General features: G+C 55.7%; 101 protein-coding genes, 2 tRNA genes and 1 pseudogene (1 of these 104 only partly in view). 62 read left to right on the top strand and 42 right to left on the bottom strand.

Annotated features, from left to right (window positions below):
- Positions 1–611, top strand: the end of a protein-coding gene (locus tag PK28_RS06385; RefSeq protein WP_044512549.1) for a M61 family metallopeptidase. It extends 1,225 nt beyond the left edge of the window; 611 of the gene's 1,836 nt are visible here — the last part of the coding sequence; the start codon falls outside the window, past its left edge; it ends in the stop codon at positions 609–611.
- Between the two features lie 81 nt (positions 612–692).
- Here PK28_RS06385 and PK28_RS06380 read toward each other — a convergent pair whose 3' ends face one another.
- Entirely contained in the window at positions 693–1,427 is a 735-nt protein-coding gene (locus tag PK28_RS06380) for a Bax inhibitor-1/YccA family protein (protein ID WP_044512546.1), read from the bottom strand.
- 176 nt (positions 1,428–1,603) lie between these two features.
- On the opposite strand from PK28_RS06380, the gene PK28_RS06375 reads away from it, so the two are divergent.
- Both PK28_RS06375 and PK28_RS06370 read left to right on the top strand, forming a co-directional pair.
- Entirely contained in the window at positions 1,604–2,203 is a 600-nt protein-coding gene (locus tag PK28_RS06375; protein WP_048825676.1) for a hypothetical protein, read from the top strand.
- Positions 2,204–2,323: 120 nt separating this feature from the next.
- Positions 2,324–3,343, top strand: a complete 1,020-nt coding sequence (locus PK28_RS06370; protein WP_044516436.1) for an MBL fold metallo-hydrolase — start codon at positions 2,324–2,326, stop codon at positions 3,341–3,343.
- Between the two features lie 65 nt (positions 3,344–3,408).
- Here PK28_RS06370 and PK28_RS20100 read toward each other — a convergent pair whose 3' ends face one another.
- A complete protein-coding gene (locus PK28_RS20100; RefSeq protein ID WP_156126270.1) occupies positions 3,409–4,848 on the bottom strand; it encodes a T9SS type A sorting domain-containing protein in 1,440 nt (479 codons plus the stop codon).
- Between the two features lie 377 nt (positions 4,849–5,225).
- Here PK28_RS20100 and PK28_RS06360 point away from each other — a divergent pair, with 377 nt between their 5' ends.
- From PK28_RS06360 to ppsA, 5 genes are all read left to right on the top strand, one after another.
- Positions 5,226–6,713 (top strand): sodium:solute symporter, encoded by a 1,488-nt coding sequence (locus PK28_RS06360; RefSeq protein WP_044512540.1) that lies wholly within the window; start codon positions 5,226–5,228, stop codon positions 6,711–6,713.
- 110 nt (positions 6,714–6,823) lie between these two features.
- Positions 6,824–7,312: an energy transducer TonB gene (locus tag PK28_RS06355; RefSeq protein ID WP_156126269.1), complete on the top strand. Its 489-nt coding sequence runs from the start codon at positions 6,824–6,826 to the stop codon at positions 7,310–7,312.
- A gap of 201 nt (positions 7,313–7,513) precedes the next feature.
- Positions 7,514–9,349: an ABC transporter ATP-binding protein gene (locus PK28_RS06350; RefSeq protein WP_044512538.1), complete on the top strand. Its 1,836-nt coding sequence runs from the start codon at positions 7,514–7,516 to the stop codon at positions 9,347–9,349.
- An 84-nt stretch (positions 9,350–9,433) separates the two neighbouring features.
- The gene (locus tag PK28_RS06345) at positions 9,434–10,102 is read left to right on the top strand and encodes a hypothetical protein (RefSeq protein ID WP_044512536.1); all 669 of its coding nucleotides are present in this window, start codon (positions 9,434–9,436) and stop codon (positions 10,100–10,102) included.
- Between the two features lie 179 nt (positions 10,103–10,281).
- On the top strand, positions 10,282–12,693 hold the full coding sequence (gene ppsA, locus PK28_RS06340; protein ID WP_044512533.1) for a phosphoenolpyruvate synthase: 2,412 nt from the start codon (positions 10,282–10,284) through the stop codon (positions 12,691–12,693).
- Between the two features lie 55 nt (positions 12,694–12,748).
- On the opposite strand, the gene PK28_RS06335 is transcribed toward ppsA, so the two are convergent.
- Entirely contained in the window at positions 12,749–13,750 is a 1,002-nt protein-coding gene (locus PK28_RS06335) for a 2-hydroxyacid dehydrogenase (protein ID WP_044512531.1), read from the bottom strand.
- 275 nt (positions 13,751–14,025) lie between these two features.
- Between PK28_RS06335 and PK28_RS06330 the strand changes: the two genes are divergently transcribed.
- Positions 14,026–14,919, top strand: a complete 894-nt coding sequence (locus PK28_RS06330; RefSeq protein WP_231576228.1) for a DUF2911 domain-containing protein — start codon at positions 14,026–14,028, stop codon at positions 14,917–14,919.
- A 72-nt stretch (positions 14,920–14,991) separates the two neighbouring features.
- Here the strand turns inward: PK28_RS06330 and PK28_RS06325 are convergent, their stop codons facing one another.
- The 3 genes from PK28_RS06325 to PK28_RS06320 all read right to left on the bottom strand — a co-directional run bounded on the left by PK28_RS06325 (position 14,992) and on the right by PK28_RS06320 (position 19,512).
- Positions 14,992–16,716 carry a sodium:solute symporter family protein gene (locus PK28_RS06325; protein ID WP_044512525.1) on the bottom strand — a complete coding sequence of 575 codons (1,725 nt, stop codon included), beginning with the start codon at positions 16,714–16,716 and terminating at the stop codon, positions 14,992–14,994.
- A complete protein-coding gene (locus tag PK28_RS21125; RefSeq protein WP_262489743.1) occupies positions 16,713–16,844 on the bottom strand; it encodes a hypothetical protein in 132 nt (43 codons plus the stop codon). Before PK28_RS21125 ends, PK28_RS06325 begins: the two co-directional genes overlap by 4 nt.
- Before the next feature lie 142 nt (positions 16,845–16,986).
- The gene (locus tag PK28_RS06320; RefSeq protein ID WP_044512523.1) at positions 16,987–19,512 is read right to left on the bottom strand and encodes a PIG-L family deacetylase; all 2,526 of its coding nucleotides are present in this window, start codon (positions 19,510–19,512) and stop codon (positions 16,987–16,989) included.
- 405 nt (positions 19,513–19,917) lie between these two features.
- On the opposite strand from PK28_RS06320, the gene PK28_RS18910 reads away from it, so the two are divergent.
- The 4 genes from PK28_RS18910 (at position 19,918) to PK28_RS06300 (ending at position 25,014) form a co-directional block, all read left to right on the top strand.
- Positions 19,918–22,245, top strand: a complete 2,328-nt coding sequence (locus PK28_RS18910; RefSeq protein WP_156126268.1) for a T9SS type A sorting domain-containing protein — start codon at positions 19,918–19,920, stop codon at positions 22,243–22,245.
- A 105-nt stretch (positions 22,246–22,350) separates the two neighbouring features.
- The gene (locus tag PK28_RS06310; RefSeq protein WP_044512520.1) at positions 22,351–23,184 is read left to right on the top strand and encodes an MOSC domain-containing protein; all 834 of its coding nucleotides are present in this window, start codon (positions 22,351–22,353) and stop codon (positions 23,182–23,184) included.
- A 313-nt stretch (positions 23,185–23,497) separates the two neighbouring features.
- Entirely contained in the window at positions 23,498–24,295 is a 798-nt protein-coding gene (locus tag PK28_RS06305) for a DUF547 domain-containing protein (RefSeq protein WP_048825670.1), read from the top strand.
- A 44-nt stretch (positions 24,296–24,339) separates the two neighbouring features.
- Positions 24,340–25,014 (top strand): DUF2461 domain-containing protein, encoded by a 675-nt coding sequence (locus PK28_RS06300; protein ID WP_044512518.1) that lies wholly within the window; start codon positions 24,340–24,342, stop codon positions 25,012–25,014.
- 118 nt (positions 25,015–25,132) lie between these two features.
- Here the strand turns inward: PK28_RS06300 and PK28_RS06295 are convergent, their stop codons facing one another.
- A complete protein-coding gene (locus tag PK28_RS06295) occupies positions 25,133–25,756 on the bottom strand; it encodes a deoxynucleoside kinase (protein WP_044512515.1) in 624 nt (207 codons plus the stop codon).
- Between the two features lie 287 nt (positions 25,757–26,043).
- Between PK28_RS06295 and PK28_RS06290 the strand changes: the two genes are divergently transcribed.
- On the top strand, positions 26,044–26,487 hold the full coding sequence (locus PK28_RS06290; protein WP_044512511.1) for a hypothetical protein: 444 nt from the start codon (positions 26,044–26,046) through the stop codon (positions 26,485–26,487).
- 22 nt (positions 26,488–26,509) lie between these two features.
- Here the strand turns inward: PK28_RS06290 and PK28_RS06285 are convergent, their stop codons facing one another.
- Complete coding sequence (locus PK28_RS06285) at positions 26,510–27,166, bottom strand: hypothetical protein (protein WP_156126267.1); 657 nt, start codon at positions 27,164–27,166, stop codon at positions 26,510–26,512.
- A gap of 142 nt (positions 27,167–27,308) precedes the next feature.
- Here PK28_RS06285 and PK28_RS06280 point away from each other — a divergent pair, with 142 nt between their 5' ends.
- Positions 27,309–27,827 carry a GNAT family N-acetyltransferase gene (locus tag PK28_RS06280; RefSeq protein WP_044512506.1) on the top strand — a complete coding sequence of 173 codons (519 nt, stop codon included), beginning with the start codon at positions 27,309–27,311 and terminating at the stop codon, positions 27,825–27,827.
- Between the two features lie 84 nt (positions 27,828–27,911).
- Positions 27,912–28,133, top strand: coding sequence for a CDGSH iron-sulfur domain-containing protein (locus PK28_RS06275; protein WP_044512504.1), 222 nt, complete (start codon positions 27,912–27,914; stop codon positions 28,131–28,133).
- A 75-nt stretch (positions 28,134–28,208) separates the two neighbouring features.
- On the opposite strand, the gene PK28_RS06270 is transcribed toward PK28_RS06275, so the two are convergent.
- Positions 28,209–28,469, bottom strand: a complete 261-nt coding sequence (locus tag PK28_RS06270) for an acyl-CoA-binding protein (protein ID WP_044512502.1) — start codon at positions 28,467–28,469, stop codon at positions 28,209–28,211.
- Between the two features lie 120 nt (positions 28,470–28,589).
- On the opposite strand from PK28_RS06270, the gene PK28_RS06265 reads away from it, so the two are divergent.
- The 4 genes from PK28_RS06265 to PK28_RS06255 all read left to right on the top strand — a co-directional run bounded on the left by PK28_RS06265 (position 28,590) and on the right by PK28_RS06255 (position 31,850).
- Positions 28,590–29,882, top strand: a complete 1,293-nt coding sequence (locus PK28_RS06265) for an amidohydrolase family protein (protein ID WP_044512499.1) — start codon at positions 28,590–28,592, stop codon at positions 29,880–29,882.
- Between the two features lie 74 nt (positions 29,883–29,956).
- Complete coding sequence (locus PK28_RS20370) at positions 29,957–30,451, top strand: hypothetical protein (protein WP_156126266.1); 495 nt, start codon at positions 29,957–29,959, stop codon at positions 30,449–30,451.
- Positions 30,452–30,583: 132 nt separating this feature from the next.
- Positions 30,584–31,102: a CinA family protein gene (locus PK28_RS06260; RefSeq protein ID WP_044512497.1), complete on the top strand. Its 519-nt coding sequence runs from the start codon at positions 30,584–30,586 to the stop codon at positions 31,100–31,102.
- 100 nt (positions 31,103–31,202) lie between these two features.
- Positions 31,203–31,850 carry a hypothetical protein gene (locus PK28_RS06255; protein WP_044512494.1) on the top strand — a complete coding sequence of 216 codons (648 nt, stop codon included), beginning with the start codon at positions 31,203–31,205 and terminating at the stop codon, positions 31,848–31,850.
- A gap of 9 nt (positions 31,851–31,859) precedes the next feature.
- Here the strand turns inward: PK28_RS06255 and PK28_RS06250 are convergent, their stop codons facing one another.
- On the bottom strand, positions 31,860–32,897 hold the full coding sequence (locus PK28_RS06250; RefSeq protein ID WP_044512492.1) for a hypothetical protein: 1,038 nt from the start codon (positions 32,895–32,897) through the stop codon (positions 31,860–31,862).
- Between the two features lie 128 nt (positions 32,898–33,025).
- Between PK28_RS06250 and PK28_RS06245 the strand changes: the two genes are divergently transcribed.
- The 3 genes from PK28_RS06245 (at position 33,026) to PK28_RS06235 (ending at position 35,857) form a co-directional block, all read left to right on the top strand.
- The gene (locus PK28_RS06245) at positions 33,026–34,219 is read left to right on the top strand and encodes a zinc dependent phospholipase C family protein (RefSeq protein WP_156126265.1); all 1,194 of its coding nucleotides are present in this window, start codon (positions 33,026–33,028) and stop codon (positions 34,217–34,219) included.
- Positions 34,220–34,398: 179 nt separating this feature from the next.
- The gene (locus PK28_RS06240; protein ID WP_044512489.1) at positions 34,399–35,037 is read left to right on the top strand and encodes a TMEM175 family protein; all 639 of its coding nucleotides are present in this window, start codon (positions 34,399–34,401) and stop codon (positions 35,035–35,037) included.
- A 178-nt stretch (positions 35,038–35,215) separates the two neighbouring features.
- Positions 35,216–35,857, top strand: coding sequence for a peptidylprolyl isomerase (locus PK28_RS06235; protein WP_197070484.1), 642 nt, complete (start codon positions 35,216–35,218; stop codon positions 35,855–35,857).
- Between the two features lie 322 nt (positions 35,858–36,179).
- On the opposite strand, the gene PK28_RS06230 is transcribed toward PK28_RS06235, so the two are convergent.
- Positions 36,180–38,285, bottom strand: coding sequence for a M13 family metallopeptidase (locus tag PK28_RS06230; RefSeq protein WP_052430532.1), 2,106 nt, complete (start codon positions 38,283–38,285; stop codon positions 36,180–36,182).
- Positions 38,286–38,439: 154 nt separating this feature from the next.
- Here PK28_RS06230 and xseA point away from each other — a divergent pair, with 154 nt between their 5' ends.
- The 6 genes from xseA (at position 38,440) to PK28_RS06205 (ending at position 42,651) form a co-directional block, all read left to right on the top strand.
- Complete coding sequence (gene xseA, locus PK28_RS06225) at positions 38,440–39,807, top strand: exodeoxyribonuclease VII large subunit (protein ID WP_048825667.1); 1,368 nt, start codon at positions 38,440–38,442, stop codon at positions 39,805–39,807.
- 44 nt (positions 39,808–39,851) lie between these two features.
- The gene (gene xseB, locus PK28_RS06220) at positions 39,852–40,130 is read left to right on the top strand and encodes an exodeoxyribonuclease VII small subunit (protein WP_082016986.1); all 279 of its coding nucleotides are present in this window, start codon (positions 39,852–39,854) and stop codon (positions 40,128–40,130) included.
- A gap of 146 nt (positions 40,131–40,276) precedes the next feature.
- Positions 40,277–40,585 (top strand): hypothetical protein, encoded by a 309-nt coding sequence (locus PK28_RS20365; RefSeq protein ID WP_071885049.1) that lies wholly within the window; start codon positions 40,277–40,279, stop codon positions 40,583–40,585.
- A gap of 17 nt (positions 40,586–40,602) precedes the next feature.
- On the top strand, positions 40,603–41,349 hold the full coding sequence (locus PK28_RS06215; RefSeq protein WP_044512487.1) for a hypothetical protein: 747 nt from the start codon (positions 40,603–40,605) through the stop codon (positions 41,347–41,349).
- Positions 41,350–41,406: 57 nt separating this feature from the next.
- Positions 41,407–42,189: a sensor histidine kinase gene (locus PK28_RS06210; RefSeq protein ID WP_044512485.1), complete on the top strand. Its 783-nt coding sequence runs from the start codon at positions 41,407–41,409 to the stop codon at positions 42,187–42,189.
- 48 nt (positions 42,190–42,237) lie between these two features.
- Positions 42,238–42,651: a response regulator gene (locus PK28_RS06205; protein WP_044512481.1), complete on the top strand. Its 414-nt coding sequence runs from the start codon at positions 42,238–42,240 to the stop codon at positions 42,649–42,651.
- A gap of 17 nt (positions 42,652–42,668) precedes the next feature.
- Here PK28_RS06205 and PK28_RS06200 read toward each other — a convergent pair whose 3' ends face one another.
- A complete protein-coding gene (locus PK28_RS06200) occupies positions 42,669–43,013 on the bottom strand; it encodes an MGMT family protein (RefSeq protein WP_044512478.1) in 345 nt (114 codons plus the stop codon).
- A 118-nt stretch (positions 43,014–43,131) separates the two neighbouring features.
- On the opposite strand from PK28_RS06200, the gene PK28_RS06195 reads away from it, so the two are divergent.
- The 6 genes from PK28_RS06195 (at position 43,132) to PK28_RS06175 (ending at position 50,456) form a co-directional block, all read left to right on the top strand.
- The gene (locus PK28_RS06195; RefSeq protein ID WP_044512476.1) at positions 43,132–43,626 is read left to right on the top strand and encodes a YciE/YciF ferroxidase family protein; all 495 of its coding nucleotides are present in this window, start codon (positions 43,132–43,134) and stop codon (positions 43,624–43,626) included.
- A gap of 175 nt (positions 43,627–43,801) precedes the next feature.
- On the top strand, positions 43,802–44,941 hold the full coding sequence (locus tag PK28_RS06190; protein ID WP_044512473.1) for an efflux RND transporter periplasmic adaptor subunit: 1,140 nt from the start codon (positions 43,802–43,804) through the stop codon (positions 44,939–44,941).
- A 99-nt stretch (positions 44,942–45,040) separates the two neighbouring features.
- Complete coding sequence (locus PK28_RS20870; protein WP_316931979.1) at positions 45,041–45,262, top strand: four helix bundle protein; 222 nt, start codon at positions 45,041–45,043, stop codon at positions 45,260–45,262.
- Positions 45,263–45,359: 97 nt separating this feature from the next.
- Entirely contained in the window at positions 45,360–48,437 is a 3,078-nt protein-coding gene (locus PK28_RS06185) for an efflux RND transporter permease subunit (protein WP_044512471.1), read from the top strand.
- 188 nt (positions 48,438–48,625) lie between these two features.
- Positions 48,626–49,957 carry a TolC family protein gene (locus PK28_RS06180; protein WP_052430530.1) on the top strand — a complete coding sequence of 444 codons (1,332 nt, stop codon included), beginning with the start codon at positions 48,626–48,628 and terminating at the stop codon, positions 49,955–49,957.
- A gap of 85 nt (positions 49,958–50,042) precedes the next feature.
- Positions 50,043–50,456, top strand: a complete 414-nt coding sequence (locus PK28_RS06175) for a hypothetical protein (RefSeq protein ID WP_044512469.1) — start codon at positions 50,043–50,045, stop codon at positions 50,454–50,456.
- Between the two features lie 93 nt (positions 50,457–50,549).
- Here the strand turns inward: PK28_RS06175 and PK28_RS06170 are convergent, their stop codons facing one another.
- The 3 genes from PK28_RS06170 to PK28_RS06165 form a co-directional block, all read right to left on the bottom strand.
- A complete protein-coding gene (locus PK28_RS06170; protein WP_048825664.1) occupies positions 50,550–51,482 on the bottom strand; it encodes an alpha/beta fold hydrolase in 933 nt (310 codons plus the stop codon).
- Positions 51,483–51,578: 96 nt separating this feature from the next.
- Positions 51,579–51,980, bottom strand: a complete 402-nt coding sequence (locus PK28_RS18905) for a hypothetical protein (RefSeq protein ID WP_048825662.1) — start codon at positions 51,978–51,980, stop codon at positions 51,579–51,581.
- Positions 51,980–52,831, bottom strand: a complete 852-nt coding sequence (locus PK28_RS06165) for a zinc dependent phospholipase C family protein (protein ID WP_048825660.1) — start codon at positions 52,829–52,831, stop codon at positions 51,980–51,982. The genes PK28_RS18905 and PK28_RS06165 overlap by 1 nt, the downstream gene beginning before the upstream one ends.
- A gap of 225 nt (positions 52,832–53,056) precedes the next feature.
- On the opposite strand from PK28_RS06165, the gene PK28_RS06160 reads away from it, so the two are divergent.
- Both PK28_RS06160 and PK28_RS06155 read left to right on the top strand, forming a co-directional pair.
- Complete coding sequence (locus PK28_RS06160) at positions 53,057–55,174, top strand: hypothetical protein (RefSeq protein ID WP_044512466.1); 2,118 nt, start codon at positions 53,057–53,059, stop codon at positions 55,172–55,174.
- Between the two features lie 210 nt (positions 55,175–55,384).
- Positions 55,385–56,062 (top strand): GNAT family N-acetyltransferase, encoded by a 678-nt coding sequence (locus tag PK28_RS06155; protein ID WP_044512463.1) that lies wholly within the window; start codon positions 55,385–55,387, stop codon positions 56,060–56,062.
- 84 nt (positions 56,063–56,146) lie between these two features.
- Here the strand turns inward: PK28_RS06155 and PK28_RS06150 are convergent.
- The 5 genes from PK28_RS06150 to mltG all read right to left on the bottom strand — a co-directional run bounded on the left by PK28_RS06150 (position 56,147) and on the right by mltG (position 59,152).
- Positions 56,147–56,231: transfer RNA gene (locus PK28_RS06150), tRNA-Ser, on the bottom strand.
- 53 nt (positions 56,232–56,284) lie between these two features.
- A tRNA-Ser gene (locus PK28_RS06145) sits at positions 56,285–56,374 on the bottom strand.
- A gap of 92 nt (positions 56,375–56,466) precedes the next feature.
- Complete coding sequence (locus PK28_RS06140) at positions 56,467–57,438, bottom strand: YihY/virulence factor BrkB family protein (RefSeq protein ID WP_231576227.1); 972 nt, start codon at positions 57,436–57,438, stop codon at positions 56,467–56,469.
- Between the two features lie 48 nt (positions 57,439–57,486).
- Positions 57,487–57,990 carry an acyl-CoA thioesterase gene (locus tag PK28_RS06135; protein ID WP_044512458.1) on the bottom strand — a complete coding sequence of 168 codons (504 nt, stop codon included), beginning with the start codon at positions 57,988–57,990 and terminating at the stop codon, positions 57,487–57,489.
- Between the two features lie 85 nt (positions 57,991–58,075).
- Entirely contained in the window at positions 58,076–59,152 is a 1,077-nt protein-coding gene (gene mltG / locus PK28_RS06130; protein ID WP_082016984.1) for an endolytic transglycosylase MltG, read from the bottom strand.
- Positions 59,153–59,436: 284 nt separating this feature from the next.
- Between mltG and PK28_RS06125 the strand changes: the two genes are divergently transcribed.
- On the top strand, positions 59,437–60,066 hold the full coding sequence (locus PK28_RS06125) for an L-threonylcarbamoyladenylate synthase (protein WP_044512455.1): 630 nt from the start codon (positions 59,437–59,439) through the stop codon (positions 60,064–60,066).
- Positions 60,067–60,178: 112 nt separating this feature from the next.
- Here the strand turns inward: PK28_RS06125 and PK28_RS06120 are convergent, their stop codons facing one another.
- Together PK28_RS06120 and PK28_RS06115 are read right to left on the bottom strand one after the other, a co-directional pair.
- Entirely contained in the window at positions 60,179–61,087 is a 909-nt protein-coding gene (locus PK28_RS06120) for a lysophospholipid acyltransferase family protein (RefSeq protein WP_044512453.1), read from the bottom strand.
- A complete protein-coding gene (locus PK28_RS06115; protein ID WP_044512450.1) occupies positions 61,084–61,956 on the bottom strand; it encodes a hypothetical protein in 873 nt (290 codons plus the stop codon). The genes PK28_RS06120 and PK28_RS06115 overlap by 4 nt, the downstream gene beginning before the upstream one ends.
- Before the next feature lie 107 nt (positions 61,957–62,063).
- On the opposite strand from PK28_RS06115, the gene PK28_RS06110 reads away from it, so the two are divergent.
- Both PK28_RS06110 and PK28_RS06105 read left to right on the top strand, forming a co-directional pair.
- Positions 62,064–62,684: a WbqC family protein gene (locus PK28_RS06110; RefSeq protein WP_044512447.1), complete on the top strand. Its 621-nt coding sequence runs from the start codon at positions 62,064–62,066 to the stop codon at positions 62,682–62,684.
- 131 nt (positions 62,685–62,815) lie between these two features.
- Positions 62,816–65,419: an ATP-dependent Clp protease ATP-binding subunit gene (locus PK28_RS06105; protein ID WP_044516404.1), complete on the top strand. Its 2,604-nt coding sequence runs from the start codon at positions 62,816–62,818 to the stop codon at positions 65,417–65,419.
- 102 nt (positions 65,420–65,521) lie between these two features.
- On the opposite strand, the gene PK28_RS06100 is transcribed toward PK28_RS06105, so the two are convergent.
- Entirely contained in the window at positions 65,522–66,055 is a 534-nt protein-coding gene (locus PK28_RS06100) for a DUF4256 domain-containing protein (protein ID WP_044512445.1), read from the bottom strand.
- A 39-nt stretch (positions 66,056–66,094) separates the two neighbouring features.
- Complete coding sequence (locus tag PK28_RS06095; protein ID WP_044512442.1) at positions 66,095–66,646, bottom strand: hypothetical protein; 552 nt, start codon at positions 66,644–66,646, stop codon at positions 66,095–66,097.
- Positions 66,647–66,941: 295 nt separating this feature from the next.
- Here PK28_RS06095 and PK28_RS06090 point away from each other — a divergent pair, with 295 nt between their 5' ends.
- The 4 genes from PK28_RS06090 to PK28_RS06075 all read left to right on the top strand — a co-directional run bounded on the left by PK28_RS06090 (position 66,942) and on the right by PK28_RS06075 (position 70,864).
- A complete protein-coding gene (locus PK28_RS06090; RefSeq protein ID WP_044512441.1) occupies positions 66,942–68,507 on the top strand; it encodes an acyl-CoA carboxylase subunit beta in 1,566 nt (521 codons plus the stop codon).
- A 16-nt stretch (positions 68,508–68,523) separates the two neighbouring features.
- The gene (locus tag PK28_RS06085) at positions 68,524–68,838 is read left to right on the top strand and encodes a DUF3784 domain-containing protein (protein WP_044512438.1); all 315 of its coding nucleotides are present in this window, start codon (positions 68,524–68,526) and stop codon (positions 68,836–68,838) included.
- 14 nt (positions 68,839–68,852) lie between these two features.
- Positions 68,853–69,923 (top strand): M42 family metallopeptidase, encoded by a 1,071-nt coding sequence (locus tag PK28_RS06080; protein ID WP_044512436.1) that lies wholly within the window; start codon positions 68,853–68,855, stop codon positions 69,921–69,923.
- A gap of 140 nt (positions 69,924–70,063) precedes the next feature.
- A complete protein-coding gene (locus PK28_RS06075; RefSeq protein ID WP_065814130.1) occupies positions 70,064–70,864 on the top strand; it encodes an ABC transporter substrate-binding protein in 801 nt (266 codons plus the stop codon).
- 20 nt (positions 70,865–70,884) lie between these two features.
- Here PK28_RS06075 and PK28_RS06070 read toward each other — a convergent pair whose 3' ends face one another.
- From PK28_RS06070 to PK28_RS06060, 4 genes are read right to left on the bottom strand one after another with little or no spacing between them, the layout of a single operon-like run.
- Positions 70,885–72,129, bottom strand: a complete 1,245-nt coding sequence (locus PK28_RS06070; RefSeq protein WP_231576226.1) for a 3-phosphoshikimate 1-carboxyvinyltransferase — start codon at positions 72,127–72,129, stop codon at positions 70,885–70,887.
- Positions 72,126–73,169, bottom strand: a complete 1,044-nt coding sequence (gene aroB / locus PK28_RS06065) for a 3-dehydroquinate synthase (protein ID WP_044512430.1) — start codon at positions 73,167–73,169, stop codon at positions 72,126–72,128. Before aroB ends, PK28_RS06070 begins: the two co-directional genes overlap by 4 nt.
- Positions 73,170–73,219: 50 nt before the next feature.
- Positions 73,220–73,675 (bottom strand): hypothetical protein, encoded by a 456-nt coding sequence (locus PK28_RS20360; protein WP_156126263.1) that lies wholly within the window; start codon positions 73,673–73,675, stop codon positions 73,220–73,222.
- A 48-nt stretch (positions 73,676–73,723) separates the two neighbouring features.
- The gene (locus PK28_RS06060) at positions 73,724–74,821 is read right to left on the bottom strand and encodes a chorismate mutase (protein WP_044512427.1); all 1,098 of its coding nucleotides are present in this window, start codon (positions 74,819–74,821) and stop codon (positions 73,724–73,726) included.
- A 166-nt stretch (positions 74,822–74,987) separates the two neighbouring features.
- Between PK28_RS06060 and PK28_RS06055 the strand changes: the two genes are divergently transcribed.
- The 6 genes from PK28_RS06055 (at position 74,988) to lysS (ending at position 83,047) form a co-directional block, all read left to right on the top strand.
- Complete coding sequence (locus PK28_RS06055) at positions 74,988–76,181, top strand: proline dehydrogenase family protein (protein ID WP_044516399.1); 1,194 nt, start codon at positions 74,988–74,990, stop codon at positions 76,179–76,181.
- 111 nt (positions 76,182–76,292) lie between these two features.
- Entirely contained in the window at positions 76,293–76,661 is a 369-nt protein-coding gene (locus PK28_RS06050; protein WP_044512425.1) for a hypothetical protein, read from the top strand.
- 477 nt (positions 76,662–77,138) lie between these two features.
- Positions 77,139–77,642 carry a hypothetical protein gene (locus tag PK28_RS06045; protein WP_044516396.1) on the top strand — a complete coding sequence of 168 codons (504 nt, stop codon included), beginning with the start codon at positions 77,139–77,141 and terminating at the stop codon, positions 77,640–77,642.
- Positions 77,643–77,894: 252 nt separating this feature from the next.
- Positions 77,895–80,009: a carboxy terminal-processing peptidase gene (locus tag PK28_RS06040; protein ID WP_044512423.1), complete on the top strand. Its 2,115-nt coding sequence runs from the start codon at positions 77,895–77,897 to the stop codon at positions 80,007–80,009.
- Between the two features lie 229 nt (positions 80,010–80,238).
- Positions 80,239–81,279, top strand: a complete 1,041-nt coding sequence (locus PK28_RS06035) for a hypothetical protein (RefSeq protein ID WP_044512419.1) — start codon at positions 80,239–80,241, stop codon at positions 81,277–81,279.
- Between the two features lie 208 nt (positions 81,280–81,487).
- Positions 81,488–83,047: a lysine--tRNA ligase gene (lysS, locus tag PK28_RS06030; RefSeq protein ID WP_044512417.1), complete on the top strand. Its 1,560-nt coding sequence runs from the start codon at positions 81,488–81,490 to the stop codon at positions 83,045–83,047.
- Positions 83,048–83,600: 553 nt separating this feature from the next.
- Here the strand turns inward: lysS and PK28_RS18900 are convergent.
- Positions 83,601–83,963, bottom strand: coding sequence for a YtxH domain-containing protein (locus PK28_RS18900; RefSeq protein ID WP_156126262.1), 363 nt, complete (start codon positions 83,961–83,963; stop codon positions 83,601–83,603).
- Between the two features lie 161 nt (positions 83,964–84,124).
- On the bottom strand, positions 84,125–84,592 hold the full coding sequence (locus PK28_RS21220) for a YtxH domain-containing protein (RefSeq protein WP_071885048.1): 468 nt from the start codon (positions 84,590–84,592) through the stop codon (positions 84,125–84,127).
- 238 nt (positions 84,593–84,830) lie between these two features.
- Here PK28_RS21220 and PK28_RS06015 point away from each other — a divergent pair, with 238 nt between their 5' ends.
- The 8 genes from PK28_RS06015 to PK28_RS05980 all read left to right on the top strand — a co-directional run bounded on the left by PK28_RS06015 (position 84,831) and on the right by PK28_RS05980 (position 96,695).
- On the top strand, positions 84,831–85,073 hold the full coding sequence (locus tag PK28_RS06015) for a Kazal-type serine protease inhibitor domain-containing protein (protein ID WP_052430529.1): 243 nt from the start codon (positions 84,831–84,833) through the stop codon (positions 85,071–85,073).
- A 13-nt stretch (positions 85,074–85,086) separates the two neighbouring features.
- Entirely contained in the window at positions 85,087–85,458 is a 372-nt protein-coding gene (locus PK28_RS06010; RefSeq protein WP_044512415.1) for a cupin domain-containing protein, read from the top strand.
- A gap of 48 nt (positions 85,459–85,506) precedes the next feature.
- Entirely contained in the window at positions 85,507–86,370 is an 864-nt protein-coding gene (locus tag PK28_RS06005) for a dienelactone hydrolase family protein (RefSeq protein ID WP_044512413.1), read from the top strand.
- A gap of 645 nt (positions 86,371–87,015) precedes the next feature.
- Entirely contained in the window at positions 87,016–90,225 is a 3,210-nt protein-coding gene (locus PK28_RS06000; protein WP_044512410.1) for a SusC/RagA family TonB-linked outer membrane protein, read from the top strand.
- A gap of 175 nt (positions 90,226–90,400) precedes the next feature.
- The gene (locus tag PK28_RS05995) at positions 90,401–91,741 is read left to right on the top strand and encodes a RagB/SusD family nutrient uptake outer membrane protein (RefSeq protein ID WP_231576225.1); all 1,341 of its coding nucleotides are present in this window, start codon (positions 90,401–90,403) and stop codon (positions 91,739–91,741) included.
- Positions 91,742–91,971: 230 nt separating this feature from the next.
- Positions 91,972–93,783, top strand: a complete 1,812-nt coding sequence (locus PK28_RS05990) for an ABC transporter ATP-binding protein (protein ID WP_044512405.1) — start codon at positions 91,972–91,974, stop codon at positions 93,781–93,783.
- Between the two features lie 155 nt (positions 93,784–93,938).
- Positions 93,939–94,637, top strand: a complete 699-nt coding sequence (locus tag PK28_RS05985) for a hypothetical protein (RefSeq protein ID WP_044512403.1) — start codon at positions 93,939–93,941, stop codon at positions 94,635–94,637.
- 273 nt (positions 94,638–94,910) lie between these two features.
- A complete protein-coding gene (locus PK28_RS05980; RefSeq protein ID WP_044512401.1) occupies positions 94,911–96,695 on the top strand; it encodes an ABC transporter ATP-binding protein in 1,785 nt (594 codons plus the stop codon).
- Between the two features lie 84 nt (positions 96,696–96,779).
- On the opposite strand, the gene PK28_RS18895 is transcribed toward PK28_RS05980, so the two are convergent.
- Positions 96,780–98,861, bottom strand: coding sequence for a tetratricopeptide repeat-containing sensor histidine kinase (locus tag PK28_RS18895; RefSeq protein WP_048825646.1), 2,082 nt, complete (start codon positions 98,859–98,861; stop codon positions 96,780–96,782).
- Between the two features lie 354 nt (positions 98,862–99,215).
- Between PK28_RS18895 and PK28_RS05970 the strand changes: the two genes are divergently transcribed.
- Positions 99,216–99,506 (top strand): hypothetical protein, encoded by a 291-nt coding sequence (locus PK28_RS05970; RefSeq protein ID WP_044516386.1) that lies wholly within the window; start codon positions 99,216–99,218, stop codon positions 99,504–99,506.
- A gap of 34 nt (positions 99,507–99,540) precedes the next feature.
- Positions 99,541–100,050 carry a GNAT family N-acetyltransferase gene (locus PK28_RS05965; RefSeq protein WP_044512399.1) on the top strand — a complete coding sequence of 170 codons (510 nt, stop codon included), beginning with the start codon at positions 99,541–99,543 and terminating at the stop codon, positions 100,048–100,050.
- 120 nt (positions 100,051–100,170) lie between these two features.
- Here the strand turns inward: PK28_RS05965 and PK28_RS05960 are convergent, their stop codons facing one another.
- The 8 genes and pseudogenes from PK28_RS05960 to PK28_RS05925 all read right to left on the bottom strand — a co-directional run bounded on the left by PK28_RS05960 (position 100,171) and on the right by PK28_RS05925 (position 108,638).
- On the bottom strand, positions 100,171–100,992 hold the full coding sequence (locus tag PK28_RS05960; protein WP_044512396.1) for an enoyl-ACP reductase FabI: 822 nt from the start codon (positions 100,990–100,992) through the stop codon (positions 100,171–100,173).
- A 132-nt stretch (positions 100,993–101,124) separates the two neighbouring features.
- On the bottom strand, positions 101,125–102,798 hold the full coding sequence (gene recN, locus PK28_RS05955) for a DNA repair protein RecN (RefSeq protein WP_044512393.1): 1,674 nt from the start codon (positions 102,796–102,798) through the stop codon (positions 101,125–101,127).
- Positions 102,799–102,921: 123 nt separating this feature from the next.
- The gene (porD, locus tag PK28_RS05950) at positions 102,922–103,833 is read right to left on the bottom strand and encodes a type IX secretion system protein PorD (RefSeq protein ID WP_044512390.1); all 912 of its coding nucleotides are present in this window, start codon (positions 103,831–103,833) and stop codon (positions 102,922–102,924) included.
- A complete protein-coding gene (locus PK28_RS05945; protein ID WP_044512387.1) occupies positions 103,826–104,476 on the bottom strand; it encodes a phosphopantothenoylcysteine decarboxylase domain-containing protein in 651 nt (216 codons plus the stop codon). Before PK28_RS05945 ends, porD begins: the two co-directional genes overlap by 8 nt.
- A gap of 522 nt (positions 104,477–104,998) precedes the next feature.
- Positions 104,999–105,535 (bottom strand): annotated as a pseudogene (locus PK28_RS05940) (flavoprotein); the annotation flags it as partial.
- A 25-nt stretch (positions 105,536–105,560) separates the two neighbouring features.
- Entirely contained in the window at positions 105,561–105,890 is a 330-nt protein-coding gene (locus tag PK28_RS05935) for a DNA-directed RNA polymerase subunit omega (protein ID WP_044512384.1), read from the bottom strand.
- 70 nt (positions 105,891–105,960) lie between these two features.
- Positions 105,961–106,788, bottom strand: coding sequence for an outer membrane protein assembly factor BamD (locus PK28_RS05930; RefSeq protein WP_044512382.1), 828 nt, complete (start codon positions 106,786–106,788; stop codon positions 105,961–105,963).
- Between the two features lie 56 nt (positions 106,789–106,844).
- Entirely contained in the window at positions 106,845–108,638 is a 1,794-nt protein-coding gene (locus PK28_RS05925; RefSeq protein WP_082016982.1) for an OstA-like protein, read from the bottom strand.
- A gap of 206 nt (positions 108,639–108,844) precedes the next feature.
- On the opposite strand from PK28_RS05925, the gene tilS reads away from it, so the two are divergent.
- Together tilS and mdh are read left to right on the top strand one after the other, a co-directional pair.
- Positions 108,845–110,176, top strand: coding sequence for a tRNA lysidine(34) synthetase TilS (gene tilS / locus PK28_RS05920; RefSeq protein ID WP_044512379.1), 1,332 nt, complete (start codon positions 108,845–108,847; stop codon positions 110,174–110,176).
- Positions 110,177–110,269: 93 nt separating this feature from the next.
- Positions 110,270–111,211 carry a malate dehydrogenase gene (mdh, locus tag PK28_RS05915; RefSeq protein ID WP_044512377.1) on the top strand — a complete coding sequence of 314 codons (942 nt, stop codon included), beginning with the start codon at positions 110,270–110,272 and terminating at the stop codon, positions 111,209–111,211.
- Between the two features lie 410 nt (positions 111,212–111,621).
- On the opposite strand, the gene PK28_RS05910 is transcribed toward mdh, so the two are convergent.
- From PK28_RS05910 to mutL, 3 genes are read right to left on the bottom strand one after another with little or no spacing between them, the layout of a single operon-like run.
- Entirely contained in the window at positions 111,622–112,521 is a 900-nt protein-coding gene (locus tag PK28_RS05910; protein WP_044512374.1) for a rhomboid family intramembrane serine protease, read from the bottom strand.
- A gap of 19 nt (positions 112,522–112,540) precedes the next feature.
- Entirely contained in the window at positions 112,541–113,326 is a 786-nt protein-coding gene (locus tag PK28_RS05905; RefSeq protein ID WP_044512371.1) for a rhomboid family intramembrane serine protease, read from the bottom strand.
- A 30-nt stretch (positions 113,327–113,356) separates the two neighbouring features.
- Positions 113,357–115,333 (bottom strand): DNA mismatch repair endonuclease MutL, encoded by a 1,977-nt coding sequence (gene mutL, locus PK28_RS05900; RefSeq protein WP_044512369.1) that lies wholly within the window; start codon positions 115,331–115,333, stop codon positions 113,357–113,359.
- Between the last annotated feature and the right edge of the window lie 10 nt (positions 115,334–115,343).

Here is a 115,343-nt window from a genome sequence, read left to right as displayed (position 1 = left end):
TGCGTCAGAAGTATAAAACCGACCTGGATGCCTTTATGCGCGCCATGTGGCAGCAGCACGGCAAGCTCCAGCGCGACTACGCCCCGGAAAAACCCTACACCCTGGCCGACTGGCAGCGGGTGCTGGGCGAGGTAACACACGATACGGCCTTTGCCGGACAGTTTTTCCGGCAGCACATTGCCGGCCATACTCTCCCCGATTTCACGAGTCTGCTGGCCCCCGCCGGAATGGTGGTGCGCAAGGCCCACGCCGGCCAAGCCACGCTGGGCAACAGTGGGCTCAGATTTGACAACAAAGTCCTGACCATCAGCTCCGCTACTTTCCGCAACGATGCCCTGTACAACGCCGGCCTCGACCGCGGCGACCAGCTCCTCAAGCTGGACGGTAAAGAATTGAAAGATCAGAAGACCTTTGACAAGCTGCTGAGCAAGCACAAGCCGGGGGACGTAGTGCAGCTGGAAGCCCGCTCGCGCGGGCAGGTACGCACCGTGCCGGTAACGCTGCAGGAGGATATCGAGCTGGAAGTGGTAACACTGGAAAAAGCCGGCCAGCAGCCCACGCCCGAGCAGCTGGCATTCCGGGCCGCCTGGCTGGACAGCAAGGCCAAGTAAGCTCATTTTCGGCTTCTGCTTTAAAAGAAAAAGCGGCCTCCAGGAATTGGAGGCCGCTTTTTTTATGCGTTGAAACTTGGCCTACTTACGCCGGCCGAACAGACGCAGAATGTACAGGAACAGGTTCACGAAGTCCAGATACAGCGTCAGGGCACCCAGTACGGCGGCCTTCTGGTTGATGGTGGTGTCCTCTTCGCCATAGCCCATAAAGGCCATCATTTTCAGCTTCTGGGTGTCGTAGGCCGTGAGCCCAACGAAGAGCAACACCCCTACGAAGGAGCAGATGGTGTAGAGCATGGAGTTTAGCAAGAACATGTTCACAACGGAGGCAATGATGAGCCCAATGACGCCCATGAGCAGCAGGTTGCCCCAACGCGTGAGGTCGGTGCGGGTGAAGTAGCCGTAGAGGCTCATGACGCCAAACGTGCCGGCCGTTACGAAAAACGTGGAGGCAATAGAGTCGGCAGTATAGACCATAAACACCACACCCAGCGTAAGACCATTCAGCAGGGCGTAGCCCACAAACGCCGCCTGCGTCTGGGTAATCGTCCAGTCGAAGGCCTTGCGCGACAGGAACCCCACCACCACCAGCTCCAGCAGCAGCAGGCCAATAAATACCAGGCGGTTGCCAAATACCAGCTGCTGCACCGCCGGCGAGGCTCCCACAAACAAGGCCACGCCGCCCGTGAGGGCCAGCGCCACCGTCATCCAGGTATATACCTGGCGCATATAACCGGAGACAACCTGCGAAGCTTCCTCCGCTGACAGCATCAGCTGGGGCTGCTCATTGATTTCCTCGGGTACAAATTCTTCCATAAAACAGGTAAAGGTTAAAAAGTAAAAAACGTGGATTAGCCGTCCAAAATACCGGATTAGCACGACAGCACCACGCGGCGTTTCCGGTTTTATTCTTCCCCAGCCACTACCGTTACAACCCTGCAGGGTATGTTGTGTATCTTAGCATAGGATTTCCACCTTGCCACTCGTCTTCTATGTTCCGATTTGGTGCTCTTTTCGCTGCTTTAAGCCTGCTGGCCAGCTCCGCCTCGGCGCAGGTAATGACCAGCGGCGCCGCCACGGCTACGCGGCCGGTTCCCGGTTTGCTGGGCGGGCGGGCTTCCTATAGCCTCACGGCCGGTGCTATGTTTGCGGGTCGCTATGGCTCAGCTTCCTACCTCAGCCCTTCGGTGGTATACCGGCTGGCACCCCGTTTTTCCGTGTTTGGGGGCGTTACCTACCTGCGCACTATGCCGGGGGCAGCGTATGCTTCCACCGCCGAAAACGGCGGCTCCCGCCCGGGGCTATTAGGCACCAATCATTATCTGGTGCAGGCTGGCGGAATCTATGCCGTGTCACCGCGCTTGTCGCTGACTGGAACGGCCTGGAAAGACCTGACGCCAACCGTGGGTGGCCGGCCCGTGGTGAACCCCTACGCGGGCTTTAACACCCCGGGCTCGGGCGTAAATCTGCGGGCCGATTTCCAGATTTCGGAGAATGTTTCCATTTCCGGCGGCGTTCGGGTTTCCTCCGGCACCGCGCCGGGCAATGGTATGTACTACGGCCCGGCATCGGGGCAGCCTCTGGGCTATTAATCTGCTCCTTTATTACAGCTGAAGCTCTCTGGAATCGGTTTTCAGGGAGCTTTGCTTTACGCTGATATTTCTAAGCCCGCGCCCGCCGCCGGCTTTTCCAGTTACACCCGCCACTTCTTTATGGCTGAACGAATTTCCTACGCGCGCAACGAGCAGCTGCCCACCATCAGGCCCAACTACCCCGGCAACAAGCTCTTCGGCCAGCAGTTCGCCAACGGCGAAAAGCTCTACAACCCCGATTTCAGCAACGTTATTCGCTGGAAGCTCCTCACCGAAAACCCGCAAAAAGAGGAGAAAAAGCAGGATACCTGGGCCCCGGCCGTAGTACCCTGCGCCGACTGCTTTACTTCCTCTGATGATGCGCTGGTGTGGCTGGGCCACGCCACCTTCCTGCTGCGCGTGGCCGGCACTACCCTGCTCTTCGACCCGGTGCTGTTTGATTCCCCGTTTCTGCGCCGGCGCCACCCCCTGCCCTGCCGCCCGGAGGACATTGTCGGCATTGATTACCTGCTGCTCAGCCACGGCCACCGTGACCATCTCGACGAGCAATCCGTGAAACTCCTGGCGGCTCAGAATCCGCAGATGCAGGTCCTCTCCTCGCTGCGTATGCAGCCGCTGCTACAGAAAATGGTGCCCACTCTCCGCGTGCAGGAAGCCGGCTGGTGGCAGCAGTTTGACCTGGGCCCCGAGGTGCCACTGGAAATTTTCTACCTGCCCGCCGCTCACTGGCACCGCCGCGGCCTCACGGATATGAACAAGGTGCTCTGGGGCAGCTTTATGATTCGCACACCGGATGGGCGGCTGATTTTCTTCACTGGAGACACTGCTTTTGATGGCCATTTTGAGGAAATCGAAAAGCACTTTGGCCCCGTGGATGTCTGCCTCCTGCCCATTGGGGCCTACAAGCCGGCTTTTATGATGCAGCTAAGCCACGTGAACCCGCACGAAGCCGCTAAAGCCGCCAACGTGCTGCGCGCTGGCCACGTGGTGCCCATGCACTACGGCACCTTTGATTTGAGCGATGAGCCTGCCTCTGAGCCCCTGCGCACGCTGCAGGAAGTGGCCGCCGGCGGTATGCTGCGCGCCGAACTGCACGCACCCGCCGTAGGCGAAGTGCTGCGCTGGAATGAGTGGGAGTAAACATAACGAAACAGGCACCTTCGGTAGAAGGTGCCTGTCCCATTTTCAAGTTATATGTTCCCGAATTACTCCCGTACAAAGCGCTGGGTAATGGGACCTTCCGAAGTTAGCAGCCGCAGGCTGTATACGCCGGCCTTCAGGTTACTTACATCCAGTATATGGCCTTGATTTGCTTTCTGGGGCGATAGGCGGAAGCTCTGTATCGATTGGCCCAGACTGTTAAACACCTCAACTGTAAGTAGCTCGTGCATGGGCAGGCCGGCTAGCTTGAAAATTATCTGGTCTGATGCCGGATTAGGAGCCAATTGCAACAGTTTATTAAGCTGCTGTGTGTTCTTGGCAGCCAAAATCACGGCTGCGAAGTCCTTATAATAAGTTTTAGTTTTATTGACGAACTGGTTTGCCGCCACATTAAACAGTTTGTAAATACGGGATTTTATTTCTGCATTATCGGTGTAGCTGAGTTGATAGCTAGTGCCCGCTGTAGTAGCCCATATATTGTTTTTCCAATCTGCAAAAGTGGTTCCTAAATGGTTATTGTAGCTGTCATAGCTAGAAACCATACGACTCATATCTACCCAGACATTGCCATTAAGCGCTTGATCGACAATTTCACTTCCGTAGTCCCCGGAATACGTAGTGAGCGTGCGTAAAGTAATTTCCCAAACTCCATTATTCAAAAAGGAGAATACTTGTTGTGTAATCCGGTTTTTTGAATCTCGCTGGATACCATCACATTTTAGATTATCAACATAGGTACCGTTTTCCCAACGCTGATAAAGATAACTAGAGAAGAACTTCGAAGTAGTGCTGGGAAAGGTGTACAAGTAACGGCCATTTAGTGTCAGAGGGTCATTGTTTGATGCCGCCTCTACTACTTTCTCACTTATTACACCGGCGCTAGTATAGGTGTAGGTATACCTGGCGTGATGCGTTGGCAGCCAATTAGCATTTACCGCTAGAGTTCTGTCATAATATATTTCCTCCGTGACGTTGCCGTAAGAATCGTAGGTAATTTTGTCTTGATAGTCATTGACCCAAGCACCATTCTCCCATACTTGTTGCAGAAAATCGGTTTCAAGGTTATTATCATTATAGCTAGCGGTATAGCGCAGGGAATTTTGCCAATTGCTTCCATTCCAGGTTTCCAGCAGGTAACTCGTCACATACCCAGCTGTATTAAAGGTTAATTGTGTCTGGGAAACTGGTTTACTGGTAGCCGAGTCGAGGGCTAAGGTATTCTCAGGCCGACCGGCGCTATTATAGGTTGTCGTGTATTTCGTACCTGTTTCAGACCACTTCCCGGTAGAAGTATTCCAATTATATACCGTACGGATGCGGGCTACACGCTTGGTAGCCGTGGGACGGGCCTTGGCAGTTTGAGCAATTGCTTTTTCAGCTGACTCAGGATGCAGAAAACTCCGATCCGGGCGCGTAAACGTTGACTGTGCGAATACTGTGGCCGGCAGCAACGCCAGTAAAAGAGTGTAAAAGTGTTTGATCATGTAGTTTTTAATAAATGGCACACCGTAAAATTGCTGCACTAACCAACTATAATTACAATTCAGACAGGTTAGCAATTCGGTTCTAAAATTGGGGGTTTATCGGCAATATTTAACTATTTAAGCTATCTGTTTCTCAAATTTATCCATTATGCCTTGTTACACGCTCTACGGTTTGTTACAAAAGAAATACACTGGCCTGACCTAATGAGTACCCAAGCGTCGGCCGGTTTGTGTGCTTCTTTTCTGACCTTTGCCTGATAAGGCGATGAGCAAGTAGAAAGCGGTTAGTTTTGACTTTCTAGCCCCTATTTTTTTCAGGTAAGGCCAGTCCTTTTCAACTCGCCCACTCCCCAACAACGATTACGCAACCACCAAGAATGTCTCCCACCCTGATTCTGAGCCTGATTGCGGGCTACTTCACTGTTCTCATCATCATTGCGGTGCTCACCTCCCGCAAAGCCACCAGCGAGTCGTTTTTCATTGCCAACCGCAACGCGCCGTGGTACATGGTGGCCTTTGCCATGATTGGCACCTCGCTGTCGGGCGTCACCTTTATTTCGGTGCCGGGCATGGTGCAGTCGCAGTCCTGGAGCTACATGGCAGTGGTGTTTGGGTATCTGGTAGGGTATCTGGTGATTGGGCTGGTGCTAATGCCACTGTATTACCGCCTGCAGCTGGTGTCTATCTACACTTATCTGGAGCAGCGGTTTGGCTTCTGGAGCTACAAAACCGGGGCGCTGTTTTTCCTGATTTCCCGGGCCATTGGCTCGGCGTTCCGCCTGTACCTGGTGGCGGGCGTGCTGCAGCTGGCCGTGTTCGATAAAATGGGCGTGCCGTTCTACGTCACGGTGATTGTGAGCATTCTGCTGATTTACCTCTACACCTTTAAGGGCGGCCTTAAAACCATTCTCTGGACCGATACTTTCCAGACGCTGGCCATGCTCACCTGCGTGGGCGTGAGCATCTACCTGATTTCCTCGGAGTTGAACCTGGGCCTGAAAGAGCTGGTGAAGACGGTGAAGGACAGCTCCATGTCGCAGATCTACTTCAGCCACCTGAAAGACGACAAGTTCTTCTGGAAGCAGTTTGCCTCGGGCGCCTTCATCACCATTGTAATGACGGGCCTGGACCAGGACCTGATGCAGAAAAACCTGAGCTGCCGCTCCCTGGCCGATGCCCAGAAAAACATGTTCTGGTTTACGCTGGTGCTGGTCTTCGTGAATGTGCTGTTCCTCACGCTGGGCGTGCTGCTGTACCAGTTTGCTGCCGTGAAGGGCATTCAGCTGCCTACCAACGCCGAGGGTAAAATCATTGGCGACAACGTATTTCCGCTGCTGGCCACCAACCATTTCTCCCTGTTTGCGGGCATTATCTTCATCCTCGGCATCATTGCCGTTACCTACGCCTCCGCCGACTCGGCCCTTACGGCCCTCACCACCTCCTTCTGCGTCGATTTCCTCAACATTAAGCAGTACCCCGAAAACCGGCAGAAAAACCTGCGCCAGCTCACCCACCTCGGATTTTCCGTGGTGCTGATGGTCATTATCCTCATTTTCCAGGCCCTGAACGACCAGAGCCTGATTACGGCCGTGTTTAAGGCGGCGGGCTACACCTACGGGCCGCTGCTGGGGCTGTTCTCCTTCGGCATCCTTACCCGCCTGCAGCTGCGCGACCGGATGGTGCTGCCCGTGTGCGTGGCTGCGCCCATCATCACCTACATCATCAACGTTAACTCAGAGGCCTGGCTGGGCGGCTATAAATTCGGGTTTGAAATCCTGCTGCTGAACGGCGCCCTTACCTTCCTGGGGTTGCTGGCCATTTCCCGCACGGCGCAGGTGCATGAATTGAACCCGGCTCACGCCTGAGGGGTTAGGCAGCAACGGTAATGGGGTAGTTGTGCGTACCTTTGCGGGTCCGGGCGGTGTCTGCCTGTTTCCACCGGTTTGTCCTGTTCACCTTGTTAGCCTGCTCACTCGTGAAACACCTGCTCCTTTCTTTGCTATTGGTAGGCCTGGCTGCCTCCGCTCAGGCCCAAACCCAGCCGGCTCCCGCCCCTAAGCAGCCCACCGTACTCCGGCCCGGCCACATGCAGGCGCAGCGCACCCCCGCCACTAACCGGCCCGATGTACCACCCCAGTTCCCGGGTGGTGCGGAGGCCTTAGGAGAATTTTTTGCGCTGAATGTACAGTATCCGGAGGCCGCGCGCGTCAAGCAGATTACGGGCAGCGTGCTTACCGCTTTCACGGTAGAGGCTGATGGCCGCCTGAGCAATGCTACGGTGGTCAAAGGCCTTTCGCCGGAGTGCGACGCCGAGGCCCTGCGCGTGCTGGCTTTGTTGCCGCCCTGGAAGCCCGCCACCCGCAAGGGCGTGGCGCTGCCGGTGCAGGTGCAGCTACCAGTGCCGTTTGCCAATAGCCAGATTGTAGAAATCGAAAAATCGAAGACGAAAGTAAAGTTTGAATAATCAGAATGAGTAGCGCTACGAGTTAGATGTTAGTTCCCCTCCTCAGCTGAGGAGGGGCCAGGGGTGGTTGAAATACTAGGGCTAGAAAACCAAAATCTAGTCATCGTTCAACGAGTTTTACCACCCCGCCCTGCGGGCACCCCTCCTTAAAAAAGGAGGGGAACTAGCGCCACCTAATTTGTAGCTCCGAATACCTCGAACATGGCCCGAAGTGGAATGAATACCAGCGGCACAACCCTTGACCCGGATGTACCCAAGAAGAAGTTAACCAAAGAAAATCTGCGGAAGGCCCTGCGGATTTTCCGCTATGTACTGCCGTACCGGACCAAATTCATTGTGGGCATGGTGCTGCTGGCCTTGTCCAGCGCCACCGTGATGTGCTTTCCCTGGGTGATTGGCAAGCTCACGGACACTGCCAACGGCAAGCCTTTTATCCTGCCCAATGGCAGCGCCATTTCTATCAATCAGATTGCGCTGGGCCTGTTTGTCATCATTGTCTTCCAGGGGCTGTTTTCGTTCGGGCGCATCTGGTTTTTCACGCAGGTGAGTGAGTTTACGGTGCGGGATATCCGGCAGGCGCTCTACGCCAAATTTGTGAGCCTGCCCATTCCGTACTTCGAGAAAAACCGGGTGGGCGCCATCACCTCACGCATCACTTCCGATGTCAGCCAGATTCAGGATTCCTTTTCCTTGACGCTGGCCGAGCTGTTCCGGCAGATTATGACCTTGGTGGTAGGCATTGTGTTTATCATGATGGTGTCGGTGAAGCTGTCGATGTTTATGCTGCTCACCTTCCCGCCTATTGTGCTGCTGGCTATGGTGTTTGGGCGTAAAATCCGCGTTTTGGCTAAAGCCACGCAGGACGAGCTGGCCAAGACCAACGTCATCGTGGAGGAAACGCTGCAGGGCATTAATACGGTGAAGGCTTTCACCAACGAGCAGTTTGAAACCCGCCGCTATTCTGCCTCGCTCACCAACACGGTGCGGGCCGCGCTGAAAAGCAACCTCTACCGTGGTGGCTTTGTGTCGTTTGTGATTATCGGCCTGTTTGGCGGCATTATTCTGGTGCTGTGGCGTGCGGCCTCGCTGGTAGCCGCCGGCCAAATGACCATCGGCGACCTGACTTCCTTTGCGCTGTACACCATCTTTATCGGGGCATCCGTAGGTGGCCTCGGCGAGCTGTACGGCAAAGTGCAAAGCACGCTGGGCGCCTCCGAGCGGATTCTGGAAATCCTAGACGAGCCCTCCGAACCCACGCACCGCGCCCGCGTGGCCGGTACCGCTCCGCTCCAAGTGCGCGGCGACATTGACTACCGCCACGTGGCCTTCAGCTACCCTACCCGCCCCGATCTGGCGGTGCTCAAAGACATTACCTTCGATATTCAGGCCGGCGAGAAAATTGCGCTGGTAGGCCCCAGTGGCGCCGGCAAAAGCACCATTGTACAGCTACTGATGCAGTTCTACGAGCTCAGCGGCGGCAAAATCCTCATCGACGGCCACGACATCCGCCAGTTCGACCTCACCGAGCTGCGCAGCCACATCGGCATTGTGCCCCAGGAAACGCTGCTGTTCGGCGGCAGCATCCGGGAGAACATTGCCTATGGCAAAACCGACGCCACGGATGAGGAGATTATCACGGCCGCCCGCAAGGCCAACGCCTGGCAGTTTATCTCCACCTTCCCCGAGGGGCTGGATACGCTGGTAGGCGAGCGGGGCGTGAAGCTCTCCGGCGGCCAGCGCCAGCGCGTGGCCATTGCCCGCGCCATCCTGAAAAACCCCGCCATCCTGATTCTGGACGAAGCCACTTCCGCCCTCGACTCCGAGAGCGAAAAGCTGGTGCAAAGTGCCATGGACGAGCTGATGCAAAACCGCACCAGCATCATCATTGCCCACCGCCTCAGCACCATCCGCAAAGTGGATAAGATTCTGGTGATTGACGGCGGCCGCATTGTGGAGCAAGGCACGCATGAAGAGCTGGCCCATAATGAGAATGGATTGTATGCGAATCTGCTGAAACTGCAGTTTGAGTTGAGTTAAAATTCCGACGTTACTTCCAAAAAGGGCGAAGCATAGCTTCGCCCTTTTTCGTTACATTGATTCGGTCAACTATCTAAACGATTGATGCGCACTACTTCCTATTCCCTCCCTCGTGTGCTAACCCTCGAGTTCGGGTCAGTTATTTTTTTCGGGGTGTGGCTGATGGTGGTGCTATTCTATGTGCTGACTTCTACGGGTCCGTCGCCCATAGCTGCTCCTTATGTAAATACTCCTACTTGCAGTAATAACTGCTCTAAAGGGCTTGAATATGCCATTATAGTTCACCTTGATGCGCAGGATAGGTTTCACCTTTCTGCAAACCAGCCGCACCTGTTAGGAGCCATTATTCAACGGGTAGCTAAACAGCACAACGTCTTGTTCACACCGCAACAAGAAGAGCAGCTTGAACAGCTGCCTTTTCTAAGCCAGGATGTTAGGCAATTGCCAAAGTGGCTCGATATGCCACCTGCACGGCGTCAGCTACAGCTTAATGGAATTCCACTAACGCTTGAAAACGATTCAGGGCTATTGACAGAACTTCTCTTAGCCGGGCTTCAGGAAGTGCAGAATCAAAGCCCCGCAAATATATTATCTCCGCCACCGAATCAGGGGGTAGAGCCGGGAAATGATACAGGTTGTGCTATTGCTATTCGAGCTGATAAAACGGTTTCTTCTCATCGGGTTATGGCTTTGATTCACCAATTTGAAGAGATGGGTATTCGACGAATAAAGCTGGTTACTGAAATGGAATAGCAAACTCTATTCTCCGGCTGATAAGCCTCTTTCATATACCTTCTTAATGAGTGTAAATATGCCTGACCAATGTCACCCCCCAAGATGACATATATCAACGCATAAGCTCTTTATATACCGCATCTTAACAGTTCTTCCTCACCGGCCGTCACGTACCCGGCCGTATTGCGAGAACCAATATGGATGCGACTTACACTATTCCCTTTCGTGAACTATCCAGCAGCGCGGTAGGCGTAGTTGGCGGCAAGAATGCCTCCCTGGGCGAGCTGTTTAATCAGCTGATGCCGAAAGGCATTAACGTTCCCGATGGGTTTGCCACCACGGCCACTGCCTATTGGTTGTTACTGGATGAAAACGGTATTCGGGAAAAGCTAGCCGCGTTGCTCGAAACCGTGGATACTAAGGAATTCAGCAACCTGCATGAGGTAGGAACAGCGGCTCGGGCGCTGGTGCAGAATGCCACCATACCGGAACCAGTTAAGGCTGCCATTACCGCCGCTTACCAACAGCTCAGCACCGATACGCCGACGGGCGCGCAGGTAGCCGTGCGCAGCAGCGCCACCGCCGAAGACCTGCCTTCCGCCAGCTTTGCCGGCCAGCATGATTCGTTTTTGAATATGGAAGGCATCGAGGCGGTGCTGGACGCCTGCCGCCGCTGCTACGTCTCGCTGTTTAACGACCGGGCCATCAAATACCGCATTCAGAATGGCTTTCCGCACATGCAGGTGGCTTTATCGGTGGGGGTGCAACGCATGGTGCGCTCCGATCTGGCCTCGGCGGGCGTGGCGTTTACCATTGAGCCGGAAACCGGTTTCGAGCCCATGATTTACCTGACGGGCAGCTGGGGGCTGGGCGAAAACGTGGTGCAGGGCGCCGTGAATCCCGATGAGTTTTACCTGTTCAAGACCTCCATGCGGGCCGGGCATCAGTCATTAGTCAGCAAGAAGCTGGGCGACAAAGCCCGCACCATGCGCTACGCCGCCGCGCACACCGGCCCCGGCCCTACCATTGAAAACGTGCCCACGCCCCCGGAGCAGCAGGCGCAGTTTGTACTAACCGATGCCGAAGCCGAGCAGCTGGGCCGGTGGTGCCTGCTGATTGAGGAGCACTACGGCCTGCCCATGGACGTGGAATGGGCCAAAGACGGCCAAAGCAGTAAGCTCTACATTGTGCAGGCCCGCCCCGAAACCGTGCACCACGGCCACCAGGAACTGCAGCTGCACGAATACCACCTGCAGGAGCGCGGCCCGGTGCTGGCCACGGGCAAAGCCGTTGGCAGCCAGATTGCCTCCGGCATTGCGCGCATCCTCAACTCCCCCGCCGAAGGCCACCGCCTGCAGCCCGGTGACATTCTGGTGGCCGACATCACCAACCCCGACTGGAACACCGTGATGCGTAAAGCCTCAGTATTGGTCACCAACCAGGGCGGGCGCACCAGCCACGCGGCCATTGTGGCCCGGGAGCTGGGCCTTTCGGCCGTGGTGGGCACCGGCAACGCCACCCAGCAAATTCAGGATGGGCAGCAAATCACGGTTTCCTGCGCCGAGGGCGACGCCGGTTACATCTTTGCCGGTAAGCTACCCTGGCAGGAAACCACCATCGACCTGAGCTCCATCCGGCTGCCGCGCACCAAACCCATGTTTATTCTGGCCGACCCCGACCAGGCCATGCGGCTCTCGCGCTACCCCAACCAAGGCGTGGGGCTGATGCGCATGGAATTCGCCATCAGCAGCAACATCCGCATTCATCCCATGGCCTTGGTCAAGTTTGATGAGCTGAAAGACGAAGCCGCCCGCCAGGAGATTGAACAGCTCACGCGCTACTACCCTTCCAAAGCGGAGTACTTTGTGGAGAAGTTGTCGCAGGCTATTGCGCTGGTGGCCGCCGCGTTTTTTCCCAAGGATGTGATTGTGCGCATGAGCGACTTCAAGACCAACGAATACGCCAACCTGCTGGGCGGGCGCCAGTTTGAGCCGGAAGAGGAAAACCCCATGCTGGGCTTCCGGGGTGCCTCGCGCTACTACCACCCCGCCTACCGCGAGGGCTTCCGGCTGGAATGCCAGGCCCTGAAACGGGTGCGCGACACGCTGGGCCTTACCAACGTGAAGGCCATGATTCCCTTCTGCCGCACCGTGGAGGAAGGCCAGAAAGTGGTGGATATTATGCGGGAGTTTGGCCTGGCGCGCGGAGAAAACGGGCTGGAAATCTACGTAATGGCCGAAATTCCCAGTAACGTGCTGCTGGCTGAGCAGTTTGCCGCCGTGTTTGATGGGTTTTCCATCGGCTCCAACGACCTCACCCAGCTTACCCTGGGCATCGACCGGGACTCAGCTATTGTAAGTGCGCTATTTGATGAAAACAACCCGGCCGTGAAGCTGCTATTGCACCAGGTAATTCAGGCGGCGCACCGCTGCGGCGTGAAAATTGGCCTGTGCGGCCAGGCCCCCAGCGACTACCCGCAGTTTGCCCAGTTTCTGGTGGAGCAGGGCATCGACAGCATTTCCTTCACCCCCGATGCGCTGCTACAAGGCATTCATAACATGGTGCGCGCCGAAGCCGGCCGCCGGGCGGCGCCTGTTACATCCGGCTAAAGGCCTTCCTTATCGAAAGAGAGAATGTTGCACCGCCCTTCCCGCGCGGTGTTCACTAGCCGGGGCGCAGCTCATTCACGCACGTTTGTTTTTGCTCCCAGCAGTTGATGTTTAAGAAGGTGGTAGCGGCTATGTTGGTGAGGGCCTCGTGGGTGAGAAAGGCCTGGTGGCCGGTTACCAGCACATTAGGCAGGCTAACCAGCTCGGCCAGCAGCGGGTCGGTTTGCGGCAGCGGCTGCTGAGAACGGTCATTGAAAAACAGGCCCTTTTCAAACTCATAAACATCCAGACCCAGATAGCCCAGCTGCCCGGTTTTCAGCGCTTCCAGCGCCGCTTTGGTATCCAGCACCCCTCCCCGGCCGGTATTAATCAGCATAACGCCGGGCTTCATTTGCGCCAGGGCAGCGGCATCCAGGAGGTGGTGCGTTTGGGGCGTTAGCGGTGCATGCACCGTTATAATATCCGCCTGGGCATACAGCTCCTCCCGCGTAACATAGGCCAGGCCAAAGCGCTGGCACAGCTCCGGGTTTTCCACCACATCGGCGCCCAGCAGGTGGCAGCCAAACCCGTGCAGAATGCTGGCCATAACGGCCCCAATGCGCCCACAGCCCAGAATGCCCACCGTTTTGCCGTGCAGATCAAAGCCCACCAGGTTATCCAGGCGGAAGTCGCCACGCTGCAGTTGCGCGTGGGCGCGGCACAGCTGGCGGTTCAGGCCCAGCATGAGGGCCAGGGCGTGCTCGGCCACGGCGTAGGGCGAGTATTCGGGCACGTTGGCCACGCGCAGACCCAGGCGGGTGGCAGCGGCCAGGTCTACCTGGTCGTGGCCCACGGCGCGCACGGCTACGTAGCGCACGCCCAGGGCCTGCAGCCGCTCCAGAATGGGGCCCGAGGCATCGTCGCTGGTGAAAAGGGCTACGGCCGTGCTGCCCTGGGCCTGCTCCACGGTAGCAGGGCCCAGCGCATCGGTTACAAAATGCAGCGCATGCTGCCCCTGGGCGGCTTCCAGGAGGTAAGGCTGTTCAAAGGCGTGGGCACTAAATACCGTGATTTGCATACAAGTGAGTTTTGCCCGAAAGTGAAGAAAGAATGCGTGACTGCCCCGGCAAGATGTAGCCGGGGCAGGCCTGATACGAAGGTCAGGCGCCCGGGCAGATCAAACCAATGATATCCATCAGTTAACCCGGTTAATTTGCGTAAGTGACCCGCAATTGCCAAAACAAATCCGCACGTAGCTGTTTACCCTGGCAGGCATTGCTGAACCAGGCCCGGCATTGCGCAAAAGGTGTACTTTTACCTCCCATATCAACCTTTCTTCCTTACTCTATGCTGTTGAAAACACCCTCTGCTTTGCTGACCGGTTTTGCGCTGGCCGGCGCACTGCTTCTCTCGGCTCCTGCTGCCCAGGCACAGCTAAACACCCCGGCTGCCAGCCCCAAAAGCACCGTTACGCAGCGCGTAGGCCTCACGGAAGTAACCATTACTTATTACCGCCCCAGCGTGAAAGGCCGCGTGATTTTCGGCGACTCCACCAGCAAGGCGGTGGTAGGCTACGGCAAGCGCTGGCGCACCGGCGCCAACTCTACTACGGCCATCAAGTTTTCTGATGATGTGACCGTGGAGGGCAAAAAAGTACCCGCCGGCGAGTATGGCATCTACACCATTCCCGGCAAAACGGAGTGGACGGTAGTGCTCAACAAAAGCCTGAAGCAGGGTGCCGACGTGGCCGGCTTTAAGGCCGCCGATGATGTAGCTTCCTTTAAAGTGAAGCCCTACAAGCTGGGCCAGAAGGTAGAAACCTTCACCATCAACTTTGCTGACCTTACTCCCGCTACCGCCAACGTGGATATGCAGTGGGAAATGACCGGCGCCAAGTTTAAGGTGATGGCCGATGTGGACAGCAAGGTAATGGCGCAGATTGACGAGAAGGTCATCAAAAATGCCTCGCCAAGCGCCAACGACCTGGCTGCCGCCGCTGCTTACTACTACGATAACAACAAAGACCCCAAGGAGGCCCTGGCCTGGATTCAGAAAGCCAACGCCACGGAGCCCAAGTTCTGGAACGTGCTGACGGAAGCCAAAATCCGCATGAAAATGAAGGATTACAAAGGCGCCGTAACGGCCGCCGAGCAGTCGAAGAAGCTGGCGCAGGAAGCTAAAAACGCCGACTACGTGAAGATGAACGACGCCCTGATTCTGGAAGCCAAGAAAGCCGGCAAGCTGTAAGCCCCGGCTCATTAACCGGCCACTGAAAACGGAAAAGCCCCTGACCTCCGCAAGGAAGTCAGGGGCTTTTTTTTATGACAAGGCAGCGGGCTGTTTGGGTTGACTTTTCTGCCGGTCCACTAATTTTTGACCCAACTCAGCCAGCAGCATTACCGCAAAGCAGCCCAGAATATTGTACCACAGGTAGGCAATATCCGTGAGCCAGAAAGCCAGGAAGGTGGCTGCCTGCGTGATAACAGCCGCCCAGAATACGGCCCGGCCATGCACCTGCTTTTGGAAGAACGCCACGGCAAAAATACCCAGGATGGTGCCGTAAAACAGGGAGCCCAGAATATTCACGGCCTGAATAAGGTTTTCCATGCGGGCGGCAAACAGCGCAAAGCCAATTCCCAGCACGCCCCACCCCACCGTAGACCAGCGCGACACGGCCACCAGATGCGCATCGGGGCAGTGCAGGCGCCGTGTAAAGGGCCGGTATAGGTCAATAACGGTGGTAGAGCCCAGGGAATTGAGGCCCGAGGCGGCCGAGCTCATGGCCGCGCTTAGCACCACGGCCACCAGCAGGCCCACCAGCCCGCGCGGCAGGTAGCGCAGCACAAAGGAGATAAACACATAGTCGGTGTCTTTGGCATCGGCGGCGGGTGCCACCTGCTTTACCAGGCCCTGCCACGAGGCCCGGATGCCCGCCGCGGCGGCCTGGGTGGTTTGCAGGCGCTGGTTGGCGGCGGCCTGGGCTGGGGCGTTGTTCTGCTGGTGAGCTGCTACCAGCGCGGTGGCCGCTGCGCGCTGCGCGTCCTGCACCGCACTGTATTCCCGCTGCAATTGCTGGGCCCGGGGTGCCACGGCGCTGCGCATTACCCGCTCATAAATGGGGCGGTTGAAGGTGAGGGGAGCTGGCTGAAACAGGTAGAACACAAAAAGCAGCACGCCCACCAGCAGAATCCCAAACTGCATGGGCACCTTCACCAGGCCATTCATGAGCAGGCCCAGGCGGCTTTGCGTTATGCTCTGGCCGGAGAGGTAGCGTTGCACCTGGCTTTGGTCGGTGCCGAAGTAGGACAGCGCCAGAAACAGGCCGCCCGTCATGCCCGTCCAGAAGTTATAGCGGTTTTCCCAATCGAAATGAAAGTCAACCAGGTTCAGCTTGCCCATACGCCCGGCCAGGTGCATAGCATCAGAAAAGCCTACTTCGGCTGGCAGATAGTGCACCAGCAAGTAGCCGGCCACCACCATGCCGCTGAAGATAACGGCCACCTGCCCCTGCTGCGTAACGGTAACGGCGCGGGTGCCCCCGCTCACGGTATAGCCGATAATGGCGGCGCCCAGCAGGCACACCGTTACGGTAGTATTCCAGCCCAGAATAGCTGACAACACCAGCGCCGGGGCATACAGGGAAAGTCCGTTGCTGAGGCCGCGCTGGAGCAGAAAAAGCCCTGCCGCCAGGGTGCGGGTGCGCTTATCAAAGCGGCTTTGCAGGTACTCGTAGGCAGTATATACCTGCAGGCGCTGGTAAATTGGCACCGCTATTATCGAAATCAGGACCATGGCCACGGGCAGGCCAAAGTAGAACTGGATAAAGCGCATGCCATCAGCGTAGGCCTGGCCGGGAGTGCTGAGAAAGGTAATGGCCGAGGCCTGGGTGGCAATAATGCTCAGCCCCACGCCCCACCAGCGGGTTTGGCGGCCGCCCAGCAGGTAGCCATCCAGCGAAGAACCCGCCTGCCGCGTACGCCAGGCCCCGTAGCCAATGATAAAGGTCAGCGCCCCCGCCAGTACGGCCCAGTCCAGCGCGCTCATGTGGCAAAGTAGCCGCTAAGCCACACAAACAGCCCTATTTCCGCCGCCAGCGCTGCCAGCACCAGTCCGTACCAGGCCCGCCAGGAGGGCAACAGCGGCGGTTTATTTGTTTCGGGGGTTGCGGACATGGGCTGTATTAAATCTTTGTCATCCTGAGCTTGCGAAGGACCTTCTCACGCATGCAAAAGTTGTTGTTTCGACAGTTGTTCTAGCGTGAGAAGGTCCTTCGCAAGCTCAGGATGACAATCTGCTGGGCGAGATGATTACTTATTATTTACCAAGCTCAATCATATTGGTGAGCAGGCGGTACGCACCCGGCACGCCGGCCGGCAGTTCCCGGAAGAACGACAGGCCGGTGTAGATATAGTGGCCTTTGCCGTAATCGGCAACCAGAATGGCGCTTTCTTTGGCGGGCTCACCGGGGTCGTGGCTGCTGATGATGGTCTGGTATTTGGGGTCCCACTGCGAGGGGTAGTAGAGGCCCTGCTCCTGCTGCCAGCCTTCAAAATCCTGGCTGGAAATCTTGTTGGGCGTATTCAGCAGGGCGTGTTGCGGCTTGAGGAACGTAACGGCCGCATTTTCTACGGTAACCCGGTCGTTGGAGAGCTTCATGGGATATGGGCCAATTTCGGGCAGTACCGTGCCCCGGCTCACGGTGTACTGCACTACCAGGTTGCCGCCATTTTCCACGTATTGCAGCAGAGTGGGTTGCTGGTATTTCAGGCGGTCCAGGGTGTTGTAGGCACGTATGCCTACTACCACAGCTTGGTAGCGGCGCAGGCGCTCAGTGGTCAGATCTTCGGGCTTGAGCAGCGTTACGTTGTAGCCAATCTGGCGCAGGGCATCCGGCACCTCGTCACCGGCACCCATGAGGTAGCCGATATCCTGCTTCCGCCGCTTCAGATCCAGCTTCACCAGCGGGGCCACGGCCTCTGGGAAGAGCGTTTGGGTGGGAATGTGGTTGTAGGCAATAGTCTGGATGCCGCGGCTGTATGCCTGGCCATTCATGGTGGCCACGGCACGCAGCTGGCCGGTGCTCTGTTGGCTACTCGTGGGCTGCACCTGAAACTCCACCGTGCGTTCTTCATCCTTGTTTTTGATGTCGAACGGAATGCTGGCGGGCTCTACTTTCCAGCCGGTGGGCACTTGGAGGGCCACGGTGCCTTTGGCATCAGCCTGACCAGCTTTCAGGGTTACCGGAACGGTTTTAGGCTTGTTTTCAGCGAAGACGTAGGCGTGCCCCACAATGTTTACGGCTACGGGCGGCACTATGGCCAAGGGACGATACTTCTCTCCTTCTACCGGGTCGGTGCTTTTGTATTGAACGGGAACGGTGTAATCTATGGATTGGCTGCCTATTAAAAACTCAAATGTCACCTCGATGCTTGGACCAGTTTCGGGCTGTCCACGTTCAAGTTGCTTTTCTACTTTATACATCCCGATTGAGCCTCTTGTATTCAACCAATAGGGCTGAGAGGTCATCGTATCCGAAGCCATAAAAGCAACCTCTCTTTTAAGTAACGATTGACGTCCAGCAGGAAGCTTATCCTCCTTACCGACTGCAGTTATAGCAAACTCCTGCCCTGAATACATTATGCTAATCAGGTCAGCTTTAGGAAGCTGTTTGGAGTTCATGAGCCGTGAGGTTACCTCAATTGTAATTGGCACATTCTCCCCTGCTACTATACTTGAACTACTTGCTGTTGCTTCTAAATACAGGCCAAGTGTTGCCCGAATCAGCTCGTTGACTTGGTTTTCCTTTTGCTCAACCCAAAATTTCTCATTTGTAAGAGGCGCTACTTTTAGCTTCCGTAGTGTAGCTCGCACCTTTAGCAGCCCCGCCACACTCGCCGCCGGATTTGCAGCATCATACTTCTGGATTACCTCCTCAAGCAGCTTGCCCACGGCAGCGCCGCCTTTCACGCGGTTCCAGCTCATATCCACGCCCTCAAACAAATCCTTCTCCGCCTTCTCCCCTTTCAGCAGTTGGAAATATTCCAGCGCCTCGCCCCGCGTGGCGGCAGAGCCAAAGCCCTGGCTTTTGTGCTGGGAGCGGCTGCGGGCAGCTATTTCGCCGTAGCTCAGGCCCAGTAGCGGATTGTAGCCACCGGCATCCAGCTTCAGGTAGCCACTCATATCCTCACCAGCCTTCACGAAGAAGGAGCCGGTGTTCCAGAGCAGGCGCTTAGGCTGCCAAGGCTGCACGTACTTCAGCTGTTCGGGGAAGCGTTTGGGGTCGCCGGCAGCATCAAAGGCTTCAATGGCCAGCATGGCCGAGGCAGTGTGGTGGCCGTGGCCGGCCCGGGCATCGGGTGGAAAGCGGGTGATGAGCACATCGGGGCGGCGCTGGCGAATTACCCAGACCATATCGGAAAGCACTTGCTCTTTATCCCAAATGGTAAAGGTTTCCTCGGCGGTTTTGCTGAAGCCGAAGTCGTTGGCGCGGGAGAAGAACTGCCGGCCGCCATCGATGCGGCGGGCCGCCAGCAGCTCCTGGGTGCGGATGACGCCCAGCTGCTCGCGCAGCTCCGGGCCGATGAGGTTCTGGCCGCCGTCGCCGCGGGTGCAGCTGAAGTAGCCGGTTTCCAGCAGGCGGCCATTGGCCATGTAGGCTATCAGGCGGGTATTCTCATCGTCGGGGTGGGCGGCTATGTAAAGCACCGAGCCCAGCACGTTCAGCTTTTTCAGGCCCAGCAGTATTTCCGAGGAGGAATAGGTTTTGGGGGCCTGGGCCAGGGTGGTGAAGGGCAGCAGGAAAGCCAACACCATGGTATTCCACCAAAAAGACAAGCGCATATATCCAAAGTTCAGGTAGGCGGCAAAGGTACTAGTTCACCATATACACGAGAACAAGCCTAGACACTGCTTTGGTTAGATAAATTCTGGTTGCTTGAAATTTAGCATGACGTATCAGCGGACTAGCATATTATCTATGTAATTATTTGACAATCAAGTTTTTATAATTATAATCTAGTTTTATAAACGTTCATAAAAAATAATTTATCCTATTGATTATTAAAATTATTTAATAAAATAAAAATCCTTTTAAGGCATCTAACTCCTTCTATGCCTTCTAATATAGCCCAGCAGGCCGGGTACAAGCTCTAAATGTAAAATATGATACGAACTGAATAGGATCCAAAATTGCATTATTATTATTAATTATATTGCTTTACCAGCACATCATTATCTTATTTGTATATGAGCAAGCTACTCTCCGCTTCCGTCCTCCGGATGGCGCTGTGCCTCGTGTGCCTGTTTATTTCCTTTACTGCGCACGCAGCTACCGCAGATGGGAAAATCACCCCAAACGAATATAAAGCTTCCCAAACCAGTGGTAGCTATACCTGGTACCTAGATTGGGATAATACATATTTGTATGTAGCAGTCCAGCAGAATGGAGGAACCAATCTTGCTGCCTGGACGCTGCCCTCCGTATTATTTCTGGATAACAACCCGGCCCTGCCCGTTAATAGCAACCTTTCCTCCGATGGCACCCTGGTTGGGATACCGTATACTGATCCGGCTAATAGCAACAGCAGCCTAACGTTTAAGCCCCCTTTCCGGGCAGACAGGGCTTTCGTTTTCACAAATGACGGGCTAAGTTTTTATCTGGCCAACACCAGTACGGGCACTTGGTTTTCGCCGGCTAATTATCCTTCCGCCACTAATCCGGAATCGGATCCGGCGCAACTGTACGCCGGGTCACAACAGGGAAATACCCCTTCTATCATCCGGGAATTCAGGGTGTACCGAAGCGCTATAGGCATGGAGGGCAGCGCCTCCGCTTTCAATTGGTTTGCCTATACCCTGAGAAACTCAAACGCTACCTCCGGCAGCCAGATACCAAAAAACAATCCTGACCCACTCCTGACCGCAGGCAGCCAAATACAGCCCGCCTCCTTCTACTACACCGTGCCGGGTATGGCCGATGCTGACCGGAGTTCAATCTTCAGCCGGGTTAGCTACTCTTACCAGGATGCCAGTGTAGTTCCTGTTACCTCTCCTTTTTATGACTTCACTGTAAATGCTCCCGGGCAGACATTAACCCTGGAAGCACCGTTGGTAATTAATGGCAATTTTTCCCTTTACCAAGGAAATATTCGACTCCAAGGCCTTTCCAGCCTCACCATACTAAAGAACTTTCTGGTAGGCGAAAACGCTTCTTTCGCGCCCAGCGCCAACAATGCAGCCGGGCAGTATACCCTTAGCGTAGGTGGCGACTTTAAAATAATGGGAACCTTAAACCCCGGAACAAGCACCACTTCTTTCACCGGGGGCAACCAAAACATTTTACTGTCGGCTCCAACGCAGCTTTACCGGCTTATCATCACTAAGCCCGGGGTAAAGCAATTGTATAATGAACTGGAAATCCTGCAGGAGCTTCAGCTAAAGGATGGCATAATTAATACCGGTGCTCATCGGCTGAAGATGATAGTGGATGGGAAAAATATCATGCTGACGGAGGATAAGGGCTATGTATTGGGCACCGTAGTAGCCATCAGCAAAGCCCCTGTAAATGTGCCCGGCAACTATAACTTCGGCGGCATTGGGCTAAAGCTGAATGCGAATGGGAATAATGGTACCAGCCAGGGCCCCAGCCTGGGTATTACCACCGTTACGCGCTATACCGGCACTACCCTCTACGGCCAGGCACTACCACCCTACGACCCCTACAATCTGGTTTTTGCCAAGAGTATTAAGCGGCAATATGTGGTAGAGCCTGCTTACAAAGGCGAGAATCAGCCGTTAAACGTAAACCTGGTGTTCACCTACCGGCACGATCCTGCCGTACCCACCGTATTGGCAGAACCCACTGAGCTAAACAGCATTGCAGAAGCTAATCTGATACTGTTTCGGTCTAACTCCCTGCAAGGCCCCTGGCAGCTCATGAAACCACCGGTCCGTAACCCCGATGCCAATACGGTTGGGGTAACTGGCATCACTAATTTCTTTGAGCGATTCATCTTCACTTTGGGTGATGGCGCCGCCCCCCTGCCCGTCACGCTCACCGCGTTTACCGGCAAACCGGCCGTGGGCGGCGGAGTGCAGCTCACCTGGAACACGGCCTCCGAGCTAAACAACCATGGCTTCACCGTAGAGCGCCAGCTGGCGGAAAACCGGTGGGAAGCCCTGACTGCCTTGCCCGGCAAGGGTGCCAATGGCGGGCGCTACACCTATCTGGACCGCAAAGCGCAGGGTAGTGCCACCTGGTATTACCGCCTCCGGCAAACCGATGACGATGGCACCGCTACTTATTCCCAGGTGGTGGCCGTTACGACTGGCGCGCAGGCAGCCCGTCAGCTTCAGCTAAGTCCGGTGCCCACTTCCGACGTGCTGACGCTCAGCAACCTGCCCGAGGGGGCAAAAGAGCTGGTTGTTCTCGACCAGCTGGGCCGGGAACATCTTCGGCAGCCGGTAACAGGCACCACCGCTACTATTTCGGTCAGCGCCCTAGTGCCCAGTACTTATTCCGTACGCGTCCAGGGGGCTGGCACCGTGCAGAATGCCCGCTTTATCAAGCGTTAACCCTATTTCCGCCGTGCCCGGTCCTCCTCGCCGCCTTGGCCAGTCGGACCGGGCATTGCTATAATTATCGTTCGGGAGCTTCCGCAGACTTGTACCTTTGCGGATATGGCCGCCTCTCCCCTTACGCTCTCTGCCCTTTATATTTATCCGGTTAAGTCCCTGGGCGGCATTCCGCTGACGGAGGCCCAGGTGGAGCTCCGCGGCCTGCGCCACGACCGGCGCTGGCTGATTGTAGACGCCCGCAACCAGTTTATGACGCAGCGGCAGCAGCCGCATATGGCCCTGCTGCAGGTTTCGCCGGCCTATAACGGCTTCCTGCTCACGCACCGCCAGCGCCCGGATCTGCTTCCATTATATATCCCTTTTGAAGCCACCCCGGAGCGCACGCTTTTCGTCACCATCTGGGACGATATGGTGTTTGCCTGGCGCGGCACCCCCGCCGCCGATGCCTGGCTGACGGAAGCCCTGGGCCAGACCTGCCGGCTGGTTTATATGTCGGATATGGTGATGCGCGCCACGGAGCCGGAGCATAACCCGGCCAATCAGATGGTGAGCTTTGCCGATGCCTACCCCTTTCTGCTGGCCGGCGAAGCCTCCCTGCAGGAGCTGAACACGCGGCTGGCCGAGCCGGTACCCATGGACCGTTTCCGGCCCAACTTCGTGTTTTCCGGCGGCACGCCCTGGCAGGAAGACACCTGGGCTGAGTTTCAGATTGGAGACGTACGTTTTCAGGTGGTAAGGCCCTGCGCCCGTTGCCCGGTTACCACCATCAATCAGCTAACCGCCCAGAAAAGCGCGGAGCCCCTTCGTACGCTGGCTACCTATCGGGCAGCGGGAAACAAAGTGCTGTTCGGGCAAAATGTGACCGGGCCCGGGCAGGGGGTGGTGCGCCTCGGCGACGTAATTACCGTGCATGAACATAGAGAAGCGCACGCCTAGTCCGGCGGTTTTTGGGAGTTTCCTGAAGCTTAAATACGGCAAAGCAGGCGGCCACTGTGGCGGTAGGCACGGCTACGTGCGGCCAAAGAATTGCGTTTGCACCGTATTTTACCACATTTGCCAGCCTCCCCAGCCCATTAAGCCTCTGATTTATCTATGGTTATAGTGCATTTTCTGGGCAAGTAATTACCTTTGACTAGCCCAGAACTGCTTTTAGCAATAAAAGCAGCTTAGGGCACCGCTACTCCTCTCTTACAGGCTGGCCTTCACACCGCTTGCCTGCCCCCGCTCCTCACCTCTATTGCATTTCTTCATGGTTTTCCCTTCCCGGCTCCTGCCCGCGCTCTTGGGCTGGCTGGTGCTGTGCATGCTGTCCACCAACACCTTGGCAGCAGACGGCCCCGCCCAGGTGCATCAGCTTTGGAATGAGCTGCTGTTCAAGCACGTAACCCCCGATGGCCGCGTGGACTACCAGGGCTTCCTGGACGAGGAGGAAAAACTGGCCGAATACCTGCAGGTATTGGCCCAAACCACGCCCAACGAGCAAACCTGGACCCGCGACGACGTAAAAGCCTTCTGGCTGAATGCCTATAATGCCACCACCGTATCCCTGGTGCTGGAATACTACCCGGTCAGCAGTCTTAATACCGTACGGGTTAAGTCAGCGAATGGCTTTTCACTCTGGGAAGCGCCAACCGTAATGGCAGCCGGCCACGAATATTCCCTGAACCAGGTAGAGCGCACGCAGCTGCGCGACAGGTTTCAGGACCCGCGCATTCATTTTGCCTTGGTAAGCGGCGCCGTTTCCTCGCCCGTGCTGCGTAACGAGGCCTATGAAGGACGCCGCCTGCACGCCCAGCTGGAAGAGCAGACCCAGCGTTTCCTCCTTGATCCGCTGCTTAACACCATTACCCCGGAGCACGCGCAGCTCTCCAGCCTGTTCGACTGGTATTCCGCTGAATTTGGCCCCGATACCACCGCCCTGATCGGTTTTATCAACCGCTACCTGCGCACTCCACTGGCGGCCACGGCTCAAGTGGACTTCCTGCCCTTTGACTGGCGCCTGAACGACCGGCAGGCCCTGAGCGGCACCCAGGCGCTTACCCGCTAGCGGGTATTTCCCAACCTCCCGGGCCCCGGCGTAGTTATACCAGGATGGATAGAGCTTTTCTACTGAATTTCCTGCGCCAGCTGGCGGCCAACAACCATAAAGCCTGGATGGATGCCAACCGGGCCGACTATCACCGTGCCCGTGCCATCTATACGGAGCTGGTGGCGGAATTGCTCCGTGGGGCCCAGCGCTTCGAGCCTGATTTGGCGGCGCTTTCGCCTTCGGATGTGATGTTCCGCATCAATAAAAACGACCGGTTTCAGCAAAGCAACGAGCCCTATAAGCGCCACATGGGCGCGGGCGTAAAGCCCGGTGGGCGCCATAGTCCGTGGGCAGGCTATTTTATTGCTCTGGAGCCCGGCGGCGAAAGCTACGTAGGCGCCGGCCGCTGGATGCCCGAACCCGCCCAGCTGGCCCGCATCCGCCAGGAAATTCACTACAACGGGGAGGCCTTCCACGCCATGCGCCAGCAACCGGAGCTGCTGCGTCACTACCCCACCGGCCTCGACCGCAGCCAGGCCCTGAAAACCGCCCCTAAAGGCTATGACCGCACCGACCCGGACATTGAATGGCTGCAGCTGAAAAGCCACTTTGTCTGGCACTCCATTCCCGATGCCGATGTACTGCGCCCCGATTTTCCCGAGCAGGTGCTCACAGCCTGGCGCGCTGCCCAGCCCCTGGTGCACTTCCTGAACGATGCTATGGCCGCAGAGGAATAAAGAAACCGGACAGCCTAAAAAACAAAAGCCCTTGCCGCGTGATAACGGCAAGGGCTTTTTTTATTGAAAGAAGCGGCTAGAAGGTCAGTTAAAGGATTCTACCCGTTCAGTCCGGTTACTAAAACAGCCCAAATAAAGTACTGTTAATCCGGTCTACAATGATGCCCAGGTCTTCCGGGTTATTCACGTAATCGAGCGTGTTGACGTCGATAACCAGCAGGCGGCCATGGTGGTAATTGCTGATCCACCGCTCATAATGCTCGTTGAGGTTTTTCAGGTACTCAATTTTGATGTTGTTCTCGTAGTCGCGGTTGCGCTTCTCAATCTGCGAAATCAGCTTGGGCAGATCTGCTTTGAGGTATAGCAGCAGGTCTGGCGGGTCTACCATGCTCACCATCGATTCAAACAAGCCCAGGTAGTTGTGGTAGTCGCGCTCGGGCATCAGGCCCGACTCATGCAGGTTGGCCGCAAAAATGTGCGCGTCCTCGTAAATGGTGCGGTCCTGAATAACGCCTTTGCTGGCCTTTTGCAGCTCTTTTATGCGCTGGGTTTGCTTAAAGCGGCTGTTGAGGAAATACACCTGCAGGTGAAAAGCCCAGTGGTGCATATCGTCGTAGAAATCTTTCAGGTAGGGATTATGATCCACATCTTCCAGAAAGACTTCCCAGTTGAAATGATGCGCCAGTTTGTTGGCCAGCGTAGTTTTGCCGGCGCCAATGTTGCCGACGATTGCAATATGCATGAGCGAAAGGAAGGACAATAAGTGAGCTACAAAAGTAGTGGAAACCCGTGGCCCCCGCATCATTTATTGCCCAGCTTAGGGCCGCTAATTGCCCGGCAGCTACTACGCTTATTTGCTGGATTAAATACTCAAAAAAGAGTATATTTTCAATTCATTATCCTTGCGTTTCTGCTTCTCACCAACCTGAAAAAGGCCCTGGCGGGGAAGAAACCAGGATTACCGTTCTGTAAGTATTCCGCCTCGGAGCATCGGCCCCTTATCCGCATGCTCAAGTTACGTCTCCGCACATGCCATTTCTTTCCACTACCTACGCCGATTTGGGCACCGTGAACGATGCGCAGGGAAACCTCATTGCCTCGTTTCGGAATTATGCCAACGAGCAGCTTCTTTACATTAGCTGGAGTGGCAATCTAACGGGTAAGGAAGTTATTCAGGTGGCCAAAGCAGCCCTGAAGCTGCAGCAGCAATACCACTTCCCGCTGATTTTGAACGATAAAACCCGCGCCACCGGCGACTGGTCGGAAGCCATGCCCTGGCTGGAGTTTGAATGGCTCCCGGCTTCTCTGGATGCCGGCCTGCGGGCCTTTGCCTACGTCTTTTCGCCGGATATGGAAAGCCATTTAATTTCCACGGAATTCGTAGAAAAGGTGGGCAAGCACCTACCTATCCAACTTTTCTACGATATTCCTTCGGCCAGTCAGTGGCTGTATCAGCAACACAAAGCCGCGTAGCATAGTACGCGGCTGGTGCTAATTAGCGCACATAGACTTCTTTGCCAGCCCGGGCAGCCTCCAGCGTGCGGAATTCGCCCTGCAAAGAGCGCACCCGCAGCCGCTGCTCCAGGGTTAGCTGCTGACGCACTTTCTCATACCGCGTGTTTAAGCGGGTAAGCACATCACTGGCCAGGGCCCAGTCCTGCAGCGTCCACTGGCGGCGCTGCTCGCGCGTGTTGGTTAGCAGGTGCTCATACAGCTCGGGCAGGTCGGCGGCCGGGGCGCGGCTAATGGCTACCTGCTCATTGAGCAGCCGGTTTTGCGCCTGCTGGGCAGTTTCAGGCTGCTTTTCCTGGGCTTCCAGGCGCTGCTGCTCATCAGACCAAGCCTGGTAGCGGGCCTTTTGGGCGCTGTATTCCCGCCGCGACTGCACCGAGAGGCTATCAGTGGCTTTGTCCAGGCGCTTGCTCTGGCGGTCGAAGTCGGCCATCAGGCCGGGCCACTCGCGGCGGGCGCCCGTTTCGGCCTTATCCATCTTATCACTCACCCAGTCTACAAAGGAGCGCAGGTCGCGCTCGGCGGCCGCAGAGGCTGGTTGGGTGGCTCGGGTAGTTCCTTTTTGCTGCGCCGAGGCAGCCAGCGGCGACAGGGAAAGGCCAGCGGCCAACAGGGCGAAAGTCAGAGAAAGTCGTTTCATGTGGTGGCAAGTAGAACAGGTAAGAAGAACGGTGGGCTTCCGGAATACGGTATAAGCGGCCCGGCAATTTCCGGCCCAAAAACGTGGGCGCACCCAGCTCATGTTCGTTTTTTGAATAAAAAATGACGTTTTTGCACCTGTTATGACGTCTGCTGCTCCCGCTTCTGTTACCATCCGGCCTGCTACGCTGGAGGATATTCCTACCATTATTGAGCTGGCGGAGGCTACCTGGGAGCCAACTTACCGGTTCATCATCTCAAAGGAGCAGATTGACTACATGTACCGGGTGATTTACACGCCGGTATCCCTGCAGCGGCAGATGGCGGAGGAAGGACACACGTTTTTGCTGCTGTATGCGGATGGTCACCCGGCCGGCTACGCCTCTTTTTCGCGCCAGCCCACGGGCGCAGCCCTCTACAAGCTGCATAAGATTTACCTGCTTCCCTCCCACCAGGGCCAGGGACTGGGCCAGCATCTTATTCAGGCCGTAGAGCAGGCCACCCACCAGCTGGGCGGCCGCACGCTGGAGCTGAACGTGAACCGCTACAACCCTGCCATTGCTTTCTATGAGCACCAGGGCTTCCAGCGCCACCAGGAGGTAGATATTCCCATTGGCCCCTACTGGATGCACGACTACGTGATGCGCAAAGAGCTGCGCTAATCAACTATTGGGGCAGACTAATGCTGCTCCGCCGGTATTGCCCTTTTTCAGAATCAACTTATCATCCCTTTAATACCCCACTTCATGGCCACTAAAATCACAGTTCTGAGCAACGGCTCCCTCCGCGTAGAGGGAGAATTTGAAATTGTAGATGCCCAGGGCAACACCTACGGCCTGGCGGGCCGCGAGCGGGTGAGCATCTGCCGCTGCGGGCTTTCTAAGAACAAGCCCTTCTGCGACGGCTCCCACAAAGGCCACTTCGAGCACAATGCCGAAGCCTTCGACCTGCCGGCGCCTAAAGTATAGCGCTGCGCAGATCAGCATTAAAAAAGCCCCGGCATAGCTACGCCGGGGCTTTTTTAATGGGTGTTTTAGGCAGACTTATGCGCCCTGAAATAGGGAATCTACCAGGGCTACATACTCCTGGCGGGCATCGTCCTGGCTTTTACCGTTGAGGTTGGCCCAGGCATCGTACTTGGCAATGGCTTTAAAATCGAAGCCGCCGGGCCGGTCGCCCTGTACGTCGCCATCGGTGGCTTGCTTGTAGAGAGCATATAGCTGGAGCAGCACGGTGTTGGAGGGTTTGCTGGGCAATTGCTGAGCACGCTGAGCCGCTGCTTCAAATTCTTCCTGGGTTGCCATAAAATCGGGATGTAAGAGGGAAAATACGCTATACTCGTGGTGAGCAAGTTACTTATCCTGCCGGAATTCATGCTGCATGCAGCATAATTTATCTTCTTTCTTCCCTTTCCTGTTCTCCATATGCGTCGACCTTTACTATTGCTGGCTTTCACCGCTGGATCCTTGCTGAGTGGTTTTTCTGCTCAGGCCCAAAAAACTTACGTGCACTGCGGCCGCCTGCTGGATATGCGCAGCCCGCGCGCCCAAACCAGCATGACGGTGGTAGTGGAAAAAGGCCGCATTGTGGCCGTAAACCCGGGCTACCAAACCGGTGCCGCTTCGGATAAAGTCATCGACCTGAAAAATAAAACCGTGCTGCCGGGCCTCATTGACTGCCACGTGCATCTGGAGGGCGAAACCAGCAAGGACAACTTCCTGAAAGAGTTTACCGAAAACCCCGCCGATGTAGCCTTTGCCTCCCTGGAGCACGCGCGCAAAACGCTGCTGGCCGGTTTCACCACCGTGCGCGACCTGGGGGGCTCCGGCGTGAACACGGCCCTGCGCAATGCTATAGCCCGGGGGCAAGTAGTGGGCCCGCGGGTATTTACCGCCGGCAAAGCCATTTCCGGCACCGGCGGCCACATGGACCCCACCAACGGCTACCGGCAGGATTTGATGGGCGTGCCCGGCCCCGCCGATGGCGTAGCCAACGGCCCCGACGAATGCCGCCAGGCCGTGCGCGAGCAGTACAAGCGCGGCTCCGACCTGATTAAGATTGCCTCCACCGGCGGGGTGCTGAGCGTGGCCAAAGATGGCAGCGGCGCCCAAATGACGGAGGAAGAAATAAAAGCCATTGTGCAAACCGCCCACGATCTGGGCCTGAAAGTGGCCTGCCACGCCCACGGTCCGGAAGGCATTAAGCGGGCCATCCGGGCCGGCGTAACCAGCATTGAGCATGGCTCTCTGATGGATGACGAAGGCATTAAGCTGATGAAGAAGTACGGCACCTGGTACGTGCCCACCATCACGGCCGGCAAATCGGTAGCCGACTCCGCTAAAATCCCCAACTACTACCCGCCCCTGGTTACGCCCAAGGCGCTGGCCATTGGTCCCAAGCTGCAGGACACGTTTGGGCGCGCCTACAAGGCGGGGGTTAAAATTGCGTTTGGCACCGATGCTTCCGTATTCCGGCACGGCGTGAATGCCCTGGAGTTTCAGTACATGGTAGAAGCCGGCATGCCGGCCCGAGAAGCCCTGCAGGCGGCGACGGTGCGGGCGGCGGAGCTGCTGGGGCAGCAGGAGCAGCTGGGCACCGTGGAGCCCGGCAAACTGGCCGACCTGGTGGCCGTGGAGGGCGACCCGGAGCAGGATATTAAAGTAATGCAGCAGGTGCGCTTCGTGATGAAGCAGGGCGTGGTGTATAAGCAGGAGTAAATACCCATTTTATACTGCTAAAAAATAACGCAATATTTTAAACAATAATTTCGCGTTTATAAATAATAAATATTATGAAATACATAAAATTTACACAGATGATCCAAAATGCATTGATCTGTTTTTTATTGACACTAATATCATGCGAAAACAAAGAACAGGATGATCATAACATAAAGAACGTATTTACTGGAAAAGGTTATCTTCTTATAAGTGATAGGTCTGAAGATGGGCAGCATCCCGTTGTCTTCTTCCCAACAGAGCACATTGATACCTCAGACATATACAAGTCGATTTCACAAGCAAAAATAGGCTTGTCATTTTCTATGGGACTTGATCAAATAAACGAGCTAGGCATAAATAAAAAATATTCTCTGGACCCTTCACTGGACCTAATACATAGCAATCCATCTTACATTATGCCCGTAAAAATTTCTTATAAAGTTGATTACTTAGAAAAGAGCCATTTACCAATTGTTTTTAAATACAAAGAGGTTACTATTTCTGCAGTAATAACACATGCACCAATGAACATAAATATAATAGACGTTCAAAAATCATATCAATAAAATGATTTATTTCTACTAAGCAGGCGCGGCACTATTATTTAGAAATTTGATCAGCATTCGAATATCTGCAACTTCCCTGGGACTGTCTGGCGTATGGGAGCATACTTTCTATAGCCCAGTTACGCTCTCTTTATGAAATCTACCTTGGTTGATGATCTGGTTAAAAAATTCCTGCAGCACAAACTCACGCTGGCCCTGGCCGAGAGCTGTACCTGTGGCTGGGCTACGGCGCAGCTGGCTCCGGCGCAGGGCATAAGCGAAGTACTACTGGGCTCGGTAGTTACTTACCACGGCGAGGCCAAGCAGCGCCTGCTGGGCGTGAAAAAGAAAACCCTGGACACCTATACCGCCGAAAGCCAGCAGACCACCAACGAAATGGCGCAGGGCCTGCATCAGCAACTACCTACGGCCGATGTATGCGTAGCTATTACCGGACTGTTTGGGCCAGGCGCTTCCGAAACTCCGGATAAGCCCTCGGGCACCATCTTCGTTACCATTTTGCTGGAGGGCCACGCCCAAGAGTACCGGGAGCAGCTAAAAGGCCCAACGGATAAGTTTCGGGACCAGGCCGCTGAGTTTATTTATACCAGGCTGGATGAGCTGCTAACCCGCCGCCAGGAGGCGCCCAATTCCCTGGTAAAGGGCAGTTAAACCTCCATTGGCTTACTGTTGATTTTCCGCAAATCGTAGTACCACATTTTTTTCTGGCTGCCTGCTTTTCCTCGGGTAATCCATCCATATTTGTGGCTCTATGAAATTATCTATACTCCTGGCCTCCGGCCTCACCCTCACCGCGCTGAGCGCCACTGCCCAGACCCAGCTCAACTCCCAACCCACTGCTCCGGCCCAGCCTACCGCGCCGGCCGTGGTTACTCCGGCGGCGCCGTTGCTTTCCGAGCAGCCCTCCCCCTACACTGGTTCCGTGCTGAGCATGGAAGTAGGCTGGGGCGCACCTTATGGCGGGCTTGGTTTTTCCTACGGTCACCATGTATCGCCCCGTCTGGATGTAAATGCCGGGTTAGGTATTGGCGTGGGCGGCAAAATTGGCGTCGGCGCGCGCTACTACCTGCGCCCGCAAAGTGAGCTTTCCCCCTACCTGGGCGCTAATCTGGTGCGCAGTGGGCGCCTGGATAACGTGGAGGTAGAGCTAAACCAGGAACAGGCCGTGTACAGCATGGCCCCAAGTGGGGTGCTGCATTTGCGCGGCGGCCTGCGCTGGCAGCCCGGCCGCCTGGGTTTGCTGGGCACGCTGGGTTACGGCGTGCGCTTTACCGGCGACCCAATTACCTATCAGAATGGCTACAGCCCCTCTATGGAGCTGCGCAACCTGGTGGAAACCATTAGCCCCGGCGGGGTTGAAATTTCGGTAGGTCTGGCTATTAATCTGGGCCCGCGGTAACCCCTTTTTCTACTTCGCCATGCGGGCCCGCCCCAGCATCAGCTTCAGATGCAGGCGCACGATGTCGCCCATGGAGTCACAACGGTTAAAGCGGCAGCTATGATGGTATTCATTTAGCTCCTGCTTTAGCTGCTCTATCTTCTCGCGGGGAGCCAGCTCGTCCTGCCGCATACAGTCAATGAGGTTTTTGAGGCGGTAGCGCTCGGCGCGGGCGCGACGCAGCATGAGCGTGCGCTCCTCCGTTTGGTATTGCCGAATGGTTTCCGGGGCCAGCAGGCGGGTACATAGCTGCACAATGGCGCGGTTATCCTTAAAATACTGGGGCAGGTACATAGTTTTCTTGCCCTCATAGCTCTGCTGGTCAAAGTCGATGGCGCGCACCCGGTACTGCTCGTCCTCAAAATCAGCCGTTACGTCTACCACGTAATTATAGGCGCGCATATCGCCCAGCAGGCGGGCAAAGCACCGCTCGTTAAACTTCACAAACTCCTTGGCAATGCGCACCTGGTTGAGGTGTGGGCGCTGCAGCCGGTCCCGGATAAAGTCGTCGCCGGGGATGCCGGCAATGTGCTCCTCAATCAGGGTCTGGCCACTTACCAGGTAGTTAATGCTGTTGGGCGCCAGCACGTGCTCCAGTTCCAGCCCGTATACGCGGGAGGCATCGGCCCGCTTCACGTAGAAATAATCATAATTATCATTGAACTGATTCACGATGCGCACCCGGAAGGGCTGGCTGTTGCCGAAGCGGCAATAGTCGATGCGGTCGGCCAGCAGATGCTCGGTAAAGGACAGGTCGCCGCCGGTTTTCAGCAGGGCATATACTTCCGTGAGGCCCCGGGACAGGTCCTGCAGGGTTTGCGGCTCATAAAACACCGTTTCCCAGAGCGTATCGCGCCCTTTCCGGTCCATCAGCGGAAAAGCGCCACTCATCCGCAACAGGTCGTGGTAGGTAACGGGCAGCTGCGCTTCCCGGTCGTACTCGCGCAGGTAGCTGCGCAGCGGGGCACTGATGCTGTACGAAATCTTCTTTTTGGAGATGCTGGTCACGGATGCGGAAATATCAGGTACAAGGTAGAGTATCAGCGGTTTTATCTGGGCGCTTCCGCTTTGGCCGTCGCGGAAAAATACCGAACTTTGGGTTTGTGTGACCTGCCCGCTGCTTACCCTTTGCGCTCATGAAGAAACTACTTACTACGCTGTTACTGGTCTTGCTCTGCCCGATGCTGTCGCCGGGCTGGGGCTTTTTTGGCCACAAAGTCATTACGCAGATTGCGGTATACTCGCTGCCCGGCGGCATGCAGGGCTTCTACTTCCGCCACCTCAACCGGCTGGTGCAGCTGTCCACGGCGGCTGATCAGCGCCGCGAGATAGATACACTGGAGGCCAGCCGGCACTTCATCGACATGGACCATTTCGGTGACGACCCTTTTAATACCGTGCCCAAAGCCTGGGACAAGGCCGTAGCCAAATACTCCGCCGATACACTGCGCAAATACGGCACCGTGCCGTGGACGATACTGGAAGTGCAGAACAAGCTGACTCAGGCCTTCCGCACCGGCGACACCACTGCCATTATCAGTCTTTCCGCTGATTTGGGCCACTACATAGCCGATGCCTACGTGCCCCTGCACACCACCGAAAACTACGACGGGCAGCTCTCCAACCAGCAGGGCCTGCACGCGCTGTGGGAAAGCAAGCTTCCCGAGCGCCACATTGGCGAGTACAAGCTTTATGGCAAGGATGGCAAGTACCTGAAAGACCCGCAGCAAGCCATTTGGGAAGTATTGCAGCAATCTTATGGCTTCCTGGGTGCCACCTTTGATCTGGAAGAAAAGGTAGGCCGCTCGTTCACGCCCGAGCAGAAATACTCCTTCTCGCACCGCTTCGGCAAAACCCGCCGGGCCTACTCCGATGCCTTTGCCGATGCTTACCACAAGCAGGTTGGCGGTATGGTGATGTTCCGGCTGCAACTGGCCCCGGCCACCGTAGCTTCTATGTGGCTTACCGCCTGGCAGGATGCCGGCCGTCCCAACCTGGATAAGCTTCTAAAAAAGCCCATCACCAAAGGAGAAAAAGAAAAGCTGGACGAGCAGCTCACCGCCTGGAAGAAAAACCTGCTGGTGCCCAACTCCATGCTGATGGCCCAAGTGAAGGAAAAGCCCGTAGAAGCGCCCGACCAGATTAAACCCGCCGCCGATATGGCGCCGCCACCCGTGGAGGCTTCTATTCCGGTAGCTTCGCCTGCTGCCACCCCGGCGCCAGCCGCCACGGCTGCTCCCGAGAAGGTGAAGGAAAAAACCAAGACACCCGCTGGCAAAAGCAAGCAGAAAGTGAAGAAAGCGGCCCCGGCCAACGACGGCTGGAATTAACCAGCCTTGCATACTCTGCGCGGCGAGTAGCGAGCTACAGGCAGGAGCCTGGACTCGCTACCCGCCGTTTTTTGTTGTTTTACTATGCTATTGAAGCCCGTGTAAGACACTATCTTGTAGGGTGATGCGAGGTTACCACCTGTTCCAACACTCCCCTTTTCGGCCTAGACCTTGTTAAGATGGACTACTTTGCCAAGCACCGGGTAGAAGCATTCAGCGACGGGGTTTTCGCCATCATCGTCACGTTGCTGGTGCTCGAAATCAAGGTACCCCACCTTGAGCAGCCCCAGTCGGGACCAGAGTTGGCGCAGGCCCTGCTAGGGTTGCTACCCAAAGTACTGAGTTGGATGGCCAGTTTCCTGATGATGTGCGTTATCTGGGTTAACCACCACCGGCTCCTGAGCCAGATTCTGGTATTGGACCACGTGGTGTTCTGGCTCAATGCCAATTTGTTGCTGTGGTGTTCGTTCATACCATTTCCCACGGCGCTGCTAGGCGACTACCTCACTAACCCGATGTCGGCGGCGGTATTTGGGGGCGTAATGGCCGTCATGTCCCTCTCGTTCCTGCTCATTCGCTTCTATGTGCAGCGCCACCCCGGGATGCTGGTCCCGGGCGTCGACCAGGTCCTTTTTCGCCGTATTTCGTGGCGTTCGTTGGTATTGGGACCGTTACTGTACAGCACGGGGGTGGGCGTGGCGTTTGTTAGCCTGTGGCTGGCCCTGGCCATTTTCGCCCTGATTCCGTTCTATTTCATTTTCTTTAACACCAATCCCGCTGCTTTCGGGCAGGCCGATGCCGCGCCGCTGGCCCCGTGAGGGAAAGCGGCATTCGCAGATAACAGATTCCTGGTCGCTACCCGCCGTTTTTGTTGTTTTATTGCGCTATGAAAGCGCTGTATTTCTCCGCCGTGTTAGCAGCCGCCACACTGGCTGGCTGCGGGCAAGCCCCGAAAAATCCCCCGCGGAAGCTCCGGCGGCCGCTACCTCCCCGCCCGTGCCCGGTCCTGATCTGGTGAGTCTGGCCGATACTAACGTGGCCCGGCTGCTGCCCGCTTACGCCCGCGAATACCCCGCCACGGAGGTAATTATTCATACCCGCTTGGGCAATATGCGCGTCCGGCTCTATGATGATACACCTGTTCACAAAGCCAATTTCCTGCTGCTGGCCCGCAAAGGTGTGTTTGATGAAACCGTGTTCAACCGGGTGGTGAAAGGCTTTGCCGTGCAGGGCGGCCGCTCCGACCACCGCACCATCCGCATCAACGACTACCACCTACCGCCCGAAATCAGCCCGCGCCACTTTCATAAGCGCGGCGCCCTGGGCATGGCCCGCTACGATGACCAGAAAAACCCCGGTAAGCTCTCTTCCAACACCGATTTCTACTTGGTGCAGGGCGAAAAGCTGACTCCCTATCAGGCCCAGGCCATGGCCGGCCGCAAGCTCACGCCCGAACAGCTGCGTGTGTATCAGACTGTAGGCGGGGTGCCTTCCCTGGATGGCCAGTACACCGTATTTGGCGAAGTAGTGGAAGGCCTCGACGTCATCGATAAAATTGCCGCCGAGCCCGTGGATAATACCATGTGGCCCAGGCAGGAGGTAGATATTAAGATGGAGGTGGTAGAAGCGAACAGGTAAGTAAGAACCAAAGCCATTTATAAAGCTCCAGGCTGTCCTGTCGAGCATGTGGCGCATCAAGCCAGGGAACGAGACATCTCGCGTGCTGATGTTATTGGGAAACGAACGATTAAAAAAGGCCGTCATGCTGAGCTAGCCGAAGCATCTCTACCACGCCGTTTTAATAGCATGGCAACGAAGCGGTAGAGATGCTTCGGCTAGCTCAGCATGACGGGCTGGCTTTTACTACTTTCTAACCCGTTCACTACCTGAATGCCAACAAAAAAGGCGACCTGCATAATGCAGGCCGCCTTTTTTGTTGGCATTCAGGTAGCTATGCAGCTTACCACACTTTGGCGCGGTCGGCTTGGGCACGCACCATTTTGGCGTCGTCCTTGCAGCCGAAGGCTTCGAAGAACTGGGGCATGTTCATGAGCGGACCAACGGTGCGGAACTGAGCCGGCGAGTGAGGGTCCGTCATTACCTGCTGGCGCAGGTACTCGGGGCGGGCGTTGGTACGCCACACCTGCGCCCACGAGAGGAAGAAGCGCTGCTCGGGCGTGAGGCCATCGAACTTGGGGCGCGGGCCATCACCGTACTTCTGCTGCAGCTGCTTTTGCAGGGCAGTGTAGGCAATGCTCAGGCCACCGAGGTCAGCCAGGTTTTCGCCCATGGTCAGCTTACCATTCACAAACACGGAGTCCAGGGGCGAGAAGGCCGAGTACTGCTTGCCCACCATATCGGCGCGCTGCGTGAATTTATCGGCGTCTTCCTTGGTCCACCAGTCTTTCAGGTTGCCTTCAGCATCGTACTGGCGGCCCTGGTCATCGAAGCCGTGCGTGATTTCGTGGCCGATAACGGCGCCCATGCCACCGTAGTTCACGGCGTCGTCGGCGTTGGGGTCAAAGAACGGGGGCTGCATAATGCCGGCGGGGAACACAATTTCGTTCATCGACGGATTGTAGTAGGCGTTTACCGTGGGCGGCGTCATGCCCCACTCGGTGCGGTCTACGGGCTTGCCCAGCTTGTTGGTCATATCCTTGAACGCCCACATGCGCGAAGCTGCTACGTTCTGCAGGTAAGAGTCGCGGGAAATGGTGAGGGCTGAATAGTCCTTCCACTTATCAGGGTAGCCGATTTTCACGGTGAAGGTGCTCAGCTTGCGCAGGGCTTCCTTCTTGGTGGCGTCGCTCATCCAGTCCAGCTGCTGGATGTGCTCCCCCATGGAGGCTTTGATGTTGTTTACCATCTCCAGGGCCTTTTGCTTGGCCGCGGGTGGGAAGGCTTTGTCTACGTACAGTTGACCGAAGGCTTCGCCCAGGGCACCATCGGTGGAGCGCAACATGCGTTTCCAGCGGGGCTGCTGCTTTTTAGCACCCGTGAGCACCTGCGTAAACTTGAACGACTCATCACCGAAAGCCTGCGGCAGCGCCGAGGTGAACGACGTAGCTAAGTGCCAGCGCATATAGGTTTTCAGATCGGCCAGGGGCTCGGTCTTCACCAAAGTATTCAGCTCCTTGAAGAAAGCGGGCTGCCCCACAATTACCTCTTTCACGCTGCCCATGCCCAGATCTGAGAGAATGTGCTGCGGGTTCAGGTTAGGATAGGCCTTCTGCAGCTGAGCCACCGTCATTTTATTGTAGTTGGCATACGGGTCGCGCAGATCTACGCGGCTCTTGCTGGCTTTGGCCAGGCGCGTCTCAATGCGCAGCACCGTGGCGGCATTTTTGGCGGCCGCCGCTTCGCTCTCGCCCAACATCTTAAAGGTGTTGGTGAGGTAGGTAGTGTATGCTGCCCGGATGGCCTTGGAGCGGGCATCATCCTTCAGGTAATAGTCGCGGTCGGGCAAAGACAGGCCACCCTGGTACATGTTTACCGCGTACTGGGAGCTGATTTTATCATCCTGCCCCACATAGGCACCAAAGAAGGCGCCGGTGGAGAGCATCTGCTGGCGGGCCATGGCGGTCTGCAGCTGAGTGGAAGTTTTAATGGCCGAAATCTTGTCCAGCTCGGGCTGCAGGTACTTCAGGCCGGCCGTGTTAATAGCCGCCGAGTCCATAGCCGTGGCGTAGTAGTCGCCTACTTTCTGGGCGTTGGTGCCTTTGGCCGCGGTGCGGTTGGCGGCGGCCTCATCCAGAATGCTGCGCATTACCGCATTGTTCTTGTCGCCCAGCTCGTTGAAGGAGCCCCAGCGCACCTCAGCGGCCGGAATAGGGTTGTTCTTCAACCAGTTACCACTGGCATACTCAAAGAAGTTGTCGCAGGCCGACACGGACGGGTCCAGGTTGGCTACGTTCAGGCCCACGCCTTTGGGAAAAGTTTCCGCCACCGGAGCGGGTGCTGGGGCGGGTGTGGTAGCGGCGGTGGGCGCCTGCGCTGTGGTGGCGCAACTGGCCAGGGCTAACCCGGCTGCCGCTACCAGCAACGAAGCGTTTGTACGCTTTTTCATAAACAAAAAGAAAAATGACAGAATGGGAATTGGCAGAAAGATAAAAGAATGCGCGGTTTCAAGCGCATACCGGCGGCGTTAAAAGCGCAAAAACTCAGGCGCACCCAGGTCAGGAGGCTTGGGTACGCCGCACCCAATTCCGTACCTTTCGGGCATGCCGCCACTGTATAACCGCCGCCCCGACCCTGGCCTGACGCCACAGCCGCCCACGCCGCTGGCTCTGGCGGAGCTGCTGCGCCGGGTGCGCGAGGCGCTCAGTGGCACTTTCCCCGATGCCTATTGGGTGGTGGCGGAAATAGCGGAGCTTACTCTGCCGCGCTTTGGCAGCGGCCACTGCTACCTCACCCTCACCGACCAAGTCCAGACCGGACGCGGGGCCCAGCTGAAAGCGCAGGCCCGGGCCACCATTTGGGCGGCGCGCTACGAGCAGCTGGCCCCGCAGTTTGAGTTGCTGACCGGCCAAACGCTACGGGCCGGCCTGCGGGTACTGCTGCGCGTGAGCATCAAATTTCACGAGCAATATGGCCTCAGCCTGGATGTGCTGGCCATTGACCCCACGTATACCGTAGGCGACCTGGCCCGCCAGCGCCTGGAAACCGTGCGCAAGCTGGAAGCCAAAGGACTGCTCACGCGCCAGCAGAGTCTGGCCCTGGCCCTGGCTCCGCAGCGGCTGGCCGTTATCTCCTCTCCCACCGCCGCGGGCTTCCAGGATTTTATGCGGCAGCTGGATGAAACCGTGTATGCATTTGAGGTAACGCTGTTTGCCGCCGTGATGCAGGGCACCGAGTCGCCGGCCAGCTTGTTGGGGGCACTGGAACAGATCCGGCGCCAGCAGAAGCACTTTGATGCGGTAGTAATTATCCGGGGCGGCGGTTCTAAAACCGATTTGCTGGCTTTTGATGATTATGGCGTGTCGGCGGCGGTGGGGGCTTTTCCGCTGCCGGTGCTCACGGGCATAGGCCATGAGCGGGACGAAGCCGTGGTAGACCTGACGGCGCATATGGCTCTGAAGACGCCCACCGCCGTGGCGGTTTTCCTTACGGAGCGCCTGGGCCGGCTGGATGCCGTATTTGATGGCTACGCCAGCCGCATCCGGGAGCTAGCCAATGAACAATTAACGGACCAGCAACGGCAGCTCCGGCAGCTGGGCAACCTATTGCGGCAGGCGGCCAAAAGCCGGTATCAGACCCAACACCTGGACTTGCAGCAGCATGCCCGCCAGCTGACGGGCGCCGCCCGCACCGTAATAACGGCTCAGCAGCGGGCCACTACCACGCGGCGCCACCACCTGCAGCGCGCGGCGCACCTGGCCAGCCAGCGCCAGCAGCGCCGGCTCCGGCGGCTGGGGCGCGCCCTGGCTCAGCGGTTCCGCCGCCAGCACCGCCGCCGCCACGATGCCCTAGTGCGCCTGCGCTACCAGCTGGAGCTACAAACCCGCCTGCAGGCCACCGCCGCCAATACCCTTCAGCTGCTGGCGGCGGAGCGCCTGCGCCTGCTCACAGCGCTGCTGCCCCGGCGCTGAGCAAAGCTTTTCCTTTACCACCCGATGATTTACCAATTAGTAAGATGAGTACCGACTTTACCTACCGCACTGCCATTGAAGAGCTGGAAACCATACTCCGGGCGCTGGAAACAGACACGGTAGATGTAGATGAGCTGACCGCGAAAGTGCAACGCTCCTCCGAGTTAATTCGGTTGTGCAAGCAGAAGCTGCGGGCGGCCGAAGCGGCTATTGACCAGGTGTTTGACAGCCTGGACGAGGAAGAGGCCGACGAGGAGGAAGAAAGCTGGGAAGAAGCGCCTCGTAACACCCCTCCTCCCGGTGTCCCCGGTATGCTGTTCTAACCTTCCGGATAAAGCCCAAAAAACCAGCTATTTTATCATTTTGGCCCGAGGGCCACATTGTTTAACATACAATAAAATCTATATTTGAAAACGGCTGCAAATGCGTCGTTTTCAATCATTTTACAGTTTACCTTTTTACAATCTTTATGGCATTTTCCGGCTCAGAAGGCACCATCATTGAAATAGGCACAGCGCATACTCTTACCTATGCATATCAGGAGGCCCATCCTGATGAAGTAAAAGGATATTTTTTCGGCAAAAACAAACTTATGAGCTTACTAAGCCAAACGGGTTGCGTGGGCATTCGTGTCTATTTTGGCCTGGAAGACAGCACTCCCAAACTGGTGTTGGTGGGCGCTAAAAGCAACGAAGATGATATGACAGGCCTTATACTTGATGGCGGCTGTCCATCACCTCCAGAAACGGGAGCGTCAAACACTCTGAATAATATTTAAGCTAAGCCGTTATACAAATGGACTACACGCTACCCAATTGGCTTCAAAACGCGGGCATCACTATTTACTGGATATGCCAGTTTGCGCTTCTGTATCCGCTTTGGGTAGCGTGGCAGCGCCGGGAGTATTGGACCCTGCCGGTGCAGATTTTGTTTTGGTCGTTGGTAGCCCTCGAAATCAACTGCTTTTTCTTAAACACATTTAATCAACTGGACACTAGCGCGGCGTTTAAGGCCCGGTTTCCGCCTCATGGCATTTCCACCTGGGGATTTGCGCACCTACAAGGCAACATTCGGGGTTTGGGTTATATAGCCGTGTACTACTATGCGTTGCAAAGCCAAACCATCAGGCGGGTGCTTCGCTCGTGGATTCCTGTTTTAGTGCTCATCGCCCTGCTCGATTCGTTCTACTTTAATCCGTTCCTGCAGTTTAAACACAACGAATACACTGAGTTCAGCCAGAATATTACGGTGATAGTGCTTAGTCTGCTGTACTTTGAGCAGCTGCTGCAGCAATTGCGCACCAGCCAGATTGAGCGTGAACCGATGTTCTGGATTAGTATATCGGCCATTGTCCAGCTTACCGGGGTGTTAGTCTTTGGTAACATTATCAACAAAATATTGGCCGATACGCATTTCACCATTGGGCGGACCTTTCAGGCGCTGTTCGGCCTCGTATCGTCCAGTATAACTTTGGTGAGCTATGTGTTGCTCACCCTGGCCTTTTACCAATTGGGTAGGCAGCAAAAAATGGCTTTGAAGTAAGCCTGGCATTATTCTCGATTCTTATAACCGCCGCGGAAGCCGCAACCCAGGAAATTCATGGATGTTTTACGCGTATTCGCGGTTGTACTATCCGTTCTACTATTCCTGGCTTTTAGCATTGTGGTATTTGTGGTACGCTACCAGCGGCGGCTATTGCGGCAGCAGGAACGGTTGCGCAACGTGCAGGATGCCGCCCAGCGCCAGGCTTTGGAGGCCGCGCTGGTGGCCCAGGAGGAAGAGCGCCGCCGCATTGCCTCTGATCTGCATGATGAAGTAGGCACCACCCTGGCCATTGTAAAGCTGCACCTCACGGCCATGGGCCAGCCCCAGGACACCCGGGAGATGACCGTGCTGCTGGACCAGGCCATTAGCGAAGTGCGGCGCATTTCGCGCAACCTGCTGCCGGCGGCCCTGGTGAAGTTTGGGCTCACGTTTGCGCTGGAAGCTTTAGCGCGGGCAGTGCCGCCAGGCGGCACGCGGGTAGAACTCACCCAGCATGGCAAGCCCCTGGGCTTAAGCCCTATGCAGGAGCTGGCCGTGTACCGCATTGTGCAGGAGCTGATGGGCAACGGCCTGCGCCACGCCCAGGCCAGCCTCATTCACATTCATCTGGTATTTGCTGCCAACCATCTGAATATCACTTATACCGATGATGGAATAGGCTTTGACCTCTCGGGAACTGAAACCGTGCCCTCGCCCGATACGCGCACGGGATTAGGGCTTACCAACATGCGCAGCCGGGTTACGCTGCTGCAGGGCACCCTGCGGCATCAGTCTACCCCGGGAACCGGCACCCGGGTTTGGATTTCCTTCCCGGTGCTCTATCTTTCTGACAATTAGCTCTATTTAATATCTTTGTTACGCTACCGCTTACTACCTGTTTACCCCATGAGTCAGCCCGTTTCGCTTATCCGCCTTGCCCTTGCCGACGACCATGTGCTGTTCCGCAAAGGGCTACGGGCCCTGCTCTCCAGCTTTCCCAACGTGGAGATTGTGGCCGAAGCCGGCGACGGGCAGGAGCTGCTGGAGCTCATTGACCAGTTGCCCACCCCGCCACAGGTAGTGCTGATGGACTTGCAGATGCCCGTGCTGGATGGCCTCCAAACTACGCGCCTGCTGCGCGTGCAGTACCCCCGGGTGCGGGTGGTCATTATCTCCATGCACGACGAGCCGGAGCTGATGGAACAACTGGTGGCGGAAGGCGCCCACGGCTACCTGCTGAAAAATGCCAGCCCCGAGGAAATGAGCGTAGCCATTGAGGCAGCTGCCCGGGACCACGCCGCCAGCCTGAGCCTGGCCTAAACGCCCGGCGCCCGGCCCTAGGCCAACTCTACGCTGGGGTCCCAGAACAGGCGGTTGAAATCCTGCACCTGGTCGTCCACTACCCGCACACCTTCTGTTGCCAGAGCATCCTGCATGGCCGTGGGGGTGGGGTAGTGCTGGCGCCCCGTGAGCAGCCCCTGCCGGTTGAGGACGCGGTGCGCGGGCACGCCGGTTTCCGTGTGGGCGGCCATCATAGCCCAGCCTACCATGCGCGCGCCGTTTTTGGCGCCCAGATAGTGCGCAATGGCCCCATAGCTGGTTACCCGGCCCGGCGGTATCAGCCGCACTACATCAAATACATCCTGAAAGAAATTGCGGTGTTTAGCAGAGGGGACGGACATAGGGCAGTTATTGGAAAGACCAAAATAACGTAACAACTCCCTCCCACAGTAGGCGTAAGCGTAGAAAGTGCTCCGGCGACCGGGGCTCTTTATCTATTCACCTTACTGCTATTGACTTATGTTTGGTAAACTCAAAAGCCTCGACGACCTGTTTCACGAACAGCTGAAAGACCTATATAGCGCGGAAAACCAGCTCCTGAAAGCGCTGCCTAAAATGGCCAAAGAAGCCCAGGATTCCCGCCTGCGCCAGGGCTTTGAAAAGCACCTGCAGGAAACCGAAAACCAGGTTTCGCGCCTCGAGAAGATTGGCAAAATGCTGGATATCTCCCTTAGCGGCCACACCTGCAAGGCCATGCAGGGTTTGGTAGCCGAAGGCCAGGTAACCATTGATGAAAACGCCACCGATGAGGTGAAGGACGCCGCCCTGATTGCCGCCGCCCAGCGCGTAGAACACTACGAAATATCCGGCTACGGCACGGCGGCGCATTATGCTGAGCGCCTCGGACATACCGATGCGGCCAAGCTGCTGCGCCAGACGCTGCAGGAAGAGCAAATGACTGATACCAAGCTCAATGACCTGGCCAAGAGCTACATTAATGCCAAAGCCATGTAGCTACTGGCGGCCTAAAACAGGAAAAGCCTGCAACATGCAGGCTTTTTTTGTGTCATTGGCCCATTGCCCGGGTTTTTGGTAACCTTATCAGGAAGAAGGGTGTTGTGTACGGCGGATCATTTCGCAGCGGATAAGCGCCTGAAAAACAGGAAACAGGCGTGTCTATTTTGATACTATGCAAACAAAGGAACAGGAAGAGCAAGTGGTAGCAGAGCCCCGGACTGGCCGACGGTTTTTATGGATTTTTCTGACGCTGGCGCTGTTGGCAGGGCTGGTTTTTGTGAAGATGCACTACTTCCCGGCCACGGCGGCCGGGGGCAAAGGTGGCCCGGGCGGCAAAGGCGGTAAGGGCGGACCAGGCGGCAAAGACGGAAAAGGTGCCAAAACACCCGTACAGGTTTACATAGTGAAGCCCACTAACCTCACCGATGAAGTAGCTGCTACGGGCTCCGTGCTGGCCGATGAGGCCGTAGTTATCAAAAGCGAGATTTCGGGCAAGATTACCAGCCTCAACATTCGGGAGGGGCAGCCGGTACGCCGGGGCCAGGTGCTGTTCAGCATCAATGCCGATGAGATTCAGGCGGATCTGCGCAAGCAGGAGTACAATATAAAGCTGTACCGCGACCAGGAGCGCCGCCAGCGCGTGCTGCTGGATAAAGAATATATCAGCGCCCAGGAATACGAGCAAACCAACAACCAGCTGCTCACGGCCCAGGCCGAGCTGCAGTCTTTGCGCGCCAACCTGGCCAAAGCCTACGTGCGCGCCCCCTTTGATGGGGTGCTGGGCCTGACCACCGCCACAGTAGGCACCTACGTGAGCCCCGGCACCGAAATTACCACTCTCTCCCGCATCCGGCCCGTGAAGATTGACTTTGCTGTGCCCGGCCGCTTTGCCTCTAACGTGCGGGTAGGCGACGTAGTAACGGTGACCGACGAAGCCACCAACAAGAAATACGAGGCCAAAGTGTATGCTATTGACCCACAAATTGACCCCGTGAGCCGCACCCAGCCGGTGCGTGCCCGCTACGCCAACACCAAAGACGAGCTGCGTCCCGGCTCCTTTGTGAAAGTGAACCTGCAGCTGGGCGAGTCCACAGATGCCTTGCAGGTACCTACCGAGGCGGTAATTCCGGAAGCCAGCGGCTACACCGTTTTCACGGTGAAAGGCGGCAAGGCGGCTTCACAAAAGGTGAAAATTGGCATTCGTTCCGAAAAAGTGATTCAGATAACCGACGGCCTGGCCGTAGGCGACACTGTTATCCGAACGGGTATTTTGCAGCTGAAGCCCGGCGATGGTGTTTTAATTAATAATTAAGAATTAGCAATTAAAAATTGACAGGCAGCGCATGAAGCAGGACAACGTCATTCTGCAAAAGAGCTATTCTTTTGCGGTGCTTATTGTAAAGCTTAGTCAATTTTTGATCAGGAAAAGCAGCCATTTCAACTAGCCGACCAGATACGCCGCAGCGGGACTTCTATAGGGGCCAATTTGGAAGAAGCCTTGGGTGGCCTTTCCCGCAAGGATTTCATAGCCAAGTGTGGCATCAGTTATAAAGAGGCCCGGGAAACCCTTTACTGGCTCCGTTTGCTGCGTGACACTGATTATATCGACGCAACACAAGCTGACTCTTATTAACGATTGTGAAGAATTATTACGGCCATTATTCGCTCCTCGAGAGACAATCCATCGAATTATTAATTACTAATTTCTAATTACTAATTAAAGACGAAGCATGAGTCTTTCCTCCACTAGCATCAACCGCCCGGTCCTCGCCATCGTGATGAGCCTTGTCATCGTGATATTTGGCGTAATCGGGTTTCGGTACCTCAGCATTCGGGAGTACCCCAGCGTAGACCCGCCTATTATTACCGTGTCGGCCAGCTACACCGGGGCCTCGGCCGATGTGATGCAGAGCCAGGTAACCGAACCGCTGGAAGAAGCCCTCAACGGCATTGCGGGCATCAAAAACATGACGTCGAACAGCCGCGACGGCCGCACCCAGATTACCGTGGAGTTTGACCTCGACGCCGACCTGGAAACGGCCGCCAACGATGTGCGCGACAAGGTTTCCGGGGCCCAGGGCCGCCTGCCCCGCGACATCGACCCGCCCATCGTCAGCAAAGCCAACGCCGACTCCCAGCCCATTGTTATCAACTACCTCAGCAGCAACAAGCGTAGCCTGCTGGAGCTTACGGACTACGCCAACAACACCCTGAAAGAGCGCCTGCAGACAATTCCGGGCGTATCCGAAATCCGGGTGTACGGGGAGCGGAAGTACTCCATGCGCTTGTGGATGGACCCCGTGAAGCTGACGGCTTTGGGCGTATCGCCGGTAGAAGTACAGGCCGCTCTTACCCGCGAAAACGTGGAGTTGCCCAGCGGCGCCGTTTCGGGCCTGAATACGCAGCTTACCCTGCGCACCATGGGCCGCCTGACTTCGGTAGATGACTTCAACAACCTGATTATCCGCAAAGATGCGTCCTCCCTGGTGCGCTTCTCCGATGTGGGCTATGCCGAGCTGTACCCGGAAAACGACCAGACCATTTTCCGGGTGAATGGCGTGCCGGGCGTGGCCCTGGCCGTAGTGCCGCAGCCAGGCTCCAACCAGATTGATATTGCCGATGAGTTCAACAAGCGCGTGAAGCAGTTCGGCAAGGACCTGCCCAAGGACCTGGAGCTGCGCCCGGCCATTGATAACTCAGTCTTCATTCGCAAGTCTATTCAGGAGGTAGAGCACACCATTATCGAGGCCTTTGTGCTGGTAGTGGTTATCATCTTCCTGTTCCTGCGCGACTGGCGCTCTACTCTGATTCCGGTAGTGGCCATTCCGGTTTCGCTGGTAGGTATTTTCTTCGTGATGTACCTGCTGGATTTCTCCATTAACGTGCTGACGCTGCTGGGCATTGTGCTGGCTATTGGTCTGGTGGTAGATGATGCCATTGTGGTGCTGGAGAACATTTACTCCCGCATTGAGGAGGGCGAAGACCCCAAAGAAGCTTCCATCAAAGGCTCAGAAGAAATTCTGATGGCCGTAGTCAGTACTACCATTGTGCTGGCGGCCGTGTTTCTGCCCGTGGTATTCCTCACGGGTATTACCGGCCGGCTGTTCCGGGAGTTTGGCATTGTGGTGGCGGGCTCGGTGCTGATTTCAGCCTTTGTCTCGCTCACGCTCACGCCCATGATGTGCTCTAAGCTGCTGAAGCGCCACGAGACGCACAACTGGTTTTACCGCAAAACCGAGCCCTTTTTTGAGCGCATGATTGGGGGCTACCAGGAAAGCCTGCAAACTTTCCTGCGCAACCGCTGGCTGGCCTGGCTGGTGGTGGCCGGTACTGGCGTGGGCATCTGGTTTTTCATGAAAACGCTGCCCTCAGAGCTGGCGCCGGTGGAAGACCGCAGCCGCGTAAACGTTAACTCTACCGGCCCGGAAGGCGCCTCTTTTGAGTTTATGGATGCGTACATGGCCCAGATAACCAAGCTGGCCATGGACTCTACGGGAGCCGAAAACCTGAACAGCGTGTTCACCGTGACTTCCCCCGGTTTTGGCGGTGGCTCCAACTCCGGCATTGCCCGTGTGCTGCTTATTGAGGCCGACCAGCGCCCGAAAACCCAGGAACAAGTGGCGGATATCATGAGCCGGGGGGTGAAGGGCCTGACGGCCGCCCGCACCTCCGTATCGCAGGACCAGAGTATTGGCGGCGGCGGCGGTGGCTTGCCGGTGCAGTTTGTGGTACAGACCCAGGACTTTGAGAAGCTGCGTACGGCCGTGCCCAAGTTTCTGGACGCCGCCCGCCAGGACCCCACCTTCCAGTTTGTAGACGTCAATCTGAAATTCAACAAGCCGGAGCTGCGCATCAATATTGACCGTGAAAAGGCGCAGAGCCTGGGCGTATCGGTGCAGAGCATTTCCCAGACGCTGCAGGCCGGCCTGAGCGGGCAGCGCTTCGGTTACTTTATCCGGGAAGGCAAGCAGTACCAGATTATTGGCCAGGTAGCCCGCGAGGACCGCAACCAGCCCCTGGATGTGCGCCAGCTCTCGGTGAAAGCCGCTGATGGCAAGCTGGTGCAGCTGGACAACGTCATTCGCCTGACGGAAAGCAGCACGCCGCCCCAGCTTTACCGCTTCAACCGCTATAACGCGGCTACCTTCTCCGCTTCCCTGGCCCCGGGTAAAACCCTGGGTGATGGTATTGCGGCCATGCAGGCCATTGCCGACAAAACTCTGGACGACACCTTCACCAACGAGCTTTCGGGCCCCTCCCGCGACTTCCAGGAAAGCTCCTCTTCCCTGGTGTTTGCCTTCGGGCTGGCCCTGGTGCTGATTTACCTGGTGCTGGCCGCGCAGTTTGAAAGCTTCCGCGACCCGGTCATCATCATGGTAACGGTGCCGCTGGCCTTGTCGGGCGCCTTGCTGAGCCTGTGGTATTTCAACCAGACGCTCAACCTGTTCTCGCAAATCGGCATTATTATGCTGGTGGGCCTGGTTACCAAGAATGGTATTCTGATTGTGGAATTTGCCAACCAACGCGTGGAGCAGGGGGTAGACTATATGACCGGCCTGGTAGAAGGCGCTACGGCGCGCTTCCGCCCCATTCTGATGACCTCTTTGTGCGCCATTCTGGGCATTCTGCCCATTGCCATTGCCACCGGCGCGGGGGCCCTCAGCCGCCGTGCCATGGGTATTGGCGTGGTGGGCGGTCTGTTCTTCGCCACCGGCCTCACTCTGTATATCGTGCCGGTGATGTACTCCTATTTTGCAACGGCCAAAAAGCACAAGCACGCCGAGGAGGAACAAGCCGTGGCCGCCTAAGTCAGACCAGCGTCTGGCACAGCGTGCGTTTTCTGCCCGGCAGAATGCGCCGCTGTGCCAGACGCTGATTTTCAACCTTTTATTCTTCCTCCCCTGCTAAGTGGGGGCAAGTATCCAGCTTTAGCTTGATTTCTAAAATGCAGGTTTCTTTCCTTCGTGCTTTCCTCTTTTCCTCTTTCCTTCTACCCTTGCCGCTCCTGGCGCAGCAGCCGACTGCCCGGCCGCAGCCGGCTTCGGCGCAGGTGGCGACTACAGGCCCCACGCTGACGCTGGCGGAGGCTATCCGCATCGGGTTGGAAAAAAACTATGGAATTCAGCTGGCCCGCCAGGAGGAGCGCATTGCCAGCAACAACGTAACGCGCGGCAACGCCGGGCAGCTGCCCACCGTGAATGGTAATGCCACGCGCAACTTCAACCGCAACAACCTCAACCAGCAGTTTGGTGATAACGACCCGCGCATTATAAACGGGGCCACTTCCAACCAGCTGAACACCAACGTAGCCGCCACCTGGACCATTTTTGATGGCATGGGGATGTTTATTGCCTACGACCGGCTGCAGCGCGTGGCCCAGGGCCAGCGCCAGGTTACCCGCGCCACGGCCGAGGAAACCGTGGCTGATATTACCGATGCCTACTTTACCGTAGTGCGCGAGGCCGGTAAGATTAAAAGTTTTGAAGAAGCCCTGCGCATTGGGCAGCAGCGCATAGACCTGACGCAGGCCCGCGCCGATGTGGGCGTAAGTGCCAAAGTAGAGGTACTGACGGCCCGCGTAGATTATAACGCTGACCGCGCAGGCCTTATTCAGCAGCAGGAAGCCCTGAAAACGGCTAAAGTGAACCTGAACAACCTGCTGGGCCGCTCCCCCGCCCTGGACTTTCAGCCCGCCGACTCCATAGTGGTCAGCCGCGACCTGAGCCGGGAAACTGTAGCGCAGGCCATCCGGCAGAACAACCCTCGCCTGCAGCAGGCCAAAATCAATACCGAAATAGCCACTTATGAACGGCGTCTGGTGCGGGCTTCCCGTCTGCCCCAGGTAGGCCTTACTACCGGCTATGGGCTCAACCGCAACATCAATAACGCGGCCTTTGCCGGCACGCAGCTTACTACCAGCACCAATACCACGCACGGCTTAAACTACGGCTTAGTGGCCTCGGTGCCTATTTTTGATGGGTTTAACCGCAACCGGTTGGAGCAGAATGCCCGCATTGGCGAGATGCAAAGCAAGCTGGAGCTGGAGCAAACCCAGCTGCAGCTGGATGCCGAAGCCGAGCAGGCTTATGCGCAGTACCAGAACCGCCTGCAGCTGCTGCAGCTGGAGGAAGACAACATCCTGCTGGCCCGCCAGAACATTGCTATTGCCTTGGAGCGCTACCGTCTGGGCCTGCTCACGCCCCTGGTGCTGCGGGAAGCCCAGCGCACCCAGCTGGAGGCCGAAAACCGCCTGCTCGATATCCGCTTTCAGGCCAAGCAGGCCGAGACGACGCTGCGCCGCCTGAGTAGCGGCCTGGTGCGGGAATAGCTTTAAAGTAGTAGCGACTCCAGGGCAACGGATAACTATTGGGCAAATTAGGCTGTTATTGCGCCACTAGGACTTTCTTTACCCCATGGCTTCATCGTCTAGACTTGATATTCAGTACCGCCCTGACCTGGATGTACTCACGGTGCGCTGGCTGGATGCGTTGCACCCCAGCCTGTTTCAGGACGACTACCACACCATTCTCGCCCAGGCCCGCACCCACAATACCACGCGCTGGCTTATTGATGTACGCCGCCGCCCCCACCCCACCCCCGAGATGGCCGCCTGGGCCGCCAACGTGTGGCTGCCGCAGGTGGTAGCGGCGCTGGTGCCGCGCCGGGCGCGCCTGGCCTACCTCATTTCGCCCAGCCGCGAAGAAGCTCTGCGCGCCAGCCCCAGCCTCCAGAATAGCGTAAAAGCCGCCTCCAACCCCAACCGGGGCTACGACGTGGCCATCTTCAATAACGAAGGGGAGGCCAATACCTGGCTCCTAGCCGAGTAAGTTGGCCCTTCACCTAAAAGGCCCGGTTTAGAAGGACATACCTTCTTGACCGGGCCTTTTAGGTGAAGGGCCATCAGACAGTTTACTGGAGCATTATTTCAGCTTCTTCACCCAATTTGCAATGGCTTGCTGAAAGGCTACCGGTTCTTCCACGAAGGGTACGTGGCCGGTTTGCATCTGGGCTACCTGCTGCTTTGGGAAGCGGAAGAGTTTGTAGTGATTGGGGCCGATGCAGTAATCCTTAGCGCCGGTTATGACTAGCACTGGGGCAGCCACACGGGGAGTGAGCAGGGTGAAGTCCTGATGGTATTCAGGCAGGCTGAAGGCGTAGGATCCGAATTCGCCGGTGCGGGGGTTACCCTGGTCGGCAGCTTCTACTTTTTGGAAACCGGCATCGGTCTGGTATTGCAGCTTGCGCCAGGTGTTTTGCGCATTGAAGATTTCCAAAGCCAGGGGCCAGCGTTCAGAAAGCGGCTTGGTTTCATCCAGATACGGGGCGCGGTCGGTGACGGTAGTGAAGGGTAGACCGTCCTGAATCATGCTGCGCATGGAGTCCGTAAGGTAGAGGGTGCACTCTACCAGCACCAGTCCGCGTACATGCTGGGGGTATTTGGCAGCGTAGGCGGTGGCAATGGTGCCGCCAAAGGAGTGCGCCATTACTACCCACTGCTCCACGCCCAACTGCAGCCGGATTTCTTCCAGATCCTGCACCATGCGCTCCAGCGAATAGTTATGGCGCGGGTCGTTCTGGGAGCGGCCACTGCCCCGCTGGTCGTACCAGATCATCTGAAACTTATCTTCCAAAGCGGGGCCGGCCAGCGCCTGCGGCATGCCACTCCAGGCGCCCGGCCCGCCGTGCACAAACACGCACGGTACGCCCTGGCCGGAAATGGAGGCAAAAAGCTGCACGCCATCAGAAGTAACCAGCGTGGGGGTACCATTTATTAGCGGCACACGGGGGGAGGCCACGGCCAGAGCGGGCAGCAGGCAAAACAGCAACAGGCGGAAGCGGAAAAGCAGGGACATAGCAACAAGGTTTTGCTGCCTAGACCATGAATTTTGCGCAGGGGTTGCCCGGGCAACAGCCGGAATTTGCCGGGCTACTAAGCAAGCGGCCAGGGCTTACTCCTCTTTTGGCGCCAACGTCCGCAAATGCTCCAGGGCTTCCTGGGTCTGCCGTTGCTTGTCCTCTTTGAGAGTTGGACTGCTTTTGCCTGCGGCCGGCGTATAAAAGGCCAGAATGCTCTCTTTCTGCGGTTCTGTCAGGCCTTCAAACTTATTATTTTCCAGCTTGAGCAGCCATTCGCTGTAGGTTTCATCGGCCAGGGGGTATTCGCCGGTGCGGGTGGTGTGGCCGGTATCAAAATCGGTGTTGGGCAGAGCGGCGGCGGGCAGGTAACCTTGCTTATTCAGCAGCCCGCAGTAGGCGCCTATCACCTGATGAAAGCTGCTCCGGAACAGCTGCTGCGCCTCCGGCGTGGGCAGTTTGAAAGCAAAAGGCTTGAGGGGACCAATTTTAGGCATCACCCGCACAAAATAGGACAGCAGGCGGGCGCCCAGGCCCGGCTGCTGGTAGCTACCCCGAACTCCTTGCGGTACTGGCGGCGGCTGATGTGGTAGATATAGTTGCGGCGACGGGCCTTGGGGCTAAGGGCCAGAATATCCTTCTTCTTGCTTTGCCAGGCGGCGCGGGTGGCCATGGGAATTATCTCCTTCACGGCGAAGCGGTACGAGCTAATGCTTAAATCCACGTTGGCAATAACCTGCCCTAGCTTCAGACTGTACGTTTTCTCAAAAGCCCGCTCCAGCGCTTCTTTGCTTACTTTAAAGCCAATATAGTTGTGGTAGTCATCGGAGCGGTAGCGGCCGGCCGCTACCTGCAGCACATCAAAGGAAAACTCCAGCTGCGTATGCTGCTTGGGGGCTTCATGATAAGTAACCACGTTGCCGAACTCGGCTTTCAACTCGGGATACACGAAAGGCAGGGCTTTGTTGGTGCCCTCCGGATGACCACTGATATCGGCGGCATAATGGCCCAGTGCCCCCAGGGCAAAAGCATACTCGTTCCGGTCGTGGGCTTCATCGAGCAGGTTGCGCACAAAGTCGCCGCTGCGCACATAGTGCGTCAGGTTGGTAAACAGCTTGGAGCCAAACGGATAAAAGCCCATATCCTGAATAATAGCGCCCCCGTAAGCATAAGCCTTGGCCTCTTTTAGCTGCTCAGGAGTGGCGCCGGGAAAGCGCCGCTGCAAGGTGGGCACCAGACAGGGCTCCCAGGTAGAATCAATGTTGGCCTGGTGCGTGAGGACGGAATAGGCGGCGGCCGGCACCCAGGCCAGTAGCAGGAGCAGGCCGGTAAGAAATATGCGCTGCATAGGAAAAAAACAAGGAGCTTATAAATACGCAACGTATAGCCGGAGCATTACGTTGCGGGGTGCCAGCGCAGCAGCGAAGGAAAAGCCCGAATAAAATGCGGCATAACCCGGCGGCGCCCGTATTTTTGCCCCTGAATGTCTGGTGCGGAAGCACGACGGTTTGGTTTGTTCTGCTTTGTTTGTCTGGTGAGTTTCCGTTGCATTTTTCTTGGATGGCTGTTTCTAATGGCCTGCTTGCCCACCCTCACGCGGGCCCAGGCACCGGCCCCCACTCCCCTGCTGCGGGACCTGGTTCTGCGGACCGATACGCTCAGCTTTAGCCTCTCGCACGCTACGTTCCTGGTGAAAGGAGAGCCGCACCTGTACTTCACCTACCGGCGCGACGATGAAACGGTGGACCTGACCGTAGTGCCTTACCAGCCGCAGAAACCGCTTCACCTGGTCCGTTCCGCCGATTTTCAGCTGCTCGACTCGCTCACGCTGGCGCCCGATGGTAAATCGTTTCGCGCCAAGTTGCGCTTCCGCGACCTGACTTCCACCCAGTTCCTGCGCCTCACTTTCACGGCGCCCGCCGATAGCGCCGGCCAGCCCGCGCAGGCCCAGATCGTAAATCTGCTCCCGGTAACGCGCACCACCCTCGATTTTCGGCCCAACGATACGGAGCTGTTTGTAGGCGAGGAAAAGGTGTACGACCTATCCAGTAACAACGCTAAAAACGTGCGTACCACCGGCGAGTGGACGCGCGGCCAGGATATTGACTACCGCCTCACCCAGGACAAAGGCCAGCTGCGCCTGCATGTTTTGCCCAATACCTTAGGCAGCCGCCTGCTCACGGTGCGGGCCCAAACGGAGCGCCCTTTCCTCACCGACAACAACCGCCGCCTCACCTATGCCCTGCCGCCGCTACGGCAGGATTTTACGGTGAAGGCCTCACGGTTGCGCTTTCTGAGTGTTGATAAAAAAGAAATTACGCTGACTGAAGCTACCCGCCGCCAGGGCGTGGAGCTGATTCTGGATAACGGCCGCACCTTCGACCTGAAACATACTTACCGCATTGAGGACCAGGAAGAAGCCGGCGGTGCCCTCATTGCTGAGCTGTTCACGCGGCAGTATCTCACCAACGACCGGGTGCTGTGCTGGCTGCGGGTGTTTAACACCCACCGCCAGACGGATAGCTACCTCTACATTAAGGAGGACGAAAAAGCCAAGTACGTCACCAACTTCAATATCTCGCCCAAAACGGCGGTTACGGCCCTGAGCGTGCGCCACCGCGGCGGCGACTGGACCAACAGCAACACCGTGAACCCCGGCGAAACGGTAGATGTGCGCCTGGAAGGAGAATCGTTGCAACGGGCCCGGTTTCATTTTGAGGATGTGCAGATTGTGCCTTCCGATTCCAGCATCCGCTCCGACGCGGCCGTGGTGTACCGCGTGCAGGTACCGTTAACCATTGATAAAAAGCGCATTACCATCTTTAACGCCGGCCAGCCCACGGGTTTTCAGCTGGCCATTAAAGAATTCCAGCGCCCCCACCCCCTCGATTTTGTGGGCGTTACCTTCGGTGAGGCCCCGCGCCCCATTACGCGCTTCAACGGCCCCATTCTCTACGACCGCACCGTCAGCGACGTCGTGTTCAGCTTTAACTCCGCCGCCATTGATGCCGACCAGCAACTCTACGGCAAGCAGTACCTCACCTTTGATATCCGCACGCAGAACAGCAAGGGCGAGCTGATTGAAATGCGCACCGTAGATAATGTGGTGGTTTGTCCCGATGGCAGCTCAGTCCGGGCGGCATTCTACCAGGATAAGCAGTGCCAGGTAGGCAACATCAGCCTTAACAGCCTGCTCAGCTACCGCAAAACCTACGCCCTGGACGACTGGAGCACCATGATTATCACGGTGAAGCACACCCAAAGCCAGTACCAGGAGCCGGGTTTCTCGCAAAAGCTGGAACTGGTGCTGCAGCGCCGCGTGAAGTTCGATATCGACATCAGTTTTCCGGCCGGTTTGCTCACCAAGCAGATTAATAGTGATGTGAAAGGGTACAACTCCTTCAACGGCATCAGCTTGGCTACGCTGGCGCAGTTCAGCTTCTATAATCCCAACAAAATCAACAAGCTGCGCCCCTATAAAGTAGGTGCCGGCTTCGTAGCCTTTAATGCCTTCAACCTCAGCAATTCCAGCGGCGTAGAGCGGGAGTTGGGCCTGGTCGTGTTAGGCTCGGTATACCCTACCCGCAGCGACGCTAAGTTCACTTTTCCGCTTTACCTGGGTGGTGGCTATCTGCTCAATAAAGGCAAACTCTTCTTTATGCTGGGGCCCGGCATTGGGGTGCGGCTGTAAGTAGTTGCTACCTACTGTCAGTTACATATGAAAAAGGCCGCCTGAGCATATCTTCTGGCGGCCTCTTTTATATAGCTAAGTAAAGCACCCGGGAAATAGGTCAGATGATTGGCTGGCCGCACAGCGTGGTAAGCCGCCATATCCGCAACATTCGTACACACCTGCAGGATTATCTATATACCCTACACAGGCCGCTGATTTCCCTGTTCCATGCATCTTGATTTGAGTCTTCTGGAGCGCTGGTTGACGGGCTGGAGCCTCGCCCGCGGCCTACCGCTCCCCCAGCCCTACGGTGGTGGCTTAGTAGTAGAAGTTGGCTGGCCCGAGCAGGTGCGGCGCCACGTGTTTGTAGAGGCGGGAGAATCCCTGCAAGCCTGTGCCGCCGCCATACATGCCCCCTTCATTTATATAAAGGCAGCCGTCGAGCCGGCGCTCCTGCGCCGGGTATTGACCCCTGACTGGCAAATTGAACCACCCCGCTATTTGATGTACTGCCCCAAGGCAATGACGCCCGCCGGCCCACCGCCGGCCGGGTATACAGCGCAACTAACCATAGATCATGGGGCTTCTGTGCTTCGTTTTACTGATGAAACGGGTCAGACTGCGGCCATAGGTCGGGTCGTATTGCACCGTGGCACAGCGGTTTTCGACCGGATTGAAACGCTCGAACCCCACCGCAGAAAGGGGCTTGGCACCAGCCTGATGTGCACTCTCGATACTCTGGCAGACCAAGCCAGTATTTCAGAGCGCTTACTCGTGGCGACGGAGGCTGGACGCGCCCTGTACCAGCGCCTGGGCTGGCAGGTGGTGGCGCCGTATTCAACAGCTGTCCTTTCCGGGCCATTGGGTAGTGCTAATAAACATGGCCTCCGTTTAGGGGCACCGTAATAGAAACGAGAGAGCCGTACCCACAACCATACCCCAGAAAAGAAAAAAGCCTGTTTCCGAATCGGAAACAGGCTTTTTTCTTTGCAGAGGAGGAGGGATTCGAACCCCCGGAGGTTTAACCCTCAACGGTTTTCAAGACCGCCGCAATCGACCACTCTGCCACTCCTCTAACTGTTCCGCGGTAGGTAAAACAACAACTTTTCCCGCGAAAGAAAAAGCCGCTGGCAGAGAGGGGGGGATTCGAACCCCCGATACCCTTGCAGGTATAACGGATTTCGAATCCGTCGCATTCGACCACTCTGCCACCTCTCTAAGGCCCAACTGAGTGGATTGGGACGACAAAAGTAGTCGGCTCCTCTGCCTGTCGCAAGCGCGGGCGGCTATATTTTCGATTTTTTTTCCGGCTAGGAGTGCGGATGCGCGGCTAATTCCTCAGTACGAATCACATACCGCTTCAGGCGGCCCGTTACGGCATCAATGCTCACGTTCACCTCAAAGCCCACAATCAGGGTCATACAAACAAAATCCAACCAGACCATGAAGCCCACCAACGCGCCAATGGAGCCATAGAAGTGGTTGTAGGAGTCGAAGATTTTGATGTAGAGAATGAACAGCGACGACACCAGGAAAATCAGCAGCGTGGCCACCACAGCCCCGGCCGACAGAAACGGCCACCGGTCCTGCACGGCCGGCACATAGTAGTAAATCAGGCAGGTAGTGAACAGGAACAAGGCCACTACCGAGCCGTAGCGCAGCACCGTGATGAGCAGGGCCGTGAGGCGCTCGGGCACTATTTCATAAAACACCAGCGTGTCAATGATATAGGTACCAAAGAAAATACCCGCAATGGAGAGTAGCAGCACCATAGCCAGCACCACGGTAAGCAGCGTGGCAATAACCCGCTTGCGCAGGTAGGTGCGCCGCTTAAAGGTGTGGTACTTCTTATCAAAGGCATCGAGCAGGGCCATAATGCCGTTGGAGCTAAGCACCAGCGCCGCGCCAAAACCGAACGACAGCAGGCCGCCGTGCGGGATGTTCACAATGTCCTCAATGGTATCAGCAATGGCCACGTACATTTCCCGCGGAATAAAATCGGCGAGAAACTGCAGGATGTCCAGGTTCAGGTTGGGAACCGGGATGTACGGAATCAGGGTGAACAGGAAGATGATGGTGGGGAAAATGGAAATGGTGAAGTTGAAGGCCATATAGCTGGCCCGCTTCGTCACACTGTCCAGCTTCAGTTCCTGAATCATGTGGTCTACCACATCATACACAGAGGCCTTGCCCCGGTTAAAGCGCAGCCGTTTCAGCCAGATAATAAGCTTCCGGTACGTGCGCTGCTGGCGCATGTTGGAAACCCGGTACCGGCGTGGCATACGCATTAACATGGCAGTATTATCTGTGATGAAGGAGCTGTGTGGGTTTTAGCTTTCATTCCCCTTTAAAAACGCGGCCGGCGCCGGCGCTTCGGAAGGTAGCTTTTGTTTGGGCGGCGTCAGGGGGCTGGTGAGCTCTTCGTCGCTGAAGAAGGGCGCCAGCTTGGCCTTAATATCCTCCGGTATGGCCACCGGACGGCCATTTGAAGTGCTTACAAAAACCATTAGGGTATGGCCTTCGGTGAGCAACTCCTGGGCTTCGTTATAGATTTCGTATTCGAACAGGATGCGCGAGCCATCGGCGGGCTGCTTCAGGAGCAGGCGCACCGTAAGCAGGTCGTCGTAGCGGGCGGGGCGGCGGAAACGGGTGCGAATCTCCCCTACCGGCATGCCCACGCCATCGGCCTCCAGGTCTTTGTAGCGAATGCCCAGCTGCCGGAAGGCTTCGGTGCGAGCTACCTCAAAGTACGCGGCGTAATTGCCGTGGTACACGTAGCCCATCTGGTCAGTTTCGGCGTAGCGGACGCGAATGGCGGTATCGTGGGTATACATATTCAGTTTCCAGTTGATAGTTGCCAGTTGCCAGTTATGACCACCAGAACACTGGCAACTATCAACTGGAAACCGGCAACTGAAATTACTTCATAATGCCGGCCCGGCTGAGGGCGGCCTGATAGCGGCGGGCATTTACCAGGTGCTCCTGCTCATTACGGGCAAAGGCATGGTAGCCACTGAAATCATCCTTGGCGCAGAAATACAGGTAGTCGTGGCTTTCGGGGTTCAGCACGGCATCAATACTGGCAATGCTGGGCAGGTTGATGGGGCCGGGCGGCAGGCCCGCGTACTTATACGTGTTGTAGGGCGAGTCTTTGAGCAGGTGTACGTTCAGCACGCGCTTAATGGTGAAATCCTGGTTGGCATACACCACGGTAGGGTCGGCCTGCAGCTTCATGCCGCGCTTGAGACGGTTGAGGTATACGCCGGCCACGCGGGGGCGCTCATCGGCATGCTGCTGCTGCTCGGCCTCCACAATGCTGGCCAGCGTGCTTACCTGGGTGCGCGTCAGGCCCAGGGCTTTGCGCTTGGCGTCGCGGGCGGGTGTCCAGAACTTCTCGTACTCTTTTTTCATGCGTTGCATGAGGTTATCTGGCGAGGAGTTCCAGTACAGCTCGTAGGTATTCGGGATGAACATCGTCAGGATGCTCGTGGTATCGAAACCCAGGCTTTTGGTGTAGCTGGGGCTGCTCAGCAGCGAATCGAACTGACCGGGGCGCGAGTCGATGGCGGTGCTGAGCTTGCGGGCCAGGTCCTCGCGCAGGCGGATGTTCTGAAACGTGAGCTTGAGTGGCGACTGACGGCCGGCGCGCAGGTCAGAAATCAGCTGGCGGTTGGTATAGCCATCCTTCAGCTCGTAGCGGCCGGGCTTCACCAGCTTGTCATACTTCATGAGGCGGGCCACAAAGTGCAGGCTGAGCTTGTCCACAATCACGCCGGTGGCATCAATGGAGTCCAGCACGGCTTTGGCCGTTTCGCCGCGGCGCACCAGCACGTAGGTAGGCCGGCCTTTGGTTTCCACGTTGGCCGTGAAGAAAACCTGGTAGAAATAATAGGAAAACGTGACAAACAGCAGCCCCAAAACGGCCGCGATGGCGGCAAAACGGTTGCGGCGCTTAATAGCGCGGGCTTTGTAGTCGATACGGGGTGTGGTGGCCATGCGAAGGCAGGACGATAAGGAGAGGTACAAAAGAAAACCAATGCCGGGCAGCTATCGGCCCGGGAAGTTATGGCTCCGACCCACAAAAGTAAGCTTCTGCGCCGCATCTTCCGCCGCTGCGTCCCGTACTTGCCCGTGCCCGACAGATTTAGCGGGCCGGATGCAACCTGCAGGCCCAAAAAACCGAACTAGAGAAAGTTCTTTGCCTTGTGCCGTACCTTGCCCCGGCTGCCGCCCCTAGTCCGGAGGCCTTATTTCTTATTTCACCCTAGCTCCTGCCGCCTATGTCTGCCACGCTGCTTCGCATTCACCCCGATAATCCTCCGCAAAACCGCATTCAGCAGGCGGTGGACGTGCTGCGCAACGGCGGCGTAATCATTTACCCCACCGATACCATTTATGGCCTGGGCTGCGACATCACCAACGCCAAAGCAGTGGAAAAGCTCTGCCGCATTAAAGGCGTGAAGCCCGACAAAGCCAACCTCTCCTTTATCTGCTCCGACCTTTCCCACATCACCGACTACGCCAACGGCATTACCACCCCCGTTTACAAAGTCCTGAAAAAAGCACTGCCCGGCCCGTTCACGTTCATCTTTGAGGCCAGCGCCAAAGCGCCCAAGTATGGGGGCGTAAAGCGCAAAACCGTAGGTATCCGCGTGCCCGACCATCATATCTGCCTGGCACTGGTGCGGGAGTTGGGCAACCCCATTGTGAGCACCTCTATCCGGGATGAAGACGAAATCCTGGAATACAGCACCGACCCCGACCTTATCTTCGAGAAATACCGTCCCTTGGTAGATATGGTGATTGATGGCGGCTTCGGCAACAACATTGCCAGCACCGTGGTAGACTGCACCGATGAAGATTTCAACGTCATCCGCCAGGGTGCCGGGGATATTGAACAGTATCTGTAAGGTGGTGAGATAGTGAAATGGGGAGATGGTGAGTTTGACGTTCTGATTGCGCAAGTCGCGCCAATTAAACATCAAACTCACCACCTCCCCATTTCACTATCTCACCATTGGCCTACTCTCCTACCGGACGCTTGTGCTTCCAGCGGCGGTGCGACCATAGGTAATCGGCCGGTGAGGCGCGAATATCCTTCTCCATGGCCCGCGCGAAGGCTTCCGTAATTTGATGTTGCTCCGGATCCAGCGGCGTATTGCCGTCAAAAAGCTCAGTTAGGACAGCTTCATAGTAGCCGCGCCGTAGCCGCCGGATGCTCACGTACACCACTGGCAACTGAAACTGCCCCACCAGGCGGTCGGCGCCGGTGTAGAAACCAGTTTCCTGATTGAGCAGCTGCGTCCAATAGCGGTTTTTGGGGTTGCTGGGGCTTTGGTCGCTCAGCATGCACAGCAGCTGCTGCCGGTCCTGGCTGGCGGCCATATAGCGAATGGTTTCGCGCATGGTTACCAGTTCAGCCCCGGTGCGGGTGCGCAGCTTATACATAAAGTCGTCAAAAAACGGGCTATTCAGCGGCTGGTATACCCCTACTGCCGGGGCATTGATCTGCAGCGCGCCCGAGGTCAGAATCCACTCCCAGTTGCCTTCGTGCGAGCCCAGGGCCAGCATAGAACGCCCCTGGGCCAGCTTATCCGTAATGATGTGCTTGTTAGGAAATGATACCCGCCGGGCCAGCTGGGCCGGCGTAGCCTCCCGCAGCCACAGTATTTCCACTATCAGCTGCGCGAAGTGCCGGTAAAACTGCTTGGCCAGCTTTTTATGTTCGGCCGCCGTTTTTTCGGGAAAGGAATTACGCAGATTTTCCAGCACCACGCGCTGGCGGTAGCGCAGGACGTAGGCCATCAGGAAATAAAGCACTTCGGCCAGCCCGTACAGCAGGGTGAGTGGCAAAGAGGCTAAACCCCGTAAAAACCAGTCGAGCGGACGATAATACCACGGGTACGTGGGTTGGGCAACAGGTGAACTCATGGATTAATAACAGCCCCGGCGGGGGCGTACGTGTCGGGGTCGCGCAGCACCCGCGTGGTTTTGCTATCCAGCAGCTTGCTTTTGGCGCCGCGAACTTCCACAATTAAATCGTATTCCCCGGCCGGCAGCTTAGCAATATCCATGGTAGCCACCAGCAAATGGGGGGCTCCGGCCACGGGTTTAGCTGTGCCCGCCAGCGTAGCCGCATCTTTGGTGCCGCCCACGGGGCGCAGGCGGTATTTGGTAGTGAGGGTTTGCTCCTGGGGCGCATTGTAGAGCTCAGCGTACAGATAAAGTTTATCGGCCCCGCGGCCGTAGAGGCAAGCGGGCGTGCGCACCAACATGTAGCCGCCCCGGTTAAAGTTGGTTTGCGCCGCCGAGCGGGAAGCCGGCTTACTGAGTACTTCCACGCTACTCAGACGCAGGCCTGGTTTATCAAACTCCAGCGTAATGGGCGCCTCCACAATGCGGTTTCCCCCGGCCCGGTACTGATCTGTTACCTGGGCGCGCACGGTATACACGCCGTCGGGCAGCATAATGCGCTTCTGAAAGCTCATGGGGTTTTTCAGGGCCTGGGAGGTATCATTCAGCACCGGAGGCCGCAGTTTCACCACTTCGCTATACACTATTTTGCCATCCTTGGCCAGCACTTCCAGGGTAAGGGAGGCGGCCGCCTGAAAAATACGGGGGGCCCGGCGCTTGTACGCCAGGGAGTTGCCATCTACCGTGGCCAGCATATCCAGCACTCCGCCCTGGCGGCCCCGGTCATTGTTGCGAAAAGCGGCAACGTCCAGCGTGAGCTTAGGAGCTCCGGCCAGGGCCGCAACGCTCAGAAAAACACCCAGAAAGGCGAACAGAAGTCTTTTCATGACAGGTTGACGGGCTAAAGGTACGGCAAATGGATAGTACAGACCGGGGCAGCAACGTGTAACTTGGGCGCGGCGGGCCAGTTGTCTGCCTGCCCTAAGCTAGCATCATGCCTGTTTTATTTGAATCTCAATATAACCCGCCGGCGGCATTTTTTGCTGAGTTGTTAGGCCAGGATGCTCTCTGGCTGGAGCCCCACGAGCACTACCGCAAACAGACCTTCCGCAACCGCTGCCTTATTCTCACCGCGCAGGGTGTAAAACCCCTAACGGTACCGGTTATCGATGGTAACCGCAGCGAGAAAGTACGCATTACGGAGCTGGAAATCGATTATCGGCAGAACTGGGTGCACCAACACTGGCGCACCTTGCAAACCGCATACGGGGGTAGCCCGTATTTCGAATATTACGCCGACTATCTGCACGACATTTACGTACAGAAACCGGCGCTGCTTTTCGATCTGAATTTCTCGCTGCTCTCCTTCTTTCTGCGCTGTTTGCGGCTGCGAATTCCTGTGGAATTCACCACCGAGTATCATGCTTCCTACCCTCCCGAGGCCCTGCGCGACCGGCGCGACTGGCTGTCACCCAAAGATCCAATTACTCCGGAACCTGACAGGACGTCGGTACGCCCGTATGCCCAAACCTTTGGCGTACAATTTGTACCCAACCTAAGCATCCTGGACCTGTTGTTTATGCAAGGGCCAGCTGCCGGCAGTTTTCTCGTGTAGGGCCTTTGCCGCTTCTCTATTTCCGAACCTTCGTCCGTACCCGCCTGTTTTCAGGTACTCACGGCCTTCCCTGCCCTAAAACGTGCTATTTGCGCTTGCAGGGTTCCGTATTTCTTCACTACCTTATCTGCATGGAAGCTAAATTCTCAAATCGAGTCAAGGAGGTCATCTCCCTGAGCCGGGAAGAAGCCATCCGGCTCGGTCACGACTATATCGGTACCGAACACCTCTTGCTGGGCATGATTCGCGAGGGCGAAGGCACGGCCATTGGACTGCTCAAGAAACTGGGCGTTTCCGTGGACGAGCTTAAGTATGCTTTAGAGCAAGCAACCCGCAATACTGCTACGCAGGGCACCAGCATCACCGGCTCTATTCCGCTGACGAAACAGACGGAAAAAGTACTTAAGATTACGTACCTGGAAGCCAAGATCTTTAAGAGCGAAATCATTGGCACGGAGCACCTGCTGCTCTCGATTCTGCGCGATGAAGACAACATCTCTTCTCAGATTCTGGCTAAGTTCAACGTTAACTACGAAGCAGTGCGCGACTCCTTAGACTACCACGGCAACACGCCGGGTCCCTCGGCCGGTCCTTCCGACACCGACGACGACGATAACGACAAACTGTTTGGCAGCTCTTCCAAATCCGGCAGCAGTTCTACGGCCAAGAAACCGGGCGAAAAGTCGCGCACACCCGTGCTTGATAACTTCGGCCGCGACCTGACCAAGCTGGCTGAGGACGACAAGCTAGACCCCATTGTAGGCCGTGAAAAAGAAATTGAGCGCGTAGCTCAGATTCTCTCGCGCCGCAAAAAGAACAACCCCATTCTCATTGGTGAGCCCGGGGTAGGTAAAACGGCTATTGCTGAAGGTCTGGCCCTGCGCATTGTGCAGAAGAAAGTTTCCCGCGTGCTGTTCAACAAACGCGTGGTTACGCTGGATCTGGCCTCTTTGGTGGCCGGCACCAAGTACCGCGGTCAGTTTGAGGAGCGCATGAAGGCCGTGATGAACGAGCTGGAGAAGTCTCCGGACGTTATCCTGTTCATTGACGAGCTGCACACTATTGTGGGTGCCGGCGGCGCTTCCGGCTCGCTGGATGCTTCCAACATGTTCAAACCAGCCCTGGCCCGCGGCGAGATTCAATGCATTGGCGCCACTACCCTGGATGAGTACCGGCAGTACATCGAGAAAGATGGTGCCTTGGCCCGTCGTTTCCAGATGGTGATGGTGGACCCCACCACGCCCGAGGAGACTATCGAAATCCTGCACAACATCAAGGACAAGTACCAGGACCACCACCACGTAGTGTACACCGACAAGGCTATTGAAGCCTGCGTAAAGCTGTCGGACCGCTACATGAGCGACCGGTTCCTGCCAGACAAGGCCATTGATATCCTGGACGAGGCCGGTGCCCGCGTGCACATTAACAACATTGTGGTGCCCGAGGATATTCTCAAGCTCGAAGAGAGCATTGAGAACATCAAGACGGAGAAAAACCGCGTGGTGAAGTCGCAGAAATACGAGGAAGCCGCGCAGCTCCGGGACAAGGAGAAAAAGCTTCTGGAGCAGTTGGAACAGGCTAAAAAGAACTGGGAAGACGAGACCAAGAAGAAGCGCTACACCGTGAAAGAGGAAAACGTGGCGGAAGTAATTGCCATGATGACCGGCATTCCGGTGAGCCGCGTGGCCCAGAACGAAAGCCAGAAGCTGCTCAACATGGGTGAGGAGCTGCAGGGCAAAGTAATTGGGCAGGAAAAGGCCATCAAGCAATTGGTGAAGGCCATCCAGCGTACCCGCGTAGGCCTGAAAGACCCGAAAAAGCCTATCGGCTCGTTCGTGTTCCTTGGCCCCACCGGTGTAGGTAAAACGGAGCTGGCCAAAGTACTGGCTACGTACCTCTTCGACAAGGAAGATTCGCTGGTGCGGATTGATATGTCGGAGTACATGGAGAAATTCAGCGTATCGCGCCTGGTGGGCGCGCCTCCCGGCTACGTGGGGTATGAAGAGGGCGGTCAGCTGACGGAGAAAATCCGCCGCAAGCCGTACTCCGTTATCCTGCTGGACGAAATTGAAAAGGCGCACCCTGACGTTTATAACCTGCTCCTGCAGGTGCTGGACGATGGTATCCTGACCGATGGCCTGGGCCGTAAGGTGGACTTCCGTAATACCATCATCATCATGACCTCCAACATCGGAGCCCGCGACCTGGCGGACTTCGGTGCCGGCATCGGCTTCGGCACGAAGGCCCGCAACGAGAACATGGATGAGTTGACGAAGAGCACCATCACCAACGCTCTGCGCAAAACCTTCTCGCCGGAGTTCCTCAACCGTCTGGATGATGTAATTGTCTTCAATTCCCTGGAGAAGAAAGACATCCACAAAATCATCGACATTTCGTTGGCCAAGCTGCTCTCGCGGGTGCAGGCACTGGGCTACCGCGTAGAACTGACGGAAGCCGCCAAGGACTTCGTGGCCGAGAAAGGCTACGACCCCAAATTTGGCGCTCGTCCGCTTAACCGGGCTATTCAGAAGTACATTGAAGACCCGATTGCGGAGGAAATCCTGAAGGCACAGATTGCCCAGGGCGACGTTATCACGGCCGACTTCACGGAAGGCGCCGAGGAACTGACGTTTGCCGTAAGCAAGAGCGGGGAAACCCCCAAACTCGCCAGCGACGAGCGGCCGGAGGAAACTACGGAACCGAGCGACGACGAGCCGAAAGACTCGAAGAAGTAAGTTGAGTAAGAATTGAAAATCATAAAAAAAGGCCAGCCCCATCCGGGAGCTGGCCTTTTTTATGACTTACCGCTAGCTGCGACAAAGATGGCAGGAGGTCCGTTACACTTTGAGCATTCCCCGAAACCCTCTGGCAGCATAGTAAGCGGCCGCGCCGTTGTGATAGATGAAAACCTGTCCGTAGCGGTATTCTGCGAAAAGGGCCCCGCCCAGCTTACGGATGTCAGCAGGCGCTTTTATCCAGCTGGAGGTTTTTGTATCCACCTTACCGTTTTGCTGTAGCTGCCGGTATTGTTCTTCAGTTAACAGCTCAACGCCCATAGCTGCCGCCATATCCAGCGCACTATTGGCGGGCTTGTTCTCTTTTCGGGAATTCAGCGCTTCCCGGTCGTAGCACAGGCTGCGGCGGCCTGCAGGAGTTTCGGCAGCGCAATCAAAGAAAATATATTTGTCGGTTTCGGCATCATAGCCTACCACATCCGGCTCGCCGCCGGTTCTTTCCATTTCTTGCAGTGACCAGAGTTTTTCGGGGTTAGCTTCCAGTTTGGATTGGATAGTAGACCATTGGAGGCCTTTGTGCCGGTTTTGGTTTTTCTCAAACCGTGCTTTCAAGATATTAAGCAATTTTTCTTTCATAATTATTGACTACTAACTTTTACTCTGCATCATATAAGCTTAATCATTTTTTACACCTACTCCAAAATCTCTGACACTTATTTCTACTATATCGTAATAAGAATTTTGCTTTACAGCTCTTATTATTTCCCAAGAATATATCCCACTCAAAACCTTGTCGCAATTATCTACATAATCCTTAATTTTCTTTTTATCCCAATGATCAATTAATGGAATCAAATCATCAAACTGATACCAAGGCATTTGCTGGGCTTTAATTTCAATAACAGGTTTTGATTCTACTATTTTATCACGTCTCCATTTTTTATTATCTACATAACTGATTTTTACTTTATTATTCCAAACATAGCCATAACCAGTCCTTGACTGAATATCGACTCCTCTGATAATATACAGCGTGTCAGAATGATTAAAATCAATTTTTAAACTATCTTCAACCTTATCGAAAAATGTTGCAATTTCAATAATAAATTCCTTGCCTCCCTTTATTTGATTATTCTTTCCCAGCTGATAAATAATTGATTGAGCAAAAGATATTTTTAAAACAAATGAAAATCCAATAACAAACACTATTTTTAATACACTATTCATTGTTACTGTTTTTTTTTAAATTTACCACTAATACTTATTCTACTGGAATACACATCCCATAATACACATCCCATAACACTCTTGCCATACTGGTTATGATTGTTGGAATCATGAGGCCTCGGTCAGAGTAATCAACGAAAGTAACTGAGTTGCTGCTCTACAACTAGCCAGTTTCCAAATATGAGCATACTGCTGCACAGTATAAAGGCCACCCAGATTCCGATGCGGCTTTTCTATACTCGTGCGTTACCTTTGGCCTTCTTACCTAAGTAGCTACCCTGACTTTCCCCACCCAATGTCTGACCCACACGCTGAAGCCCAACTGAGTAAAATCGAAATTCTGGCCCGCAAAAATGCTGAAGCCCTACTCGGCGGCGGTCAGGCAAGAATTGAGGCCCAACATAAAAAAGGCAAGCTCACGGCCCGCGAACGGGTAGACCTGCTGATGGACGAAGGCTCCTTCGAGGAAATCGGCAAGTTTGTAATGCACCGCTCTAAGGACTTTGGGCTGGATAAGGAATACTACCTGGGCGACGGAGTAGTAACGGGCTATGGCACCGTAAACGGTCGTTTGGTGTACGTTTTCTCTCAGGATTTCACGGTTTTCGGTGGCTCGCTGAGCGAAACCCACGCCGAAAAAATTGTGAAGATTATGGACCTGGCCATGAAAAACGGCGCCCCCGTTATTGGCCTGAACGACTCCGGTGGCGCCCGCATTCAGGAAGGCGTGGTGAGTTTGGGCGGCTACGCTGATATCTTCTACAAGAATACCCTGGCCTCGGGCGTGGTGCCGCAGCTATCCGCCATTATGGGCCCGTGCGCGGGCGGCGCGGTGTACTCCCCTGCCATTACGGACTTCATTCTGATGGTGGAAGACACGAGCTACATGTTCGTGACGGGCCCTAACGTGGTGAAGACCGTAACCCACGAAAACGTAACCAGCGAAGAGTTGGGCGGCGCCAGCACCCACTCCGCCAAAAGCGGTGTAACCCACTTTTCCTGCGCTAATGAGGTAGCCTGCATCAACCACCTCAAAGCCCTGCTGAGCTACATGCCGCAGAACTGCGAGGAAACGGCCCCAGCCCTCCCCTATGAGGCCGCCGACGAGGCGCGTCCGGTGCTGGACACCATCATTCCCGAAAACCCCAACCAGCCCTACGATATCCGGGAAGTAATTGAGGGCATCATTGATGCGAATTCCTTCCTGGAAGTACACCAGAATTTTGCCGAGAACATTGTAGTGGGTTTTGCCCGCCTGGGTGGCCGCAGCATTGGAATTGTAGGCAATCAGCCCTCCGTACTGGCGGGCGTGCTGGACATAAATGCCTCTACCAAAGCCGCCCGCTTCGTGCGGTTCTGCGACTCGTTCAACATTCCGCTGCTGGTGCTGGAAGATGTGCCCGGTTTCCTGCCCGGCACCGACCAAGAGTGGCGCGGCATCATCACCAACGGGGCCAAACTGCTCTATGCCTTCTGCGAGGCCACTGTACCGCGCATCACCGTCATTACCCGCAAAGCCTACGGCGGAGCTTACGATGTGATGAACTCCAAGCACATTGGCGCCGATATGAACTACGCCTGGCCCACCGCTGAAATTGCCGTAATGGGTGCCAAGGGTGCCGCGGAAATTATCTTTAAGCGGGAAATTGCCCAGGCCGAAGACCCAGAAGCCAAGCTGCAGGAAAAGGTGGATGAGTACCAGCAGAAGTTTGCCACGCCATACCGTGCGGCGCACCGGGGCTTTGTGGATGAGGTAATTCTGCCTTCCCAGACGCGGCAGAAGCTGATCCGGGCCTTCAAAATGTTGGAGAACAAAGTGGATACGTTACCCCGTAAGAAGCACGGCAACATTCCGCTGTAACCCTCTGGAAGCTATTATGAAAGAACTTGCAACCGTAGCTGGCCCAGGCATTTTCGGGTTGTTAGGGCTTTTTTTTCTCTACACTGGCTATCTGATCCGCTTCAGGCAAAAACTGAATTTACTGGCTGGATACGATGCCACACGAGTACGGGATACCAAAGAATTAAGTCACTGGGCAGGTAATCATGTGCTGCGAATTGGGGCATTATTCCTAATCGGGGCAATCAGCTTTACCATTAATCCATCCACTTTTCCTATCCTTTTGGTATTTGTTGGTACTATTCTGATTACGATCAGTATGGTGCGCGGATCTTCCAAATTTTACCGCTAAGTCAAGTCTAGTTTATGCGTCCAGAAAGCTTCGATTTTCTCCAGAAATACTTAAACAACGCCTCCCCTACCGGCTTCGAAAAAGAAGGCCAGAAGCTGTGGCTGGAGTATATAAAACCGTATATCGACGAGTATTTCGTGGATACCTACGGCACGGTGGTAGGCGTTATCAACCCCAAAGCCAAGTACAAAGTTGTGATTGAAGCCCACGCGGACGAAATCAGCTACTTCGTCAATTTCATTACCGAATCGGGCTTTCTGTACCTGCGCCGCAATGGCGGCTCCGATCCGCTGGTAGCGCCCAGCAAACGGGTGAATATTCACACCGCCAAAGGCATTGTGAAGGCCGTGTTTGGCTGGCCGGCCATTCATGTGCGCAAGGTGGAGCAGGACAAAGCGCCTACCATTGAAACCGTGTATCTGGACTGTGGCGCTTCCAGCAAGGAAGAGGTGGAAGCCATGGGCATTCACGTAGGTTCGGTTGTCACTTTCGAAGACGAGTTCATGGTGCTGAACGAGAAGTTCTACGTGGGCCGCGCGCTGGATAACCGTATTGGCGGCTTCATGATTGCCGAAGTGGCGCGCATGCTGAAGGAGAATAAGAACGAGCTACCCTACGGCCTCTACATTGTGAATGCCGTGCAGGAGGAAATTGGCTTGCGCGGCGCCGAAATGATTGCCCACCGCATTCAGCCGGACGTAGCCATCATTACCGACGTGACCCACGACACCCAGTCGCCGATGTACGAGAAAAAGACCTCCGGCGACCTGTTCTGCGGCAAAGGCCCGGTGATTACCTACGGCCCGGCCGTGCAGAACAACCTGCGCGACCTCATCATTGAAACCGCCCAGAAATCAGAAATTCCCTTCCAGCGCGCCGCCGCCACCCGCGCCACCGGCACCGACACGGACGCCTTTGCCTACTCCAGCGCCGGCGTAGCCTCCGCCCTGATTTCCCTGCCGCTAAAGTACATGCACACCACCGTGGAAACCGTGCATAAAGACGACGTGGAGAACGTAACGAAGCTCATCTACGAGTCGCTACTGCGCATCGAAGACGGCCACGATTTCCGGTATTTCAAATAACTAACCCTTCCAAGCACAGCAGAACGTCATGCTGAGCGTAGCCGAAGCATCTCGCTAGTGTGGTGAATAGTTTGATTACTATCCCAACATCAGCCCGCGAGATGTCTCGGCTTCGCTCGACATGACGTTCTGTTTTCTATATGCTGCCACCTACTCCCTCCTTACCCCTTACCGTAACCGACCAGATGAACCGGCGGGTGACGGTGCCGTTTCCGCCCCGGCGCATTGTGTCGTTGGTGCCTTCCCAGACGGAGCTTTTATTTGATCTGGGTTTGGGCGAGCAAGTGGTGGGCGTTACCAAATTCTGCGTGCATCCCGCGCAGGCCCGCAAGCAGGCTACTATCATTGGGGGAACAAAAGACTTCCATTTCGACCGAATTGCCGAGCTCAAACCCGATTTGATTATTGGCAATAAGGAAGAAAATTTTCAGGAGGGCATTGAGCAGCTGGCGGCCCGGTACCCGGTCTGGATGAGCGACATTAGCACGCTGGAAGAGGCGCTGGACATGATACGCCGCGTGGGGCTAATTACCGGCCGCAAAGAGCGCGCTGAGGCCCTTGCCCAACAAATTCAAACCTCCTTCACCAACCTGGCCTGCCAGCCGCAGGGATTGGTTCCGGCAGTATACTTCATCTGGCGCAAGCCTTATATGGTGGCCGCCGGCGGAACTTACATTAATGAGATGCTGCAGGCGGCTGGCTTTCAGAATGTATTCGGTCACCTCTCGCGTTATCCCGAAATCAACTCGGAACAGCTGGCAGCGGCCAATCCGCAGCAGATTCTGCTGTCGTCAGAGCCTTATCCTTTCGGCGAAAAGCACCTGGCTGAGTTTCAGGCCATCTGTCCGGCGGCGCAGGTACGCATTGTAGACGGCGAACTATTCAGCTGGTACGGCAGCCGGTTATTGAAATCGGCTGACTATTTCCGCCAACTGCGTTAGCCTGTCCCTCCCGTTGCGGATTATAACTCCGGATACACTTCAAACCTGGCCTTTTCCAGCTCCTTCCAGAACTGCGGGTACGATTTACGCACTACCTGCGGCGCTTCAATGGTAAGCGCCCCCCGCAGAGCTAAAGGCGCAAATGCCATGGCCATGCGGTGGTCGTGGTAGGTTGCAATGGTTTGACCCTGCACGTGGAAGTTGGCGGCCGTTACGCGGAAGCGGCCTTCGCCCAGGTCCGTAAGCGCACCCCCAAATTTGGCCAGCTCCGCTTGCAGGGCCGCAATCCGGTCGGTTTCCTTGATGCGCAGGCTTTCCAGCCCCGTCATATCCACCGGAATTTCCAGGGCAGCGGCTACTACAGCCACGGTTTGGGCCAGGTCAGGGCAATGGGTGAAGTCCTGCGCTACGGCCGGGCCGGGCGCTATCTGCGTCAGGCGCACACCATTTTCTACATATTCCGTGGCTACGCCCAGCTGCTCCATAATGGCTACAATGGCCTGGTCGCCCTGCAGGGAATACCGGCGCAGGCCCGGCAGCGTGATTTCAGAGCCGGCCGGTCCCAGCGCTATCATTGCGTACCAGTAGCTGGCCGCCGACCAGTCACTTTCTACGGTGTAGTCGGCGGGTTGATAGGGCTGCGGCTGCACTTCCAGCACGCTGCCCAAGTCGCGGGCGCGGGCCCCGAAATGCTGCATCAAAGCCTGCGTCATGCGAATATAGGGCCGGGAGCCCACCGTGCCGGTAAGGCGGATGCGCAGGCCAGCCGGTAGCATAGGCGCAATCATCAGCAGTGCCGATATATACTGGCTGCTGATGTCGCCGCGCACCATGAGCTCGGGCATCTCTTCGGTAGCCGCCGGGGCCCAGCCTTCCAGGCGCAGCGGCGGGTAGCCGGGCTGCTCCTCGTAGCTGATACGGGCGCCTAACTGGCGCAGGGCATCTACCAGCACCTCAATAGGTCGCTGGCGCATGCGCGCCGTACCGGTAAGAAGTACCCGGCGGTTGGTTACGGCCAGATAGGCCGTCAGGAAGCGCATCACAGTGCCTGCATCTTCCGCATCCACCACCTCCGCATCAGGCACCGACAAGAGCCGTTGCATGAGCTGAGTGTCGTTGGCGTCTGACAAATTGGCCAGGTTTCCGCCGCCAGCCAAAGCCTGCAGAATTAGCACCCGGTTGCTTTCGCTTTTAGAGGCCGGAAGCTGCGCAGTGCCGCGGAGCGGGCCGCCATTCCAGCGCAGAGAGAGAGAAGGAGAACTCACAGATGATGGTAGTAACGAAGCGAATCGGCCAGCTCCGGCAGGGTTACGGGCTGGTCGTATACGGCCTGGCCTATGCCTTTCAGCAGCGTGCAGTTAATAGCGGCGCCGGAGTTTTTCTTGTCCTGGCGGGCGTAGTCGGCAATGGCATCGGTTTCGAGGGTGACAAACTGCACCTTCTCGAACACGGTGAACAGGAAAGTTTCGATTTTATCCAGCTCTTCGGCACTCAGCAACCCTTTTTGCACCGACAGCCAGCTTTCGCAAATCATACCGGCCGCCACGGCTTCGCCGTGCAGAATTTCGCGGCCCGGCTGCGTGAGCAGGTAGCTTTCTAGCGCGTGGCCCACCGTATGGCCAAAGTTGAGCACTTTGCGCAGGCCGGTTTCCAGCGGGTCCTGGGCTACAATGTTACGTTTGATATCTACTGAATGCTGAATGAGCGGCGTCCAGTCTTCCACAAACATGCCTTCCTGGCGGTGGCGGTCAAAAGCCCGCGCATCGGCAATCAGCCAGTGCTTCACCATTTCCGCATACCCCGATTTTAGTTGTCGGGGGTCCAGGGTGGTGAGGAATGGTGGGTGGATGAATACGCCGGTGGGCTCCTGAAAAACGCCTAGCTGGTTTTTGAAGCCCAGATAGTCGATGCCGGTTTTGCCGCCCACGCTGGCATCTACCTGCGCCAGCAGCGTGGTGGGCACCTGCACAAACAGAATACCGCGCTTATACAGCGCCGCGCAGAAGCCGCCTAAATCGGTAATTACGCCGCCGCCGAGGTTCACTAGCATCGCAAACCGGTCGGCGCGGTGCTCGGTCAGCTCCGTCCACACCGTTTCGCAGGAGGCCAGTGCTTTATATTCCTCGCCGGCTGGTATTTCCAGCAGCGTATGGCCTTCCGGCAAGTATGGCAGCAGGCGGTCATAGCACAAACGGCTGGTGTTAGCATCCGTCAGCACAAAAACCTGGCTGATGGCCGGCCGGCGCAATACCTCCGCCAGCGCAGGTAAAGCTTCCGAACCAATAATAGGGGCGTTTTGGGTCATGGAGCAAATGATGTAAGAAATCCTTCAAAAGCAATATTTATTTGCTTTATCTATGTTATTACTAAGGTTTTATATTTGATATTTTCTAATTCACTGGCCTTTTCAAGAATAAATTCCTCAGCAATGATATCTATATAGTTGGAATCTGATAGAAATAAAAAATGATGATAGATTCGCTTATCCCATGATTTCCAATCCTCGTAATCACTACTTCTTTTTTCAATCATGGATAACAATAGCTTTGATTTTTTTACTTTAAATAAAGGAGAAGCAGAGTTTACTCTGTATGGAAAAAATTCAGAATGATTTTGTCTTACAAACCATGTTGTTTTAAATTTTAGTTTAGTTAAGAAATTTTCTACTTCAGAATTAACATCACATGTACTAAATAATAACTCTACATTATCGTCATAGGTTGTCATCACCACTCCACTGATAGGATTTCGGGCAATATTCAGAAGTAACGCTTCGGTTTCTGAATATTCTTCTTTTGAAAAAAATCCCACTGCTCTTTTTTACTTAGTTCTGAATATCTTTTTCTTTAAAGTAGACTGCTACTCCGGCCGATTCAGAATTTCCGTTTGCTTGCGGATGCTTTCAATGTGAATCAGCTTGTAGAGCTCCTCCACAAACTTCTCATTCACGCCTACCCGCCCGGCCCATTCGGCGCGGGAGGTGAAAATTTCCTGCCAGCGGTCCAGCTGCAGAATCTTCACGTTATTTTCCTTTTTGTAAGCCGCCAGCTCTTCTACCAAAGACATGCGCCGGGCCAGCGCCTCAATAATTTCGCGGTCGGCTACGTCCATTTTCTGCCGCAGCTCTTCCGCTTTATTGAGGTACTCGGCATTGTCGGAAGAGCGGTAACGGTACTTTAACTCGCTGAGAATTTCGCCCAGGCGCTGCGGCGTCACCTGCTGCTCGGCATCGGAAAGGGCGTGGTCGGGGTCGGGGTGCGTTTCAATCATCAGCCCATCATAATCCAGATCAAGGGCTTTCTGGGCGATGGGCAGCAGCAGGTCGCGGCGGCCGCCAATATGGCTGGGGTCGCAGATGAGCGGAATATGCGGAAAGCGGGTTTTCAGCTCAATGGGCAGAGCCCAAGTGGGGGCATTGCGGTAGCGAGAAGGCGCAAAGGTGCTGAAGCCCCGGTGTATAGCAGCCAGATTGGTGATGCCGGCCCGCTCCAGCCGCTCCAGGGCCCCGGCCCAGAGGGCTACATCGGGGTTCACGGGGTTTTTCACCATCACGGGCACGCCGGTGCCGGCCAAAGCATCGGCCAGCTCCTGCACGGCAAAGGGATTTACCGTGGTGCGGGCTCCAATCCAGAGTACATCAATGCCGTGCGCCAAGGCTTGCTCTACGTGGTGGGGCGTGGCTACTTCTATGGCTACCGGCAAACCTATTTCCTGCTGCACGCGCTGCAGCCATGGCAGGGCGGTTTTGCCCATGCCTTCAAAAGAGCCCGGCCGGGTGCGGGGCTTCCAGATTCCAGCCCGGAACAAATCAATATTGCCCAGGGCCTGCAGGCTGCGGGCCGTGGCCAGCACCTGTTCTTCGGTTTCGGCGCTGCAGGGGCCGGCAATTAGTAAAGGTTGGCCCTTAGCCGTCAGCCGGCGGGTAAAAAAAGTATCAGCGAGGTGAGTTACTTCCATGGAGAGCAATTGAATACAAGCAGCCGGGGCCGTTTGGGCGGTTCGGGCGCCCGGCAGGTAATAGTACCAGACACCGCACTAACTAACACAGCCAAAACGATGTTTACCGGCTATCTTCGCAGCGCGAACGTGCTATCTGTTGGCACCGCTCAAAACTACCACCTGCATGCCCCGCACCCAAGTTCTCCCCGTTTCTTTTGAGGATACCGCCATTGCCTTCGCTTCCAAATCGAATGCGGAGCTGCGGAAAATGTACGGCCTGTTTGCGGCCATGAACAATAATGGCTTGGTGAAGCTGGGCGGCGGTATGATGAAGGCCGCGCTGAAATGGCACCTGCCCGGCACCAAATTCCTCATCAAGAACTCCATTTTCGAGCAGTTCTGCGGGGGCGAGACCATTCAGGAGTGTTTGCCCGTGATTGAAGAGCTGGGCCGCTATAACATCGGCACCATCCTGGACTACTCCGTGGAGGGCGAGGGCAGCGAAAAGAGCTTCGACCACACCCTGGATGAGATTCTGGGCACCATTGATATGGCGCACCGCTCGCGGCACATTCCTTTTTCAGTATTTAAAGTAACCGGCGTGGCCGATGCGGCCCTGCTGGAAAAAATACAGGACAAAAAGCCCCTCACGCCGGCGGAGCAAACCAGCTACGAGCGCGCCCACGCCCGCATTGATGCTATCTGCGCCCAGGCGCACCGCTATGGCGTACGGGTATTTATTGATGCTGAGGAAAGCTGGTTTCAGGAAACCATTGACCAGCTCTCCTATGAGATGATGGCCCGGTATAATAAGGAGTCGGCCATTGTCTGGAACACTTACCAGCTCTACCGCCACGACCGGCTGGCAGCTATCCAGCAGGCCTGCACCGCCGCCGAGAAGGGCAACTATTACCTGGGCGGTAAGCTGGTGCGCGGGGCTTATATGGAAAAGGAAACTAGGGTGGCGGCCCAGCGCGGCAACCCTAACCCCATAAACCCCACCAAAGCCGCTACCGACGAACTGTACAATGAGGCCCTGCGCTTCTGCGTGGAGCACGCCGACCGCATCAGCATTTGCGCGGGTACCCACAACGAAGCCAGCTCCTTGCTGCTCACCCAACTCATGCAGCAGCACAACCTGCAGCCCGGCGACCCACGCATCTGGTTTGCCCAGCTTTATGGCATGAGCGACAACCTAAGCTACAACCTGGCTCACGCAGGCTACAATACGGCCAAGTACGTGCCTTATGGCCCCGTGGAGGCTGTAATGCCTTATTTACTGCGCCGCGCCGATGAAAATACGGCCATTGCCGGCCAGAGCAGCCGGGAGTTTTTGCTCATTCAGAAAGAACTGACCCGCCGCAAAACAGCCCGCTAAGTATGCATGGCTATTTATCAGCCATTTATTAGCAATTTGCCGCTGCCCTGGCACTTATGCCGGGCAGCGGTTTTTTTGTAATTTCCGCAGTCATTACCACCTGCTTCTTCCATGAACGGCCGAGTACGCAAACATTTAATCCGTTTTTCCCGCACCCAAATCGGTACTACCAGCTATATCAACCTGGTGCAGGAAGCTGAGTTGGGCCTGAACCTGGATATATCGCACGAGAAATCTCGCCTGAACGAAATCCTGGCGGAGATTTCTGAGAATGAGTTCCGGGCAGGCCGCCCTATTTTAAGCGCCCTTATTAAAGTAAAAGGCTCCAAAGGCCAGGGCGACCAGTTCTTCAAGCTCTGCGAACGGCTGGGCCTGGGCGAATGGCGCACGCTAAAGCAGGACGAAGAGTTTTTGCCAAAGCTGCGCCAGGAATGCCGTGACTTTTGGCAGAATGATGTGAACTTCAAGGAGTTTGCATAAGATATATAGTCACCAGCTATTATTCTGATTCTAATAGAATTTAGGCATTTTTCCATTCCACCTGTAACCCCTCAGGAAGGTGGGCCGTTAAGCTACCAGAATCCCACCATGAGATTCGCCGGTTTTTTTCAACTGGCACTCTATGTTTTCTTGTACTCTTAACTCCCACATCACATGAATACCAACGAATCAAACAACCCCTCGAACACTGGTACTGGCTCAGGCGCAAACTATGGTAGCGGCACTGCCGGCTCCGGTTATGGCACCACAGGCTCTACTTCGAGTGGCAATATGGGTAACTCAAGCACAGGTTCCGGTGCTTCTGGTGATGATTATAGCGCAACGGCTAAAGGTGCTGCCATGGCAGGTACTCCTGGTGCCGTAGTAGGCCGCGGCGTAGATGCCGTACAAAACGCTGCTGATGAAACAGCCCATGCTGTAACTGGCCAGCCTTATCAGAATACTTCGGGTCCGCGCATGCTGACCTCTACTTTCCGTGACCGTGACAGCGCTGAGCGTGCTTATGGCTCGCTGTCGTCGCGCGGCTATTCTAAAGAAGATGTAAACCTGCTGATGTCGGATGAAACGCGCAAGCGTCACTTCGGCGAGCACACTGCTGATACCGACCTGGGCGACAAAGCTATGGAAGGTGCTGGTGTAGGCTCGGCCATTGGTGGCACGGCTGGTGCTATTATTGGTGCTATTGCTGCCATTGGTACTTCGGTAGCGCTGCCCGGCCTGGGCCTGATCATTGCTGGTCCGGTAGCTGCTGCACTGGCCGGCGCCGGTGCCGGTGGCCTGACGGGCGGCCTGGTAGGTGCTCTGGTAGGCTCGGGTATTCCTGAAGAGCGTGCCGCTGAGTACGAATCAGATATCAAGAATGGCGGCATTGTAATGGGTGTGAAACCCCGTAACGAAGAAGATGCCCGTTATTTCGAGTCAGAATTCCGTCGTCACAACGGTGACCGTATCTATAGCTAAGCCGTTTTGGCCTTAACTACCTGAAAAAGTCCCCCTCCTATCCTGGAGGGGGACTTTTTCTTTTTGGAACTTCCTTAAAAAGGTGCAACCTTCTGCCCGCTGGCGGTGCCCATGGTAAGGCGAAGGGGCACTTATTTTGCCTTGCCGCACGTTATAGCTCAACCAGACACCCCGGCAGACTCGTAGAGTTAGGACCGGCTTTTGCATACGCTTTTGCGTATATTTGTTAACGACCATTTTAGCTTCGGTTTCATGTCATCTCTGCGTTTAAAAGTAGGCTTATATGCCTTTCTGGTGTCCGCCGTTTTTGTGCTGGCATCTTATAAACTGTATCACCGCACTACCAGTCGGGCGCCGCAGAAAGATGAGGTATTGATTAAAGCAATGCTTCAGGGCCTGAGTGCGGCCCACTATCAGCCGGAAAAAATAGACGATGCCTTTTCCAAGCGCGTCTTCGATCTGTATCTGAAGCGCGTGGACTACAATAAGATGTTTCTGCTGCAGTCGGATGTGGCCCAGCTGCGCAAGTTTCAGTCTTCTATAGATGAAGAGGTGCGCGTGGGCAGCCACGAGTTTATGGACCTGACTACCCAGATCATGGATCAGCGGGTGAAGGATGTGCAGGCGCTCTACCGGGATATTCTCTCCAAGCCGTTTGATTTCACCACCGAAGAATCAGTAGAAACTGATTCCGATAAAATGACTTTTGCGGCTGACAAAGCAGCCCAGCGCGAACAGTGGCGCAAATTCCTGAAATACGAGACCATGGTGCGTATTTCGGAGATGATGGATGCCCAGGCCAAGAAGGACCCCAAAGTGGCCACGGCTGAGCCCAACCGCACCCCGGCTGAAATGGAAGCCGAAGCGCGCAAACGGGTGCTGAAAAACTACGACGACAAGTTCAGCGACCTGCTGCAGAACGATGCCAATGACCGGCTGGCGCTGTATGCCAACACCATTGCCAATACCTACGACCCCCACACCGAGTACTTTGCCCCCCGGGACAAAGAATCCTTTGATATAGCCATGACGGGCCGCTTTGAAGGCATTGGGGCTTCCCTGGGTGAGAAAGATGGCCAGATTAAAGTGTCGGAGATTATTCCCGGCAGTGCCTCTTACCGCCAGGGTGACCTGAAAGCCGGCGACGTTATTATGCGAGTGGCCCAGGCTACGGAAGAGCCCGTATCAGTAGAAGGCTGGCGCCTGGATAAGGCTATTTCCCTTATTCGGGGCAAGAAAGGCACGGAGGTTCGCCTCACGGTGAAAAAGCCCGATGGCGCTATCAAAGTCATTCCCATTATCCGGGACGTGGTGGTAATTGAAGAAACCTTCGCGCAGTCGGCAACTATCAATGAGAATGGCAAGAAAATCGGCTACCTGCGTCTGCCTACTTTCTACGCCGACTTTAACGACAACGGTGGCCGCAGCAGCGCTACCGATGTTCGCAAAGAGCTGGAAAAGCTGCAGAAAGAGCACGTAGAAGGCGTAGTACTGGACCTGCGCTACAATGGTGGCGGCTCCCTGCAGGATGCCGTAGAAATGGCCGGCCTCTTTATTGACAGTGGCCCCGTAGTACAGGTGAAAGGCGGCCAGGGTGCCGCTACCGTCCTCAACGACCGTGACCCACGCGTACAGTATTCCGGCCCGCTGGTGATAATGGTAAACAAGTACAGCGCTTCGGCCTCGGAAATTCTGGCCGCTGCTATTCAGGACTACAAGCGCGGCATTATCATGGGCTCGGCCAGCACGTATGGCAAGGGCACGGTGCAACGTATTTTTGATTTGGATGATGTTCTGGGTGATTTCAGCAGCCTGAAGCCTTTTGGCTCCCTGAAGCTGACTACGCAGAAGTTCTACCGCATCAATGGGGGCTCTACCCAGTTTAAAGGCGTGGTGCCGGACATTGTGCTGCCCGATGCTTACAGCTACCTGGATCAGGGCGAGAAAGAAGCCGACTATGCCCTGAAATGGGACGAAATTGGTGCCGCCCGTTACCGTACCTGGAACTCGCCTACCCTGCCCCTGGAAAAAGTGAAAGCGAAAAGCCAGGCGCGCGTAGCTAGTAACCCTTCGTTTAAAATGGTAAATGAAATGGTGCAGCGCATGCGCAAGCGCAAGGATGAAACAATGGTGTCTCTGAAGCTGGCGGCTTTCCGCACCGAGCAGGAGAAGGCCAAAGTGGAATCTAACCGCTATGATGAGATTAAGAAGGCAGCTCCTACCTTGGCCATTGCACCGCTTGCCGCTGATGTGCAGGCCCTGGGTGGCGACACTGTGAAAGTGAACCGCGCCTCGCGCTTCACTAAAAATCTCAAGAAAGACATTGACCTGACGGAAGCGGTAGCGGTTATCAAAGACCAGATCTAACTCTACCGAACACTACTAAAAGCCTCCTGTTCATCCAGAGCAGGAGGCTTTTTTATGTCCTGCTTATTCCTGACAATATTTTTAGCAAATCAACTCTAAAATACCAACCACTAATAGGAATACAAAAGGAGCCATAATCATCTTTTAAACAGCTTTAAACGTCTAAAATAAACCGCTATTAATTTTAGCAAACATGCAACTGTTTTTAGGAAGCAGCTGTTTACTAAGCATGACAACGACAATGGAAAACAACATCATTCCGCTCGTTACGGACGAGCAGAAACAAGCGGAGGAAACGTGGCGCAAATCCATTCCGGCCCAGGTTTTCCTCAACTACTTTTTTGCCATCAACTATCATATCCAGGAGCACGATGATGCTGCTGGCGGCGTGCAGCACTTACCTTATTTCCGGGCCCACCAGGCGGAGCTGACGGAAGAGGATCTGCAGGCAGTAACCAAGATGCTGCATGCTTCTTGGAGTACGGAGTATGCGTTGCGCGCCACGGCGGAGCTGGGTGATGAAGATTACCTGCGCAATGCCCTGCACTGGACCTTCCCGCAGGCCTACCATGCCATTCTCTCCGGTTTGCAGGCTTTCCTGTATACGGCGGGTGTGCGCAGCAACAACCCTTCCCTTATTCGGCGGGAGGTAGGCCGATTGGTAGTGCGTAATGCTTACCCACGGCCGGTTTCCTTCTATGCGGCGGGGGCTTACGGCGACTTTAGTATTCATCGACTGCCGCTGGCGGGCTACAAGCCGGGCCTGCATATTGCCGGCAAGGAGATTGAGGCCCAGGCTCAGATTGGCCAGTTCCTGCGCACCACGCGCAAGATCAAGGCCCAGGCTACTCGCCTACAGATCCAGGCTAATCCTAACACAGCTATTCGGAGCCAGAAAACCGGCAAAGTACTGGACAAGTGGACGGCTTCGCACTGGCAGCAGATTACCTGGCGCCTCGGCTACACCACCATCTTCGATTTGCTGGGCCGCCTGCGCATTTCGCAGACCAGCCGGGAGATTGAGCGCTTCGTGGAGGCTGATATCGACTTTAAGCTCTTCCATCAGTCGCTGCTGAACATTGTGAGCTACCTCAACGGCATCCATGAAAGCTACGTGGCCAAGGCAATGGGGCTGGAGCGTTACGAGCAGCTGGTAGCTGAGCTGCCCAAGCACCTACAGCACAGCTTTGTGCAGGAGCGCTTGCGCAAGCAGGTGGCCCCCGCCATTACCGGCATCAACCCCAACCCACAAATGGGCATGGCTGCTTAATTCCGCCTCTTTTAACACCACTCCATATATCGTAAGCGCCGTCCCTTTGGGGCGGCGTTTTTTTGGTTTTTATGGACTCCGGAAAACAAGCCTACCAGGCCCGCCCGGCTAATTCTGTTTCGACAGCCGGGATTCGGAATATGCGGCTTATTTTTGCAGCTTGATTTTTCGGGGCCCGTGTGGGCCTTGTTTTTAAGCCTCCTCCCCCATGCAGCACCTCAGCGAACAGGAGCAACTGCGCCGCCACAAGCTGGAAGAACTCCACAAGCTCGGTATTGAGCCGTATCCGTCGGAGTTGTTCGATGTGAATTTCTATGCGCAGGAAATCCACGATAATTATCATCCGGAGCTCAACAACTTTCAGGATGTAAGCCTGGCCGGCCGCCTCATGTCAGTGCGCGTAATGGGTAAAGCCTCGTTTGCCGAGCTGATGGATACCACCGGCCGCATTCAGCTTTACATCAACCGCGACGAAATCTGCCCCGGTGAGAATAAGGACCTCTATAACGTAGTCTTCAAGAAGCTCCTTGACCTGGGCGACTTTGTAGGCGTGAAAGGCCACGTGTTTAAAACGCAGGTAGGTGAAACGTCTATCCACGTAACCGGCCTCACGCTGCTGAGCAAAAGCCTGCGGCCTCTGCCGGTAGTGAAGGAAGCCGTGGATGAGCAGGGCAACAAGACCACTTACGATGCCTTCACCGATGCCGAGCAGCGCTACCGTCAGCGGTACGTAGATCTGGTAGTGAACCCCAAGGTGCGCGAAACCTTTGTGAAGCGCACCCAGCTGGTTCAAGCCATGCGCAACTACCTGAACGACAAAGGCTACCTGGAGGTGGAAACTCCAATTCTCCAGCCTTTGTACGGTGGCGCCGCCGCCCGCCCGTTCAAAACGCACCACAACACGCTGGACATGACGCTGTATCTGCGCATTGCCAACGAGCTGTACCTGAAGCGCCTGATTGTAGGCGGTTTTGATGGGGTGTACGAATTCTCCAAAGACTTCCGCAACGAGGGGATGAGCCGGTTCCATAACCCGGAGTTCACCCAGATGGAGCTGTATGTGGCCTACAAAGACTACTACTGGATGATGGATCTGGTGGAAGAAATGGTGGAGCGCGTGGCCATGGCGCTGCACGGCAAAACCGAAGTGCAGGTAGGCGACAACCTCATCAACTTCCAGCGCCCCTGGCAGCGCTATACTATGGCGGAGTCCATTAAGCACTTCACCGGCTTTGATATCGACAGCAAGAGTGAGGAGGAACTGCGCGCCGCCGCCAAAGAGCTGAAAGTTGGACTGGACCCCAGCATGGGCAAGGCCAAAATCATTGACGAAATCTTTGGCGAGCACGTGGAGCCAAAGCTGATTCAGCCCACCTTCATTACCGACTACCCCGTGGAAATGTCGCCGCTGGCCAAGAAGCACCGCAGCAAGGCTGGTTTGGTTGAGCGTTTTGAGGCTATCTGCAACGGCAAGGAAATCTGCAATGCCTTCTCCGAGCTGAACGACCCTATTGACCAGCGCGCCCGCTTTGAGGAGCAGCTGGAGCTGGGCAAGCGCGGCGACACTGAGGCCATGGTGCTGGACGAAGACTTCCTGCGTGCCCTGGAGTACGGCATGCCACCCACGGCGGGCCTGGGTATCGGCATCGACCGCCTGAGCATGATCATGACCAACTCCAACTCCATTCAGGATGTGTTGTTCTTCCCGCAGATGAAGCCGGAGTTCACTAAGTCGGAAAACGCGCCCAAGCCCGAAGCCCAGGCGTAACGGCTTTGGTCTGAAACGGAAAAGCCTCCTGTGTATAGCACAGGAGGCTTTTCTTTTTAATCGACTTGATATGATAACCAGAGCTTTACCAAAAGAATCTTGCGAGGAACAAGTACGAATTTACTAAGAGGCTGTTTTACCAGATCCTAAGAGAAACTCCACTGTCAGCAATTTTGCTTTTCGTAAACGAACTCCGAACCTCTTACAAGTCGGTTATGAGTTCTTTAACGAGACTTTAAAAGAGAGGTTACACTTTGCTGGATTTTTTTTCGAGGCTTTCAAAAAATCGAAAAGCCTCTCACAACAGGTGTGAGAGGCTTTTCTTAACAATCAGCTTACCCTTCCAATTGGGTCGAGGCGAAGAAATGTGCGATGGACAAGTCAGATTTTACTGCTAAAACAAACAAACCACGTTTTACCAGAAAGTCAACCGTCGGCAATTTTACTTCGTTTGATTCTCCAATCTTCTTTCAAGCCGTTGTATTAACCTAAACGCACTCAGCGTCAAAAGTTACCAGCTATTACTACTTTATTTTAAGAATTACCCGGCAGCTTATCCACCTAACCGGGTATCGCCGCTCATCTCATCTGAATCTGCGGCAGCAGTAGGCTTTGTGCCTTGGTCAGCGGCTTTTTTACCCGTTTCGGTACCGGAAGTCATAGAGTCCAACAGGTCATCGGCAGCGGAGCGGGCTTCAGTATGTTCGCCAGCTACGCCGCCCGTTTTCAAATCGTTGAGGCGGCTTACGCCTTCTTTAAGGAGTTTACTCAGGTCCTCGGAAAAGCGGCCGGCTGATTTGCGCAGCGCCGTACGGGTTTCTTCGCCCGTTTCAGGGGCCAGGAGAAGGCCCGTTACAATGCCGGCCGTTGCGCCGGCCAACAAAGAGAGAATTACTTTACCGTTGTCGTTTTTCATAAAGTGTCGAAAGAAAAAAGAGGTAAAAGAACCAGTGGCATTGGCAGGCGTTACCACTGTTGCCAATAACGCGGCGACGGAAAAAGGGTTGACTGAAAAAGAGCCTTTCCCGGTGAAGGGAAAGGCTCTTTTTACCAGAATTCTATAAAAATAGTCACGACCTACAGGTCGTTCAGCATTTTGGTGATTTCGCGCTTGCCTTTGCCCAGCTTCTGCTGCAGGCGGCCTACCAGGTCTTCTTCCTGACCTTCTACGTAGTTCAGGTCCTCGTCGGTGAGCTGAGCGTACTGCTGACGCAGTTTGCCTTTGGCCTCATTCCAGTCGCCTTTCATCTGCAGGCTGCTGCCGGAACCGGTTACGCCCATATCTTCGAGCTTTTCCACATACCCTTTGAACTTGGAGTCCAGCTCCTCGCCATATTTGGAAAGCTGCTCACCAAACTGGCCGCTGTACTTGGACAGCTGCTCGCCAAACTGGCCGCTATATTTCGTGGCAGCCGAGCCCAGCTTTTCGCGGGTAGCTTTGCCTTTGTCGGGCGCCATCAGCATACCGGCAATGATACCAGCACCGGCACCGGCCAGAACAGCGAGGAGAATTTTACCTGAGTTGTCTTCTTCGTGATAGGACATGATAAGGGAGGGAGAAAGTGTGAACGGTTAATGTTAGGGTTGATGCCGGACGGTTAAGCCGTGAAACACGCAGACTTTTCTATCTGAGCGAAAAACATCAATGCCTGCCTATACGCAGGGTAGTGCCTTGGGTTTTATGGGGGCGTAAAAAAATAGCGAAGAGCAAATATTCCGCCCCACCGAAGCCATTCCCATCCTTGCTCCGTATTTTGCCGCCCTCACTCTGCGCTCAGCCTCTATGAAACTCCTGCTTGCCTTTCCCCTGCTGCTCGCCTTCAACTGCCACCGTGCCGCGGCCCCCACTGCCGAAACCAAGCCCTGCATCGACCCTACCAAAATCCGCAAGGACATGATGTGCACCATGCAGTATGACCCCGTATGCGGCTGCGACGGCAAAACGTATGGCAACGCCTGCCAAGCCCTGAATGCCGGGGTTACCAGCTTCACCAAGGGCGAATGCCCCGGCACCAAAACCAACTAATATCTTCTACCCCATGCTACACAAGCGCTACTTCCGCCAGCAAAATCCTTTCCGCGTACCTACCACCGATGGCAAGCTCATTGAGGAGCATATTGGCTGGGCCAGTACCCAAACCAGCGAATACAGTGTGGCCCACATGGTGGCACCACCCCACTGGAGCGAGCCTCACCAGAATCCCGAGTTTGATGAGGTAACGATTGTTATCCGGGGCCGCAAGCAGTTTGAGGTGGATGGCGACATTATTGAGCTGGGTCCCGGCGAGTCATTACTAATAAAGGCCGGTGCCCGCGTGCGCTATTCCAATCCCTTTGATGAGGAAGTGGAATACTGGTCTATCTGCGTGCCGGCTTTTACCATGGACTCCGTGAACCGCGAGGAGGACTAACGGTTGTAGCTACTGTTCGGTACTTTTTCCTCGTTAACACCACCACTTATGGACCAGCGCATCATTACCCTGTTTGATGAGTATACGCACGCCCCGCTTAGCCGCAAGGAGTTTTTGGAGCGCCTGGTAAAGCTGGCCGGTGGCACGGTCCTGGCGGCCGCGGCTCTGGCCGTACTGGAGCCCGGCTATGCGCAGGCTGCTTCCCTGGAAACGGAAAAGAGCAAGCTGGTAGCCGAAGAGGTTACCTGGCCAGGTGATGCCGGTGTTACCATGAAGGGCTACCTGGTACAGCCGAAAAAGAAGAAAAAGCGTGGGGCCGTGGTGGTGATTCACGAAAACCGGGGCCTCACTCCTCATATTAAGGACATCACGCGCCGCGTGGCCCAGGCCGGGTATCTGGCACTGGGCGTCGATGCTTTATCGGTATTTGGCGGTACCCCGGCGAATGAGGATGAAGGCCGCACGCTCATTGGCAAGCTGGATAAGCAGCAGAACCTGAATAACTACCTCACGGCCCTGCGCTATCTGCGCAGCCGGCCGGAAAGCAACGGCCGCACCGGCTGCGTGGGCTTTTGCTGGGGTGGGGCGATGGCCAACCAGCTGGCCCTGCACGATCCGCAGCTAAATGCCGCCGTAGCTTACTACGGCACCCAACCCGACGCCTCTGCCGACCTCGCCCAGATAAAAGCGGCGCTGATGCTGCATTATGCCGGCCTGGACGAACGGGTAAATGCCGGCATGCCCGCCTACGAGGCAGCTCTGAAAGCGGCCGGAGTATCGTTTGAGCAATACGTTTACCCCGGAGTCAACCATGCCTTCAACAACGACTCCTCCCCGGCCCGCTACAACGCTGAAGCCGCCAAGCTGGCTTGGGAACGAACCCTGCGGTTATTCAAGGAGAAGCTCAGCTGATTTGCCCGCGTATTGAAATCCCGAGAATCAATTCACGATTACCCCCACTGCAAACCGCCCTACCCTGTTTAAACAGTTGGTAGGGCGGTTTGCAGTGGGGCATGTAGGATTGGCTCTTTTGGCAACAGCTGCGTTTAGTCCTCGGTCGTGGCCACAGGCATATTGCTGAATATCAATAGCTATTACTATGGCTATTTAGACATAGCAGACAAAGCCAGTGCTATGGCAGCTCCCTGTTAAATGCGTTTTAATATATATGGGAAGGGTTTATAGACCCATCGCCCTTAAAATTATTTTTTTATCGATTTGAACTTAACGTAGAAAAAATAATTATATATCTATAACATATCATCAATTAATAACCTATTGATAATCAGGCAAATGAATTATAATTCAATGTTTCTACTAGAACCAGGGTTGTTTTAGGCATTTAAATACACATGCTATATAATAATAATACAATTAAACACCTGTACTGCAGGAATGCTATATCAACAATTATACCCTTCTCTTTCCTCCATAATCATAACATAGGGCAAACATTTTTGCCATTACATCATTTCAGATGTATAATTGTAATCATTCTGCCCTCAACCAGAATGCAACTTCACCCCATTAAAACCTTTTAATTTCACACCTCCCAACATGCGAAAACTCTTACTTCTGAGTTTCCTGTTCCTATTGGGCATTCTGCATTCCGTTTCGGCGCAGGACCGCACCATTACCGGACGGGTAACTGACGCAAGCACCAATGAAGGCTTGCCCGGTGTTACTGTTCTTTTGAAAGGTACTACGGTTGGGGTTTCCTCCAGCAGCGATGGTACTTACTCGCTTTCTATCCCATCTACTGGTGGTACTCTCTCCTTTTCATTTATTGGCTATGCCGCTACGGAGCGTGTTATAGGCAATGAAAGCCGTATTGATGTAGCCCTGGCGCAGGATAATCGTCAGCTAAGCGAGGTTATTGTAACGGGTTTCGGTATTGCGCAGGAGCGCAAGGAACTCACGGGTTCTATTGCCACTGTAAAAGCCCGCGACTTTGAGAACCAGCCTATTGCTGGTGTAGATCAGGCCCTGCAGGGCCGGGCAGCCGGTGTGCAGGTAACCCAGAACTCGGGTACGCCCGGTTCCGGTATTGCGGTGCGCGTACGGGGCAGCGCCTCTATTGGCGCCGGCAATGAGCCACTGTATGTTATTGATGGTTTGCCGATTAACTCGGGCAGCTACAGCAACATTGGAGTGGGTAACCAGCAAACCAATGCACTGTCTGACCTGAATCCCAACGACATTGAGTCGATGGAGATTCTGAAAGATGCTGCCGCGGCGGCTATCTACGGCTCACGCGGTTCTAACGGCGTTGTGCTGATTACTACCAAGCGGGGCCGGGTTGGCAAAACCAAAGTAACGCTTGACTACTACCGCGGTGCTCAAACCGCCTGGAAAAAGCCGCATGCCCTTACCGGCCAGCAGCAAACCGAGTTGTTTCTGGAGCAGGCTCAAAACCGCTACCCTGTTAACGCCGCCGACAACATTAGCGCCTTTGGCGTGAACTGGCGCAGCTATGCTGACCTGACTGGCTACCTGTTCAGCGACGCTAGCTACAACGTTGATGATGCGGGTAAGTTTTACATCATAGATAACGGCGACGGTATCCGTGACCTGGCTCAGTTCCAGGATCCTACAAAAGCACCTAACACGAACTGGGCAGATGAGATTCTACGTACGGCCCCTATCACCAACCATGAGGTGAGCATCAGCGGTGGCACGGAGAAGTCCAGCTACCGTGTAAGCGGCAGCTACTTCGATCAGCAGGGCATTATCCTGGGCTCGGGCTTCAACCGCGCCAGTGGCCGGGTAGTGCTCGACAACAAACTGGCCGACCACATCCGGATGGGCGTTAACCTGGGCCTGAACCGCTCGGTGAACAACCGTATTCAGAACGACAACAACATTTACGGTGTACTGAGCACGGCCATTCTGGTAGCCAGCGATATTCCGAAATACAAAGCGGATGGCACCTATGCCAAAGACCCAGCTTCGTCGACGGAAAACCCTATTGCTGCTGCTCGCGAGCCTTATAACAAGGGCATTAGCTCCCGCCTGATTGGCACGCAGTACACGGAGTTTGAGTTCATCAAGAACCTGAAATATCGTGCTACTTTCGGTCTGGACTATATTCAGTTTAAAGACGAAACTTTCTTCCCCACCACTACCAACTCTGGCCGTGGCTCAAACGGTTCGGGTACGGCCTCCATCAACACGGACGCCAACTTTAACCACATTAGCTCCTTCCTGTACAGCAAAACTTTCGGCGACCACTCGCTGAACGGTCAGTTGGTACTGGATTATCAGCAGAGCACCTTCAACTCGGTTATTGCACAAGGCTCGGGCTTCCCCGGCAACGGTGTACGCCAGCTGTCGGCGGCGGCCGTAAAGACCAACGCCTCGTCCAGCGAAAGCCAGTACCGTCTGTTTGGCACCTTGGCTCGTTTGAACTATAACTTCAAGGATAAGTATCTGTTCGGTGCCACATTGCGCCGGGATGGTTCTTCGCGCTTCGGCCGTAACAACCGCTATGGTTACTTCCCCGCTGCTTCGGTGGGCTGGCGCATTTCGGAAGAAGGCTTCCTGCAGGATATCACGGCCATTTCCGACATTAAGCTGCGGGCCAGCTACGGTGAAACCGGCAACCAGGAAATTGGCAACTTCGCTTCCCGTGGCCTGATTAATACGGGCGCCAACTTTGCCCAGGTAGGTGGTCTTGCTATTGGCCAGCTGGAAAACCCCAATCTGAAATGGGAGCGTACGGCTACCGGCAACGTAGGTGTTGATTTTGGCCTGTTGGATAACCGCATCTATCTATCTTTGGATGCCTATAACCGCGAGACCCGCGACCTGCTGCTCGCTCGCACAGTACCCGGCAATACGGGTTACCTTTCTTACACCGAGAACATTGGCAACATGCGCAACCGCGGGGTAGAAATTGCCCTGAACACAGTGAACTTCCGTGCCGAAGGTGACGGTGGCTTTAACTGGGAAACCAATTTCAATATTGCCTTCAACCGCAACGAGGTAACCAAACTGGTGGAAGGTGACCAAGGCCAGGCTGTTGGTTTTGCTAGCTGGCTGGCAGTAGGTCAACCACTGGGTGCTTTCCGTGGTTACCGCGTAGATGGCATCTTCCAGACGCAGGAAGAAATCAACACGCTGGATGCTGCTGCACAGGAAAAAACTAACTCTCCAACGGCTCGTTACCAGTCTTCACTCACTCGCCCTGGTGACATTAAATTCCGTGACCTGAACGGTGATGGCCGCATCACCGGTGACGACCAGGAAATCCTGGGCAATGCCCAGCCTAAGTTCTTCGGTGGTCTGACCAACACGGTACGCTTCAAAGGTTTTGATCTGAGTGCCTTCATTCAGTACAGCTACGGCAACAAGATTTTCAATAACAACATCTCGTTTGCCCAGGGCATGAATGGTGTATTTGGCCAGGATGCTGCTGTGTTGAACCGCTGGACGCCCACCAATACAAACACGGATATTCCCCGTGCCGTGTACGGCGACCCCAACAACAACCGTCGTACCTCGGACCGCTTCATTGAGGATGGCTCCTATGCCCGCCTCAAGAACCTGACCTTGGGGTACACACTGCCCAAAGTTCTGGCGCAGCGGGCCCACCTGAGCAATGTGCGGGTGTATGTACAGGGCCAGAACCTGTTCACGGCTACTGACTACTCAGGCCTTGATCCGGAAGTAAATACCTTCAGCGGCTCTAACACGGCTCTGGGTACTGACTTCCTCACCTTCCCACAGGCGCGCACCATCACCGGTGGCATTAGCCTGGGCTTCTAATTCAGCTTAAATTCGACATTCTATAATGGTACATATTCGTTCTTTTAGCCGGCGCTTGCTTCCCGCAGCGTTTGTGCTTACTCTTGGCTTCGGTATTACATCCTGCGAGAAAATCCTGGATGTAACTCCTCAAGCCAGCTTGGATTCCAATGCGGGTCTGAAAACCCCCGCTGATGTGCAAGCTGCCATCCGGGGTTCTTACGACATTCTGCAGAGCGCTAACTACCTAGGCTTACGCTACCAGCTGTTTGCAGATCTGGCCGCCGATAACGCCCGGCATACGGGTACTTTTCCCAGCTTCGCGCAAATTGCCAACGGTTCTATTCTGCCCGATAACGTGGAGCTGACTAACATGTGGAATACGATTTATGCGGGCATCAACCGCATAAATTACACTATTCAACAGGCTGAGCTGCTCACGGACCCCAGCTTCAATAAAGACGCCGCTGTTGCTGAGGCCCGGGCATTGCGTGCTTTCAACTACATGAACTTGCTGGCTTATTGGGGTGGCAAGCCTGAAGGATATGGTTATGCTGATGGCCTTGGCGTACCGCTGCGCTTAAAGCCCACTACCTCCATTACCGGCGAAGAAATTAAGCCCATAGCCCGGAACACGGAAGCCGAAGTAGTAGCCGCTATTCGCGAGGACCTCGCATTCGCAGCACAGCACCTGCCAATCGAACGCAGTACCAAAGCTTACATTAGCAAAGTAACGGTACTAGCTCTACAGGCGCGCCTTGAGCTACGGTTACGCAATTATCAGGTAGCCGCCAACTATGCAGAGCAAATTGAAACCGAACTTGGCACGCTGACTCCGGTTAAAACACTGGAAAAGAATATCGGCGATGCCAGCTATGATGCCATCTTCTCACAGAAGTTTTCTTCTGAAGCACTTTGGGAGCTACCTTTTGACCCAGTTGATGCCAACTCCTTAGCATTCTTCTGGTTCCCGGCGGCAGCTGGTGGCCGGAATGAAGTAGACCCTGCCACCGGATTAGGGCCGGCACACGAAGCTGGAGACCTGCGGCGGGTTGTGAATAGCGTGACTGCTTCTACAGCAACCACTGTATATCCTAGCGGAACAACCCGCAAATACTTTCGGGTTGCTTCAGGAGATGACAACGTAATTTTGGTTCGTAGTGCGGAAGTGGTGTTAACCTGGGCGGAGTCCCTGGCACAACTAGGCCAGACGGATCGGGCTATTGAACTGGTTAATGTGATTCGCAAACGGGCGGGTCTTGCTCCTTACGTGTTTGTGGCCCCACCTAAGGTTGGAGACGTTGTTCCCCCTCACGTAATCATTGCGAATAGCTCTGCTGATATTGTAACTGCTATTCTGAAAGAGCGCCGGGTTGAGTTGGCAAACGAAGGCTTCCGTTGGTTTGATCTGCGGCGTACCGGCCTAGTTCAGGCAACACTGCCGGCTATTACGGAACCGTACCGCAACTTGTGGCCTATCCCCCAGCGTGAGATTCAGACCAGCCAGACTCTGGTAACTCAGAACCCCGGCTACTAGTAGCTCACTTTCAAAAAGCCTCCTCCATTTCGGGAGGCTTTTTTTATGCCCTTTTCTCTATAAGCATTACCGTAAGCGGCGTCGACGCTTCATCCGCTTATCATTCCATAATCTGCTCTTGTACGCTAAAACGCCCGGCAACATTGCCGGGCGTTTTTTCTTTCTCATAACTTCTATTCTGCCTACCCCGTCTAATCGGCTAGTTGCTGTACGCTTAAACCACTCCCGTCATGAGTCTCTGGGAAATTATAAAACGCCTGTACCCGTATGTGCGCCCCTACCGGCCGCTGGTTATTGGCACGCTGCTTTTAACGCTGGTAGGCTCGCTGGCGGCCCAGGTAAATCCCTTTGTGCTACGCTACACCGTAGACACCGTGCAGGCATTGTTGAACCAGAACCAGGGCCTGGCGGAGGGTGCTGATATGCTGCTGTTGGTTAGCGGGCTGTTGCTGGGAAAAGAAATCATCAACACCTTTATTCAGTTTGGGCAGAAGTATTACGGGGAGAAAATCCGCATTAACGTATCCAGCACGCTGGCCCAGGATGCCGTGCGCAAGATTCTCTCCTACCAGCTCGGCTTCTATTCCGACAGCGGCAACCAGACCGGCAAGCTCCAGACCCGCATCGACCGGGGCGTGGAGAGCCTGATGAAGCTGGTGCAAAACTTCTTTATTGATATTCTACCGCTGTTTGCCAATGCCCTAGTGGCGCTGGTGGTCATGTTTATGGCGAACCTGTATGTGGGTTTGGTGGCGGTGGCGGTGATGCCGGTCTACTTCTGGATCAGCTACCGGCAGGCTGACCGGCTGAATGGCACCCGCCGGGCGCTGCGCAGCCTGCGCGAGCAGAAAAGCCAGGGCCTGGTGAATATCATCGATTCGGCGGTGGTCATTAAGAGCTTTGTGCGCGAAGACTATGAGGAGCAGAAACAGAACCAGCTTCAGCAGAACCTGCAGGCCGCCCAACTGGAAACCCGCAAAACCAACTTCCGTTACGATGGCCTCAAAACCTTCACCGAGCAGGTAGGCGTGGTACTAATTATCATTCTCACCGCCTATCTGGTGCTGGACCGCCAGATTTCCATTGGGGCCATTATGTTCCATATTCTGCTGTTCAACAACGTATCGGCCCCTATCCGGCAGCTGCACCGCATTTATGACGAGATGAACGATGCCCTTACGTACTCCGAGGGCTTCTTTGACATTCTGGATGCCGAGGAGGCCACCGAAAAAACCGGGCTACTCCAACCCGACCACCTGCAGGGCACCTTCGAAATCTGTCATGTGGATTTCACTTACCCCAGCGGCACGCAGGCCCTGCACGATGTATGCCTGACGGTGGAAGCAGGCAAAACCACGGCCCTGGTCGGGCTTTCGGGCGCGGGCAAAAGCACCATCATCAACCTGCTCTGTAAGTTCTATGAGCCCGACCAGGGAAAAATGCTGCTGGACGGCCGCCCGCTAGCCGACTACGACACGCATGCTTTGCGCCAGCAAATTGGCCTGGTGCTGCAGAAAAACCACATCTTCAAAGGCACCATTGAGGAAAACATCCGCTACGGGAACATGCACGCTTCTTTTGAGCAGGTAGTGGCGGCCGGCAAGCAGGCCTACCTGCACGAGCAGGTGATGCAACTGCCCAAACAGTACCAGAGTGATGCCCAGCAACTCTCCGGTGGGCAGCAGCAGCGCATTGCCATTGCCCGGCTGTTCCTCAAAAATCCGTCTATTATCTTCCTCGATGAGCCGACTGCCTCCTTGGACGCCATTGCCACGGAGCAAATCAAAAACTCGCTGGATGCCATTAAGCGGGGTCGTACGGTAGTAATCATCTCCCATAGCCTGGCCCAGATTGTGGACGCCGACTGCATTTACGTGATGAAGCAGGGCCGCATGGTGGAAAGCGGCACCCACGAGTACCTCTACGACCTGCGCGGCACCTACCGCGAAATCTTCGACGCCTCGGCCCGCAGCCTCAACATTGAGAAGCTGGCCCGCGTGATGGTAGATGATGGGGATGATATAAGTGATACGGCGGCCTAAGAAAACAGCCTTTCGGATGACCAGACAGTGTTTTGCCACATTAGCCGAATACTTTATGAGTGTTTAGCAGGCGTTACCGTAAACCTACTTCACCAGGCGCGCATCTGTCGCCGGTATCCCGGCCACCTTTGGTCGCAAGCAGTAATACCTCCTCCATGAAGAATTTCACCGTAGAGCGCCTCTCTTTCGATACCCTCAGCGAGCTGCCGAACTCCTGGCAAAACCAGGATTATAAGGAGCTGCTGCTGAAAATGAATTACGACAACCCCGAAGAAATTGAGCCTGCTGAGTTGAAGGCCATGTGCCAGATGTCGCTGACTGACCTGGAGCCCACAGAAGCCGCGCAGCTGGTGCTGGGCTATTTATTTGCTGACCAGCTGAATGCCGGCCAGATAGAGAACCTGGCCCACCAGATGCTGACGGAAAAACTATGGGAAGAAAACCCGGAGTTGGGGCAGCATCAGGGCTTTTTCAAGGCCACGCAGCTGTTATACGAAGCCTACAACGGTAAATTTCCGCGCACAGAAGCCGTGCAGTTTCAGGTGCGGCTGACCACGGAAGACCCGGAGGCACTGGCAGTGTTTGACAACCACCCCGAGGCCCCGCTGCTGCGCCTGCTGGCCCAGGGCATGCCCGACAATACGCTGCTCAAACGCCTGTTCGGTGAGCAGTTGGCCGGCACCAGCTTCCCCGAAGCCCAGGACATTATCTGGCAGCTTCGCCCCATGGAGAAGACGGATAAAACAGTGGTATTTGAAGTGGTTAGCTCCGCCTACTGGCTGGATGATTTTAAATATGCCGATACTTATGAAGCCGTTACGCAGGCCGAGGAAACGGTAGTGGAGGCCGAGTAAGCCTGCAATTTCAGCTTCAAAAGGGGCTACCGCGCTGCACCACTAAGTGGTGCAGCGCGGTAGCCCCTTTTTTTAAACTTCTCATTCCTAATGCCTTCACTGCCAAATCAAACCATTACGCCTCAGAAGTTAGAAAATGTAGCGCTGGTGTACACCGGCCCCGCAGGTTGCTTATCTTAGATAGGAGCACCGGCCCCATGTTCAGCTACTGCGCCCGGCAGCTGGCCGGACGGCGTAGCCTGGCTTTCTCCTACTCACCCATTAGCTGCCGCCATGAGCCTTTGGGACATCAGCAAGCATCTTATTCCCTACGTTCGGCCCTATCGGGGGCTGGTGCTGGGCACGCTGCTGCTTACCATGGTAGGTTCGCTCACGGCCCAGGTAAATCCCTTTGTGCTGCGCTACACCGTAGATAAAGTGCAGCTGCTGCTGGAGCAGGGACAAGGGGTGTCGCAGGGGATGCGTTTCCTACTGCTGGTGAGCGGGATACTGCTGGGCAAGGAAGTCCTCAACATCTTTATAGAGTTCGGGCAGAAGTTCTTCGGCGAGAAGATCCGCATTTACGTCTCCAGCGCCCTCTCCCAGGACGCCGTACGCAAAATCCTGAGCTATCGACTCAGCTTCTACGACGCGGCTACCAACCAGACCGGCAAGCTGCAGACCCGCATTGATAAGGGCGTGGACAGCCTCATGAAGCTGGTACAGAACTTCTTTATCGATATCCTGCCTTTGTGTGCCAATGCCGTAGTGGCCCTGGTGGTCATGTTTATGGCCGATGTGCGCGTGGGGCTGGTGGCGCTCTTTATTCTGCCGGTGTATTTCTGGATCAGCTATCGGCAGGCGGCCCGGCTGAGTGGCGTGCGCCGCAACATGCGCCAGCTGCGCGAAACCAAAAATCACGGCATCGTCAATATCATTGAGGCCGCCGTAGTCATTAAGAGCTTTGTGCGCGAAGAATATGAAGAGCAGAAACAGATGCAGATGCAGCTAAGACTGCAAACCGTGCAGCTGCAGATGCGCAAAACCAACTTTCTGTTTGATGGGCTGAAAAGCTTTGTGGAACAGATTGGCCTGGTACTGGTGATAGTGCTGACGGCCTACCTGGTGCTGGGCCGGCATATGTCTATTGGGGCCATTATGTTCCACATTATGCTCTTTCATAACGTATCCGGCCCCATCCGGCAGCTGCACCATATGTATGATGAGATGAACGAGGTGCACACCTATTCCGAGGCTTTCTTCGATATTCTGGATGCCCGCGAGGCTGTGGAACCTTCCGGGTACTTGCAGCCCGACCACCTGCAGGGCACCTTCGAAATCTGTCATGTGGATTTCACCTACCCCAGCGGCACGCAGGCCCTGCACGATGTGTGCCTGACGGTGGAGGCGGGCAAAACCACGGCCCTGGTCGGGCTTTCGGGCGCGGGCAAAAGCACCATCATCAACCTGCTCTGTAAGTTCTATGAGCCCGACCAGGGAAAAATGCTGCTGGACGGCCGCCCGCTAGCCGACTACGACACGCATGCTCTGCGCCAGCAAATTGGTCTGGTGCTGCAGAAAAACCACATCTTCAAGGGCACCATTGAGGAAAACATCCGCTACGGGAATCTGCAGGCCTCGGTGGCGGAAGTGGAGCAAGCCAGTAGACAAGCTTTCCTGCACGAGCAGATAGTGAAGCTACCCCAGCAATACCAGACCGATGCCCAGCAGGTATCTGGTGGGCAGCAGCAGCGCATTGCCATTGCCCGGCTGTTCCTCAAAAATCCGTCTGTTATCTTCCTCGATGAGCCCACCGCTTCGCTGGATGCGGTAACGGTGGAACAGATTAAAAACAGTATTGACGCCCTAAAGAAAGACCGCACAGTAGTGGTTATCTCGCACAGCCTATCCCAGATTATTGATGCCGACCACATTTACGTGATGAAGCAGGGTGGCATAGTGGAAAGCGGTACCCACGAGCAGCTCTACGACCTGCGCGGCGCCTACCGCGAGATTTTCGACGCCTCCGCCCGCAGCCTCAACATTGAGAAAATTGCGCGTACCCTGGATGAAGACTGATGAACACCGCCTACCAAAGGCGCGGCGGGTTTTATCTCGTCTATGGAAAACCGATTAGCCCGGCAATGCCTGCCGGGCAAGCCCCTACCCCATCTGCTCTTCAGCAATAGAGGAGCTTATCGGCAGGGTGATAATAAACTCCGTATACTCCCCTTCCTGGGTTTGCATCCGGAGCGTGCCGCCATGCCCCTGGGTAATAACATCGTGGCAGAAGGACAGCCCCAGGCCGGTACCCTCCCCGATGGGCTTGGTGGTGAAAAACTCCTCAAATATGTTGGCGCGGTCGGCGGCCGGAATACCCAGGCCATTATCCCACACTTTGATTTCTACTTCGCTGCCCGTGCGGCGGGTGCTTAGCTGTACCTGCGGAGTATACCCATCCGGCTCCAACCGCAGGCGCTCCTGCACGGCATAAAGCGCATTGGAAAACAGGCAAATAAGTGCCCGGCCCAGATCATGCCGCACCGCCTCCACACTGCCCACGGCGGGGTCTAGCTGCGCCAGCAGCTCGGCATCAAATTCCCGGTTTTTGGCCCGCAGATCATGGTAAGAAAGCCGCAGATAATCATGCGCCAGGGTATTGATTTCCGTAAGCTGGCGGGGGCCGGGAGTGTTGCTGGAATACTCCAGCATCACCCGTACAATAGACTCTACCCGCTGGCTGTGCTCGGCTATTTTGTTCTGGTACTGACTTAGATTCAACAGCATTTCGTCCAGCATTTCCTGCTCGGCGGTAATGTAAATGCCTTCCGGAAGCTCCACGCGCATTTCCTGGCACAGCCCTACGCTCACGCCGGCCAGGTCTTTAATGGTTTTGGCCGGCTGTTGTATTTCGTGGGCTACCCCGGCCATCAGCTCTCCTAAAGAAGCCATTTTCTCGCGCAGCACCAGTTGGTTCTGGGTGGTTTTCAGTTCCTGCAGCATATTGGCCAGCAGGTCGCGCTGGGTGGTAAGCTCCTCTTTCTGCCGCGTTACCTGGGCATGCAGCTTTTGCAGGCGGCTATTGGCCTGGCGCTGCAGATAGTTGCTGCGCCACAGCAGCAGCACAATCAGTATGAGTACGCCCAGCCCGGCCATCAGCGCATACAGCCGGGTACGGGCTTCAAACTGGGTACGCTCGGCCTCCAGCTGGCGTAAGCGGCGCTGCTCGGCAAACCCAATGGCATCCAGCCGCTTAATCCGCTGCGGGTTGTAGAGGCTGTCTTCGGCCGTAACCATGATGCGCATGTATTTCAAGGCGCTATCGGTCTGCTGCCGGGCCTGAAAGGCTTTGGATAGCAAACCACTGTTGCGCACTATGCCAATTACAAACGGCAGCGCCTGCCCTACCATCAGCGCTTTGCGGGCATAATACACGCTGGAATCAACCTGTTGCTGCTCGGCATACAGCTCCGCCATATATTGGTAGGCCCGGGAAAGGCTCCGCAGGTCGTTTTCGGGGAGGGCGGCCTGGGCGCTGCGCCGGTAATAGCTGAGCGCCTTCTCGGGGTGTCTGCGGGCGGCTTCCAGCAAGCCTATTTCCCGCAATACGTAAGGCAGTGGATTGCCCCAGCAGCTATAACTCTGCTTCTGCGACTGCAGGGTAAGCGCGTAGGCCTGTTGCAGGAAATAAGCTGCTGAATCGAGCTGGCCGGTGCCTACATAGGTAGAGCCAATGTTGGTGAGCACGCTTATCCGCTGAGAGTAGCCCCCTACATGTTTCTTCTCATAAATAGCCCGGGACTGAAAATAGTACTGCAGGGCGGGCCGGAAGTCATCGAGGGCCTGATAGAGCAGCCCGGTCTGATTCAGGATGCGGGCGGTGCCCTCCCGGTCGTGGCTTTTTTCAGCCAGCCGCAGGGCGTCCAGGTTGGTGCGCAGGGCCTGCGGCAGGTTTCCCCGCTCACTCAGGATAATGCCAATGCGCGCCAGGCACCGGCCTTCCCCTTTACTGTAACCAATGCTTTGCGCCAACTGTAAACCTTCGCGCGCAAAAATCAATACCGAATCGAAGTGCGAATACCGGTAGGTGGCGCTCAAGTCGGCCAGCAGCAACACCCGGCTGGTATCCGCAGTGGTGCGGGCCAGTGCCTTTTTTATGGCGGCCGTCTCGGGGCTTTGGGCCCAAACAGGCAGAGCGGATAACCAGAACAGCAAACAGGCGAAGCCTATGAAAGCCTGTTTCATACCCAGAAATTACCCGATAATTCGACCATTAATCTTTAAAGCTATACTCCTTTTGTATGCAATAGCTAGTTGCCCGGAACAAGGCAAGCAGCTATAAATATAGTTCTCTACAGATACACTTCTACGCTTACCGGCTAATCTATTTATAAACAGGCAGAACCGCTAACCGGATTACCTTTCTTCCGGCAGCCGGAAAACTACCCTACTACGAGCCCGGTATGCGCGGGTGGCCAGAGAAAAGCTTACCACTGCTACTACCCAATACCGATTTTTCTACAGGGCCTGGCATACAGCCAATATATCATAGCAACCCAACCTGCAGCAAGCACCAAAATAGCTAGTTTAGTGAGCTTTATGAAAAATAACTCGCCGCATATTCTTAATACCTCAGCCAACCTGATGGGCCTGTGCTTTATTGTGCTCACCTCGCTGAAAGTCAACAAGCTTTCCGATGCTTCCATCATTGATGAGCTGACTGCGGTGGCTACGCTGTTCTTTATCACCAGCTGTATTTTGTCGTTTTTATCGATGAGGAGCAGCCGGCAGTCGAATACTTTTGAGCGGCTGGCCGACCTCATTTTCCTCGGTGGTCTGCTGATTATTTTTGTAACGATTACGCTTATTACGCTCAATATTATCCGCTAACTCGTCCTGATTTCCCTACTTCTCTGCCTTCCCTATGCTGGTTCTTGAAACAGAGCGCCTGGCGCTTTACCAGTTCACCACCGATGACGCCGCCTTTATCCGGGAGCTGCTCAATACGCCCGGCTGGCTCCGCTTCATCGGCAACCGCAACATTCAAACGTTGGAAGATGCCCGGAAATACATCGAAAACGTGCTGCTGCCCAGCTATCAGCAGTTTGGGTTCGGCTTTTATCAAGTCCGGCTGCAGACGGATGATACCGCCATTGGCATGTGTGGGCTGGTGAAGCGGCCTACGCTTCCTGCCGCCGACATTGGGTATGCCCTGCTACCCGCTTACACGGGCCGGGGCTACGCGGCCGAAGCCGCCACCGCCGTGGCTCACTATGCTTTCAATACGTTAGGCTTTCCGCAGCTGCTGGCCATTACGGAGCAGGAGAATGCCCGCTCGATGCATTTGCTGGGAAAAATCGGCCTGCGTTTCGAGCGGCCCATTCGCCTGGCGGATATGGATTTTCTGCTGTATTCCAGTACCTCTCCTGAATAGTCAGGCTTCACTTCTAACCGGTACCGGCAGCCGCGCAAGAGTGATATAAAAGCCCCAGCCCCAAGCAAAAAAGCCCGACCAATACCGGTCGGGCTTTTTTGTTAGAACAGGAAAGCCAAATTACGACTTCGAATTCATAATAGCTTCCACAATCTCTTCTGAGATGCCGGTGGTGCTGAAGCCGCCGTCGTGCATGAGGTTCTGCATGGTTACGTAGCGCGTCAGGTCCGAAAACAGGCTGATGCAGTAATCGGCGCAGGCTTCGGCGGGGGCGTTGCCCAGCGGTGCCATTTTGTTGGCGTACTCATAAAACGCATCGAAACCACTGATGCCGGTACCGGCCGTAGTTTTGGTAGGCGACTGCGAAACGGTGTTCACGCGTACTTTCTTGAGCTTACCCAAGCGCTGGCCGTAGCTGCGGGCAATGCTTTCCAGCACCGCTTTAGCCTGCGACATATCCGTGTAATCGAGGAAGGCGCGCTGGGCCGCAATGTAAGACAGCGCTACCACGGAGCCCCATTCATTGAAGGCGTCCTGCTTTTCAGCAACGGCCAGCATTCTGTGCAGCGACAGGGCCGATACGTCCAGCGTTTTCTGGAACCACTCGTAGTTCAGCTCGCCGTAGTGCTTGCCTTTGCGAATGTTGGCGCTCATGCCAATGCTGTGCAGCACAAAGTCAATTTTACCACCAAAGTGCTCCTGGGTGCCAGTGAACAGCTTTTCCAGGTCTTCCATAGAAGTAGCATCGGCCGGAATAATGGGCGCGTTGCATTGCTCGGAAAGCTTGTTGATTTCGCCCATGCGCATAGCCAGCGGGGCATTGGTCAGCACGAAGCGGGCACCTTCGGCGTGGGCCTTCAGGGCTACTTTCCAGGCAATTGATTCTTCATTCAGGGCACCCGAAATGATGCCGACCTTACCAGCGAGTAGGTTATTGGACATATGGTGAAATGGTGAGTTGGTGAGATGGTGAAATGGGATTTTACCTCACCATTGCACCGTGGGTATCTGCATTAGAGGAGGGCAAGTTAACTATTCACCAACTCACAATTTCACAATCTCACAATTTCACCTTCAGCCCATCATCACTTCGCCGCGCATGGCCAGCAATTCGCGGGCACTCTGGAAGGCATGCTCACTGGGGTTAGCCCCCGCAATCATTTGTGCAATTTCCCGGATGCGCTCCTCGGTGTTCAGTTGGCGGATGCGGCTCACGGTGCGGTCGGCGCGGTCTTCCTTGTACACAAAGTAGTGCGTATCGCCGGCAGCGGCCATTTGCGGCAGATGCGAAATGGCTACCAACTGGTGCTTTTGCGCCATTTGCTGCATCATGCGGCCTACTTTCACGGCTATTTCGCCGGAAATACCGGTGTCAATTTCATCGAATACGATGGTGGGCAGCGCGGTTTTATCGGCCAGCATGTATTTGATGCACAGCATCAGGCGGGAGAATTCCCCACCGGAGGCGGCTTTACTCAGGGTTTGGGGCTGGGCGCCTTTGTTGGCCGTGAATAGTATGCTCACCACATCGGTACCGCTGGGGCCGGGCTGCCCCGTGTGGTGCTGCACTACAATGCGCGCGTGCGGCATGCCCAGGTCTGCCAGCAGGGAAGACAGCTCCAGTTCAAACAGCGGGAATGCTTTTTGTCGGGCCTCGGAAAGCCGGGTGGCCTGGCGCGTAACGGTGGCCAGCGCACCATCTGTGTCTTTGCGCAGGCGGGAAATTTCTTTGTCCAGATTCAGGACGGAGCTTACTTTCTGGCGCAGCTCCTCGCGCACGGCCAGCAAGGCTTCCATGTCGCGCACCTGGTGTTTGCGCTGCAGATTATAGAGCACCGTGAGGCGGCTTTGCAGCTCATCGAGGCGCTTGGGGTCGGCTTCGGTGCGGCGCTCGGCGGCTTCTACCTCGTCGGCAATATCGTGCAGCTCAATCAGACAGCTGTCGAGGCGCTGCTTTAGCTCTTTGAAGGCATCAGCGTAGCCCGCAATCTGGCCCAGCAGCGTAGCGGCTTCTTTCATGCTGCCGGTGGCGCAATACTCGCTTTCTGACAGCGACTGATAGGCATGGCTAAGCTTCACCTTGATTTCCTCGGCGTGCTCCAGCTGCTTGATTTCCTGCTCCTGGGCTTCCTGGTCTTCGTTATCGAGGCGGGCTTCTTCCAGCTCACTCAGCAAAAAGCTATGGTAGTCCAGCTCTTTGTTGGCTTGGGCTACCTGGCTTTCCAGGTCTTTCAGGTCGGCTTCCAGCTTGCGGTACTGGCGGTAGGAGCTGCTGTATTGGGCCCGGGTGGGCACCAGGCCGGCATACAAATCCAGCAGGTTCAGCTGAAACACGGCATCCCCCAGCAGCAGCGTATCGTGCTGGGAGTGAATGTCCATCAGATTGGCGCCAATGTGCCGCAGGGTTTCCAGCGTCACGGGCGTATCGTTTACAAATGCCCGGGATTTCCCGGCCGGGCTGATTTCCCGCCGCAGAATACACTGGGTATCATAATCGAGGTCTTCCGACTCGAAAATATCCTGCAAGTGGTAGCTGGAAATATCAAACTGGCCTTCAATCACGCACTTGCGCTCCGTGTTGAAGAGCAGGCGCGAATCGGCGCGGTTACCGAGCAAAAGCCCAATGGCGCCGAGCATAATGGACTTGCCCGCACCGGTTTCGCCGGTAATAATGTTGAGCAGGGCCGAAGGCCGCAGCTCCAGTTGCTCAATGAGAGCGTAGTTCTGAATTCGAAGATCAACGAGCATAATCCGCGCAAAACGGGCTCCTGACCCGTGGTTAGCACTTTCCAATCCGCCAGCACTCGTCAGAGCGTAGCCTGCTAACCACAAATCTACTAACTCAATTAGTTAGTTGCTAAATTTTTTATTCTACCGCTGCAAAATCGACTGATACTTGGCCGAGTTGGTGGGGTCTATTTCCGTCAGCATCGTTACCACTGTTGCCTTCTGTTCCTGCTCCTGGCTGGTGCGGAAAACGTTGGCAATTTCATCTGCCTTGGCATCAAAAAAGGCCCTGATAAGCAAGGTACCAGGGCGGCGCTGGGCCGCCTGCTGAATGCCCTGCAAGGCACTCACCATGCTGGCGCGGGCGTCTTTGGGCTTTTCAATAAATATGTCCAGCCCCTGCCGGTAGTAGGCATACAGCGCCGTGCGGCAGGCTTCCAGCTGCGGGTCCTGCAGGTTATTCAGCAGCCAGTAGCGGTTGCGGGACTCGGTATCTTTCCAGCCTTTGTCGTTTTCCAGGGTTTGGGAAGCGGCATTGGCTACAATCTGCCGGGCCACATCATAGTACGGCGAGCCGCCCATGCGGGCAAAGCTGTCGTGGTCCATGCCAATGACGATGTAGGCATAAAAGCTCAGCAACGACGAGAGGTTGGAAACGAAGGACGTTTCCGAGTAATCCAGTGGGTTCTGGGGCGAGTAGTTGAACACCCAGCCTTTGTCGGCGAAGGTCAGCAGGTTGGTTTCGTAGCCCGTGCCATATACCGGCCGCGAGCTAATGATGCGGGCCGTAGCCTGGTAAGTGCCGGACTGGGGAATGGCTTGAATCCCGATGAAGAGCTTGCAGTTGATGCGCTCCTCCGGCCGATAGGTTTCATTGGTCCAGCGGCGCTTGTTCAGAAACTGGCTGATGTCCTTTTCCATCTGCGACACCAGCTGCCGGTCGGCAATGGTGACGTTTTCCGTGCTGACGCGCACTTCGCAGTTGAGCTCCTGCGCCGTGGCCACAATGGCGGTGCAGCACCACATCAACAGGAAAAGCAGCAGAGATTTAGGCATGGCGCGGAATACGGGCAAGTACGGCGGCCACAATATCGTGGGCTACGGCCGCTTTGGGCTTCAACTCAAAGATAGACATTTGCCCATCGGCTGTTAGCAGGGTCACTTTGTTGGTATCGTGGCGGAAACCGGCCCCGGCATCGCGCAGGGAGTTCAGCACCACCATATCAAAGTTTTTGCGGCGCAGCTTGTCGCGGGCGTTGTCCTCTTCGTTGTTGGTTTCTAACGCAAAACCCACCGAAAATTGTTCGGGCCGCTTGGTCTGGCCCAGCGTGGCGGCAATATCAATGTTCTTCACCAGGTCCAAGGTGAGCGTGTCGCCGTCTTTCTTGATTTTATTTTCGGCCACGTGGCGCGGCTTGTAGTCGGCTACGGCGGCGGCAAATACCCATACATCGGCTGTGGGCGCTACGGCCGCAGCGGCAGTGTACATCTGGTCGGCGGTTTCTACGCGTTGGGTCTGGATGCGCGCGTGGCTAGGGTCGGGCAGGTTGGTGGGGCCGCTGATGAGCGTTACGTCCGCGCCTTCGGCGGCAAAGGCTTCGGCCAACGCGTAGCCCATTTTGCCGGTGCTATGGTTGCCGATAAACCGGACCGGGTCGAGGGGCTCGTAAGTGGGGCCGGCGGTGATGAGGACGCGCATTGAAAGAAGATCAATTTGAAATCATAACATTAATTCATAAAACACATTTAAGCAATTCTGTTTGTTTTTCTATAAACAAGCAAATATATTATCAAGAATGGAAATACATTAACATCATCTTTAACCACATATTCATTTATAGAATAAAAACAATTCAAGTCAGGTATATTTAGCACTGGAATAGAAAATATATTCACCCTATCAATAATCAACGATACACCCGCTCTCAAATAAAATTGAATATTAATAATAGATATTGTGGCCACCTGAAGTAACTGCAATATTATCAGCAACCAAAACGACCATTCAATAGATTTATAATATAATAAGCCAGACAGAATACTTACCAACGAAAACAGAATAAATAACACAAAAGGGAAATAGTGCTCAGAGGAATAATAATCAAAGCAAATGATTATATTAAAAATAAGACTCAATAAGCCAAAAATAATTACATAATATGAAATAATATTTTTTAATTTATCATTCATAATTATAATCAAAGCACTCGATTTAAAGCGACTTTTCCAATTCCCGCACCATATCCTCCGGCTCCAGCATGCGGCCCGGGCCTTCCAGCCCGCTGGCCAGCTCACCGGCCGGAGAATCGAAAATATGATTGCCGAAGGAGCGCAGGCGGGCCAGGTTTTCCTGGGTGGCCGGGTGCTGGTACATATCCAGGTCCATGGCCGGGGCCAGAAACACCGGGCAGCGGGCCGAGAGGTACACGGCGGCCAGCAAGGTGGGGCAATGGCCGTGCGCCAGCTGAGCGAGGGTATTGGCGCTGGCAGGCGCTATCAGGTAGGCATCAGCCCACAGGCCCAGGGCCACGTGGTTGTGCCACTCGCCGGTGGCTTCGCTTTTCAGGAAGCCCGTGAGTACCGGCTTTTTGGAGAGCGTGCTGAGCGTAAGGGGCGTAACAAAGGCCGGGGCCGAGGGAGTCAGAATGACTTGCACCTCAGCCCCGGCCTTTACCAGGAGCCGCACCAAAGCGGCAGCTTTATACGCAGCAATACTGCCACACACACCCAACAGAATACGACGACCTTGCAGCGACATCAGCGGGTATTAGCAGAAGGGTTAATTACTCGCCGCTTTCCTCAGCGCTTGGCGTGCGGTAGTGGATTTTGCCTTCCAGGAACTCTTCAATAGCCAGGTTGGTGGGCTTGGGCAGACGCTCGTAGTGCTTCGAAATTTCGATTTGCTCGCGGTTTTCGAATACTTCTTCCAGGTTGTCTACCGTGGTAGCAAACTCAGCCAGCTTGCTGTTCAGCTCTTCTTTCAGCTTCACAGAAATCTGGTTGGCCCGCTTCGAGATGATGGCAAGAGACTCGTATACGTTGCCGGTGTCTGCGGCCAGATCCGACATGTTGCGGGTCACGATAGAGGCAGATACGCTGTTCGGAGTTTTCATATAATGAGAAGCTTTGTTACAAATGGGAGGCTACGCCCTGGCAAAATAGGCAGATCGGCCAACAAAAAAATTATTTCGAAGCCGCGGCGTCTTCCGTTTTCAATTGAGCCAGCTGTTCACGGGCGTCGTTGTACATGGATTCGGCCGCTTTCAGGTTTTTGCTCTGCGGATATGTGTCCAGCAGATTCTGGTAGAACGCTACTACCTCCAGATACCGTTCCCGCTGCTTGTTTTCCACACTTTCCTTGGCAAACTCGTACTGCGCGGCCACCTTCAGAAAAGCCGCTTCTTCGTTGTAAGGCGAAGCCGGGTACTGCTGCTGAAACGTGTTAAAAGCAATAACGGCGGCCTGGTTGTAGCGCAGCTGGTAGTAAAGCTTGGCACCTTCGAAAGACTTGGTTTCCAGCTTGGTCTGCAACTCCTTCGACATATTCTCGGCATCGGGCCGAAACTTGCTTTCCGGGTACTGATTCAGGAAATCCTGCAGCGACTCAATGGCCGTGTAGGTATTGGTCTGGTCCAGCTCATACTCCGGCGAGTCGCGGAACAGAGACTTGGCATACATAAACGTAGCTTCCTCGGCCAGGGCGGAGGTAGGATACGTGTCGTAGAACTGCTTGAAGTAGTAGGCGCTGAGCACGTAGTTCCGCTCCTGGAAGTTGGTATTGGCAAAGTAATACTCCGCCTTTTCCGCCTCCGGACGGCCTTTCAGCAGCGGGAGCAGCTCTTCCAGCAGCGTACCGGCCCGGGCGTAGTCGCCCTTCTCGTAATACTGCAGCGCGGCATTGTATTTTTTGTTCACGTCGTCGCTCTTCAGCAGCTTTTGATAGCCGGTGCAGGAGCCGAGCAGCAAGCTGCCGAACAAGAGAACAAATAAAAGGGGGCGAATGAAGAGCATAAGGGGCGCAAAGGTAACGGATTACGGAGCCGAATCAAAGATCTGGCCCCTGGGAGCTATTTCAGCGGCTTCCGGCGCAGGATATCCACCGGCCGCGCCAACGGTTTCCGGGGCGCAGGCACTACGGTAGAGGGTTTGGGCTGAGGCGTTGTAACTTTCTGGGCAGGCTTGGTGGGGGCCGGAGCGGGCTTTTTAGGAGCCGCTGCGGGCCTGGCTTTTGCTTTGGTGGCTGCCCGGGTTTTAGTGGTGGTGGCTTTGCGTTTGACTTTGGTTTTGGGCTTGGCTTTCACGGGCAGGGCAAAGTGCTTGCCCAGGGTGCCGCGCCGGGTAGGCCGCTCCTTTTCCCGCCATTGAAACCCTTTCAGCTGCTTGTCTTCATCCTTTAGCTCATGGGGCGGAATAAAGCTGGCATCGGGGTTAGTTAGAAAGCTGATGGTCTGTAGTTTACTATCCTGACCAAAGCGTAGCGCCATGTTGGAGCTCACGGCTTTGTTCATGCCGGTCAGGCTGGTATCACCCTCAAGAGCAAAGTAGAGGCTCTCCGCGTTGCCAAGCACATCCACTTTTTTCAATTTATTTCCCTGGAAGTAGCCCACCATGTTGCGGCCCTTCACCTGGTTGTAGTTCAGCAGGGTGTCTTTGCCGGCAATAAACGAGTTGGCATACAGCCGCATCTGGTCTATTTTCTGACGGCGCAGCCGCAGCTCCATGCTATCGGCGGTGAGTTGGTTGGTACCGCTCCACAATACCGGCCTGCGGTTCAGGTAAATCACGGAGTCGGCACGGTCGTAGGTCAGGGAGTCGCAGCGGCCCTGCAGATCTTTGCGGAAGATGCGCACCTTTCGGTAGGCATACACCACGCCGCCGGGCTTGGCGGGGTCACGGCTGTCCACGCTCATGAGCGTATCGGCGGCCAGATACAGGGTATCCCGGTCGGCAATATTGCGCATCACGGCGCTGCCGTACACCTTGGCTTTCCCCAGCGTGCGCCAGTAGCGCCCCACGTCCCCACGAATGGTGATGTTGTCCTTCTTCGAGACCATGGACACACGCCCCGTGGCCAGCCCGTACTGCCGGCTTTCGTCGTAGTACAGATTATCGCCGCCCAGCAGATAGTCCCGGGTTTCAATCTTGGCGTTGCTCTTGAAGTTGGACACCCGGGTGGCGGTGTTGTAGTAGCCGTTTTCGGCGTACAGGGAACCCTGCGCCCCTTTGATGCGCGTGGGGCTGAAGAAGTACACAATTTTGGAAACCGTGTTGTACTGCAGCGTATCACTGTTGATGGTGTTGTCCTTGGTTTGCACCTGCACCCCGCCCTTAAAGCTGAATACCTTGGTTTGAGTATTGTAGTAGCCGCGGCGGCTGTCCAGCGTATTTTCGGGGTCGGTGAGGTGGCCACCGCCGCTGTAATAGGCCAGCTTGCGGTTCAGGTCGTAGTCGAGCACGGGCGTGGTGAGCGTCATGCGCGGGTCGCGCATCACTACGTTGCCCGTCATGCGGGCTTTGCGGGCGTCGCCGTCGTAGGTGGCCCGGTCGCCGGTAATGGTCAGGGTATCGTTCTGTACGATGCGCACGTTGCTGAACGCCTCAATGGAGTTGCGGTCGGTGTACTGGTAGGCCGAGTCGCAGTACATAAACGTGTCGCCCTGCTTAAAGCTCACATTGCCGATGAGCTTGCGGATTTCTACTCCGTTAAACTCGCCGCCAATCAGCTCCTGGGTGCCGGGCAGCAGCTCAATGCGCTGGCCTTTGGCCGGAGTAGCGGGCTTGCGGGCAGGCGTTTGCTGGGCCCAGGCCAAGGCCGGCAACAGCAGGCAGCAAAGAAGAAAAAAGTGCTTTAGAGACGACATTTCGGCGCAAAGGTACAGAAGCCCCGCTGCTAACGGCCATCTTTGTACGATAGTACGTTTTTCGGTGCTTAACTAATATTCAGGGTTGTCATGCTGAGCACAGCCGAAGCATCTCGCGTGCTGATGTTGCCATAGTAATTACCACACCAGCGAGATGCTTCGGCTGCGCTCAGCATGACGTTCTTTTTCACCAGCCTATTCCTCCCATGCTTGACCGCATCCTTCAGTATATCGAAGAAAACAACCTCTTCTCCCCCACCACCGACCAGTTGCTGGTAGCCGTGAGCGGCGGCCAGGACTCCGTGGTGCTGGCCGATGTGCTGCACCGCCTGGAGGTACCATTTGCCATTGCCCACTGCCACTTTGGCCTGCGCGGCGACGAGGCCGATGCCGACGAGCAGTTTGTGCGCAAGCTGGCCAAGAAGTACGAGGTGCCCTACTTCGTGGAGTTCTTCCAGACCAAAGCTTTTGCTCAGCAGGAAGGTATTTCCACGCAAATGGCCGCCCGCGCCCTGCGCTACGCCTGGTTTGAGCAAATCCGTCAGACGCAGGGCTTCCAGTACATTGCCACCGCCCACCACCAGCGCGATGCCGCCGAAACCATGCTGCTGAACCTCACGCACGGCACCGGCCTGGCGGGTCTGCACGGTATCCGGGCCAAAAACGGCTACCTCGTGCGGCCACTCCTGGCCATTGGCAAAGAGGAGTTATTCGATTACCTGGTGGAGCAGCGCCTGATCTGGCGCGAAGACGCCAGCAACGACAGCCCCATATACCAGCGCAACCGCCTCCGCCACGAGGTGCTGCCCGTGCTGCGCGACATCAACCCCAACCTCGACCAGACCCTGCAGTTCACGGCGGAGCGCGTGGGCGGGGCCGAGGAAATTCTGCGCCGCTACGTGGAGGACACTGCCACGCAGGCCCAGCGCACCGAGCCCGAGGCCACGTACCTTAACATTGCCACTCTGCAAAAAACAGCTGCCACGGCGCTGGTGCTGCAGGAGCTGCTGCGCCCCTTCGGCTTTACCTATCCGGTAGTAAAGGAAATTGTAGCCGCCTTCAATGCTGAGCCGGGCCGCCGCTTTGAGTCGCCCACGCACCGGCTGGTGAAGGACCGGGAGCAGCTGGTTATCACGCCCAAAAACCTCTCGAAGTTTGGCACCCACCAGATTGCCGCCGGACAGGAAGTGCTCAAGATAGATGGCCTGCACCTGCGGCTCGAGCTGCTGGAGGTAGAAGAAGGCTTTGAGATTCCGAAGGGCAAAGCCGTGGCCGCGCTGGATGCCGACCTGCTGCATTTTCCGCTGATTGTGCGTACCTGGCAGGAAGGAGACTGGTTTATGCCCATCGGCATGAAAGGCAAGAAGAAGCTCTCCGATTTTCTGATTGACCAGAAAGTGTCCCTCAACCTGAAAGACAACGTGCAGTTGCTGGTTTCCGGCGACGGTAAAATTGCCTGGGTTATTGGCTTCCGGCCCGATGACCGGTTTAAGGTGACCGAGGAAACCGAGCGGGTGCTGATAGTGAAGCGCATGTAGCCAGGCGAACTTTCGCAAAAACCCACCGCCCGAAACCCGTTTTCGCTTAGCTTTACGGCCGCGAATAAATTCTCACACCCAACCCATCACCCGATGAAAGTTACCGTAGTTGGGGCTGGCAACGTGGGCGCAACCTGCGCCGATGTTCTTGCCACCCGCGAAATTGCCAACGAAATTGTTCTGGTTGACATTAAAGAAGGCTTCGCTGAAGGTAAAGCCCTCGACATCTGGCAGAAAGCGCCCATCATCGGGTATGATTCCCGCACGGTAGGCGTCACCAACGATTACGCCCGCACCGCCAACTCCGACGTGGTGGTTATCACCTCCGGCCTGCCCCGCAAGCCCGGCATGAGCCGCGACGACCTGATTTCGACTAACGCCGGCATCGTGAAATCGGTGACGGAGCAGGTAGTAAAATACTCGCCCAACGCCATTATCATTATCGTCAGCAACCCGCTGGACGTGATGACCTACCAGGCCCACATTACCTCCGGCCTGCCCCGCGAGAAGGTATTTGGTATGGCCGGCATTCTGGACACGGCGCGCTACCGCGCCTTCCTGGCCGAAGCCCTCAACGTTAGCCCCAAAGACATTCAGGCCGTACTCATGGGTGGCCACGGCGACACCATGGTGCCCCTGCCCCGCTACACCACGGTGGGCGGCATTCCGGTAACTGAGCTTATCAGCAAGGAAGAGCTGGACGCCATTGTACAGCGCACGGCCGTAGGTGGCGGTGAGCTGGTGAAGCTGATGGGTACCTCGGCCTGGTATGCGCCCGGTGCTGCTGCTGCCCAAATGGTAGAAGCCATTGTGCGCGACCAGCGCCGCGTATTCCCCGTGTGCATCGAGCTGCAGGGCGAATACGGCATCAACGGTGTGTACCTCGGTGCTCCGGTTATCCTGGGCAAAAATGGCATCGAGAAAGTAATTGAGCTGCAGCTCAACGACGAAGAGAAGGCCATGCTGGAAACCTCACGCGGCCACGTGAAAGAGGTAATGGATGCCCTGGACAACATGAGCAAAGCCACGGCTTAAGCTCTGTTTGCCTTTTTTTAAGCTTAACAAAGAAGCCCGACCAGATTCTCTGGTCGGGCTTCTTTCATGTTCAAGGATGTTAAGCGCTTAGCGGCATTATTGTCTCTAAACTCATCCAGGTTCTCTGTCAATCACCTTCGTTCTTCTCTTAACTCCTACGAGTGTCATCCTGAGCTTGCGAAGGACCTTATCACCAAAGAACGAGTCGTTGTTATGCAAGTCGTGCAGGTGTGATAAGGTCCTTCGCAAGCTCAGGATGACACCCGTAGGGGCTGGGAGGACAAGCGGATTTAGGTGGAGGAAGACTTGCTAAAGCGTGAGGCTGCAAACAACCGGACGATGCTGCTTGGAAAAGCAGCCGATAACTTTCGCCTGCCGCCTTATTCGTATCACTTACCCGCGCTACCTTCTTACTTCTGGCTGGCTCGGAACAGCTTCTGCTTTTCATCCTTGGACAGGCTTTCGTAGCCGGAGCGGGAAATCTTGTCCAGAATCAGGTCTATTTCCTCCTGCTCGGGTTTGCGGGGCCCGGCTTTTTTGGCGGGGGCGGCGCTAGCGGCTTCCTCGGAGCGGTTGCGGTGCGTGACACGCAGGCGGGGCCGGCCGCTGAGCAGGCTGCCCAGCCAGTCGCCGGTGGCCTGCACGGGGCGGCCCAGGTCGCGGCCGCGCTGCAGCTGTTTGATGTACAGGTAGCCGAGAATGGCGCCGCCAATGTGGGCAATTTCGCCGCCAGGGTTATTGCTGTTGATGCCGGCCAGGGAAATCAGCACTACCACCGCCGCAATGTACTTAATGCGGACGGGGCCCAGCAGAATCAGATTGAAGGTGTAGTCGGGCAGCAAAGTGGCGGCCGCCACAATAATGGCCGTAACGGCCCCGGAAGCTCCCAGCATCGGAAGGCCCAGCTGCGGGCGCAGTACCGGCACCAAGTTAAAGCTCAGCAGAAAAAAGGCCGCGCCCACCAGCGCCCCCAGAATATAAATACTCACCAGCTTACGGTCGCCGAGGTACTCGCGCACCAGGGTGCCAAACCAGTACAGGTTGAGCATGTTGAAGAGAATGTGCAGAAAGCCTACGTGGGCAAAAGCGTAGGTAATGATGGTCCAGGGGCGCCAGGCCAGGGAAGGCAGATCCGAAGGGATTTCCACCAACCGTACCAGGCGGGCATAGAGGGCATCGCCCCCGCTCAGGTGCAGGATGGCACCCAACACGACCAGCACCGCAAACACCAGCACATTAATCAGCAAAAGCTGATTCAGCGCATTGTCGCGGCGGCTAAAGGCTGTTCGGATATCGTGAATAATACTCATGAGCGGGTGGAAATCAGGATCAATACATTCGGTTGCGGCCGCGCTGCCAGATCATAAGCAGAATAAAGCCAATGAGCAAACCGCCCAGATGGGCAAAGTGGGCTACGTTGTCGCCGGGCGTACGGTATACGCCGCTATATAGCTCATACAGGCCATACAAAAACACAAAGTACTTGGCTTTGATGGGGAAAGGAAAGAAAAGCAGCATCAGTTCCGTGTTGGGGAACAGGTAAGCAAACGCAAAAAGTATCCCGAACAAGGCGCCGGAAGCACCCAGCATGGGTGAGTTTACGCCCCGGGCGTACCAGCTCTCTATAGAGGTGGTGGCACTCTGAACAAGCTGCTGATCATTGGGGGTAGCATGCAGCTGCCGCACTACGGGCGCAAAGGCATCCTCGTACTCCTTCATGTTTTTCTGCACGAAATCCTGCAGATGCACGTCCGTAGGCTCGGCCTTAAACAGCTCAATGCCCTGCCGCATATCGTTCAGCTCGTAATACCGCACGCCGGAATACAACACGCCCGCCCCGATACCACAAACCAGCCAGAAAGTCAGAAACCGATTCCCGCCCCAGCGCTGCTCCAGCAGCGGCCCGAAGGAAATCAGACCAAACATGTTGGAGAAAATGTGCCCCAGCCCGCCGTGCATGAACATATATGTTACAAACTGCCACGGTTTAAAAAGCACTGACTCCACCGGAAACAGCGCCAGAAAATTCAGCTTACTGCCCAATTGGGTTTGTAAAATAAAAACGCCAAGGTTGATAAACAGCAGCGTACGAACCGTGGGAGTAAGGTTGAACATGGGCGCAGCGGTAGCGGAAAAAGTGAAATGTCAGGCTTTACGGAAAAGCTCCTGGAGTTGGCCAAGTTCCAGCAACACCAGCGTGTGGCGGCCATCGGGCGTGTAGTTGGGCACCTGGCAGGCAAAGAGCCGGTCTACCAGGGCATTCATTTCCACTTCCGAGAGGCGGGCGTTGCTGGCCCGGGCCGCTACGCGCCGGGCCATGGCGCGGGCCATCTGCTCGCGCTGGTCCAGGCGCACCGTGCCGGAATGGTTACGAAACTGCTCAATAATTCCTTCCAGCAGTTCTTTCTCGTCGCTGGCGGGCACATCGACCGGAATGCCTTCTACGGCAATAGTGTAGCGGCCAAACTCGGAATAGCGGAAGCCCAGTGCCTGCAGCTCTTCCGTCAGCTCGCTGAGCACGGCAAAATCCTGGGGCGAAAAGGTGATGGTGCGCGGGAACAGCAGCGTTTGGGAGGTAGCGGTTTCGCGCTCCAGCTGCTGGCTGAACTGCTCAAACAGAATTCTTTCCCGGGCCGCTACCTGGTCAATCAGCATCACCCCGGACTTCACAGGCACCAGCAAATACTGCTGATGCAGCTGAATAACCTTGTTGCCGGGGTTCACGGAAGGTTCCGGCAGGGGCAGCGCCGGAGCGGGCTCCGGCAATAGCTCCGGCTGGCTTTCCACCAGGGCCGCGGCCGAGGGCACCTCCACCCCAATGGCCGTGGCCTCGTGCTCTACATCGGGCACGCTAATCTGCCCCAGAGACTTATAAAACTGCTCCAGCTCCCTTTTGGCCTGCTCCGTGGGGCGGGGCGGCAGCTGGCGGGCGTAGGCGTCGGTAGCTTCCTGGCTGCTGGGGCGGCCGGCGCCGGAGGAGGCTGGGGCCGCGGCGCGGGAAGCAGCATTGGCCAGGGCGTCGGGCTGATAGTCGTTGTTGGAATCGAAGGGATTTTTGGCGTCCGGCGACAGGCGCAGGGGCTGGATGGGCGCAAAGTTCACGTTGCCATCAAAATCCAGGGACGGGGCCATGTTGTGCAAACCCAGGCTTTGCTTCACGGCGGCCCGCACAATGGCGTACACGGTTTTCTCGTCCTCAAACTTGATTTCCGTTTTGGTGGGGTGCACGTTGATGTCAATGGCTTTGGGGTCGAGCTCCAGGAACAGCACGTAAAATGGGTGCGTGTCTTTGGGCAGCAGACCCTCGTAGGCCGTGAGCACGGCGTGGTTGAGGTAGGCCGAGCGGATAAAGCGGTTATTGACGAAGAAAAACTGGTCGCCCCGGCTTTTCTTGGCTGATTCCGGCTTACCGATGTAGCCCTTCACGGCCAGAAACGGGGTTACTTCCTCCACCTGCGCCAGCTGCTCCTTGTAGCCATTGCCCAGCAAGGCCACAATGCGCTGGCTGAGCTTGCCGGCCGGCAGGTTAAACACCTCCAGGTCGTTCTGGTACAGGGAGAAGCCGATTTGCGGGTTAGCCAGGGCCACGTGCTGGAACTCGTCCAGAATGTGGCGCATTTCCACCGCGTTGCTTTTCAGGAAATTACGGCGGGCCGGCACGTTAAAGAATAGGTTCTTCACGCTGATGCTGGTGCCATCGGGGCAGGCTACGGGCTGCTGGCTGGTAATCTGGGAGCCTTCTATCAAAAGCAGCGTGCCGGTGTCCTGGGTGCGCTGTTTGGTGCGCAGCTCTACCTGAGCTACGGCGGCAATGGAGGCCAGCGCCTCACCCCGGAAGCCGAGCGTGCGGATGCGGAACAGGTCGTCGGTGGTGCGGATCTTGCTGGTAGCGTGCCGCTCCAGGCTCATGCGCGCATCCGTGGCCGACATACCCGTGCCGTTGTCTACTACCTGCACCAGCTGCTTGCCGGCTTCCTTTACAATAAGCTGCACTTGCGTGGCGTTGGCATCCACGGCATTTTCCAGCAATTCTTTTACCACCGAAGCCGGGCGCTGCACTACCTCGCCGGCGGCAATCTGGTTAGCCAGGTATTCGGGCAGCAGCTGGATGATATCGGCCATAACAGGAAAA

The organism is Hymenobacter sp. DG25B (genome assembly GCF_000801315.1).
In the GTDB taxonomy this organism is placed as follows: domain Bacteria; phylum Bacteroidota; class Bacteroidia; order Cytophagales; family Hymenobacteraceae; genus Hymenobacter.
Note: the sequence above shows the minus strand (reverse complement) of the source record. Positions and strands in the feature narration are given on the sequence as shown.

Bases quoted from the DNA above. Each gene is read 5' to 3' on its own strand.
- PK28_RS06380 (WP_044512546.1), bottom strand. From the start codon at position 1,427: ATGGAAGAATTTGTACCCGAGGAAATCAATGAGCAGCCCCAGCTGATG.
- PK28_RS06375 (WP_048825676.1), top strand. From the start codon at position 1,604: ATGTTCCGATTTGGTGCTCTTTTCGCTGCTTTAAGCCTGCTGGCCAGC.
- PK28_RS06370 (WP_044516436.1), top strand. From the start codon at position 2,324: ATGGCTGAACGAATTTCCTACGCGCGCAACGAGCAGCTGCCCACCATC.
- PK28_RS20100 (WP_156126270.1), bottom strand. From the start codon at position 4,848: ATGATCAAACACTTTTACACTCTTTTACTGGCGTTGCTGCCGGCCACA.
- PK28_RS06360 (WP_044512540.1), top strand. From the start codon at position 5,226: ATGTCTCCCACCCTGATTCTGAGCCTGATTGCGGGCTACTTCACTGTT.
- PK28_RS06350 (WP_044512538.1), top strand. From the start codon at position 7,514: ATGGCCCGAAGTGGAATGAATACCAGCGGCACAACCCTTGACCCGGAT.
- PK28_RS06345 (WP_044512536.1), top strand. From the start codon at position 9,434: ATGCGCACTACTTCCTATTCCCTCCCTCGTGTGCTAACCCTCGAGTTC.
- ppsA (WP_044512533.1), top strand. From the start codon at position 10,282: ATGGATGCGACTTACACTATTCCCTTTCGTGAACTATCCAGCAGCGCG.
- PK28_RS06335 (WP_044512531.1), bottom strand. From the start codon at position 13,750: ATGCAAATCACGGTATTTAGTGCCCACGCCTTTGAACAGCCTTACCTC.
- PK28_RS06325 (WP_044512525.1), bottom strand. From the start codon at position 16,716: ATGAGCGCGCTGGACTGGGCCGTACTGGCGGGGGCGCTGACCTTTATC.
- PK28_RS21125 (WP_262489743.1), bottom strand. From the start codon at position 16,844: ATGTCCGCAACCCCCGAAACAAATAAACCGCCGCTGTTGCCCTCCTGG.
- PK28_RS06320 (WP_044512523.1), bottom strand. From the start codon at position 19,512: ATGCGCTTGTCTTTTTGGTGGAATACCATGGTGTTGGCTTTCCTGCTG.
- PK28_RS18910 (WP_156126268.1), top strand. From the start codon at position 19,918: ATGAGCAAGCTACTCTCCGCTTCCGTCCTCCGGATGGCGCTGTGCCTC.
- PK28_RS06310 (WP_044512520.1), top strand. From the start codon at position 22,351: ATGGCCGCCTCTCCCCTTACGCTCTCTGCCCTTTATATTTATCCGGTT.
- PK28_RS06305 (WP_048825670.1), top strand. From the start codon at position 23,498: ATGGTTTTCCCTTCCCGGCTCCTGCCCGCGCTCTTGGGCTGGCTGGTG.
- PK28_RS06300 (WP_044512518.1), top strand. From the start codon at position 24,340: ATGGATAGAGCTTTTCTACTGAATTTCCTGCGCCAGCTGGCGGCCAAC.
- PK28_RS06295 (WP_044512515.1), bottom strand. From the start codon at position 25,756: ATGCATATTGCAATCGTCGGCAACATTGGCGCCGGCAAAACTACGCTG.
- PK28_RS06290 (WP_044512511.1), top strand. From the start codon at position 26,044: ATGCCATTTCTTTCCACTACCTACGCCGATTTGGGCACCGTGAACGAT.
- PK28_RS06285 (WP_156126267.1), bottom strand. From the start codon at position 27,166: ATGAAACGACTTTCTCTGACTTTCGCCCTGTTGGCCGCTGGCCTTTCC.
- PK28_RS06280 (WP_044512506.1), top strand. From the start codon at position 27,309: ATGACGTCTGCTGCTCCCGCTTCTGTTACCATCCGGCCTGCTACGCTG.
- PK28_RS06275 (WP_044512504.1), top strand. From the start codon at position 27,912: ATGGCCACTAAAATCACAGTTCTGAGCAACGGCTCCCTCCGCGTAGAG.
- PK28_RS06270 (WP_044512502.1), bottom strand. From the start codon at position 28,469: ATGGCAACCCAGGAAGAATTTGAAGCAGCGGCTCAGCGTGCTCAGCAA.
- PK28_RS06265 (WP_044512499.1), top strand. From the start codon at position 28,590: ATGCGTCGACCTTTACTATTGCTGGCTTTCACCGCTGGATCCTTGCTG.
- PK28_RS20370 (WP_156126266.1), top strand. From the start codon at position 29,957: ATGAAATACATAAAATTTACACAGATGATCCAAAATGCATTGATCTGT.
- PK28_RS06260 (WP_044512497.1), top strand. From the start codon at position 30,584: ATGAAATCTACCTTGGTTGATGATCTGGTTAAAAAATTCCTGCAGCAC.
- PK28_RS06255 (WP_044512494.1), top strand. From the start codon at position 31,203: ATGAAATTATCTATACTCCTGGCCTCCGGCCTCACCCTCACCGCGCTG.
- PK28_RS06245 (WP_156126265.1), top strand. From the start codon at position 33,026: ATGAAGAAACTACTTACTACGCTGTTACTGGTCTTGCTCTGCCCGATG.
- PK28_RS06240 (WP_044512489.1), top strand. From the start codon at position 34,399: ATGGACTACTTTGCCAAGCACCGGGTAGAAGCATTCAGCGACGGGGTT.
- PK28_RS06230 (WP_052430532.1), bottom strand. From the start codon at position 38,285: ATGAAAAAGCGTACAAACGCTTCGTTGCTGGTAGCGGCAGCCGGGTTA.
- xseA (WP_048825667.1), top strand. From the start codon at position 38,440: ATGCCGCCACTGTATAACCGCCGCCCCGACCCTGGCCTGACGCCACAG.
- xseB (WP_082016986.1), top strand. From the start codon at position 39,852: ATGAGTACCGACTTTACCTACCGCACTGCCATTGAAGAGCTGGAAACC.
- PK28_RS20365 (WP_071885049.1), top strand. From the start codon at position 40,277: ATGGCATTTTCCGGCTCAGAAGGCACCATCATTGAAATAGGCACAGCG.
- PK28_RS06215 (WP_044512487.1), top strand. From the start codon at position 40,603: ATGGACTACACGCTACCCAATTGGCTTCAAAACGCGGGCATCACTATT.
- PK28_RS06210 (WP_044512485.1), top strand. From the start codon at position 41,407: ATGGATGTTTTACGCGTATTCGCGGTTGTACTATCCGTTCTACTATTC.
- PK28_RS06205 (WP_044512481.1), top strand. From the start codon at position 42,238: ATGAGTCAGCCCGTTTCGCTTATCCGCCTTGCCCTTGCCGACGACCAT.
- PK28_RS06200 (WP_044512478.1), bottom strand. From the start codon at position 43,013: ATGTCCGTCCCCTCTGCTAAACACCGCAATTTCTTTCAGGATGTATTT.
- PK28_RS06195 (WP_044512476.1), top strand. From the start codon at position 43,132: ATGTTTGGTAAACTCAAAAGCCTCGACGACCTGTTTCACGAACAGCTG.
- PK28_RS06190 (WP_044512473.1), top strand. From the start codon at position 43,802: ATGCAAACAAAGGAACAGGAAGAGCAAGTGGTAGCAGAGCCCCGGACT.
- PK28_RS06185 (WP_044512471.1), top strand. From the start codon at position 45,360: ATGAGTCTTTCCTCCACTAGCATCAACCGCCCGGTCCTCGCCATCGTG.
- PK28_RS06175 (WP_044512469.1), top strand. From the start codon at position 50,043: ATGGCTTCATCGTCTAGACTTGATATTCAGTACCGCCCTGACCTGGAT.
- PK28_RS06170 (WP_048825664.1), bottom strand. From the start codon at position 51,482: ATGTCCCTGCTTTTCCGCTTCCGCCTGTTGCTGTTTTGCCTGCTGCCC.
- PK28_RS18905 (WP_048825662.1), bottom strand. From the start codon at position 51,980: ATGCCTAAAATTGGTCCCCTCAAGCCTTTTGCTTTCAAACTGCCCACG.
- PK28_RS06165 (WP_048825660.1), bottom strand. From the start codon at position 52,831: ATGCAGCGCATATTTCTTACCGGCCTGCTCCTGCTACTGGCCTGGGTG.
- PK28_RS06160 (WP_044512466.1), top strand. From the start codon at position 53,057: ATGGCCTGCTTGCCCACCCTCACGCGGGCCCAGGCACCGGCCCCCACT.
- PK28_RS06155 (WP_044512463.1), top strand. From the start codon at position 55,385: ATGCATCTTGATTTGAGTCTTCTGGAGCGCTGGTTGACGGGCTGGAGC.
- PK28_RS06140 (WP_231576227.1), bottom strand. From the start codon at position 57,438: ATGCCACGCCGGTACCGGGTTTCCAACATGCGCCAGCAGCGCACGTAC.
- PK28_RS06135 (WP_044512458.1), bottom strand. From the start codon at position 57,990: ATGTATACCCACGATACCGCCATTCGCGTCCGCTACGCCGAAACTGAC.
- mltG (WP_082016984.1), bottom strand. From the start codon at position 59,152: ATGGCCACCACACCCCGTATCGACTACAAAGCCCGCGCTATTAAGCGC.
- PK28_RS06125 (WP_044512455.1), top strand. From the start codon at position 59,437: ATGTCTGCCACGCTGCTTCGCATTCACCCCGATAATCCTCCGCAAAAC.
- PK28_RS06120 (WP_044512453.1), bottom strand. From the start codon at position 61,087: ATGAGTTCACCTGTTGCCCAACCCACGTACCCGTGGTATTATCGTCCG.
- PK28_RS06115 (WP_044512450.1), bottom strand. From the start codon at position 61,956: ATGAAAAGACTTCTGTTCGCCTTTCTGGGTGTTTTTCTGAGCGTTGCG.
- PK28_RS06110 (WP_044512447.1), top strand. From the start codon at position 62,064: ATGCCTGTTTTATTTGAATCTCAATATAACCCGCCGGCGGCATTTTTT.
- PK28_RS06105 (WP_044516404.1), top strand. From the start codon at position 62,816: ATGGAAGCTAAATTCTCAAATCGAGTCAAGGAGGTCATCTCCCTGAGC.
- PK28_RS06100 (WP_044512445.1), bottom strand. From the start codon at position 66,055: ATGAAAGAAAAATTGCTTAATATCTTGAAAGCACGGTTTGAGAAAAAC.
- PK28_RS06095 (WP_044512442.1), bottom strand. From the start codon at position 66,646: ATGAATAGTGTATTAAAAATAGTGTTTGTTATTGGATTTTCATTTGTT.
- PK28_RS06090 (WP_044512441.1), top strand. From the start codon at position 66,942: ATGTCTGACCCACACGCTGAAGCCCAACTGAGTAAAATCGAAATTCTG.
- PK28_RS06085 (WP_044512438.1), top strand. From the start codon at position 68,524: ATGAAAGAACTTGCAACCGTAGCTGGCCCAGGCATTTTCGGGTTGTTA.
- PK28_RS06080 (WP_044512436.1), top strand. From the start codon at position 68,853: ATGCGTCCAGAAAGCTTCGATTTTCTCCAGAAATACTTAAACAACGCC.
- PK28_RS06075 (WP_065814130.1), top strand. From the start codon at position 70,064: ATGCTGCCACCTACTCCCTCCTTACCCCTTACCGTAACCGACCAGATG.
- aroB (WP_044512430.1), bottom strand. From the start codon at position 73,169: ATGACCCAAAACGCCCCTATTATTGGTTCGGAAGCTTTACCTGCGCTG.
- PK28_RS06060 (WP_044512427.1), bottom strand. From the start codon at position 74,821: ATGGAAGTAACTCACCTCGCTGATACTTTTTTTACCCGCCGGCTGACG.
- PK28_RS06055 (WP_044516399.1), top strand. From the start codon at position 74,988: ATGCCCCGCACCCAAGTTCTCCCCGTTTCTTTTGAGGATACCGCCATT.
- PK28_RS06050 (WP_044512425.1), top strand. From the start codon at position 76,293: ATGAACGGCCGAGTACGCAAACATTTAATCCGTTTTTCCCGCACCCAA.
- PK28_RS06045 (WP_044516396.1), top strand. From the start codon at position 77,139: ATGCTGACCTCTACTTTCCGTGACCGTGACAGCGCTGAGCGTGCTTAT.
- PK28_RS06040 (WP_044512423.1), top strand. From the start codon at position 77,895: ATGTCATCTCTGCGTTTAAAAGTAGGCTTATATGCCTTTCTGGTGTCC.
- PK28_RS06035 (WP_044512419.1), top strand. From the start codon at position 80,239: ATGACAACGACAATGGAAAACAACATCATTCCGCTCGTTACGGACGAG.
- lysS (WP_044512417.1), top strand. From the start codon at position 81,488: ATGCAGCACCTCAGCGAACAGGAGCAACTGCGCCGCCACAAGCTGGAA.
- PK28_RS18900 (WP_156126262.1), bottom strand. From the start codon at position 83,963: ATGAAAAACGACAACGGTAAAGTAATTCTCTCTTTGTTGGCCGGCGCA.
- PK28_RS21220 (WP_071885048.1), bottom strand. From the start codon at position 84,592: ATGTCCTATCACGAAGAAGACAACTCAGGTAAAATTCTCCTCGCTGTT.
- PK28_RS06015 (WP_052430529.1), top strand. From the start codon at position 84,831: ATGAAACTCCTGCTTGCCTTTCCCCTGCTGCTCGCCTTCAACTGCCAC.
- PK28_RS06010 (WP_044512415.1), top strand. From the start codon at position 85,087: ATGCTACACAAGCGCTACTTCCGCCAGCAAAATCCTTTCCGCGTACCT.
- PK28_RS06005 (WP_044512413.1), top strand. From the start codon at position 85,507: ATGGACCAGCGCATCATTACCCTGTTTGATGAGTATACGCACGCCCCG.
- PK28_RS06000 (WP_044512410.1), top strand. From the start codon at position 87,016: ATGCGAAAACTCTTACTTCTGAGTTTCCTGTTCCTATTGGGCATTCTG.
- PK28_RS05990 (WP_044512405.1), top strand. From the start codon at position 91,972: ATGAGTCTCTGGGAAATTATAAAACGCCTGTACCCGTATGTGCGCCCC.
- PK28_RS05985 (WP_044512403.1), top strand. From the start codon at position 93,939: ATGAAGAATTTCACCGTAGAGCGCCTCTCTTTCGATACCCTCAGCGAG.
- PK28_RS05980 (WP_044512401.1), top strand. From the start codon at position 94,911: ATGAGCCTTTGGGACATCAGCAAGCATCTTATTCCCTACGTTCGGCCC.
- PK28_RS18895 (WP_048825646.1), bottom strand. From the start codon at position 98,861: ATGAAACAGGCTTTCATAGGCTTCGCCTGTTTGCTGTTCTGGTTATCC.
- PK28_RS05970 (WP_044516386.1), top strand. From the start codon at position 99,216: ATGAAAAATAACTCGCCGCATATTCTTAATACCTCAGCCAACCTGATG.
- PK28_RS05965 (WP_044512399.1), top strand. From the start codon at position 99,541: ATGCTGGTTCTTGAAACAGAGCGCCTGGCGCTTTACCAGTTCACCACC.
- PK28_RS05960 (WP_044512396.1), bottom strand. From the start codon at position 100,992: ATGTCCAATAACCTACTCGCTGGTAAGGTCGGCATCATTTCGGGTGCC.
- recN (WP_044512393.1), bottom strand. From the start codon at position 102,798: ATGCTCGTTGATCTTCGAATTCAGAACTACGCTCTCATTGAGCAACTG.
- porD (WP_044512390.1), bottom strand. From the start codon at position 103,833: ATGCCTAAATCTCTGCTGCTTTTCCTGTTGATGTGGTGCTGCACCGCC.
- PK28_RS05945 (WP_044512387.1), bottom strand. From the start codon at position 104,476: ATGCGCGTCCTCATCACCGCCGGCCCCACTTACGAGCCCCTCGACCCG.
- PK28_RS05935 (WP_044512384.1), bottom strand. From the start codon at position 105,890: ATGAAAACTCCGAACAGCGTATCTGCCTCTATCGTGACCCGCAACATG.
- PK28_RS05930 (WP_044512382.1), bottom strand. From the start codon at position 106,788: ATGCTCTTCATTCGCCCCCTTTTATTTGTTCTCTTGTTCGGCAGCTTG.
- PK28_RS05925 (WP_082016982.1), bottom strand. From the start codon at position 108,638: ATGTCGTCTCTAAAGCACTTTTTTCTTCTTTGCTGCCTGCTGTTGCCG.
- tilS (WP_044512379.1), top strand. From the start codon at position 108,845: ATGCTTGACCGCATCCTTCAGTATATCGAAGAAAACAACCTCTTCTCC.
- mdh (WP_044512377.1), top strand. From the start codon at position 110,270: ATGAAAGTTACCGTAGTTGGGGCTGGCAACGTGGGCGCAACCTGCGCC.
- PK28_RS05910 (WP_044512374.1), bottom strand. From the start codon at position 112,521: ATGAGTATTATTCACGATATCCGAACAGCCTTTAGCCGCCGCGACAAT.
- PK28_RS05905 (WP_044512371.1), bottom strand. From the start codon at position 113,326: ATGTTCAACCTTACTCCCACGGTTCGTACGCTGCTGTTTATCAACCTT.
- mutL (WP_044512369.1), bottom strand. From the start codon at position 115,333: ATGGCCGATATCATCCAGCTGCTGCCCGAATACCTGGCTAACCAGATT.